Origin of the sequence: Pelagovum pacificum (assembly GCF_016134045.1) — a bacterium.
GTDB classification, from domain to species: Bacteria; Pseudomonadota; Alphaproteobacteria; order Rhodobacterales; family Rhodobacteraceae; genus Oceanicola; species Oceanicola pacificus_A.
Window position 1 is genome coordinate 383,787 of the sequence record NZ_CP065915.1, and the last position, 110,326, is coordinate 494,112.

General features: G+C 66.9%; 116 protein-coding genes and 1 tRNA gene (2 of these 117 only partly in view). 54 read left to right on the forward strand and 63 right to left on the reverse strand.

The features are described 5' to 3' along the window. The 3 genes from I8N54_RS02045 to I8N54_RS02055 form a co-directional block, all read left to right on the forward strand. On the forward strand, nt 1-1,244 hold the 3' portion of the coding sequence (locus tag I8N54_RS02045; RefSeq protein ID WP_140194171.1) for a sensor histidine kinase. It extends 157 nt beyond the left edge of the window; only the last 1,244 of its 1,401 coding nucleotides appear in the window; the start codon falls outside the window, past its left edge; the stop codon is at nt 1,242-1,244. An 89-nt stretch (nt 1,245-1,333) separates the two neighbouring features. Continuing rightward, nucleotides 1,334-1,410 (forward strand) — tRNA-Arg (locus tag I8N54_RS02050). Between the two features lie 279 nt (nt 1,411-1,689). Then, nucleotides 1,690-3,594: a DUF2264 domain-containing protein gene (locus I8N54_RS02055; RefSeq protein WP_140194170.1), complete on the forward strand. Its 1,905-nt coding sequence runs from the start codon at nt 1,690-1,692 to the stop codon at nt 3,592-3,594. A gap of 18 nt (nt 3,595-3,612) precedes the next feature. On the opposite strand, the gene I8N54_RS02060 is transcribed toward I8N54_RS02055, so the two are convergent. The 3 genes from I8N54_RS02060 to I8N54_RS02070 are packed head-to-tail and all read right to left on the reverse strand — an operon-like array spanning nt 3,613 to nt 6,857. Further along, on the reverse strand, nt 3,613-4,356 hold the full coding sequence (locus I8N54_RS02060) for a FadR/GntR family transcriptional regulator (protein WP_140194169.1): 744 nt from the start codon (nt 4,354-4,356) through the stop codon (nt 3,613-3,615). Next, complete coding sequence (locus I8N54_RS02065) at nt 4,353-5,153, reverse strand: carbohydrate-binding protein (RefSeq protein ID WP_140194168.1); 801 nt, start codon at nt 5,151-5,153, stop codon at nt 4,353-4,355. The genes I8N54_RS02060 and I8N54_RS02065 overlap by 4 nt, the downstream gene beginning before the upstream one ends. Before the next feature lie 12 nt (nt 5,154-5,165). Beyond that, nucleotides 5,166-6,857 (reverse strand): heparinase II/III domain-containing protein, encoded by a 1,692-nt coding sequence (locus tag I8N54_RS02070; protein ID WP_140194167.1) that lies wholly within the window; start codon nt 6,855-6,857, stop codon nt 5,166-5,168. Nucleotides 6,858-7,110: 253 nt separating this feature from the next. Between I8N54_RS02070 and I8N54_RS02075 the strand changes: the two genes are divergently transcribed. The 9 genes from I8N54_RS02075 to kduD all read left to right on the forward strand — a co-directional run bounded on the left by I8N54_RS02075 (nt 7,111) and on the right by kduD (nt 16,500). Next, nucleotides 7,111-8,052 (forward strand): carbohydrate ABC transporter permease, encoded by a 942-nt coding sequence (locus I8N54_RS02075; protein ID WP_140194166.1) that lies wholly within the window; start codon nt 7,111-7,113, stop codon nt 8,050-8,052. 10 nt (nt 8,053-8,062) lie between these two features. Then, nucleotides 8,063-8,941 carry a carbohydrate ABC transporter permease gene (locus I8N54_RS02080; protein ID WP_140194165.1) on the forward strand — a complete coding sequence of 293 codons (879 nt, stop codon included), beginning with the start codon at nt 8,063-8,065 and terminating at the stop codon, nt 8,939-8,941. Between the two features lie 5 nt (nt 8,942-8,946). After that, nucleotides 8,947-10,125 (forward strand): glycoside hydrolase family 88 protein, encoded by a 1,179-nt coding sequence (locus tag I8N54_RS02085; RefSeq protein ID WP_140194164.1) that lies wholly within the window; start codon nt 8,947-8,949, stop codon nt 10,123-10,125. Between the two features lie 22 nt (nt 10,126-10,147). After that, complete coding sequence (locus tag I8N54_RS02090; RefSeq protein ID WP_140194163.1) at nt 10,148-11,269, forward strand: ABC transporter ATP-binding protein; 1,122 nt, start codon at nt 10,148-10,150, stop codon at nt 11,267-11,269. A gap of 4 nt (nt 11,270-11,273) precedes the next feature. Further along, entirely contained in the window at nt 11,274-11,990 is a 717-nt protein-coding gene (locus I8N54_RS02095; protein ID WP_198571745.1) for a hypothetical protein, read from the forward strand. Continuing rightward, nucleotides 11,987-13,240: an extracellular solute-binding protein gene (locus I8N54_RS02100; protein WP_140194161.1), complete on the forward strand. Its 1,254-nt coding sequence runs from the start codon at nt 11,987-11,989 to the stop codon at nt 13,238-13,240. Before I8N54_RS02095 ends, I8N54_RS02100 begins: the two co-directional genes overlap by 4 nt. A 70-nt stretch (nt 13,241-13,310) precedes the next feature. Then, the gene (locus I8N54_RS20325; protein ID WP_140194160.1) at nt 13,311-14,939 is read left to right on the forward strand and encodes an acyltransferase; all 1,629 of its coding nucleotides are present in this window, start codon (nt 13,311-13,313) and stop codon (nt 14,937-14,939) included. Then, a complete protein-coding gene (gene kduI / locus I8N54_RS02110; protein ID WP_140194159.1) occupies nt 14,933-15,757 on the forward strand; it encodes a 5-dehydro-4-deoxy-D-glucuronate isomerase in 825 nt (274 codons plus the stop codon). Before I8N54_RS20325 ends, kduI begins: the two co-directional genes overlap by 7 nt. Further along, a complete protein-coding gene (kduD, locus tag I8N54_RS02115; RefSeq protein WP_140194158.1) occupies nt 15,757-16,500 on the forward strand; it encodes a 2-dehydro-3-deoxy-D-gluconate 5-dehydrogenase KduD in 744 nt (247 codons plus the stop codon). The genes kduI and kduD overlap by 1 nt, the downstream gene beginning before the upstream one ends. 297 nt (nt 16,501-16,797) lie before the next feature. Here the strand turns inward: kduD and I8N54_RS02120 are convergent, their stop codons facing one another. The 4 genes from I8N54_RS02120 to I8N54_RS02135 form a co-directional block, all read right to left on the reverse strand. After that, the gene (locus I8N54_RS02120) at nt 16,798-17,367 is read right to left on the reverse strand and encodes an N-acyl amino acid synthase FeeM domain-containing protein (RefSeq protein ID WP_140194157.1); all 570 of its coding nucleotides are present in this window, start codon (nt 17,365-17,367) and stop codon (nt 16,798-16,800) included. Between the two features lie 2 nt (nt 17,368-17,369). Beyond that, the gene (locus I8N54_RS02125; protein ID WP_140194156.1) at nt 17,370-17,909 is read right to left on the reverse strand and encodes a methyltransferase family protein; all 540 of its coding nucleotides are present in this window, start codon (nt 17,907-17,909) and stop codon (nt 17,370-17,372) included. Between the two features lie 279 nt (nt 17,910-18,188). After that, entirely contained in the window at nt 18,189-19,640 is a 1,452-nt protein-coding gene (locus I8N54_RS02130) for a sensor histidine kinase (protein ID WP_140194155.1), read from the reverse strand. Between the two features lie 533 nt (nt 19,641-20,173). Beyond that, entirely contained in the window at nt 20,174-20,491 is a 318-nt protein-coding gene (locus I8N54_RS02135; protein WP_140194154.1) for an ArsR/SmtB family transcription factor, read from the reverse strand. Nucleotides 20,492-20,582: 91 nt separating this feature from the next. Between I8N54_RS02135 and I8N54_RS02140 the strand changes: the two genes are divergently transcribed. From I8N54_RS02140 to I8N54_RS02175, 8 genes are all read left to right on the forward strand, one after another. Next, a complete protein-coding gene (locus tag I8N54_RS02140) occupies nt 20,583-21,044 on the forward strand; it encodes a YeeE/YedE family protein (protein ID WP_140194153.1) in 462 nt (153 codons plus the stop codon). Beyond that, complete coding sequence (locus I8N54_RS02145; RefSeq protein WP_140194152.1) at nt 21,044-21,484, forward strand: DUF6691 family protein; 441 nt, start codon at nt 21,044-21,046, stop codon at nt 21,482-21,484. Before I8N54_RS02140 ends, I8N54_RS02145 begins: the two co-directional genes overlap by 1 nt. Beyond that, nucleotides 21,481-22,407 carry an MBL fold metallo-hydrolase gene (locus I8N54_RS02150; protein WP_140194151.1) on the forward strand — a complete coding sequence of 309 codons (927 nt, stop codon included), beginning with the start codon at nt 21,481-21,483 and terminating at the stop codon, nt 22,405-22,407. The genes I8N54_RS02145 and I8N54_RS02150 overlap by 4 nt, the downstream gene beginning before the upstream one ends. Before the next feature lie 3 nt (nt 22,408-22,410). Further along, nucleotides 22,411-22,794, forward strand: coding sequence for a rhodanese-like domain-containing protein (locus I8N54_RS02155; protein WP_198571746.1), 384 nt, complete (start codon nt 22,411-22,413; stop codon nt 22,792-22,794). 7 nt (nt 22,795-22,801) lie between these two features. Next, nucleotides 22,802-24,589, forward strand: a complete 1,788-nt coding sequence (locus I8N54_RS02160; protein WP_140194149.1) for a SulP family inorganic anion transporter — start codon at nt 22,802-22,804, stop codon at nt 24,587-24,589. 34 nt (nt 24,590-24,623) lie between these two features. After that, nucleotides 24,624-26,156 (forward strand): amidase family protein, encoded by a 1,533-nt coding sequence (locus I8N54_RS02165; protein WP_140194148.1) that lies wholly within the window; start codon nt 24,624-24,626, stop codon nt 26,154-26,156. Nucleotides 26,157-26,311: 155 nt separating this feature from the next. Beyond that, nucleotides 26,312-27,304 carry a fatty acid desaturase gene (locus I8N54_RS02170; protein ID WP_140194147.1) on the forward strand — a complete coding sequence of 331 codons (993 nt, stop codon included), beginning with the start codon at nt 26,312-26,314 and terminating at the stop codon, nt 27,302-27,304. Further along, a complete protein-coding gene (locus I8N54_RS02175) occupies nt 27,297-28,001 on the forward strand; it encodes a hypothetical protein (protein ID WP_140194146.1) in 705 nt (234 codons plus the stop codon). Before I8N54_RS02170 ends, I8N54_RS02175 begins: the two co-directional genes overlap by 8 nt. Before the next feature lie 5 nt (nt 28,002-28,006). Here I8N54_RS02175 and I8N54_RS02180 read toward each other — a convergent pair whose 3' ends face one another. Continuing rightward, nucleotides 28,007-28,948, reverse strand: a complete 942-nt coding sequence (locus tag I8N54_RS02180) for a LysR substrate-binding domain-containing protein (RefSeq protein WP_140194145.1) — start codon at nt 28,946-28,948, stop codon at nt 28,007-28,009. 161 nt (nt 28,949-29,109) lie between these two features. Here I8N54_RS02180 and araD point away from each other — a divergent pair, with 161 nt between their 5' ends. Genes araD through I8N54_RS02200 form a run of 4 tightly spaced genes read left to right on the forward strand, consistent with a single transcriptional unit; the run spans nt 29,110 to nt 34,264 of the window. Further along, entirely contained in the window at nt 29,110-30,852 is a 1,743-nt protein-coding gene (gene araD / locus I8N54_RS02185) for an L-arabinonate dehydratase (RefSeq protein ID WP_140194144.1), read from the forward strand. Then, a complete protein-coding gene (locus tag I8N54_RS02190) occupies nt 30,852-31,793 on the forward strand; it encodes a Gfo/Idh/MocA family protein (RefSeq protein ID WP_140194143.1) in 942 nt (313 codons plus the stop codon). The genes araD and I8N54_RS02190 overlap by 1 nt, the downstream gene beginning before the upstream one ends. Nucleotides 31,794-31,797: 4 nt before the next feature. Continuing rightward, nucleotides 31,798-32,715: a dihydrodipicolinate synthase family protein gene (locus tag I8N54_RS02195; RefSeq protein ID WP_140194142.1), complete on the forward strand. Its 918-nt coding sequence runs from the start codon at nt 31,798-31,800 to the stop codon at nt 32,713-32,715. A 22-nt stretch (nt 32,716-32,737) separates the two neighbouring features. Beyond that, a complete protein-coding gene (locus I8N54_RS02200; RefSeq protein ID WP_140194141.1) occupies nt 32,738-34,264 on the forward strand; it encodes an aldehyde dehydrogenase (NADP(+)) in 1,527 nt (508 codons plus the stop codon). Between the two features lie 181 nt (nt 34,265-34,445). On the opposite strand, the gene I8N54_RS02205 is transcribed toward I8N54_RS02200, so the two are convergent. Further along, the gene (locus I8N54_RS02205) at nt 34,446-34,655 is read right to left on the reverse strand and encodes a DUF4287 domain-containing protein (RefSeq protein ID WP_140194140.1); all 210 of its coding nucleotides are present in this window, start codon (nt 34,653-34,655) and stop codon (nt 34,446-34,448) included. Between the two features lie 153 nt (nt 34,656-34,808). On the opposite strand from I8N54_RS02205, the gene I8N54_RS02210 reads away from it, so the two are divergent. The 4 genes from I8N54_RS02210 (at nt 34,809) to I8N54_RS02225 (ending at nt 39,618) form a co-directional block, all read left to right on the forward strand. Continuing rightward, nucleotides 34,809-35,732 (forward strand): ArsR/SmtB family transcription factor, encoded by a 924-nt coding sequence (locus I8N54_RS02210; RefSeq protein WP_140194139.1) that lies wholly within the window; start codon nt 34,809-34,811, stop codon nt 35,730-35,732. Nucleotides 35,733-35,829: 97 nt separating this feature from the next. After that, the gene (gene arfA / locus I8N54_RS02215; protein ID WP_140194138.1) at nt 35,830-37,341 is read left to right on the forward strand and encodes an arabinosylfuranosidase ArfA; all 1,512 of its coding nucleotides are present in this window, start codon (nt 35,830-35,832) and stop codon (nt 37,339-37,341) included. 75 nt (nt 37,342-37,416) lie between these two features. Further along, nucleotides 37,417-37,926: an AAA family ATPase gene (locus tag I8N54_RS02220; protein ID WP_140194137.1), complete on the forward strand. Its 510-nt coding sequence runs from the start codon at nt 37,417-37,419 to the stop codon at nt 37,924-37,926. 132 nt (nt 37,927-38,058) lie between these two features. Further along, nucleotides 38,059-39,618 carry an ABC-F family ATP-binding cassette domain-containing protein gene (locus I8N54_RS02225; protein ID WP_140194136.1) on the forward strand — a complete coding sequence of 520 codons (1,560 nt, stop codon included), beginning with the start codon at nt 38,059-38,061 and terminating at the stop codon, nt 39,616-39,618. Nucleotides 39,619-39,706: 88 nt separating this feature from the next. Here the strand turns inward: I8N54_RS02225 and I8N54_RS02230 are convergent, their stop codons facing one another. Both I8N54_RS02230 and I8N54_RS02235 read right to left on the reverse strand, forming a co-directional pair. Further along, a complete protein-coding gene (locus I8N54_RS02230) occupies nt 39,707-40,852 on the reverse strand; it encodes an acetate/propionate family kinase (protein WP_140194135.1) in 1,146 nt (381 codons plus the stop codon). Beyond that, nucleotides 40,849-42,231, reverse strand: a complete 1,383-nt coding sequence (locus tag I8N54_RS02235; protein WP_140194134.1) for a bifunctional enoyl-CoA hydratase/phosphate acetyltransferase — start codon at nt 42,229-42,231, stop codon at nt 40,849-40,851. Before I8N54_RS02235 ends, I8N54_RS02230 begins: the two co-directional genes overlap by 4 nt. Nucleotides 42,232-42,434: 203 nt before the next feature. Between I8N54_RS02235 and I8N54_RS02240 the strand changes: the two genes are divergently transcribed. Then, the gene (locus tag I8N54_RS02240; protein ID WP_140194133.1) at nt 42,435-43,544 is read left to right on the forward strand and encodes a hypothetical protein; all 1,110 of its coding nucleotides are present in this window, start codon (nt 42,435-42,437) and stop codon (nt 43,542-43,544) included. Nucleotides 43,545-43,546: 2 nt separating this feature from the next. Here the strand turns inward: I8N54_RS02240 and I8N54_RS02245 are convergent, their stop codons facing one another. Continuing rightward, the gene (locus I8N54_RS02245; RefSeq protein WP_140194132.1) at nt 43,547-44,356 is read right to left on the reverse strand and encodes a division plane positioning ATPase MipZ; all 810 of its coding nucleotides are present in this window, start codon (nt 44,354-44,356) and stop codon (nt 43,547-43,549) included. Between the two features lie 203 nt (nt 44,357-44,559). Between I8N54_RS02245 and I8N54_RS02250 the strand changes: the two genes are divergently transcribed. Beyond that, nucleotides 44,560-45,027: a DUF1203 domain-containing protein gene (locus I8N54_RS02250; RefSeq protein ID WP_140194131.1), complete on the forward strand. Its 468-nt coding sequence runs from the start codon at nt 44,560-44,562 to the stop codon at nt 45,025-45,027. 7 nt (nt 45,028-45,034) lie between these two features. Here I8N54_RS02250 and I8N54_RS02255 read toward each other — a convergent pair whose 3' ends face one another. From I8N54_RS02255 to I8N54_RS02360, 22 genes are all read right to left on the reverse strand, one after another. Continuing rightward, nucleotides 45,035-45,538 carry a GFA family protein gene (locus I8N54_RS02255; protein WP_198571747.1) on the reverse strand — a complete coding sequence of 168 codons (504 nt, stop codon included), beginning with the start codon at nt 45,536-45,538 and terminating at the stop codon, nt 45,035-45,037. A 264-nt stretch (nt 45,539-45,802) separates the two neighbouring features. Further along, on the reverse strand, nt 45,803-46,024 hold the full coding sequence (gene rpmE / locus I8N54_RS02260) for a 50S ribosomal protein L31 (RefSeq protein ID WP_140194129.1): 222 nt from the start codon (nt 46,022-46,024) through the stop codon (nt 45,803-45,805). Then, nucleotides 46,021-46,425, reverse strand: coding sequence for a 50S ribosomal protein L19 (gene rplS / locus I8N54_RS02265; protein WP_140194128.1), 405 nt, complete (start codon nt 46,423-46,425; stop codon nt 46,021-46,023). The genes rpmE and rplS overlap by 4 nt, the downstream gene beginning before the upstream one ends. 284 nt (nt 46,426-46,709) lie before the next feature. After that, nucleotides 46,710-47,168 (reverse strand): GNAT family N-acetyltransferase, encoded by a 459-nt coding sequence (locus I8N54_RS02270; RefSeq protein ID WP_197097614.1) that lies wholly within the window; start codon nt 47,166-47,168, stop codon nt 46,710-46,712. After that, complete coding sequence (gene trmD, locus I8N54_RS02275) at nt 47,165-47,956, reverse strand: tRNA (guanosine(37)-N1)-methyltransferase TrmD (RefSeq protein ID WP_140194126.1); 792 nt, start codon at nt 47,954-47,956, stop codon at nt 47,165-47,167. The genes I8N54_RS02270 and trmD overlap by 4 nt, the downstream gene beginning before the upstream one ends. A gap of 41 nt (nt 47,957-47,997) precedes the next feature. Then, nucleotides 47,998-49,080, reverse strand: a complete 1,083-nt coding sequence (locus I8N54_RS02280) for a hypothetical protein (protein WP_140194125.1) — start codon at nt 49,078-49,080, stop codon at nt 47,998-48,000. Nucleotides 49,081-49,117: 37 nt separating this feature from the next. Further along, nucleotides 49,118-49,279 (reverse strand): DUF1328 family protein, encoded by a 162-nt coding sequence (locus tag I8N54_RS02285; protein ID WP_140194124.1) that lies wholly within the window; start codon nt 49,277-49,279, stop codon nt 49,118-49,120. Between the two features lie 48 nt (nt 49,280-49,327). After that, nucleotides 49,328-50,137 carry a hypothetical protein gene (locus I8N54_RS02290; protein WP_140194123.1) on the reverse strand — a complete coding sequence of 270 codons (810 nt, stop codon included), beginning with the start codon at nt 50,135-50,137 and terminating at the stop codon, nt 49,328-49,330. Beyond that, nucleotides 50,130-50,930: a hypothetical protein gene (locus I8N54_RS02295; RefSeq protein ID WP_140194122.1), complete on the reverse strand. Its 801-nt coding sequence runs from the start codon at nt 50,928-50,930 to the stop codon at nt 50,130-50,132. Before I8N54_RS02295 ends, I8N54_RS02290 begins: the two co-directional genes overlap by 8 nt. Beyond that, a complete protein-coding gene (locus I8N54_RS02300; protein WP_197097532.1) occupies nt 50,927-51,346 on the reverse strand; it encodes a bleomycin resistance protein in 420 nt (139 codons plus the stop codon). The genes I8N54_RS02295 and I8N54_RS02300 overlap by 4 nt, the downstream gene beginning before the upstream one ends. Then, nucleotides 51,343-51,861 (reverse strand): ribosome maturation factor RimM, encoded by a 519-nt coding sequence (rimM, locus tag I8N54_RS02305; protein WP_140194121.1) that lies wholly within the window; start codon nt 51,859-51,861, stop codon nt 51,343-51,345. The genes I8N54_RS02300 and rimM overlap by 4 nt, the downstream gene beginning before the upstream one ends. Next, the gene (locus I8N54_RS02310; RefSeq protein ID WP_140194120.1) at nt 51,858-52,274 is read right to left on the reverse strand and encodes an EVE domain-containing protein; all 417 of its coding nucleotides are present in this window, start codon (nt 52,272-52,274) and stop codon (nt 51,858-51,860) included. The genes rimM and I8N54_RS02310 overlap by 4 nt, the downstream gene beginning before the upstream one ends. Before the next feature lie 11 nt (nt 52,275-52,285). Beyond that, a complete protein-coding gene (gene rpsP, locus I8N54_RS02315; protein ID WP_140194119.1) occupies nt 52,286-52,684 on the reverse strand; it encodes a 30S ribosomal protein S16 in 399 nt (132 codons plus the stop codon). 48 nt (nt 52,685-52,732) lie between these two features. Beyond that, nucleotides 52,733-53,056 (reverse strand): chorismate mutase, encoded by a 324-nt coding sequence (locus I8N54_RS02320; protein ID WP_140194118.1) that lies wholly within the window; start codon nt 53,054-53,056, stop codon nt 52,733-52,735. Next, nucleotides 53,056-53,598, reverse strand: a complete 543-nt coding sequence (locus I8N54_RS02325; RefSeq protein ID WP_140194117.1) for a GNAT family N-acetyltransferase — start codon at nt 53,596-53,598, stop codon at nt 53,056-53,058. The genes I8N54_RS02320 and I8N54_RS02325 overlap by 1 nt, the downstream gene beginning before the upstream one ends. After that, a complete protein-coding gene (locus I8N54_RS02330) occupies nt 53,595-54,095 on the reverse strand; it encodes a GNAT family N-acetyltransferase (RefSeq protein WP_140194116.1) in 501 nt (166 codons plus the stop codon). The genes I8N54_RS02325 and I8N54_RS02330 overlap by 4 nt, the downstream gene beginning before the upstream one ends. Continuing rightward, nucleotides 54,092-54,592 carry a GNAT family N-acetyltransferase gene (locus tag I8N54_RS02335; protein WP_140194115.1) on the reverse strand — a complete coding sequence of 167 codons (501 nt, stop codon included), beginning with the start codon at nt 54,590-54,592 and terminating at the stop codon, nt 54,092-54,094. The genes I8N54_RS02330 and I8N54_RS02335 overlap by 4 nt, the downstream gene beginning before the upstream one ends. Further along, the gene (locus tag I8N54_RS02340) at nt 54,589-55,158 is read right to left on the reverse strand and encodes a GNAT family N-acetyltransferase (protein WP_140194114.1); all 570 of its coding nucleotides are present in this window, start codon (nt 55,156-55,158) and stop codon (nt 54,589-54,591) included. The genes I8N54_RS02335 and I8N54_RS02340 overlap by 4 nt, the downstream gene beginning before the upstream one ends. After that, nucleotides 55,155-55,667 carry a GNAT family N-acetyltransferase gene (locus I8N54_RS02345; RefSeq protein WP_140194113.1) on the reverse strand — a complete coding sequence of 171 codons (513 nt, stop codon included), beginning with the start codon at nt 55,665-55,667 and terminating at the stop codon, nt 55,155-55,157. Before I8N54_RS02345 ends, I8N54_RS02340 begins: the two co-directional genes overlap by 4 nt. Continuing rightward, nucleotides 55,664-56,230: a GNAT family N-acetyltransferase gene (locus tag I8N54_RS02350; protein ID WP_140194112.1), complete on the reverse strand. Its 567-nt coding sequence runs from the start codon at nt 56,228-56,230 to the stop codon at nt 55,664-55,666. The genes I8N54_RS02345 and I8N54_RS02350 overlap by 4 nt, the downstream gene beginning before the upstream one ends. A gap of 31 nt (nt 56,231-56,261) precedes the next feature. Beyond that, nucleotides 56,262-57,758 carry a signal recognition particle protein gene (gene ffh / locus I8N54_RS02355; RefSeq protein WP_140194111.1) on the reverse strand — a complete coding sequence of 499 codons (1,497 nt, stop codon included), beginning with the start codon at nt 57,756-57,758 and terminating at the stop codon, nt 56,262-56,264. Between the two features lie 179 nt (nt 57,759-57,937). After that, nucleotides 57,938-58,447: a hypothetical protein gene (locus I8N54_RS02360; RefSeq protein WP_140194110.1), complete on the reverse strand. Its 510-nt coding sequence runs from the start codon at nt 58,445-58,447 to the stop codon at nt 57,938-57,940. A 160-nt stretch (nt 58,448-58,607) separates the two neighbouring features. Between I8N54_RS02360 and I8N54_RS02365 the strand changes: the two genes are divergently transcribed. Together I8N54_RS02365 and I8N54_RS02370 are read left to right on the forward strand one after the other, a co-directional pair. Then, complete coding sequence (locus I8N54_RS02365) at nt 58,608-59,492, forward strand: LysR family transcriptional regulator (RefSeq protein ID WP_140194109.1); 885 nt, start codon at nt 58,608-58,610, stop codon at nt 59,490-59,492. Next, on the forward strand, nt 59,489-60,391 hold the full coding sequence (locus I8N54_RS02370; protein ID WP_140194108.1) for a DMT family transporter: 903 nt from the start codon (nt 59,489-59,491) through the stop codon (nt 60,389-60,391). The genes I8N54_RS02365 and I8N54_RS02370 overlap by 4 nt, the downstream gene beginning before the upstream one ends. A gap of 141 nt (nt 60,392-60,532) precedes the next feature. On the opposite strand, the gene I8N54_RS02375 is transcribed toward I8N54_RS02370, so the two are convergent. After that, complete coding sequence (locus I8N54_RS02375) at nt 60,533-60,868, reverse strand: ArsR/SmtB family transcription factor (RefSeq protein ID WP_140194107.1); 336 nt, start codon at nt 60,866-60,868, stop codon at nt 60,533-60,535. 197 nt (nt 60,869-61,065) lie between these two features. On the opposite strand from I8N54_RS02375, the gene I8N54_RS02380 reads away from it, so the two are divergent. The 5 genes from I8N54_RS02380 to I8N54_RS02400 all read left to right on the forward strand — a co-directional run bounded on the left by I8N54_RS02380 (nt 61,066) and on the right by I8N54_RS02400 (nt 63,767). Further along, nucleotides 61,066-61,395: an AtpZ/AtpI family protein gene (locus tag I8N54_RS02380; RefSeq protein ID WP_140194106.1), complete on the forward strand. Its 330-nt coding sequence runs from the start codon at nt 61,066-61,068 to the stop codon at nt 61,393-61,395. A 1-nt stretch (nt 61,396) separates the two neighbouring features. Continuing rightward, a complete protein-coding gene (locus tag I8N54_RS02385) occupies nt 61,397-62,161 on the forward strand; it encodes a F0F1 ATP synthase subunit A (RefSeq protein WP_232790422.1) in 765 nt (254 codons plus the stop codon). Nucleotides 62,162-62,221: 60 nt separating this feature from the next. Next, nucleotides 62,222-62,458 carry a F0F1 ATP synthase subunit C gene (locus I8N54_RS02390; RefSeq protein WP_140194104.1) on the forward strand — a complete coding sequence of 79 codons (237 nt, stop codon included), beginning with the start codon at nt 62,222-62,224 and terminating at the stop codon, nt 62,456-62,458. Nucleotides 62,459-62,547: 89 nt separating this feature from the next. Further along, complete coding sequence (locus I8N54_RS02395; RefSeq protein ID WP_140194103.1) at nt 62,548-63,198, forward strand: F0F1 ATP synthase subunit B'; 651 nt, start codon at nt 62,548-62,550, stop codon at nt 63,196-63,198. Nucleotides 63,199-63,203: 5 nt separating this feature from the next. Then, nucleotides 63,204-63,767, forward strand: a complete 564-nt coding sequence (locus tag I8N54_RS02400; protein ID WP_140194102.1) for a F0F1 ATP synthase subunit B — start codon at nt 63,204-63,206, stop codon at nt 63,765-63,767. A 66-nt stretch (nt 63,768-63,833) separates the two neighbouring features. On the opposite strand, the gene I8N54_RS02405 is transcribed toward I8N54_RS02400, so the two are convergent. Further along, the gene (locus I8N54_RS02405; protein ID WP_140194101.1) at nt 63,834-64,604 is read right to left on the reverse strand and encodes a FadR/GntR family transcriptional regulator; all 771 of its coding nucleotides are present in this window, start codon (nt 64,602-64,604) and stop codon (nt 63,834-63,836) included. 147 nt (nt 64,605-64,751) lie between these two features. Here I8N54_RS02405 and I8N54_RS02410 point away from each other — a divergent pair, with 147 nt between their 5' ends. Continuing rightward, complete coding sequence (locus I8N54_RS02410) at nt 64,752-66,125, forward strand: hypothetical protein (RefSeq protein WP_140194100.1); 1,374 nt, start codon at nt 64,752-64,754, stop codon at nt 66,123-66,125. A gap of 53 nt (nt 66,126-66,178) precedes the next feature. Here I8N54_RS02410 and I8N54_RS02415 read toward each other — a convergent pair whose 3' ends face one another. Together I8N54_RS02415 and I8N54_RS02420 are read right to left on the reverse strand one after the other, a co-directional pair. Next, a complete protein-coding gene (locus I8N54_RS02415; protein WP_140194099.1) occupies nt 66,179-66,844 on the reverse strand; it encodes an OmpA family protein in 666 nt (221 codons plus the stop codon). 130 nt (nt 66,845-66,974) lie between these two features. Further along, nucleotides 66,975-67,808, reverse strand: coding sequence for a methylated-DNA--[protein]-cysteine S-methyltransferase (locus I8N54_RS02420; protein ID WP_140194098.1), 834 nt, complete (start codon nt 67,806-67,808; stop codon nt 66,975-66,977). Between the two features lie 103 nt (nt 67,809-67,911). Here I8N54_RS02420 and nth point away from each other — a divergent pair, with 103 nt between their 5' ends. Next, nucleotides 67,912-68,556 (forward strand): endonuclease III, encoded by a 645-nt coding sequence (gene nth, locus I8N54_RS02425; protein WP_140194097.1) that lies wholly within the window; start codon nt 67,912-67,914, stop codon nt 68,554-68,556. Next, complete coding sequence (locus tag I8N54_RS02430) at nt 68,553-69,536, forward strand: adenosine kinase (protein ID WP_140194096.1); 984 nt, start codon at nt 68,553-68,555, stop codon at nt 69,534-69,536. The genes nth and I8N54_RS02430 overlap by 4 nt, the downstream gene beginning before the upstream one ends. A gap of 137 nt (nt 69,537-69,673) precedes the next feature. On the opposite strand, the gene I8N54_RS02435 is transcribed toward I8N54_RS02430, so the two are convergent. Then, nucleotides 69,674-70,492, reverse strand: coding sequence for a sulfotransferase family protein (locus tag I8N54_RS02435; RefSeq protein ID WP_140194095.1), 819 nt, complete (start codon nt 70,490-70,492; stop codon nt 69,674-69,676). A 156-nt stretch (nt 70,493-70,648) separates the two neighbouring features. Here I8N54_RS02435 and I8N54_RS02440 point away from each other — a divergent pair, with 156 nt between their 5' ends. Both I8N54_RS02440 and I8N54_RS02445 read left to right on the forward strand, forming a co-directional pair. Next, nucleotides 70,649-72,226: a DUF5928 domain-containing protein gene (locus I8N54_RS02440; RefSeq protein ID WP_140194094.1), complete on the forward strand. Its 1,578-nt coding sequence runs from the start codon at nt 70,649-70,651 to the stop codon at nt 72,224-72,226. 10 nt (nt 72,227-72,236) lie between these two features. Beyond that, a complete protein-coding gene (locus tag I8N54_RS02445) occupies nt 72,237-72,602 on the forward strand; it encodes an HIT domain-containing protein (protein ID WP_140194093.1) in 366 nt (121 codons plus the stop codon). A 3-nt stretch (nt 72,603-72,605) separates the two neighbouring features. Here I8N54_RS02445 and I8N54_RS02450 read toward each other — a convergent pair whose 3' ends face one another. The 4 genes from I8N54_RS02450 to I8N54_RS02465 form a co-directional block, all read right to left on the reverse strand. After that, nucleotides 72,606-73,631, reverse strand: a complete 1,026-nt coding sequence (locus I8N54_RS02450; RefSeq protein ID WP_140194092.1) for an Atu2307/SP_0267 family LLM class monooxygenase — start codon at nt 73,629-73,631, stop codon at nt 72,606-72,608. Nucleotides 73,632-73,713: 82 nt separating this feature from the next. Further along, complete coding sequence (locus I8N54_RS02455) at nt 73,714-74,067, reverse strand: hypothetical protein (RefSeq protein ID WP_408635338.1); 354 nt, start codon at nt 74,065-74,067, stop codon at nt 73,714-73,716. A gap of 30 nt (nt 74,068-74,097) precedes the next feature. Further along, nucleotides 74,098-74,799, reverse strand: coding sequence for a DUF599 domain-containing protein (locus I8N54_RS02460; protein WP_140194090.1), 702 nt, complete (start codon nt 74,797-74,799; stop codon nt 74,098-74,100). Next, nucleotides 74,799-75,209 carry a CopD family protein gene (locus tag I8N54_RS02465; protein WP_140194089.1) on the reverse strand — a complete coding sequence of 137 codons (411 nt, stop codon included), beginning with the start codon at nt 75,207-75,209 and terminating at the stop codon, nt 74,799-74,801. Before I8N54_RS02465 ends, I8N54_RS02460 begins: the two co-directional genes overlap by 1 nt. A gap of 136 nt (nt 75,210-75,345) precedes the next feature. On the opposite strand from I8N54_RS02465, the gene I8N54_RS02470 reads away from it, so the two are divergent. The 5 genes from I8N54_RS02470 (at nt 75,346) to I8N54_RS02490 (ending at nt 80,791) form a co-directional block, all read left to right on the forward strand. Then, nucleotides 75,346-76,785, forward strand: a complete 1,440-nt coding sequence (locus I8N54_RS02470; protein ID WP_140194088.1) for an FAD-linked oxidase C-terminal domain-containing protein — start codon at nt 75,346-75,348, stop codon at nt 76,783-76,785. Nucleotides 76,786-76,849: 64 nt separating this feature from the next. Then, complete coding sequence (locus tag I8N54_RS02475) at nt 76,850-77,944, forward strand: FAD-binding protein (RefSeq protein ID WP_140194087.1); 1,095 nt, start codon at nt 76,850-76,852, stop codon at nt 77,942-77,944. 15 nt (nt 77,945-77,959) lie between these two features. Further along, nucleotides 77,960-79,285, forward strand: a complete 1,326-nt coding sequence (gene glcF, locus I8N54_RS02480) for a glycolate oxidase subunit GlcF (protein ID WP_140194086.1) — start codon at nt 77,960-77,962, stop codon at nt 79,283-79,285. 64 nt (nt 79,286-79,349) lie between these two features. Continuing rightward, nucleotides 79,350-80,165: a trypsin-like serine peptidase gene (locus I8N54_RS02485; protein WP_140194085.1), complete on the forward strand. Its 816-nt coding sequence runs from the start codon at nt 79,350-79,352 to the stop codon at nt 80,163-80,165. Nucleotides 80,166-80,320: 155 nt separating this feature from the next. Beyond that, entirely contained in the window at nt 80,321-80,791 is a 471-nt protein-coding gene (locus I8N54_RS02490; RefSeq protein WP_140194084.1) for an Hsp20 family protein, read from the forward strand. A 213-nt stretch (nt 80,792-81,004) separates the two neighbouring features. Here the strand turns inward: I8N54_RS02490 and polA are convergent, their stop codons facing one another. Both polA and I8N54_RS02500 read right to left on the reverse strand, forming a co-directional pair. Next, nucleotides 81,005-83,824, reverse strand: a complete 2,820-nt coding sequence (gene polA / locus I8N54_RS02495) for a DNA polymerase I (protein WP_140194083.1) — start codon at nt 83,822-83,824, stop codon at nt 81,005-81,007. Between the two features lie 80 nt (nt 83,825-83,904). Further along, nucleotides 83,905-84,087, reverse strand: coding sequence for a zinc-finger domain-containing protein (locus I8N54_RS02500; RefSeq protein ID WP_140194082.1), 183 nt, complete (start codon nt 84,085-84,087; stop codon nt 83,905-83,907). A gap of 90 nt (nt 84,088-84,177) precedes the next feature. Between I8N54_RS02500 and I8N54_RS02505 the strand changes: the two genes are divergently transcribed. Beyond that, entirely contained in the window at nt 84,178-85,107 is a 930-nt protein-coding gene (locus tag I8N54_RS02505) for an ABC transporter ATP-binding protein (protein WP_140194081.1), read from the forward strand. 389 nt (nt 85,108-85,496) lie between these two features. Here the strand turns inward: I8N54_RS02505 and I8N54_RS02510 are convergent, their stop codons facing one another. The 4 genes from I8N54_RS02510 to I8N54_RS02525 all read right to left on the reverse strand — a co-directional run bounded on the left by I8N54_RS02510 (nt 85,497) and on the right by I8N54_RS02525 (nt 92,301). Beyond that, on the reverse strand, nt 85,497-87,557 hold the full coding sequence (locus I8N54_RS02510) for a hypothetical protein (RefSeq protein ID WP_140194080.1): 2,061 nt from the start codon (nt 87,555-87,557) through the stop codon (nt 85,497-85,499). A 66-nt stretch (nt 87,558-87,623) separates the two neighbouring features. After that, nucleotides 87,624-90,425: a DUF4159 domain-containing protein gene (locus tag I8N54_RS02515; protein ID WP_140194079.1), complete on the reverse strand. Its 2,802-nt coding sequence runs from the start codon at nt 90,423-90,425 to the stop codon at nt 87,624-87,626. Beyond that, a complete protein-coding gene (locus I8N54_RS02520; protein ID WP_140194078.1) occupies nt 90,425-91,297 on the reverse strand; it encodes a DUF58 domain-containing protein in 873 nt (290 codons plus the stop codon). Before I8N54_RS02520 ends, I8N54_RS02515 begins: the two co-directional genes overlap by 1 nt. Further along, nucleotides 91,294-92,301: an AAA family ATPase gene (locus I8N54_RS02525; RefSeq protein WP_140194077.1), complete on the reverse strand. Its 1,008-nt coding sequence runs from the start codon at nt 92,299-92,301 to the stop codon at nt 91,294-91,296. Before I8N54_RS02525 ends, I8N54_RS02520 begins: the two co-directional genes overlap by 4 nt. A gap of 84 nt (nt 92,302-92,385) precedes the next feature. Between I8N54_RS02525 and I8N54_RS02530 the strand changes: the two genes are divergently transcribed. The 4 genes from I8N54_RS02530 (at nt 92,386) to I8N54_RS02545 (ending at nt 94,899) form a co-directional block, all read left to right on the forward strand. Beyond that, nucleotides 92,386-92,949, forward strand: a complete 564-nt coding sequence (locus tag I8N54_RS02530) for a DUF1285 domain-containing protein (RefSeq protein WP_140194076.1) — start codon at nt 92,386-92,388, stop codon at nt 92,947-92,949. Nucleotides 92,950-92,998: 49 nt separating this feature from the next. Continuing rightward, entirely contained in the window at nt 92,999-93,757 is a 759-nt protein-coding gene (locus I8N54_RS02535; protein ID WP_140194075.1) for a hydroxypyruvate isomerase family protein, read from the forward strand. Nucleotides 93,758-93,841: 84 nt separating this feature from the next. Beyond that, nucleotides 93,842-94,207 (forward strand): VOC family protein, encoded by a 366-nt coding sequence (locus I8N54_RS02540; RefSeq protein ID WP_140194074.1) that lies wholly within the window; start codon nt 93,842-93,844, stop codon nt 94,205-94,207. Beyond that, nucleotides 94,207-94,899 (forward strand): helix-turn-helix transcriptional regulator, encoded by a 693-nt coding sequence (locus I8N54_RS02545; RefSeq protein ID WP_140194073.1) that lies wholly within the window; start codon nt 94,207-94,209, stop codon nt 94,897-94,899. Before I8N54_RS02540 ends, I8N54_RS02545 begins: the two co-directional genes overlap by 1 nt. 51 nt (nt 94,900-94,950) lie before the next feature. On the opposite strand, the gene I8N54_RS02550 is transcribed toward I8N54_RS02545, so the two are convergent. The 11 genes from I8N54_RS02550 to I8N54_RS02600 all read right to left on the reverse strand — a co-directional run bounded on the left by I8N54_RS02550 (nt 94,951) and on the right by I8N54_RS02600 (nt 106,190). Next, nucleotides 94,951-97,077, reverse strand: a complete 2,127-nt coding sequence (locus tag I8N54_RS02550; protein ID WP_140194072.1) for a VWA domain-containing protein — start codon at nt 97,075-97,077, stop codon at nt 94,951-94,953. After that, nucleotides 97,074-97,610, reverse strand: coding sequence for an RNA polymerase sigma factor (locus I8N54_RS02555; RefSeq protein WP_197097531.1), 537 nt, complete (start codon nt 97,608-97,610; stop codon nt 97,074-97,076). The genes I8N54_RS02550 and I8N54_RS02555 overlap by 4 nt, the downstream gene beginning before the upstream one ends. 180 nt (nt 97,611-97,790) lie before the next feature. Beyond that, complete coding sequence (locus tag I8N54_RS02560; protein WP_140194070.1) at nt 97,791-98,879, reverse strand: Zn-dependent alcohol dehydrogenase; 1,089 nt, start codon at nt 98,877-98,879, stop codon at nt 97,791-97,793. A gap of 76 nt (nt 98,880-98,955) precedes the next feature. Continuing rightward, on the reverse strand, nt 98,956-100,311 hold the full coding sequence (locus tag I8N54_RS02565) for a lyase family protein (protein WP_140195646.1): 1,356 nt from the start codon (nt 100,309-100,311) through the stop codon (nt 98,956-98,958). Nucleotides 100,312-100,353: 42 nt separating this feature from the next. After that, nucleotides 100,354-101,052: an alpha/beta fold hydrolase gene (locus I8N54_RS02570; RefSeq protein WP_140194069.1), complete on the reverse strand. Its 699-nt coding sequence runs from the start codon at nt 101,050-101,052 to the stop codon at nt 100,354-100,356. A gap of 1 nt (nt 101,053) precedes the next feature. After that, nucleotides 101,054-101,419 (reverse strand): 4-carboxymuconolactone decarboxylase, encoded by a 366-nt coding sequence (gene pcaC / locus I8N54_RS02575; protein ID WP_140194068.1) that lies wholly within the window; start codon nt 101,417-101,419, stop codon nt 101,054-101,056. After that, nucleotides 101,412-102,212 carry a 3-oxoadipate enol-lactonase gene (gene pcaD, locus I8N54_RS02580; protein ID WP_140194067.1) on the reverse strand — a complete coding sequence of 267 codons (801 nt, stop codon included), beginning with the start codon at nt 102,210-102,212 and terminating at the stop codon, nt 101,412-101,414. The genes pcaC and pcaD overlap by 8 nt, the downstream gene beginning before the upstream one ends. Before the next feature lie 309 nt (nt 102,213-102,521). Then, on the reverse strand, nt 102,522-103,724 hold the full coding sequence (locus tag I8N54_RS02585; protein ID WP_140194066.1) for an endonuclease/exonuclease/phosphatase family protein: 1,203 nt from the start codon (nt 103,722-103,724) through the stop codon (nt 102,522-102,524). After that, nucleotides 103,721-104,692, reverse strand: a complete 972-nt coding sequence (locus I8N54_RS02590) for a threonine ammonia-lyase (RefSeq protein WP_140194065.1) — start codon at nt 104,690-104,692, stop codon at nt 103,721-103,723. Before I8N54_RS02590 ends, I8N54_RS02585 begins: the two co-directional genes overlap by 4 nt. Next, nucleotides 104,689-105,513: an alpha/beta fold hydrolase gene (locus tag I8N54_RS02595; protein ID WP_140194064.1), complete on the reverse strand. Its 825-nt coding sequence runs from the start codon at nt 105,511-105,513 to the stop codon at nt 104,689-104,691. The genes I8N54_RS02590 and I8N54_RS02595 overlap by 4 nt, the downstream gene beginning before the upstream one ends. Next, entirely contained in the window at nt 105,513-106,190 is a 678-nt protein-coding gene (locus I8N54_RS02600; RefSeq protein WP_140194063.1) for a haloacid dehalogenase type II, read from the reverse strand. The genes I8N54_RS02595 and I8N54_RS02600 overlap by 1 nt, the downstream gene beginning before the upstream one ends. 172 nt (nt 106,191-106,362) lie before the next feature. On the opposite strand from I8N54_RS02600, the gene I8N54_RS02605 reads away from it, so the two are divergent. Continuing rightward, entirely contained in the window at nt 106,363-106,797 is a 435-nt protein-coding gene (locus I8N54_RS02605; RefSeq protein WP_140194062.1) for an FKBP-type peptidyl-prolyl cis-trans isomerase, read from the forward strand. A gap of 101 nt (nt 106,798-106,898) precedes the next feature. Then, the gene (locus I8N54_RS02610) at nt 106,899-108,026 is read left to right on the forward strand and encodes an MFS transporter (protein WP_197097530.1); all 1,128 of its coding nucleotides are present in this window, start codon (nt 106,899-106,901) and stop codon (nt 108,024-108,026) included. Here I8N54_RS02610 and I8N54_RS02615 read toward each other — a convergent pair. The 3 genes from I8N54_RS02615 to fabB all read right to left on the reverse strand — a co-directional run. Continuing rightward, complete coding sequence (locus tag I8N54_RS02615; protein WP_140194060.1) at nt 107,974-108,990, reverse strand: Hint domain-containing protein; 1,017 nt, start codon at nt 108,988-108,990, stop codon at nt 107,974-107,976. The genes I8N54_RS02610 and I8N54_RS02615 overlap by 53 nt on opposite strands. 88 nt (nt 108,991-109,078) lie before the next feature. Further along, on the reverse strand, nt 109,079-109,879 hold the full coding sequence (locus I8N54_RS02620; protein ID WP_140194059.1) for an enoyl-ACP reductase FabI: 801 nt from the start codon (nt 109,877-109,879) through the stop codon (nt 109,079-109,081). A gap of 4 nt (nt 109,880-109,883) precedes the next feature. Further along, nucleotides 109,884-110,326, reverse strand: the 3' end of a protein-coding gene (fabB, locus tag I8N54_RS02625) for a beta-ketoacyl-ACP synthase I (protein ID WP_140194058.1). Its footprint extends 787 nt past the window's final position; only the last 443 of its 1,230 coding nucleotides appear in the window; its start codon lies beyond the right edge, outside the window; its stop codon occupies nt 109,884-109,886.

The window sequence follows — 110,326 nt, forward strand, 5'->3', positions numbered from 1 at the left end:
CCGACGACATGATCGATCAGGACCTCGAGCAGGAGCTGCTGGACAATGCCGGGGTCTTCAACGTCGTGCTGCGGCGGGATGAGGTGCGCCAGCTCGTGCTGTCGTCGCCGATACCGGAGCAAATTCACGAGACGATCGACCTGCGCGACAACCGGCCCTTCACGCTCATCAGGGACGCACTGGCGCGGCTGCTCGACCCGGCTGACCGGATCATCCGGGTGATGGGCAACCCCGTCCAGGACGGCGGCCTGTTGATCGAGGTGACGATGGAGACCGGGCCGCTCCGCATGGCGATGATCGATTACGGGCTTCGCATTCTCGCGCTGTCGGCCGTCATATCCGTCGTGACCGCGTTCCTCCTGTTCCTCGCCGTGCGCGCCCTTCTCGTGCGGCCAATCAAGGGCGTCGTCGGCGCCATGCAGAGCTATGCCACTGCGCCCGAGGACGCGCGGCGCATCATCACGCCCTCCGCCGGTATCCGCGAGCTGCGCGAGGCCGAGGAAGCACTGGCGTCGATGCAGACGCAGCTGACCGGCGCGCTCAAGCAGAAGGAGCGGATGGCCCAGCTTGGCGGGGCGGTCAGCAAGATCAGCCACGACCTTCGCAACATGCTGACCTCCGCCCAGCTCTTCACCGACCGGATCGAGGGGTCGGACGATCCGCTCGTGCGGCGGATGGCGCCGAAGCTCGTCAATTCGATCACGCGCGCCGTCAACCTGTGCGAGACGGTGCTGGCCTTCGGGCGCGTCGAGGAACCGCCCCCCGCGCTGAACCGTGTCGGGCTTGCCTCCATCGTGTCCGACGTGGTGGAGGCCGAGCGTCTCGCCGCGGGAGAGCATGACCTGTCCTTCTCCGAGGACATCCCGGCGTCGATGACGATCCGCGCTGACGGAGAGCAGATTTACCGGGTGATCTCGAACCTCGTGCGCAACGCCCGGCAGGCGATCATCTCGACCGGCAAGCCCGGCGAGATCTGCATCTCGGCGAGCGAGGACGACGACGCCTGGTGGATCCGCATCACCGATACCGGACCGGGCCTGCCTGCCAAGGCACGGGATCACCTGTTCCAGCCTTTTCAGGGCGGCGCAACGAAGGGCGGCTCCGGCCTCGGCCTCGCGATCTCCGCCGATCTCGTGCGCGGTCACGGCGGCCGCGTGGAGCTCGCGAAGTCCGACGGAGACGGCACCTCGTTCCTGATCCGCCTGCCGAAGTCCAACGTCTCTCTGCCCGAGGCCGCGGAGTAGCGGTGCCTTCGCGTCATCGCTCCGCAAGTGGATTTCTCGGATGGGACCCCTTGCATCCGTCCGGCACTCCGTCTAAGTCCGGCGCCTACGCGCTGGTAGCTCAGTTGGATAGAGTACCTGACTACGAATCAGGGGGTCGGGGGTTCGAATCCTCCCCAGCGCGCCACTTTCCCTGTTCGCGCTGAATGTCTTTCACCTTTGGTGATCTTTATGCTGTTCCGGTGACGTCACGCTGACAGTTCGCGGGGATCGTGTCGTGCTCGCTCGCTCGCTTTGCTTTGGTGAGCCATCATGGCCCGCAGTTACCTGCTTCCTTCTCATCCCTGACTGCACCGACGGACTGTAATCACGCAGAATTCTGCGCGACCCGACCAAACGGTCGGATCGACCTTGAGGCTTCTTGGATTGTCCGGTCTTGTCCCCTCCGAGGAGTGAGGAGAATTCCATGTCAGCTACCCCCGCCTGGTTGCAGGAGCGGACCGTTCGCAAGCTGGTCGAGGCCAACCCGATGCACGGCAATCCATTGCGGACACGGGCCGATCTCGGTCGTGCCGCGTCGGACATGATCGCGCCGTTGCTGCCCCTGATGTCGGAAAGCCGGGCGCGGATCCGCATCGGTGTCGGCGGCGCGCACTACAGTTCCGAAGCCGCCGAGATGGAGAGTTTCGCACGCCCGCTCTGGGCGCTGGCGCCGCTGGTCGCAGGTGGCATAGGCCATCCGAACGCGACGGACTGGGCGATCGGACTGATGAACGGCACGGATGCCGATCACCCTGACTACTGGGGCGACGTGAACCGCTTCGATCAGCGCATGGTCGAAATGGCCGGTCTGTCGCTCGGCATACTGCTGGCGCCCGACACGTTCTGGACACCGATGCCCGAGGCCGCCCGCGCGCGCACCGCAATGTGGCTGCGCTGGATCAATGCCTATCCGCCGGCGGACAACAACTGGCTGTTCTTCCGCGTGCTGACCAACCTCGCCCTGCGCTCTGTCGGCGAGCACTGGGATGAGGGGCTCACGCGTGCCGCGCTGGACCGGATCGAGCAGTTCCACATCGAGGGCGGCCATTACCGGGACGGCACCTGGTATCAGCTGGATTACTACACACCCATGGGGATGCACTTCTATGGTCTGATCATCGCCCAGCTGGTGCCCGACCTGTTCCCAGATCTCGCCCAGCGCTACCGCGAGCGGGCACGCACCTATGCGCAGGATTTCCAACACTGGTTCGCCGGGGACGGCGCGGCCGTGCCGTTCGGACGCTCGATGACTTACCGCTACGCGCAGGGCGCGTTCTGGGCGGCCTGCGCCTTTGCCGGCGAAGAGGTGCTGCCATGGGGCCGGATCAAGGGGCTGCTGATGCGGCACCTGCGTTGGTGGGCGGACCGGCCCGTGACCGACCGCGACGGGATCCTGACCATCGGCTACGGTTATCCCAACCTGCTGATGTCCGAGGCCTATAATGCGCCTGGCTCTCCCTATTGGGGGCTGAAGTCCTTCCTGCCGTTGGCGTTGGGCGAGGATCACCCGTTCTGGACCGCCGAGGAAGAGGCGCCGGACGCGCTTCCGACCGGGCGTCACCTTTGCCGGCCTGCTGGAACCGTGACCCGGCGCGCCGCGGAGGATGCGCTGATGCTGACCGGCGGTCAGGACGGGCGGGAGCACCGCTACTCTGACGCAAAGTACGGCCGCTTCGCCTATTCCTCGGCCTTCGGCTTTTCTGTGGCATCGGACGCATGGGGTGACCGGGTCGACCGTCATGCGGTGGATTGCGGCCTCTCCATGTCGCGCGACGGGCTGAGCTGGCTGTCCCGCGCGACGATCACCGAGGCGGGGATCGACGGCGACATGGCTTGGGGGCGCTGGGCGCCTGACGGCGGCCTGACGGTGGACAGCTGGCTGGACCTCGGCCCAGAGGGGTGGCACGTGCGGCTGCACCGGGTCGTGACCGATGTGCCGATCGAACTGGCCGAGGGCGGGTTCGCCATCGACCGGGCCGGGGACGGTCACCTCACCCCCGACGACTGGATCACCGAGGCGTCGGGAGAAGCGCGGGTGCGGACCCGCTCTGCCCTGTCTTGGTTGCTGGACCTCACGGGCGGACGCGAGGGCCGCATCATGCGGGCAGCGCCGAACACCAATCTGCTCTATCCCAGGACGTTCTTCCCTCGGCTGTCGGGCCGGGTCGAGGCCGGTGAGACCTGGATCGCCACGGCGGTCATGGGGCTGACCGATCCCGACGCGACCCCGGTCGCGTTCGAATTACCGGAGACGGCGCGCGCGCTTCTGACGCGCGAAGGCGTGGAACTGTCGGGTTGGCGCGGGCTTGGGGCGTCACCCGCGACCTGAGCCGCAGTGCCCGCGGTCTTAGCTGGCCGCGGGCGTCGGCACCGCGACCTGGCCCAGTCGCTGACTGTGGAGCAGGGCGCGGTGGCGGTCCTGGCTGCCGATCAGGTGGGCCATCATCGCCTCTTCCGCGGCGTCCTTGTCGCTGGCCGAGATGGCGCGGACGATCGCCTCATGTTCCTTGATCAGCAGGATGCGATAATCGCGTCGGGTTTCCTCGTCGGAATGCGGTATGAATGAGGAGGGCGGCACCAGCGCCTCGCCCACGCGGCGCATGAAGTCGGTGAACTGGCCGTTGTTGGTCGCCTCGGCAATCGCGTAGTGCAGCCGGTAGTCGTCGTCGCGAAACGCATCGCCGCCGGCATCGACATGCTGGCAAAGCGCGGCGTGCCGGTCGAGGATGCGCTCTTCCTGAACCGGTGAGCGCCGCACGGCGGCCAGTCCTGCGGCTGCGACCTCGAGCGGAGTGCGGAATTCCAGCAGTTCCAGCGTCGAGGCGAGCCAGGCCGTCTCGGTCGAGCGGCGCCGCGCGAGGTCCAGCACGAATACGCCGGCCCCCTGATGCGCCTCGACCAGCCCATCGAGCCGCAGTGTCGCGATGGCTTCGCGCACCACCGTCCGGCTGACACCGTGGGTCTCGGTCAGCTGGGCCTCGCTGGGCAGCTTGTCACCGGGCGCGAAATCGCCGGACAGGATCGCGCGGCGCAGATCGTCGGCGATGGCCCGGGCGCGGGTGTCGGCCTTGCGGGGGGCGGCGGATTTCATGCGTCTGTCTCCGTCCAGGTTCCCATGACCTCAATCCGGGTCAGGGCGGGGAATGGCGAGTCGAGGTCGGCGCGGCGCAACCGGTCGAGCGTGATTTCCTCTACCTCTCGCGGTGTGACCTCGAAGGGCTGGCGGGCGTCGGTCTTGATGAGCGACAGCTCGACGCTGTCACCACCCGCGGGGTCGCCGAAGGTCACTGTGGCGCGATCCCACCAGCTGTCGTGGGGGAAGTCCGCCCGCAGTGTCAGGGCGATCTCGTCGATCTGGACCAATCGACCGAACCGGATCGTCAGCGCCGCGTCCGGATCCTGCGCAATCCCCCAAGAGGTCCAGGGCCAGCGGCCGTGATCCTCGTTCGCGACCTCGCCGTCGATGGCGCAGCGGGCAGCGAAGCCGGCCTCGCCCCGCGTAATGACGGTCGCGTCGGCATGGGGGAAGCCGGTCGAGTCTGCGTGGTCATGCGGGTTCAGCGCCAGATCCCGGCGTGTCGCCAGCTCTTCCGGGCGAGCCAGACGCGCCATCAGGCGGTGCAACTCTCCGGTGAAGGCCGTGGGGGCGTAGCCCTCGGTCGCGCGACTGAAGGGCACGGGCATCTCGAACCCGCCGTCGGGCAGGTGGACCAGCGAGGGCGCCAGTCCTTGGTCGAGCGACAACATCAGCGTGCTGCCCCGCGGTGCGGTCACTCCGAGCCGGGTGCCCTCGGCGTAGGGTGCGCGGTGTACCAGCGCGAGCTCCGTCTCGGCGGCATGGCCGGCAATGGTTGTGCCGTCGGGGGCGATGATGAAAAGCTCGATCATGGTGTCCTCTGGTCAGTCTATCGTCACGGCGGCGGAACTGCCACGCACGTTGCCGGACAGGCGCCAGACGCCGTCCGGCCAAGAGGCGGCAAGCCGGGGATCGGCGACGGGCACATGGGTGATCACCATGTCCTCCAGCCCCTCGGTCGCGATCCGCGCGAGAGCGGGCAACAGCACCTCGTTGCCCGCAAGCTCGGGACGTTCGGCGAACAGCAAAGTCAGGGTCGCGGGCAGGGCGCCGTCATAAGTGTCACGGATTAGCACTTGTTGGCCGCGCTCCAGAGTCACGTCCCGCCGGGCGCTCGTCAGCCGCGCCTCGGCAGGCCAAGCGGGGGCCATGTCCATGGTGATTTTCGCATGTTCGGGGCCGAAATCCGTCGCGACGTCACGCGCACCGTGCGCTTCTCCGGGCGATTGCATGACGCCACCGAAGGTCGGCAAGTTGTGCCAGCCGGATTGCATCGTCCAGATCTCGTAACGGCGATCCGAGAAGGTGTGGGCGGTGTAGGTCTCTACCCCGAGGTCGATCAGTACGGGCCGCCCGGACTTGTAGAGGATGACGGAACCGACGTCGTTGTGATTGTGGCTGTCGCCGTTGTCGCCGGCCTTGACCGCGAGGGTGAAGGTCCGGTCGCGGGCGATGAACAGGCCGGACCCCGGATACCACGCGTCGCGCGGTGCCGGGGTAGGCGGCGGAGGCGCAGAAAGGTCCGCGGCGTGCTGCACCTGAAGCAACCGATACCAAAGGTTGATCTCGTCCGGCAGGTCGGACCAACCCTCGGCCGTTGCGTCGCGATGCGCCCAAGCGGTCAGGCGGTCGCTGCCGACCGCTTGGCCGAAGAGCCACTCCCGCGCGGTCGCGCGCTCGCCGACAGCGGGGCAATCCGCGAAGTTCAGGTAATTTTGCCCGGCGACATGGGCGCTCTCCACGTACTCGGCGATGTTGCGCACCTTTGGCGTCGCCAGCACTGCATCCATGCTTCCGGGGGCCGCGCGGTTGACCAGCGTCAGCGCGCCCCACAGGCACAGCCCTGCGTGGCGGTAATACATTGCGCCCTCTTCGCAGGCGCCGTCTTCGGCGTAGTCGGCCAGGAAGGCGTCGAGGCTCGGCAGGGCGCGCGACAGGACGGCGCGCCGCCGGTCGGGGCCAAGCGGTCGGACGAGGGCGGCGAGCAGGACATTCTGGGTGATCCATGTCGTCCAGTTGTTAGTCGGCCCGTCGACATTGCCCATCCACCAGTAATCGCGGGCCAGGTAGGGTGCGAGGATACGGCGGTCGACCTCGGCGTCGGCACGGGCGACAAGACCGGGCAGGGCGGCTTCCAGAGGCTCGCCAAGCACATCCAGGATCGTGGCGACGAGCCCCCCGGTCTCGGCCGCGAACAGATCGACCACCGGATCGTCGGGATCGGGCAGAGGGCGGCGCGCCCCGCCACGCGGCTGCGCGTTGTGCGCCGGCAGCTGCCAGCCCGTTTCCTCGAGAATAAGCCAGAGCCCATCTGCGATATCGTCGAGCCGCGCGCCGGTGCCCTCGGCCAGCTCCGCCATGACAAGGGCATTCAACTTGCGGCGGCGAGTGAACCAGCCGGCCTCATAGTTCGCGCGGTTTCCGGTGCGCGTAAAGGCGGCAAAGCCGGTGGCGGTGAGGTGCGGCCAGTCGAGCGTCGCGAACTCGTCACCACGAGCGATCAACTTGTCGCGCACGTCCGAATCAAGTTGCCCCCAATAGGCGCGGTCAGACCAGGGTGGAGCGCAGGATAGTTGCCGTGCATTGAGCGCGGACGCCAAGGGTATCCCCATAATACAAGGCGAATAATCGGCTGAAACTGGCGCGGATCGGCTCACGGTCTTTCTGTCCCTGTATTTGTAATTGACTTGTTACATGCTGTTAGACAAGTTAGCAACAAGTTGTCCGCCGCGGGAATCGGAGGCGTCGGGCGAAGACTTGGGAGGACTTATGTCGAGCGCCGATACGGACCTCGAGGTTGCGGTCAAGCAAGCTCAGCGCCCGCTGCTGACGCGTGCGCAGCGCAAGCGCCGTGCGTCGCTTGTCGCCTACTCGTTCATCGCCCCGAATTTCCTCGGCTTCGTGATCTTCACGCTCGGGCCGATCTGCGCGGCGTTCGCGCTGGCGTTCATGCACTGGGATGGCAACAACCCGATCGAGTGGGCCGGGCTGGACAACCTGTTCAAGCTCTTCGAGGACCGCGCCTTCAAGGCCGCCCTGTGGAACACGATCGTCTACACGGTTTTTTCGGTGCCACTGACGCTGGCCGCCGCGCTGGGCGTCGCGGTGCTGCTGAACGGCAAGATCCGGGGGCGCAACTTCTTCCGGACCGCGATGTTCTTTCCCTACGTCGCGTCCCTCGTCGCCGTCGCCGTGGTCTGGAACATGCTGTTCAACCCCGCGATGGGGCCGGTGAACATGATCCTCTACACGCTGGGCGTCGATCCGAGCAACCTGCCCGGCTGGGCGGCGGACCGGAACTACGCCATGGCCACCGTGATCCTGTTCGGGGTCTGGAAGGATCTCGGCTACTTCATGGTTATCTACCTCGCCGGGCTGCAGGGCATACCGCGCGAACTGTACGAGGCCGCCGACATCGACGGCGCCAACAGCTGGCAGAAATTCTGGCGCATCACGGTGCCGCAGCTGGCGCCGACGACCTTCTTCGTCACGGTCATCATGACGATCCAGTCGTTCAAGGTGTTCGACCAGATCTTCATGATCACGCAGGGCGGGCCGGGCACCTCCACGCTGGTGTTGGTCTACCACATCTACAACGAGTCCTTCGTATCCTGGGACCTCGGATACGCCAGCATGGTCGCGATGGTACTGTTCCTGATCGTGCTGACCGTCACCGTCATCCAGTTCCGTTTCACTCGCGAAACCGACTGAGGGGATCGACATGTCCACGACCGCCGATACCGCCGCTACCGTCCGCAGGCCCACGCGTCCGCGCCGCCGCCGCATCAAGCCGGGTCGTCTCGCGCTCTATGCCGGGATCCTCGTAATCACCGCGATCATGGTCTTGCCGTTCATCTGGATGCTCTCGGCATCGCTGAAGCTCGACCGCGAAGTGTTTGCCTTTCCGATCCAGTGGATCCCCGAGGCACCGCGCTGGCAGAACTTCGTCGACATCTGGCAGATGATCCCGCTGGCGACCTTCGTCTACAACACTGCGAAGATCACCGTGATCGTGACACTGCTTCAGCTGTTCACCTCGAGCTTCGCAGCCTATGCCTTCGCCAAGCTGGACTTCCCCTACCGCAACGTACTGTTCCTCGGCTACATCGCCACGATCGCCGTGCCGTGGCACGTCTACATGCTGCCCCAGTTCCTGATGATGCGCGAGTTCGGGCTGAACAACACGCACATGGCGCTGATCTTCCTGCAGGCCTTCACCGCCTTCGGCGTCTTCCTGATGCGGCAGTTCTACATGTCGATCCCCGACGAGCTGTGCGAGGCAGCCCGGATCGACGGCATGAGCGAGTACCAGATCTGGTGGCGCATCATGCTGCCCCTTTCCAAGCCGGCGCTGTCGACGCTGTGCATCTTCACCTTCGTCGCGACGTGGAACGACTTCCTCGGACCGATGATCTACCTCACCGAAACCGAGCTGAAGACCATCCAGATCGGGCTGCGAATGTTCATCTCGGAATATTCGACCGAGTACGGGCTCATCATGGCGGCGTCCGTCGTGTCGCTGATCCCTGTGCTGATCGTCTTCCTCTCTCTGCAACGGTTCTTCGTCGAAGGCATCGCCTCGACCGGATTGAAAGGCTGACCCCCATGACGCTGCAAACCCGCATAGAGGCCATTGCGCCGCTGACCGATGTCGAACGGGACGCCGCGCTCGACGCCGCCTGCGCCCAGGTGCGCCGCAATCTGCCGGACTTCACCTACAGCGCGCAGAACCATTCGTCGGTGAAAAACGTCTATCCCGCGGTGGAGAACAACCAGTGGACCGCCGGCTTCTGGCCCGGACAGATCTGGCTGGCTTACGAGCACACGGGCGACCCGGTGTTCCGCCACGCCGCGCAGATCCAAGTACAGAGCTTCCTGCACCGGATAGAGAACCGCATCGCGACCGATCATCACGACATGGGCTTCCTCTATTCGCCGACCTGCGTGGCGGCATGGAAGCTGGTGGGAGACGAGGACGGCAAGCGCGCCGCGATCCTCGCAGCCGACCAGCTGCTCGAGCGGTTCCAACCGGTCGGCCAGTTCATTCAGGCATGGGGCCGCAAGGGCAACCCGGACGAATACCGCTACATCATCGACTGCCTGCTCAACCTGCCGCTGCTCTATTGGGCGACGCGCGAGACCGGCAACGAGACCTATCGGGAGCATGCGCTGATCCACGCCCGCACGACGCTAGCGCACTCGATCCGGCCGGACAACTCGACCTGGCACACCTTCTACATGGACCCCGAAACCGGTGAGCCGGTGCGCGGCGTCACCAATCAGGGCTATGCCGATGACAGCTCCTGGGCGCGGGGGCAGGCTTGGGGCGTCTACGGCATGGCGCTGAGCTATCGCTACGAAAGCCTGCCGGAATACCTCGAAACCTTCGAGAAGCTGCTCGACTACTACCTGTCGCGGTTGCCTGACGACCTCGTCCCCTACTGGGACATGATCTACACCGACGGGGAGGAGCCGCGCGACAGCTCCTCGGCGCTGATCGTCGCCTGCGGTCTGCTGGAGATGGCTGACCTCGTGAACGAAGACGACCCCCGCGCCTCGGGCTGGCGCGAGCTGGCCCGCCGCATGGTTGGCAGCATCGTGCGCGATTACGCCGTCACCGATCCTGCCGTCTCGAACGGGCAGGTACTGCATGGCACCTACTCCAAGTCCACGCCTTACAACACCTGCAAGGGCGAAGGCGTCGACGAGTGCGTGAGCTGGGGCGACTACTACTACATCGAGGCGCTGACCCGTCTGAAGGGGGGGTGGTCCACCTATTGGTGAACCGCCCGGAGGAGAAACGGACATGGCAGAGATTTCCCTGCGGAAGCTGAACAAGACCTATGGCGCGCACGAGGTCATCCACGACATCGATCTGTCGATCGAGGACAAGGAGTTCGTGGTCCTCGTCGGCCCGTCGGGCTGCGGCAAGTCCACGACCCTGCGGATGATCGCCGGGCTCGAGGAAGTGTCCGACGGCGAGCTCTGGATCGGCGACAATCTCGTCAACGACGTGCCGTCAAAGGACCGGGACATCGCGATGGTGTTCCAGAACTACGCGCTCTACCCGCACATGACGGTCTACAAGAACATGGCCTTCGGCCTCGCCCTGCGCCGCGCCAAGGAGTCCGAGATCGAAACCAAGGTCCACGAGGCCGCGCGCATCCTCGACATCGAGCATTTGCTGAACCGCAAGCCAAAGGCCCTGTCGGGCGGTCAGCGCCAGCGGGTCGCGCTGGGACGGGCGATGGTGCGCAACCCCGAGGTTTTTCTTCTGGATGAGCCGCTGTCGAATCTCGACGCCAAGCTGCGCGGCACCATGCGGGCCGAGATCACCAAGCTGCACAAGCGGCTGGATGCCACGTTTGTCTATGTCACCCACGACCAGGTCGAGGCGATGACCATGGCCGACCGCATCGTCGTCATGCGGGACGGAAACATCCTACAGGTGGACAAGCCGCAGAACCTCTACGACCGGCCGGTCGATATGTTCGTCGCGGGCTTCATCGGGGCGCCGCAGATGAACCTGTTGCCCGCCGTGCTGCGCCGCACCGACCATGGCTATGCTGCGGAGTTCGACGGCATGCCCATGGCGCTGCCCGATACAATGGCGACGGACCGCCTCGCCGCCTATGTCGACCGGAATGTTGTTCTGGGCCTGCGCCCCGAGGATCTGCACGAGGCGCCGCCCCCGACCGTGGCACCTGATCGGTTAGCCCCGCTGGCCGGCATCGTCGACCTCGCAGAGCCTCTGGGGCCGGAGAAGCACCTGTCGCTGACCGCTGGCGGTCAGCTGCTGATCGCCAAGGTCTCGGCCCGTTGCGCCGCCGATGTGGGCGACCGGATCGAGCTGGTAGCCGACATGAGCCACGCGCACCTGTTCGATCCCGAAACCGAGCGGTCGATCCTGCACGGCATGGACGGCTGAGGAGATGCAGGCGCTCTCCCGTCTCTGGACACGCGAAGGACCGGGCGTTTCGCGCGATGACATGCTGCCCAGCCGGTGTCTGCCCCTGTTCGGGGCGACCGTCCGGCGCGAGGCAGGAGAATTGCTGACCCTGAACCTGCTGATGCTGCTGGCCTCCTTGCCGCTTATCACGGCGCCTGCGGCGTTCGTCGCCGGGGCGCGGATCTCGCTCGACATGGCGGCGGACCGGCCGCGCTACTTGTGGCGCGACTTCTGGCGCGGCTTCGGGGCTGTGGTCCTTCGCGCCACTGGCGTGGCGCTGCTCTTGATGCTGGCGCTGCTCGCGGCGGGTTGGTCGACGTGGATCTGGGCGCAGATGATCGCCGCTCGACCGCTCGCCGCCGCGCCCGCGTCGGTCTCGGCCTGCGTCACGCTGGCCATCGCCGCCGTGGGTCTCAGGGCGCTCATCTTGGTCGCTGCCGAACGCAATGCTCGCCTAGGGCTGTGGCGCCGCGCCGCCTTGGCATCGCTGGCCGCACCCGGGCGGTCGCTGGCGGGCCTCGCCGCGTTCGCTGCCGCGCCGGGCCTGACTTTGCTGTTCTACCCGCTGTCGGTCCTGCCGGGGCTGATCATGACTTTTTCGCTCGGGACGCTCGCCGCGACGATCGCGCTGCGCCCCGCTGATACCGCGCGACGGGCGGGACGCCCTTCGCAAACCGTGGAGGAGGAGACCACACCATGAAGACCTTGATGAAGACGACGATCCTTGCCGGGTTGCTGTCGCCTATGGCCGCGATGGCCCAGGACGAACAGGTGACCCTGAATTGGGTGCTCTGGGGCATGAACAACGAGAACTACTGGGTTCCGTTGATGGAGGCCTACGAAGAGAAGAACCCGAACATCACGTTCGAATACACCGACCTCGGCTCGGCGGATTACAGCACCATGCTGATGACCCAGCTGACCGGTCGTGCCGAGAACATCGACATCGTGTCGATCAAGGACACGCCGAGCTACGCCGACCTCATACGCACCGGCAACCTCGTCAACCTGACCGAGGAGCTTGAAGAGCCGGTCGACCCCGAACCCTATGCCGGCGCGATCGAGCAGCTGACGGTGGACGGGTCGCTTTACGGCCTCCCGTTCCGGTCTGACATCTGGCTGCTATACTACAACAAGGACATTTTCGACGCGGCGGGCGTCGAATACCCGACCAACGACATGACCTGGGCCGAGCATGACGAGCTGGCGCGCGAGTTGACGTCCGGATTCGGCGTCAACAAGGTCTACGGCTCGCACTTCCACACCTGGAATTCGCTGGTGCAGGTATTTGCCACGATGGATGGCGAGAACACCCTGATCTCCGACGATTACAGCTTTCTTCAGCCCTACTACGAGCGTGTGCTGTCGCTGCAGGAAGACGGTGCGATCCAGGACTATGCCGCGTTGCAGACGTCCCAGACGCACTATTCCGGGCCGTTCTACAACAGTCAGGTCGCCATGATGCCGATGGGCACGTGGTTCATCGGCACGCAGATCGCAAAGGTGGAGAGCGGCGAGAGCCTGTCCTCGAACTGGGGTCTCGCCAGCATGCCGGTGCCCGAGGGAGTCGAGCCGGGCACCACGGCCGCCACCCTGACGCCGCTTGGCGTCAACGCGGCCTCCCCCAACAAGGAAGAGGCGCTGGACTTCGTCCAGTGGGCTGCTGGACCCGAGGCGGCGGAGATCCTCGCTGGCTTCGGTAACATCCCGGCGTTGCGCAACGACGAAGTGATCGAGGCCATCGCCTCGCTGCCGGGCTTCCCCGATGACGAGACCAGCCGCGAGGCGCTGCGCCCGACGCAGACTTACCTCGAGATGCCGGTCGACATGCGCTCGTCCGACATCGGGCTACTGCTGAACCGCAACCATCAGAACATCATGACGCAGAACGTTTCGATCGAGGAAGGCATCGAAGACCTCAATGCCGACATCGCCGAAGTTCTGAACTGATCCGGCGCCGCAGATGAGACCGGGGGCGGGGGACATCTTCCGCCCCCACCCCCACGTCAAAGAGGATTTCATGGCCGACAGCCGTACCGACTGGCTCCCTTGGGAGCGGACCGAGGCCGACCTTGCCTCGGACGCCCAGGTCGCGCGCCGCGCCGAGCTGGCCGTAAGCGCCGGAGCCCGGATCGATTCCATGACCTACGTAGCAGAGGAGGCGCGCGTCTTCACGCAGTCGCTGAACATCGGCGCTCACGGCTTGATCGCGGCGGGCGCGCTTTTGCGTGGCGATCTGACGTTCGGCGCGCATTGCAGTGTGAATCCCTATGCCTGTCTGTCGGGCCGCGTGGCCTGCGGCGACGGGGTGCGGATCGCATCGCTGGCCACGCTGGTCGGCTTCGACCATGGCACGGACAACCCGGACCTGCCGATCTACCGCCAGCCGCTGATCACCCGTGGGATCGAGATCGGCGACGATGTCTGGATCGGGGCAGGGGCCGTGATCCTGGACGGTGCCCGCATCGGGTCGGGCGTGGTCATCGCCGCAGGGGCCGTGGTCAAGGGCGAGGTGCCAGACCGCGTGATCGTCGGCGGCGTCCCCGCGCGCATCCTGCGTCACCGCGACGGCCCCGCCGCGCCCGCAATCACCGGCAAGGCCGACCCGCTGGACCAGCTGGGCGCCGCCGCATCCCGGGACTGGCGCGCCGTCATTGATTTGCATCGCACACCCGAGGGCTTCGCCTCTCCCGACGCGGCGGAACGAGTAGGCCCGGCCATCCGCCACCTGTGCGACGCCATCGAACTCGAGGCCGGGTTCGGCGGGACCGACGAGGTCGCAGAGCGCGATGCCACCGTCCGCATGCTGCAGGCGATGCAGGACCAGACCACCGGCCTGTTCCCCGATCCCGATCATCCCCACGACGGCCCGCCCGAGCGGGACGGGATCGCGCTTTACAACGTCATCGCTGTCGGTGGAGCGCTCGCCTGCCTCGACGCCGCCCCCGCCTACCCGGTCGCACTGGTCGAGCAGGGCGGCGACTGGCTGTCCGGGCAACTCGACGGCCTCGACTGGCGCGGCAACCCTTGGGGCTCCGGCGCGACGACCGACACGCTCGGCACCGCGCTCTGGCTGAACCGCCGGCACTTCGGCCAAGGCAGCGCACGCGAAACGTTGTTCGGCTGGCTGACGCTGGCCGCCGATCCGCACTCGGGCATATGGTCGGGCAAGGTCGACGACGACTGGCTGCTGGCGGTGAACGGATTCTATCGCGCCAGCCGGGGCAGCTACGCGCTGCACGGTTTGCCGCTGCCTTATGCCGACCGGACGATCGATACCGTGCTGACCCATTGGGCCGCGCATGACGGGTTCCGCAATGACCAACGCACGGCCTGCAACCTGCTGGACGTGGTGCACCCGCTCTGGCTCTGCCTGCGCCAGACCGACCACCGCCGCGCTGAGGCCGAGAAGATCGCCCATGAGGTGATCGCCGGCACCGCCGAGCGCTGGCGCGAGGGCCGCGGACTTCCCTTCGACGACGACCACGCCACCGGGCTTCAGGGTACCGAGATGTGGCTGTCCGCCGTTCATACCGCCGCCGCGATCCTCGGAGCCGAGGACCGCTTCCCCTTCCGCCCGCAGGGTGTCCACCGACTGATCCCGGCGGGCAACGGGGCGCATCAGACCGAAAGGAAACCGAGATGCTGACTGTCACCACAGTGCACGCGATTCACCAGAGCCAGGCCAAGGCCTTCGACACCACGGGGCTGCGTGAGAACTTCTTGGTGGGTGACGCGTTCCGACCGGGCGAGATCCGCCTGACCTACACGCACTACGACCGCTTCGTGCTCGGCGGCGCGGTGCCCGACGGCGGCAGCCTGACGCTGGACAAGGTGGCCGAGACCGGCACCGACAATTTCCTCGAGCGGCGCGAGATGGGCATCGTCAACATCGGTGAAACGGGCGAGGTGGCGGCAGGTGGCGACAGCTGGACGCTGAACCGTGGTGACGTGCTCTACCTTGGTATGGGCTCGGGCGCGGTAACCTTCTCCGGCAAGGGGCGCTTTTATATCGCCTCGGCGCCCGCGCATCGCACCTGTCCGGACAAGCTGATCACGATCGGCGAGGCCAAGGAGGTCAACACCGGGGCGACCGAGACGTCTAACAAGCGGACCATCCGACAGTTCATCCACCCCGACGTGATGGAGAGCTGCCAGCTGACGCTTGGCTACACCCAGCTTCACGAAGGCTCTGTCTGGAACACCATTCCGAGCCATACCCACGACCGCCGGATGGAAGCCTACCTCTACTGGGGCATGGCCCCCGAGTCCCGCGTGGTCCACATGATGGGCGAACCGCAGGAAACCCGGCACCTGATGGTCGCCAACGAGGAAGCCATCGTCTCGCCGCCTTGGTCGATCCACTCGGGCGCTGGTATCGGTGAATACACGTTCATCTGGGCCATGGCCGGCGACAACCAATCCTTCACGGATATGGACTTCATCGAGCCGAAGGACCTGCTGTGATGGCTGGTCCGTTTTCACTCGAGGGTCGCAAGGCCATGGTGACCGGCGCCAACACTGGCATCGGCCGGGCCATCGCGACCAGTATCGCCGGGCAGGGGGCCGAAGTCGTCTGTGCCGGCCGCCGCAGCTGTGCCGAAACCGTCGCCGCGATCATCGACGCCGGCGGAACGGCGTCGGAGCTTCAGCTCGATTTTTCGGACCCGATGGCGGCGCACGATATCTTCGCGGGCGCCGGGTTCGACCTGCTGGTCAACAATGCCGGCACCATCCGGCGCGAGGACAGTGTGAATCTGTCCGAAACCGACTGGGACGAGGTGATGGACGTCAACCTCAAGGCGGTGTTCTTCACCTGCCAGGCCTTCGGGAAAGAGCTCTTGTCCCAGCAGGCGCCGGGGGCGGTGGTGAACGTCGCCTCGCTGCTGTCCTTCCAGGGCGGCATCCGGGTGGCCTCCTACACCGCGTCGAAACATGGGGTAGCGGGGATCACCAAGATCCTCGCAAACGAATGGGCGCCCCACGGCATCACAGTGAACGCTATCGCGCCTGGTTATATCGCCACCAACAACACCGTTGCCCTGCGCGCGGACCCCGAGCGGTCCAAGGCGATCCTCGACCGGATTCCCGCCGGTCGCTGGGGCGATCCCGAGGACATCGGCGGCACCGCTGCCTACCTGTGCTCGCCCGCCGCGCGCTATGTCACCGGGGCGGTGCTAAACGTTGACGGTGGCTGGCTGGCGCGCTGAGGCTCTGGTCGGCAGGAGTGTCAGGGCCCATGAATTTCGGCGGCTGAAGCAGCGGAAGACTGCGCATTCAGTCGGGACGGTACAAAGCATCATGCTGGCGCCCTGCAGCTTGAACTATTTATTGGGATCGAGGTGCGCGCCAAGTGATCCAAGTATCAGAGCTCTTAAAATTAGGGCGTGACGTAACGTCAGTTTTGATGACTGGATTTCCGTTCATCCCAATAAGGTTCTGCAGGATAGTCACACCCATTCGTTCAACTGGATCAGAGGCGAATACCGAATATCAGGGACAGCGAATTAGCTGGCGAGTGCCTGAAGCTGGTGTGCTTGAAGCTCTACTCCGATCAGCGTGAGCTCCTTGTTGAGGTGCGCATAGGGTCTAGGCGCCGAGAGCTGCTCGAACCCGTAGAGGCGATTGTAGAGCGGGACGCGGCTCTGCGGGACGGCGGCGACGCCGTATTGGACAGGGTAGGTCCGTTCGTAATTCATGCAGAGCCGCAGGGCCTGGCGGGCGACCGGCAGGCGCATCGAACCGAGGTTGGGGTCGACCGCGAAGCGCGCGCCGTCGATCAGGGTCTGGCCCGCCATTATCTTCGGCATGAGCACGTCGGAGAACGCCGACATCGTGGCGGAGCTGTGATTGTAGCGGTCGAGAATGTGCAGCCTGATCGTTCCGACGATACGTCCCGCCGAGCGTATCGCGTGGATATGCGCGTTCTCGATCCGGTCGAATTCATCGACGAATTCCTCGTCTTCCCGGGGCGCGATGGCGCCTTCGGCGAGGTAGCAGCGATACCGGAATTCACCGACTTCGCGCAGCTCATCCTCGGATCGCACTTGAGTGACTTCGAATACTTTTGCGAGCATGATCAGTTCCTTGAGGGGATCTTCGGGAGCAGGAAGCCGGCGTTCTTCTGATAGTCGATATATTGCTGTCCGAAGCGGCCATCCGACAGGAAGCCTTCTTCGCGCTTGGCGGAATAGAGGTAGACGAACAGCAGCGTGCCGAAGACGGCGATCGATGCCGGGTGGGCGGTTCCGATCGCGCAGGCAAGCCAGAAAATGATGTAGGACGAGTAGAACGGGTGCCGGATGTACTTCCAGGGACCGCTCGTGATGATGCCGTCGCCCTTCGTCTCATTGTCGAACGCGAGGGACAGCTTCTTGCGGCTGTGGCGTGTGGCCCAGAGGAACAGCGCGAACGCGGGAACCATGAGAACCAGCGCCGCGAACGAGAACATCAGGTTCCCGTAGAAAGCCAGCAACAGGAAGACGAAGAGGCCGATCAGCGACAGGCCGGAGATCAGGTACATGCCGAGCGGATATTTCTCGGAGGTGAAATGCTGCCGTGTCGCGGCAGAAATCATCACGAAGTAGGCCAGCGCGACGAGGCCTGCGAAAAAGTCCAAGGGGTCTGACACGGTCCGGCGTCCCTGCAAAAAAAAACTGACTTCAGACGCGGGGACTCGTCCGGATTCGGGGCGCGAATAGAAAAAATACAGCCGTGTCGGCGTGTGCGATTTCCTGACCTCAGCCCCAGCCGTCAAGCGCGCATCAACGTTTAGAAAACATAAACCGGTAATAATGCTCCGCAAGCGACTTTATTCCGGAATCCGAATTAAAGTCGCGCAGGTGGAAACGAATGCCCCGGAGCGGGCTCCTCCGGAGGCTCAGACTTCAAACTGTGCTCAGGATCGCGCCGAAATGGCGACTTGCCGGTCGGATGGGTCGTCCACCGATTTCGAAATTGCTGTAGTCCGGTTGCCCGAGTCGAAGACAGTCGTGCAGGGCAGCTCGATCTCGAAGGTCGTCCCGACGCCAACTTCGCTCTCGTAGTCGATGGTGCCGCCGATCGCTTCGATGATCTCTCGTGAGATCGCCATGCCGAGCCCGGTGCCGCCGAACTGGCGCTGCGCGGAGGAGTCGAGTTGGACGAAGCGGCCGAACACGGCTTCCTTCGACCCCTCGGGAATCCCGACGCCGTGGTCGCGCACGTAGATATGGGCCCGGCCATTCGCGACCTTGAGCCAGATGTCGACCTCTCCCTTCTCGGGCGAGAATTTGGCCGCGTTCGAGATGACGTTGGCGAGCACCTGCATCAGGCGCGACACGTCGGTATGGACGTAGACCGTCGCCGCCACGTCCATCCTGAGGTTCAGCTGAACATCGTAGCGGTCCGCCAATCCCTGGTGCGAGGTGAGCGCGTCGTTCAGGAAGGACTGGAGGTCGACCGTCTCCTTTTCGAAGCGCATCTTGCCCTCTTCGAGCTTCTGCAGATCGAGCAGGTCGTCGACGAGGTTTGCAAGCCGCCGGCTGTTGCGCCCGACCAGCTTCAGCATCGACTCAGCCTGTGGCGGGAAGGTCCCGAACTTGCCCGAATTCAGCAGGTCCAGCGATCCCTTGATCGACGTCAACGGCGTGCGCAGTTCGTGACTCACGACCGCGACGAACTGCGACTTGAGAACGAGCGCGGCCTTTACCTTCTCGTGCTGCGCCTCGAGATCCTCGAGCTGTTTAAGGTCCTGGCGATACAGCCGCAGGAAACCGAGCGAACAGTCGATCAGGAAGTACATCAGGAAGATGATGGTAAAGAACTGCAGCCACATGTCCGAGGTCAGCGGTGGCCGGTACACGTAGAGGTCGCGCGACGTGATGACGAGGAACGCCACGCCGTAACCGGTCAGGCGGATCGCGAGCGCGCTTGCCAGCTGGTGGTTGTTGATCGCCGCGTAGAGCGCGGCCGCGATCAGGCAGAACAGCGCGGTGAACATCGCGACGCCATCTTCGGTGATGCCGACCCAGATACCGAAGACGCTGATGGCTAGCGTGCTGACCGTCGTGTTCGTGATGTAGCCCGCATAGGCCCGCCGCGTCGCGCGCGAGTCGCCTTTCTCGATACGCTGGACGCGCCTCGCCATGCGGAGGTCGATGAACTCGCAGATCATGCAGACCGCGAAGAACAGGGCGGCCTTCCACGGCGCGAAGAACCAACCGGCCAGCAGAGCGACTGAGGAGAAGATGCCCTGCCGCTGCCAAGTCAGCGTGATGACCGCACGAGAGTAATCTCTGACGTTCTTCAGCAGACGCTTCGAAGCGGCAGATTTGCGGTCATTTTCAATCTGGGCCTGATCTGGCGTCACCAGAAGCACCCCTTCCGCAGGGTGAACGGTGCAACGATGCTCACGCCGCGCGCGTAGGCGGACTGCCCTCGCGGCGAGCCCCGAACCTGGTGGCGGGCGATGATATGAGCATCAGTCTTCAACGATGATCCGCTCTGAAATTGCGCTCGGCCTGGGGCTCTGGATGTCGTCCCGGGCGGGCTCACCTCTTTTATTACTCAATTTTTTTAGCCGTCGACTTTGGCGAAACTGTGATCAGAAGTCGGTTATGTTAACCAATTTGCCGGGCGAGAGGCGGGCCCGCACAACCTTATGGCGAATGGTTTGGTTTGGCAGGGGGTGGCGTCACGCAAGTGGACGGCCTCTGCTTGATTGCCCAAGCAGTCCTGCCCTCGAGACTCTGCGGTGCCATCGCGTTGCAGAAGCTGGACACAGTCAAGTCGGCCAAGCCGGCACGCCCGCCTGGCTGGGCGTCGATGCTCCATTAGCGGTCCCCGGTTGGAGCTTCCGGCGATACGCAACGCGATCGTTCGGTCGCTCGCGGCTCTCGACCGTCACACGTCCTTGCAGAACGATTCGTAGAGGGCGCTCATCAGGACGTGGAGGTCGGGGTCACTGATCCGGTAGTGGATCGTCTGGCTCTCGCGTCGAGTGTCCACCATCCCCGCTTCGCGGAGCTTGGCGAGGTGCTGGCTCAGCGCGGATTGGCTGAGCCCGACAGCGGCCTGCAGCATCCCGACGGAGCGTTCGCCCTTCGCCAGTTCGCACAGGATCAACAGGCGCTTGGCATTCGCCACCAGCGCCAGACGCGATGCGACGTGATCCGCCCGCTTCTCGAGCGCGGCCACCGACTCGTCGGTCTCGAATTCCATTACATTAGCCTTGACTGAATTAGCATGCTCTAATATGTAGCTGGAAACCCTCGCGGGGGCAAGGCTCCCGAACGCAATATGGAGACCCTCAATGGAGTTGGAAACCGCAACGGCCTTTACGCCCTGGGCTTCGCTTGGCGGCGGCGTCCTGATCGGGCTGAGCGCCGTCATGGTCATGGGGCTGTTCGGCCGGATCGCCGGGATCACCGGGATCACCAACGGGCTGATCGGCGCGGCGCTGCCGGTGCCGGGCACGCCCGCCGATCGCGACTGGCGGCTCGCCTTCCTCGCGGGGCTGATCCTCGCCCCCTTCGGCGTCATGATCGCCGGCGGCTCCGTCGCGCAGACCGTCCCGTCGAACCTGCCGGGCATGGCGATCGCCGGCCTGCTGGTCGGTGCAGGCACCGCGCTTGGCTCGGGCTGCACGTCGGGCCACGGCGTCTGTGGCCTCGCCCGGCTGTCGACGCGCTCCGCGGTGGCCGTCGCCACCTTCATGGCAGCGGGTGTCGTCACCGTGTTCGTGCTGCGCCACGTCATCGGCGGAGGCTTCTGATGCGCACATTCTTCGGCTTTCTCAGCGGACTCGTGTTCGGCGTCGGCCTCGTCATTTCCGGCATGTCGGACCCGGCAAAGGTGCTGAATTTCCTAGACGTCGCCGGCACGTGGGACCCGAGCCTCGCCTTCGTCATGGGCGGCGCGACCCTCACGGCCTTCATTGGCTACCGCCTCGTATGGCGGCGCCCGAAGCCGGTGCTCGACACCAGCTTCGACGTCCCGAAGGCGACACACATCGACCCCGATCTCGTCGTCGGATCGGCGATGTTCGGCATCGGCTGGGGCATCGGCGGCTTCTGCCCGGGCCCGGCCTGGACCGCGCTGCCATTGCTCGAGCCGGGCACGATCATCTTCATCATCGCCATGCTGGCCGGTCTCTGGCTTGGCCTGCAGGCGAAAGCAGGACAAATTCTAACCAAGGTCGGATCAACGAGATGAGCGTTTCGAAACTGAAGCAAAGGGTCGTGCGGCATTCGCCCTCGACCGGAGCGGGCAGCCCCGACGTCTGGGGCGTCTATGAGCCGGACACCGGGTCCATCCAGTATATCTGCGCTGATCCGGCGACGAAGCAGGCCGCACTGATCGACGTCGCCTGGAACTTCGATCCCAAGCACTACCGCTTCTCGACCGGCAGCATGGACCAGGTGCTCGACATCGTGAAGGAGAACGGCCTGACCGTCGCCTGGGTGCTCGACACGCACCCGCACGCCGACCACGTCATGGCCTCCGCCCACCTCAAGCAGGTGACGGGCGCGCCCAACGCGATCGGGGCGCTGGTGCCGAAAATCGCGCAGATCTGGGCCGACATCTACAACATGCAGGGCGTTTTCGAGCCGGCCCGCGATTTCGATCACCTGTTCGAGGAGGGCGAGACCTTCAAGCTCGGTGACCTCGACGTGTCGGTGATGCTGTCGCCCGGCCACACGCTCGGCTCGATCACCTATGTCTGCGGGGACGCGGCCTTTACCCACGACACGCTGATGCAGCCGGACGCCGGCACCTCGCGCGCCGACTTCCCGGGCGGCAATTCTTCTGAGCTTTGGGAGTCGATCCAGGCCATCCTCGCGTTGCCGGGCGACACCCGCCTGTTCGTCGGCCACGATTACGGCACGAAGGACCGGGACGAACCCGCGTGGGAAGCGACCGTCGCCGAGCACAGGGCGAACAACAAGCACGTGAAGGACGGCACGAAGCGTGAGGACTGGATCAAGATCCGCGACGACCGTGACGCCACCCTGGCGCTGCCCGATCGCATCCTCGCCGCGCTCCAGATCAACCTGCGTGGCGGGCGTCTCCCGCCCGCTGAGGATGACGGCCGTGTCTACCTCAAACTCCCCGTGAACTATTTCGGAAAGGACTGATCCTTGGCCAATTCCATGAAAGACCTCGTCGCGGACGCGCGCACCCGCGTCTCCACCGTCTCTCCCGCCGACGCGATGTCGGCAGCCGGGGAGGGCGCCCTGATCCTCGACGTCCGCGAACCGGCGGAGCTTGAATCGAACGGTCGTGTCGCCGGGGCCCTGAACGTGCCGCGCGGCATCCTCGAGACCCGCGCCGACGAGAGCATGCCGACCGCTGAAGCGTCCCTCGTGGCGCAGAAATCGGGCGGCACGGTGCATGTGCTCTGCGCATCCGGCGGCCGCGCGGCACTCGCCGCCGATACATTGCGCGGCATGGGCTACGAAGCGACCATCATCGAAGGCGGCATCCAGGGCTGGATCTCCGCCGGACTTCCCGTCGAAGGATAAGAAACCAATGCGCCCGGCTTCCTACTTCCCCTTTCTCGAATGGGGCAGAACCTACGACCGCCGGGCGCTGGTGAGCGACGGGCTGGCCGCCGTGATCGTCACGATCATGCTGATCCCGCAGTCGCTGGCCTACGCGATGCTCGCCGGGCTGCCGCCGGTGATGGGGCTCTATGCCTCGATCCTGCCGCTCGTCGCCTACGCAATGTTTGGGACGAGCCGCACGCTGGCCGTCGGGCCGGTCGCGGTCGTCTCGCTCCTCACCGCGACGGCCGCGGGGGCGGTCGCGGACCCCGGCAGCGCGGAATATATCACGGCGGCGATCACGCTGGCGGTGCTGTCCGGTGTGATCCTTCTGGTCATGGGACTGCTGCGGCTGGGCTTCGTGACGAACCTGCTGTCGCACCCCGTGATCTCTGGTTTCATCACCGCGTCGGGCATCCTGATCGCGGCGAGCCAGCTGCGCCACATCCTCGGCGTCGATGCGGGTGGGCATACGCTGGTCGAGATCGTGACGGCACTTGCCCGCGCGATCCCCGACATTAACCTGCCGACCTTGCTGATCGGCGCGGCCACCACCGCCTTCCTCTTCTGGGCCCGCAGCAAGCTTAAGCCGACCCTCGTCCGTCTCGGACTGGGGGAGGGCACCGCCGCCCTGCTGGCCCGGACCGGTCCGGTGCTCGCCGTTGTCGTCTCGATCCTGTCGGTCGTTCTGTTCGACCTCGGCGCAAGAGGTGTCGCCACGGTCGGCGAGGTGCCGCAGGGCCTGCCGCCGCTGTCGCTGCCACCGCTCGATCCGCAGCTTTGGAGCACGCTGCTCCCCGCCGCGTTCCTGATCTCCATCATCGGCTTCGTCGAGTCCGTCTCGGTCGCCCAGACCCTCGCCGCCAAGCGCCGCCAGTCGATCCGTCCGGATCAGGAGTTGATCGGCCTCGGCATGTCGAACCTCGCCGCCGCGTTCTCGGGCGGCTATCCGGTCACCGGCGGCTTCGCGCGGTCGGTCGTGAACTTCGATGCCGGGGCGGAGACGCCCGCTGCCGGTGCCTACACGGCAATAGGCATCGCGCTCGCCTCTCTGTTCCTGACCCCGCTGCTGAGAGAGCTGCCGGTTGCGGTCCTTGCGGCGACGATCATCGTGGCGGTCCTGTCGTTGGTCGACCTCAAGACACTGCGTCGGACCTGGACCTACTCGCGCTTCGACTTCGCTGCGATGGCCGGCACGATCGTCGTCACACTGGCCGTCGGGGTCGAGCTCGGCATCATGACCGGCGTCGGCCTGTCGCTGCTGCTGCACCTCTGGAAGAGCTCCCGGCCCCATATCGCCGAAATCGGACAGGTGCCCGGCACCCGGCATTTCCGCAACATCCGCCGCCACGACGTCGCCTGTGCCGAGCATGTGCTGTCCCTGCGCATCGACGAGAGCCTCTGGTTCGGCAACGCCCGTGCCGTCGAGGACGTGATCCAGCAGGGGATCGCGGCGCGCCCCGACGTGCGCCACCTCGTGCTCGACTTCGCGGCTGTGAACTCTGTCGATGCGAGCGCGCTGGAAAGCCTGGAGCTGATCGGGCACCGGCTGTCGGACCAGGGCGTCGCGATGCACCTGTCCGAGGTGAAAGGCCCGGTGATGGATCGCCTCGCGCGTTCGGCGTTCCTCGATCATCTCACCGGTCAGGTCTACCTCTCCCACCATGAGGCGATGTCGGCCCTCGCGCCCGAGGTGACCGAAACTGCGGACCGGTCAGTTTTCACGCCCATCGACTGCTCTCGCCCGTTTCCCGAGCGCCAGACCTCGCGCTAGTGTCGCTGCCGTAAGATGCGGACGGGAGATTGCGATGAACAGGGCACTGAAAGTGCCGGCCTTGGCCGTGGCCATCGCGGGTCTGCTCTGCCAGATTGCCCCCGCACAGACGGAGGTGACCGTGCCGCGACTTCGACCGCTGGACTTCGCGCCGTTCGAGGAAGCGCTTGCGACCAGAACAGGTGCCACGGAGGCGCTTGAACCGCTGCCGGGCATTCCCGAACTCCAACGCCGGATGGACGCGGGAGAGCTGACGTCCGAGGCGCTCGTCCGGCATCTGATCGACCGTATCCGGCGGCACGACGAGGACCTGCGCACCTTCCTCGAACTGAACCCGGAGGTTCTGGACGAGGCACGCCGCGCCGATGCGGCGCGCGCGGAAAACGGTGCGATCGGCCCGCTGCACGGCATCCCGGTGGCGCTGAAGGACAACATCGCCACGCGCGGCCCGCTGCATACCACCGCTGGCGCGGAGCTGATGCTGGACAATGTCGAACCCGCCGACGCCCGGTTGGTCGACCGGTTGCGCGACGCGGGGGCGGTGATCCTCGGCAAGACGAACCTTTCCGAATGGGCAGGGGTCCTGACGATGGGGCCGAAGATCGGCGGCGTCTCCGCCGTTGGCGGGGCAGGGACCAACCCGTTCGGCGACTACCCCACGGGCGGATCGAGCTCCGGCTCCGCCGGCAGCGTCGCGGCGGATTTTGCGGTCGTCAGCGTCGGGTCGGAAACGTCGGGCTCCCTGATCGTCCCCGCCGCATGGCACAGCGTCGTCGCGATGAAACCGAGCCGGGATGTCGTGAGCGGACAGGGCATCTTGCCGCTCCTCTTCAACAACGATTCCGCCGGACCGATGGCGCGAAACGTGACGGACCTTGCGCTTCTTCTCGCTGCGATGGATGAGACGGACACCGACTATGCCGCCGCGCTTTCGTCGGATGCGCTGCGGGGCGTGACGGTGGGTGTGCTGACCGCCGACCTGTTGTCGCCCGAGAACGAAGAACCGCTGGGCCGGATCGCGACGACCCTTGCCGAGGCCGGGGCCTTGTCGGTCGATGCAGACTTCCCCGATCCGGAACACGCGCTGGCGCTGTTTCCAATGCTGCTCGCCGGAGGTGTGCGGTTCGACATGGCGGCGGCGATCGCGGCGCGGCGGCCGGACATCACTTCGGCGCAGGCGCTCTTCGATTACAACGCCGTCGACCCGGATCGCCGGGTGCCGTTCGGCCAGCAACTCCTCGGCACCGAGATCATCCTTGGCACCGGCCTCGAGCGGGACCGGTTCGAGGAACTCGCGGACGCTCTCACACGAGCCGCGACCGGTCAGCTTGACGAGGCGTTCGACAAGTCCGGCGCCGACGTGCTGTTCAGCATCGACAACCTGCATTCGCAGATTTACGCGACCGCCGGCTACCCCGCGATCACCGTGCCCCTCGGCGCGCGACCAACGGGAATGCCCGTCGGCGTCACCCTGATCGGTCGGGGCGGGGCCGACGCGTCGCTGATCGGCTATGCCTTCGCGTTCGAACAGGCATCGCAGCTGCGCCTCGTTCCGGACCTCCCCTGACGACAGTCGCAGCGCGATAGCCGGCCCGATCTGCCTGCCGACCGGGCATGCCGCGACCGCAAAGGTGGCGAGCGGACAACCGGGACGGGCTTAACACTTCATTTTCGCTCCGGCCTGTCCTACGACTTTCGGATTGACTGCAGCGAGATATTTCAATGGCTTCGAATTTGCGTGCGAGGACCCGTGCCTTCGCGGTGGCGGACAACAATATTGCCACCTTCCACCTTTTGCTGACCCTCGCCTTGTGGATCGGTGCCCTGTGGATCGGCACGGCGGGCTTTGGCAATCCGGTATTCATGGCGGTGTCGGTCGTGATCTTCGTCGCGGCCTCGGTCCGGCTCTTCGGCGTCCAGCATGACAACGGGCACTACGCCTATTTCACCACCCGCAAGGCCAACGTCATCAGCGGCGTGATCCTCGGCGCCTTCACGGCGAACCCGTTCCACACGATGCGCTACAACCACAACCGCCACCACGCCCACATCGGCAATCTCGACGAGATGGACAGCCACGAGGTGACGACCTGGACCGTCGCGCAATGGCGGGCCGCCAGCCCGATGGCTCGGCTCGGCTACCGGCTTTACCGGTCGCCTCTGTCGATCGGGCTCATCGGGCCGCTGTTCATCTTCTTCATCCGCTACCGCGTACCTAAGAACGCCCGGAAGGTCGGGCTCTGGGACTGCGCGATGCAGAACGCGCTGATGGTGACTCTGTGGCTTTCCGTCTTCGCGATCGGAGGCTGGCGGGCGAGCGTCGTCCAGGCGCTGGGCTCTTTCTCGGCGGCGATCGTCGGCACGTTGATGGTCTACGCAGGCCATAACCACGAAGAGACGTACTGGCGCGACGCCGCGAACGTCGACTTCGAAGACGCGGCGCTGAAAGGCGCCTCAGTCCTCGAACTCGGGCCGGTCTTCGACTTCATGTCCTTCAACTTCGCTTACCACGATCTGCACCACCTGAACTCTCGTGTGCCCTGCTATCGTCTGCGCGCCTGCCACAATGCACTGCGCGACGAGCTGGAGCCGACGCGCCTCGGCCTGTGGGAGGCGCTGGGCTCGCTCCGCTGGAAGCTTTGGGACGAGGACCGGCAACGCATGGTACGCTTCGCCGACGTGCGGGCGGAGGCGGGGGAGATGCGCCATGTCTGAGAATTCGCGGGACGAGATGGTCCTGTCCTACACGCGCGTGCGCATGGCGCTCGGCGTGCTGGGGCTGATGCTGCCGGTCGTTCTCATCATCGGCGGCCTGCTGGAAGAGCCGGGGATCGAGCCGACGATCAGCGACTTCTTCCACACGACATATCGGGACATCTATGTTGGCACGCTCTGCTCCATCGGAGTGTTCCTGATCTCCTACCGGGGCTATCGGCGCGAACCGGGAGAGATCATCGACGACGACTGGCTCGCCACGGCGGCGGGGGCGTCGGCCTTCGGCATGGCGCTGCTGCCGACGGCCAGCCGCACGGGCGAGATCGCGACGGTCAGCCAGCGTTACCTCGGCATGTCGGTGACGCCGGTGGCGCATTACCTCTGCGCGCTGGTTTTCTTCGCGTCGCTGGCGGCCTTCTGTTTCATCAAGTTCGCGCGCACCGCGCGTCCGGCCCGGCGGCGCATCTACATCTTCAGCGGTTGGGTGATCCTCGCCTCGCTTGCGGCGACCTCGGTCGCGGCGGCTTTCAAGAACTACATCGGCGGGGAGGGGGCGCGGATCGTGCTCGAATACCGGCTGATCTTCTGGTTCGAGGCCGTGGGCGTCTGGGCCTTCGGCCTGTCCTGGCTGGTCAAGAGCCGCGCCGACCTGCTCCTGCTCCACAAGGCGGAGTCGATGGCGACCGGCAAGGGCTGACCCGCTCAGGGTTTCGCCATCCCGTCCATGACGAGCGTGAGCAGCCGCTCGGCGAGCGGACTGATCGGCCGGCTCCGGTGGCGGATCAGATGGTAGGGCGACAGCAAAAGCCCGGGGGTCACCGGTAGCTCCACGAAGGCGCCGCGCCCGGTGCCGCAAATCAGGTCGCCGACTTCGCGGGCGACCGGCGCGATCGCGTCCGACGTGCGGATGTGGGCCATCGACACCAGCAGCGAGGCGGAATTCAGGATCTCGCGCGGCGGCGCGATTCCGGCGGAGAGCCACGCGTCCTCGACCCCCTGCCGCAGCGGGGTGCCGGGGGCCATGATAACCCAGCCATAGCCGTCGAGGTCCCGGATCGTCAGCGGTCCCCGGTCGAGCAACGGATGCCCCACGCGGACGAGGAAGCGCACGTCTTCCTCGTGGCCGCGCAGTATTTCGAACATCTGGGAATCGGTCTGCGAGGGGACGCGGCACAGCGTGAAGTCGAACTCCCCCGCGTCCAGCCCGGTCATGAGTCGCCCGCTCGGCCCGACTTCGAGGTGCACTTCCGCCGCCCGCGCCTCCGGCGTCAGGGCCTGGATCGCGGGAACGACATGCGCCACCGCGGCGCCGGTGACCGCCCCGACCCGCACGCTGCCGCGCCGCCCCTCGCGCACGGCGGCAAGTTCCGCCTCCGCCTCGTCGATGCCGGAGAGGATCCAGCCGGCCCGCCGGGCGAGAACCTCGCCCGAAGCGGTGGCCTGCATGCCCTTGGGATGACGCCGAAACAGCGGCTCGCCGACCAGCCGCTCGATCTCCGCCAGCATCCGCGAGGCGGCGGGCTGCGTCATCGACAGCATGTCCGCGGCGACCGAAAGCTGCCCGTATTGCGAGATCGCCTGCAGCAGCCGGTAGTGCCGGAGTCGCAGTTGGGAAAGAGTGTCGGAGTTCGCCATACCGCGCATGTTATGCACTTATCGGAAATTGGCAATTGAATGGTATGCGCCTCGCGCGTAGCCTTCGCGCCGATAGGGAGGAGACCCCGCGCAGCCGTCACCGGCCTGCGGACATGTGCTCCTGCCCGGACACCGGGGTGGTCTCCACCCTCATCAAGACTGGATGGACGATGGCCTTTACCCCTGCAGAATGGCCCCGCAAGCTGCGCTCCCAGGAATGGTTCGGCGGCAACAGCCGGGACAACATCTATCACCGCGGCTGGATGCGGAACCAGGGCTTCCCGCCCGACCTGTTCGATGGACGCCCGGTGATCGGCATCATGAACACCTGGTCCGAGCTGACGCCCTGTAACGCGCACCTCAAGGACCTCGCCGAGCGCGTGAAGCACGGCATCTACGAAGCCGGCGGCTTCCCGGTCGAAGTGCCCGCTTTCTCGGCCTCCGAATCCGCGTTCCGCCCGACGGCAATGATGTTCCGCAACCTCGCCGCGATGGCGGTGGAAGAGCAGATGCGCGGTCAGCCGATCGACGGCTGCGTGCTTCTGGTCGGCTGCGACAAGACCACGCCGTCGCTCCTGATGGCCGCGGCCTCGACCGACCTGCCGTCGATCGTCGTCACCGGCGGGCCGATGCTGAACGGCTACTTCCAGGGTGAGCGCGTCGGCTCCGGCACGCACCTCTGGAAGTTCTCCGAAGCGGTGAAGGCCGGCGACATGACCCAGGAAGAGTTCATGGAGGCCGAGGCCTCGATGTCCCGTAGCCCGGGGTCCTGCAACACGATGGGTACCGCGTCGACGATGGCCTCGATGGCCGAGGCGCTCGGCATGGCGCTGTCGGGCAACGCCGCGATCCCGGCGGTTGATTCCCGCCGCCGCGCGATGGCGCAGGTGACCGGCCGGCGCATCGTCCAGATGGTGAAGGACAACCTGAAGCCGTCCGACGTGATGACGCGCGAGGCGTTCCAGAACGCAATCCGCACCAACGCCGCCATCGGTGGCTCGACCAACGCGGTGATCCACCTCCTCGCCATCGCGGGCCGGGTCGGCATCGACCTGACGCTCGACGACTGGGACGCGTGGGGCAAGGACGTCCCGACGATCGTGAACCTCATGCCGTCGGGCAAGTACCTGATGGAAGAGTTCTTCTATTCCGGCGGTCTGCCCGTGGTCATCAAGCGCCTGGGTGAGGCCGGCCTGCTCAACAAGGACGCGCTGACGGTGTCGGGCGATTCCATGTGGGACCAGGTGAAAGAGGTGAAGCACTGGAACGACGAGGTGATCCTGCCCGCCGAGAAGGCGCTCGCCCAGTCCGGCGGCGTCGCGGTGTTGCGGGGCAACCTTGCCCCGAACGGCGCGGTGCTGAAACCGTCCGCCGCCACGCCCGCGCTCATGACCCACAAGGGCCGTGCGGTCGTGTTCGAGGACATCGACGACTACAAGGCCAAGATCAATGATGACGATCTCGACATCGACGAGACCTGCATCATGGTCCTCAAGAACTGCGGCCCGAAAGGCTATCCCGGCATGTCCGAGGTCGGCAACATGGGCCTGCCGCCGAAGATCCTGAAGAAGGGCATCACCGACATGGTGCGCATCTCCGATGCGCGCATGTCCGGCACCGCCTACGGCACCGTGATCCTGCACACCTCGCCCGAGGCTGCCGCCGGCGGTCCGCTGGCCATCGTGCAGAACGGGGACATGATCGAAGTGGACGTGCCGAACCGCACCCTGCACCTCGACCTGTCCGACGAAGAGATCGCGTCGCGCCTCGCCGCCTGGAAGAACCCGATCGAGGTTCCGGCGTCGGGCTATGCGCGGATGTTCCACGAGCATGTCGAAGGTGCCGACACCGGCGCCGACTTCGACTTCCTCAAGGGCTGCCGCGGCGCGCCGATCCCGAAGGACTCGCACTGATGGCGTGGGACATCGCGCTCGTCGGCATCGGCAAGATCGCGCGGGATCAGCACATCCCCGCGATCGCCGGAAATCCCGACTTCACGCTGGCAGCGACGTCGAGCCGCAACGCCACGGTCGACGGGGCCGAAGCCTTCAAGTCGCTGCCCGAGTTGCTGGAGGCACGCCCCGACATTTCCTGCATCTCGCTCTGTACGCCGCCGCAGGTCCGCTACGCCGATGCGCGCGCGGCGCTGGAGGCCGGTCGCCACGTGATGCTTGAGAAGCCGCCGGGCGCGACCCTGTCCGAAGTCCACGACCTGCAGGCGCTCGCCGAGGCGAAGGGCGTGTCGCTCTATGCCACCTGGCATTCACGCCACGCGGCGGCAGTGGAGCTTGCCCGTAACTGGCTGGCCGACAAGGCGATCCGCAAGGTCGAGGTGATTTGGAAGGAAGACGTGCGCCGCTGGCACCCCGGCCAGGAATGGATCTGGGAGCCGGGCGGCCTCGGCGTCTTCGATCCCGGCATCAACGGCCTGTCCGTGCTGACCGCGATCTACCCGCGTCCGATCCACCTCACCGATGCGTCGCTGACCTTTCCCGAAAACCGGCAGACGCCGATCGCCGCCGACCTGACCTTCCGCGACCCCGCCGGGGCCGAAATGTCCGCCGTCTTCGACTGGCGGCAGGAGGGCGAGCAGACCTGGGCGATCCACGTCACCACTGACGAAGGCGAGGCGAAGCTCACCGAGGGCGGCGCGCGCTTCTTCGTCGGTGATGAGGAGCAACCGACGGGAGAGACCGCTTCCGCCGCGCTCGGCGGCGAGTATCCGTCGCTCTATGCCCGCTTCGCGGAACTGGTGCCCGGCTCGACCATCGACGTCGACCTCTCGCCCATGACCCACGTGTCCGACGCTTTCACGCTCGGCCGCCGCCTGACAACCGATCCATTCGAGTTCTGAACACATGCAAACACCACTGACCGGCATCCTTCCCGTCGCCCCGACTCCGTTCCACGCCGACGGGACGCTCGACGAGCAGGGGATGAAGAACGTCGTCGACTGTCTCATCGACCAGGGCGTCGACGCGATCTGCATCCTCGCCAACTATTCCGAGCAATTCCTGCTGTCGGACGAGGAGCGGACGACCATGCAGCGCGTCAGCCTCGAGCAGAACGCGGGCCGGGTGCCGATGATCGTCACGACCTCGCACTTCTCCACCGACATCGCGGTGGCGCGGGCGAAGGCGGCCGAAGACATGGGCGCCTCGATGCTGATGATGATGCCGCCCTACCACGGCGCCGGCATGAAGGCCGACGACGAAGGCATGATGGAGCATTTCCGCGCCGTCTCCGACGCGATCTCCATCCCGATCATGGTGCAGGATGCGCCGCTGTCGGGCGTCACGCTTTCGGTGCCGCTGCTGGTGCGGATGGCCAAGGAGATCGAGAACGTCTCCTACTTCAAGATCGAGTGCCCCTTCGCGGCTGACAAGCTCGCCGCGCTGATCGAGCAGGGCGGCGACGCGATCGTCGGCCCCTTCGACGGCGAAGAGGCGGTGACGCTGCTCGCCGACCTCGACGCGGGCTGCACGGGCACCATGACATCGGGCCTTTTTCCCGAACATATTGGCGAAATCATCCGGAATTACCTGAAAGGCGACAAGGAAGCCGCCCTTGCGGGGTGGCAAAAGTGTCTGCCGCTCATAAATCACGAGAACAGGCAGTGCGGCCTGCGCGCGTGCAAGACGGTTTACGCGGAAGGCGGGGTGATCGGATCCGATCATGTCCGTCACCCGCTGAAGCCGCTGTCGGCGCGCACCAAGGATCGCCTGCTGCAACTCGCACGAGACCTCGACCTCATCGCCCTGAAATGGGGCAAGTGACCGAATATATAAGGAGCCCGACATGGACGGAGCGACACCCTTCACCCCGCACGGCAAGCACCTGATCGCAGGCGAATGGGTGGCGGGGGAGGCCACCTTCACTTCCGAGCCGGCTCACGGCGACGCGCACGACTACTCGGTCGGGACACCCGCCCACGTCGAAGCCGCCGTCACCGCCGCGGAAGAGGCCTTCTGGACCTACGGCTACACGACCCGCGAGGAGCGCGCGAAGTTCCTCAACACCATCGCCGACGAGATCGAGGCGCGCGGCGAGCAGATCACCGCGATCGGCACGTCCGAGACCGGCCTGCCCGAAGTTCGCCTGAACGGCGAGCGCGGTCGCACGACCGGCCAGCTTCGCATGTTCGCCGACCACATCCTCAAGGGCGACTACCTCGACCGGCGCCATGACGAGGCGCTGCCCGACCGCCAGCCGCTGCCGCGTCCCGACATCAAGATGGTGCAGCGCCCGATCGGCCCGGTCGCCGTCTTCGGCGCGTCGAACTTCCCGCTCGCCTTCTCCACGGCCGGTGGCGACACCGCCGCTGCGCTGGCTGCCGGTTGCCCGGTGGTCGTGAAGGGCCACTCCGCCCACCCCGGCACGGGCGAGATCGTCGCCGACGCCATCAAGGCCGCTGTCGAGAAGTGCGGCATGCCGAAGGGCGTCTTCTCCCTCGTTCAGGGTGGCACGCGCGAAACCGGCCAGACGCTGGTGCAGCACCCGCTGATCAAGGCCGTCGGCTTCACCGGCTCGCTCGGTGGCGGTCGCGCGCTGTTCGATCTCTGCGCGCAGCGTGACGAGCCGATCCCGTTCTTCGGCGAACTCGGTTCGGTCAACCCGATGTTCGTTCTTCCCGAAGCCGCCAAGGCGCGCGGCGAGGAGATCGGCAAGGGCTGGGCCGGCTCGCTCACCATGGGCGCCGGCCAGTTCTGCACCAACCCCGGCATCGCCGTGGTCGAGCGTGGTGACGCGGGCGACGCCTTCGTCGCAGCCGCCGCCGAAGCGCTGAAGGGCGTTGACGCACAGACCATGCTGACCGATGGCATCGCGGACGCCTACAAGTCCGGCAAGGACCGCTTCGACGGCCGCAACGCCGTGAAGCCGGTTCTGGCGACCGAGAGCGAAGGCCGCACGGCAAGCCCGAACCTCTACGAGACGGACGCCGATGCTTACCTGCAGGACCACGCGCTGGGTGAAGAAGTCTTCGGGCCGCTCGGCCTCGTCGTGCGGGTTTCCGGCCCGGAAGAGATGACGACGCTCGCCAAGGGCTTCGAGGGTCAGCTGACCGCGACGATCCACATGGACGATGGCGACACGGCCGTCGCCAAGGGCCTCGTCCCGGTGCTGGAGCGCAAGGCTGGCCGCCTGCTGGTCAACGGCTTCCCGACCGGCGTCGAGGTGTGCGACGCGATGGTGCACGGCGGGCCGTACCCGGCGTCGACCAACTTCGGCGCGACGTCGGTCGGCACCCTGTCGATCCGCCGCTTCCTGCGCCCGGTCGCCTACCAGAACATGCCGGACGCCATCCTGCCCGGCGATCTGGCCTGATGATCCCGTAGGGTGCGCACTTGATGCGCACCCTGCACCCTACCCGGGAAAACCCGACCTCCCGGCGCCGCCGCGTTGCTCGATCTATTGTATGGACACACGCAGCGCTCAGTTTGGTTCTGAAGGAACTCCCTCCGCCGGCCTCAAGACACGCGCCGACCGGTGCATGACCCCCGGTCTCTCACCCCTTCTTCCCCTTCAGCGTATCGGCAACCAGCGCGTTGGCATGCCCGTGACCGAGTCCGTGCTCGGTCTTCAGCCAGTTCACGATCTCCATGTGCTTCAGATCGGTCTTCGTTTCGATCAGCGCCTTCCAGTGCGAAATGGGCTGGCCGTATTTCTTCTCGATCGACGGGAAATAGGATGCGGGGCCCTTCACCGGCTCTGCCATCTCTGTCCTCCTCATTTGACCGGAAAACGATGTGCAGATCCGGCGGACCGGTCAATCCCGCTGTGCAGTCCCCTCGCAACAGGGGGTTTTTCTGTATCGCCACTGCTGATATGAACCGGGCCTTATCGGGGTTGCAGTTCAACGGGGCAGGATATGTCGGGCAAATACATGGTGGTCGATCCGCTCGAACGGCTCGACATCATCAAGGGACTCGCGAGCGAGGTCCGGGTCAAGATCCTGAAGCTCCTCGGCACCGAGGGCCCCAAGAACGTCAACCAGATCGCCGAACATCTCGGTCTGCCGCAGTCGACCGTGTCGTCGAACCTGCAGATCCTCGAGGACACCGGCCTGATCTTCACCCGGTCCCAGAAGGCGCGGAAGGGTAGCCAGAAGATCTGCCACTCCGCGTTCACCGAGATCCTCGTCGCCTTCAACGACGAACCCGCGGAGCGTCGCAACGACAAGATCGAAGTCGCGATGCCGCTTGGCCTCTATACAAAGTGCGATGTCTCCGCGCCCTGCGGCCTCTGCTCGCCCGAGGGGGTCATCGGCCTACTCGACGTGCCGCAGACCTTCCTCGATCCGGGGCGGATGCGGGCCGGGCTGCTCTGGTTCAACCGCGGCTTCGTCGAATACCAGTTCCCCAACAACCCGATGCTGGCCGAGGTCACGCCACGCTCGCTGGACGTATCGATGGAGCTGAGCTCGGAGGTGCCCGGCACTTCGGACAACTGGCCCTCCGACATCTGCCTGCATGTGAACGGGGTCGAGGTCGGCACGTGGACCTCGCCCGGCGATTTCGGGGACAAGCGCGGCAAGTTCACCCCTGAATGGTGGAAGCTGGCCGGTTCGCAATACGGTATGCTCAAGACATGGTCCGTGAACGGGCAGGGCACCTTCGTCGATGGGGAGAAGGTGTCCAACGTCACGCTGCGCGACCTCGACCTCGCCGCGCACAAATCCATCCGGATGCGGGTCGGCGTGAGCGAGGATGCCGAACATCCCGGTGGAATCAACATCTTCGGTCGCGGGTTCGGCGACCATGACCAGGATATCCTGCTGCGCATCAACATCTGATCCGATGAAAGCCCCTTGACCCGAGGGGGGAGTCTGCGCTTATTCAACCGTGAAATCCGATATGCATCGGATTGTCCGGTACAAATGGGAGGATACCATGGACGCCAGGGTCACGGCGCACCGCCGCTACACAATCGCCGACATCGACAAGCGCCTGTACGGCTCGTTCCTCGAGCATCTCGGTCGCGCGATCTACACCGGCATCTACGAACCCGGCCACCCGACGGCCGACGGCAACGGGATGCGCAAGGACGTCATCGACCTCGTCCGCGAGATCGACACCCCGATCTGCCGCTACCCCGGCGGGAACTTCGTCTCCGCCTACAACTGGGAAGACGGTATCGGCCCGAAAGAGGATCGCCCGACGCGGCTGGACCTCGCGTGGCACACCTCGGAAAGCAACGAGGTCGGCATCCACGAATTCGCCGAGTGGGCTGAAGCCGCCAACACCGAGATGATGCTCGCTGTGAACCTCGGCTCGCGCGGGCTGGACGAGGCACGCGCCTTCCTCGAATACGTGAACCACCCCGGCGGCTCCTACTGGTCCGACCTTCGCAAGAAGAACGGCCGCGCCGATCCGTGGGACGTCAAGGTCTGGTGCCTCGGCAACGAGATGGACGGCCCCTGGCAGGTCGGTCACAAGTCGGCCGAGGAATACGGCCACCTTGCCAACGAGACCGCGAAGGCCATGCGCGCCTTCGACAAGAACCTCGAGCTGATCGTCTGCGGTTCGTCATCGGCGCAGATGCCGACCTACCCGCAGTGGGAATCCACTGTTCTCGACGCGACCTACGACAACGTCGATTTCATTTCGCTGCACATGTACTTCGCCAACCACGAGAAGAACACGGCCGAGTACCTCGCCATCCCCGAGCGGCTCGACAAGTACATCGGCACGGTCAGCGGCGTCATCGACTACATCAAGGGCAAGAAGCGCTCCAAGAAAGACGTCAAGATCAGCTTCGACGAGTGGAACGTCTGGTATCACTCGAACGAGCAGGACAAGAAGATCCTGCAGGGCCAGTCCGGCTGGCCGCACGCCCCGGCGCTGCTTGAGGATATCTACAACTTCGAGGACGTGCTGCAGGTCGGCTGTGCGCTGAACACCTTCATCCGCCGTGCGGACCGGGTGAAGATCGCCTGTATCGCCCAGCTGGTGAACGTGATCGCGCCGATCATGACCTCCGAAGGCGGCGCCGCCTGGCGCCAGACGATCTACTGGCCCTTCATGTTCGCCTCCCGCTATGGCCGCGGCACGGCGCTGCAGCTCGACGTCGACGTGCCCAGCTACGACGCCGACATCGCGTCCGACGTGAAGTACCTCGACATCGCCGGGACCTATGATGACGACGCCGGCAGCATGACCTTCTTCGCGGTGAACCGTCACCCGACCGAAGCGCTCGAGACGTCGGTGTCCCTCGAAGGGTTCGCCGCGGCGAAATCAGTCGAGCACACGTTGGTCAAGCACGACGATCTGGAAGCGGTGAACACCGAGGACAACCCGGACAACGTTTCTCCCACGGAGGGAAGCGGCGCGAAACTGGACGGTAACAAGCTGTCGATGACGCTGCCGCCCTATTCCTACTCGATGATCCGCGTGAAGCTCTGAGCCGGATCGACACGCCTTGCGCGTCACGCGCCCCCGCAGGAGACTGCGGGGGCGTTGTCGTTCGGGAGGACAGCAATGGGCGTGAGGAATTACCTGGTCGAGGGCGTGTCGGGCACCGGCAAGACCTCCGTCTGCGATGAGCTGCAGCGACGCGGCTACCACGCGATCCACGGCGACCGGGAACTTGCCTACCAGGGCGACCCGATGACCGGCACGCCACTGACCGACCGCGCGCTGCACGGGCACGAACATCATATCTGGGACATCGCCAAGCTGGACATCCTGCTCGCCGACATGCGCCACCCCGCGACCTTCTTCTGTGGCGGCTCACGCAACTTCGCGCAATTCATCGACCGGTTCGACGCGGTCTTTGTGCTCGACATCGACGCCGCCACGCTCGAAGCCCGGCTCGACGGCCGCCCTGACGAGTACGGCGCTACCGGTGAAGAACGTGCCCTCGTCCGCCGGCTGCACGCCACTGGGGAGGGTCTGCCACCCGGTGCGACGCGGATCGACGCGACCGGCCCGCTTGCCGACGTCGCGGACCGGATCCTCGCCGCCTGCGGCAGCCCCCCGCCGGGCTGACCGCTCAGCCCTTCAAAAACCAGGCGCGAGGACGTATGTTCGCCTGAACGCACTCAACGAAAGGATGAGGACCGATGGATTTCACGACGAAGGACCTGTTCACCATGACCTTCGCCGCACGGAATTCCCATCATGCCCTCGATCTCCCTTTCGGACGTTTCGCTCACCCTTCCTGACCAGCGCACGCTCTTCAGCGGCCTCACGCTCACCATACCCGCCGGTCGCACCGGGCTCGTCGGGCGCAACGGCGTGGGCAAGACCGCCCTGCTGCGGCTGATCGCGGGGGAGACGCCGACCTCCGGCGCCATCGACCGGCCCGCCCGCATTGGCACGCTGACGCAGATCCAGCCAGAGCATGGCACGATCGCCGACCTCTTCGGCGCGACCGGAGCGCTCGACCTGCTGGCCCGCGCCGACCGGGGCGAAGCCGGGGTGGATGAGCTGGCCGAGGCCGACTGGACGCTCGAGCCCCGCATCGACGCCGCGCTGTCCGCCGTGAAACTGGATCGCGGCGCCACCACTCAGCTTGCAACGCTCTCGGGCGGCCAGCGCACCCGCGCGGCGCTCGCGGCGCTGATCTTCACCGAACCGGACCTGATGCTGCTGGACGAGCCGACCAACAACCTCGACGCCGACGGACGTGAGGCGCTCGCCGACGTCCTCGCCAGCTGGAAGGGCAGTGCCATCGTCGTCAGCCACGACCGGGACCTCCTGGACCGGATGGACGCGACGGTTGAGCTCACGACGCTCGGCGCGACGCTCTACGGAGGCAACTACAGCTTCTACCGCGAACAGAAAGCGCAGGAGCTCGAGGCCGCCCGCGACGACCTCGCCCGTGCCGAACGCGCCGAAACGGAGGCCCGCCGCCGTAACCAGGCGCTCAAGGAGCGTCAGGACAAACGCAACGCACGCGGCAAGGCGGCGCGCGCCAGGCGCGACCAGCCGAAGATCCTGCTCGACGCGATGAAGGCACGGGCCGAGGCCACGACCTCCGGCGTTTCGGTGCAGAACAGCCGCCGCGCTGCCGAAGCGACCGAGGCCGCGAGCGAGGCGCGCACCCGCGTGGAAGTACTCGAGCCTGTGACGATCGAGGTACCACCCACCGGCCTCGCCGCCGGGCACCGCGTGATCGTCGCCGAAGGATTGACCGGTGGTCACGATCCGGCTGCGCCGCTGATCCGGGACTTCGACCTCGTCGTCACCGGGCCCGAGCGGCTCGCCATCACCGGCCCCAACGGCGCGGGCAAGTCCACGCTGGTCGATCTGCTGACCGGCCGCCTCACGCCCCAGTCAGGCCGGGTGACGACGGACGACGCGCGGCTTCTCGACCAGTCCGTTTCGCTGCTGAACGCTGACGAGACGATCCGCGATGCCTTCCTGCGCCTGAACCCCGGCGCGGGGGAAACAGACTGCCGTGCCGCCCTCGCGCGCTTCCGCTTCCGGGCGGAGGCAGCGTTGCAAGTGGTCGGCACATTGTCGGGAGGTGAGCGGATGCGGGCCGGCCTGACCTGCGCACTCGGCCACCGGCCGCCCACGCTGCTGTTCCTGGATGAGCCGACCAACCACCTCGACCTCGAGACGATTGAGGCGCTCGAGGCCGGCCTCGCCGACTACGATGGCGCGTTGGTCGTGGTCAGTCACGACCGCCATTTTCTCGACCGTGTCGCCCCGACCCGCCACCTCAGGCTATAGGGCACGCCAGGGCCGTCTTCGGGCGTCAAATATTCCCGCCGGAGGCATGCCGGACACTAGACACAAGTCCGGCGGCAGGGTGGCGCGATCAGGCCTCCAGCCGCGCCCGCACCGCGCCGGCGATCACTGACTCCTCGTCTGTGGCGAGCCGCAGCACCCGGACCTCGCCCGCTCCGATGTCCGTCAGGCCCGACAGGTTCGCCCCCTCGTCGAGCCGGATGCCGAGGAAGCCGAGTCGTGTACAGGCGCGGGCGCGGATCGGGGCGGCGTTCTGGCCGATGCCGCCGGTGAAGACCAGCCCGTCGATCCCGCCGAGCACCGCCGCCATCGCGCCGATTTCGCGGGACAGACGGAAGACGTAGTACTCGATCGCCTCGGCCGCCTCCGGCGCGTCGCTCTCCAGCAATGTGCGCATGTCACCCGAGATGCCGGACAGGCCCTTCAACCCGCTCTCGCGATAGAGCAAATCCTCGATCTCGCGCGGGGACATGCCCTTCTGAACCATGAGATACAGCAGCACGCCGGGGTCCACCTGACCGCAGCGGGTGCCCATCGGCATCCCGTCCAGCGCCGAGAAGCCCATCGTCGAGCCGACGCTCTGCCCGTCCCGCACCGCGCAGAGAGAGGCGCCGTTGCCGAGGTGGCAGATCACGACGCGGCTCTTCGCCAGCTCGGGCTCGGTCCGGGCGAGGTGTGCGGTGACGTAATCGTAGCTCAACCCGTGGAAGCCGTAGCGCCGCACCCCTTCGTCATAGAGCGCGCGGGGCAGGGCGAACGTGTCGTTCACCCATGGATGCGAGCGGTGAAAGGCGGTGTCGAAACAGCCGATCTGAACCGCGTCGGGAAAGAGCCGCCGGGCCGCGACGACACAGGCGAGGTTGTGCGGCTGGTGCAGCGGCGCGAATGGCGCGTAGGCGCGAAGCTCCTCGATGGTCTCCTCCGTCAGTTCCGCCGGGTCGCGCCGATCGGGACCGCCGTGCACGATCCGATGCCCGACGCCGGAGACCTTGCGTCCCGTGAGAACCGGCTCCAGAGCCTCGATCACGGCCGCGAGCGCCCCTGCATGATCGACTGGCCCGAGCGGCTTGGTCGAGCGCAACCCGTTCTCGTCGAGCAGCAGCGCCGCCTCGCCGAACAGCCGTTCGACCTGTCCGGTGCACAGCACCGCATCGTCCTGATAAACCGAGAACTTGAGCGAGGAACTCCCCGCGTTCAGCGTCAGGATCAGGCTCACGGCATCGGCCGCCGTGCTGCATAAAGCGCGGCAACCGCGCAGGAGGCGAGCCGGGCCTTGTCGTCGTCGGCGCGGCTCGACAGGATCACCGGTACACTCGCACCGATGACGATGCCGCCGGCTTCGGCATGGGCGACGAAGGTCAGCTGCTTGGCGATCATGTTACCCGCCTCGAGGTTCGGCGCGACGAGGATATCGGCCCGTCCGGCGACCAGCGACTTGATCCCCTTGGTCGCTGCCGCCTCGAGGTCCACGGCATTGTCCATCGCCAGCGGTCCGTCGACGATCCCGCCCTTGATCTGGCCGCGTTCGGCCATCTTCGACAGAACTGCCGCGTCGAGCGTGGAGGGGATGTTCGGGGTCACCGTCTCGACCGCCGACAGCACGCCGACCTTCGGTTGTTCGATACCGAGCGCGCGTCCGAGATCGATCGCGTTCTGCACGATGTCGACCTTGGTCTCGAGGTCCGGCGCGATGTTGATCGCGGCATCGGTGACGAGGACGAGGTGATCGACACCGGGTACGTCCATCACGAAGACATGGCTCAGCCTGCGCCCGGTCCGGAGGCCGCCCTCGCGCTTGATGACGGCGCGCAGCAGAGTGTCGGTGTGCAGGTGCCCCTTCATTACCGCCTGCGCCCGGCCTTCGTGCACCAGCGCGACGGCGCGGGCGGCGGCGCGGGCATGGTCGGGCTCGTCGATCAGCTCCAGCCCCTCGATCGACACGCCGGCCTCGATCGCGGCATTGGCGATCTTCGCCGCGCTGCCGACGAGGATCGGCGTGATGAGCGTATGCTTCCAGCCGAGTACTGCGCCCGCCAGCGAGTCCGCCGATTCCGGCGCGACGACGGCGGTCGGGATCGGGTCGAGGTGTTCGGCCTCTGCAATCAGCCGGTCGAAGTGAACGTGGCTCTGAACAGTCAGCCCGGGCACGTCCCGCGCTTTGAAATCCTGCGATTTCTCGGGGGCGATGACGACTGCCTCGCCTTCGGCCAGCCGGGTGCCATCCTCCGCCTCGATCCATGTGTCGAACGTCGCCTCGCGCCCGTCGCCGAGCGCGGTAAGCCGCACTTTCGCGGTGACGGTGTCGCCAGCCTCCGCCCGGCCGAGAAACCGCAGCGCCTGCGACTTGTAGAGCGTGCCCGGCCCCGGCAGACGGCTGCCCAGGACACCCGAGATCAGCGCGGCCAGCCAGGCCGACGGGGCAATCGCCTCGGGCTTGCCGTCGAGGTCGCCGTCCTCCTTCGGCAGGTGCAGCGGGTTCATGTTGCCGCTGGCGTGCGCGAAGACATAGAGATCGTCCGCCACGCAGAGGCGCGTCGCCTCGGCCTCCATCCCGACTGTCAGACGGTCGTACGGCGTGTTGGTATAGACGGTCATGCGGGCCCCTTGCGCGTGTCTCGGGGCCGACAAAAGCGGAAGCGGGCTGACTTGGCCACCCGCAATGGTCAGCCACGGAGGGTCAAGGTTTCGGACAGCCCCGCCCTATTGCTGCGCTGCAACTACCACAAATCGTCTGGCCCGTGCCGTCTCAACGCCGCAATTCCGGCCGATGTTTGGTTAACCCCTCCTACAGGTGCGTAATGCGGTCTCAGTCACAGAACCGTCCCGGTTTCATCCATTTCCTGCCGCTGATGTTCGGCCTTGTCGCCGCTGCGGTCTTCGCGACCGGGATTTTCCTTCAGCTGTCCGAGAACCGGGCGCGGGCCGAACGCGCCGAAGCTTTCCTGCAAGGTCCACCCGCCGTTGCCGACACAGACGAATTCGACCCCGCGCGCCACGTCGGCATGGGCGGGGAAGTCGTGATCACGGTGCAACTCGACATCGACGCTGCGGCGCCGCTTCCCGCCGTGACGGAAGGCGGGCCGACTGCCCTCTACGTGCCGATCTACGCCGCCGATGCGCTCGACCCCGACCTCGCCGATCCGTTCGGGGCTGCCATCTTTACGGCGCCCAATTTCACCGATGGCCGCGTCAGCGCCGACAGCCTGCGCGATACGGCGACCGAGTTCGGGGCCATCGGCCCTGTCGTCTATCTGAACGGACGCTACGGCGGCATGGAATCCTGGGCGCCGTCGCTCGAGAGGATCGGCGTAGAGCCGACCGCGCTGCGGCACGTGATCTATCCGTTCGTCGACGGTCGCCGTGTTGCGCTGCTGCCGTCCGAAATCGTGCAGCCGACCATCTTCGGACAGATGTCCAAGATCGCCGGATGTTTTGGCCTGCTGGCCCTCGCCGGCCTTGCGCTCAAGGGGCGGCGGGAAGATGACGATCCATCCGAGGCCGGGCAGGGGGCGGTCGACGACACCGACAACCTCGACACGCTGCGGCTCGATCTGGCCGATGCGCCGGACAAGGACCGCCCTCGCTCCCCGGTGCGGGGGATCATGCTGGCGCTGTTCTCGCTATTGATGGCGCTGGTGATCGGGCATCTCGCGATGCCGGTGCTGTTCGACGGCGTCACGAGCCAACTCGGCGGGACGGAGCAGCTGTCATCCCTCGCCGCCGAAGTGCGGATGGGGCTCCGGGTCCTGTGGCTCGCGGCGCGCGACATCTGGGTCGGCGCCATCGCGCTGCGCCCGACTGACATGATTATCGTCGGTCTCGCAGCGCTCGTGCTGATGCTTCTGATCGTGAAGCTGGTGATCCGCATTGCGCGGGGCGGCGACGACGGATCGCACCAGGCGGCCTGACTTCAGAAATTCACGTCGACGTCGGGAAGGTTCAGCGCCTTCATCAGGTCACGAAGCTCCTGCCGCGCGGCAATGTTGGAGATGTTGAGGTTCTTCACCCCGACGTCGCGCAAATCCAGCAGCGTCAGGCCGCGCGGGAACAGCTCCCGGAAGATCACGCGCTCGTTGAAGCCGGGGGCAAGGCGGAAGCCGATGCGCTGCGCCAGCTTGTCGAGCGCGCGTTCCATCTTCTCCTTGTTTACCATCGCCTGTGCGCCGAGACGGTTGCGCACGACGACCCAGTCGATCGGCTCCAGCCCGGCCTGAGCGCGAAGCTGGCGGGCGTTCCAGACCATTTCGGAGTAAACGGAGGGACCGGTAATCGTCTCGCCATCCGTGTCGATGTGGGCGAGCAGATCGAAATCCACGAAGCTGTCGTTGAGCGGCGTGATGAGCGTGTCCGCCAGTGAGTGCGCGACCTGGCTCAATCGCGTGTGGGAGCCGGGGCAGTCGATCAGGATGAAATCGCAGTCCGGCTCCAGCCCCGCCACGGCGGCGGACAGCCGGTGGTCATAGACGTTTTCACCGGGGCCGAGGTTGCTTTGGTCGATCTCGGGCAGCTCGTGGTAGGCCGGGGTCGGAAGTTCGAGGCCCTCCCGTTCGAGATACGCGTTGCGGTTGTTGATGTAACGGCCGAGGCTCTTCTGCCGCAGGTCGAGGTCGAGGATACCCGTATTCTTGCCGAGCCGCGCCAGCGCGGTCGCCACGTGCATGGATACGGTCGACTTGCCCGCGCCGCCCTTTTCGTTGCCGACGACGATGATGTGTGCCACTGCCCGGCCCCCGATTTTCTTGTTGGGGCCACTATATGTAGCGAACGCTGCCGGGAAAAGCACATCGGGCGAGAGTTCGTACATTTTTCGCACGTCCGGCGGGAGTTGAAGCAACAGTCAGGCCGGTCGAATGCACAGGTTCCGGGTCTCGCGACCCGCGAGGATCGCCTATCGGGACAAAGTCACCTTGCCTGGAGCCGCTGATGTCCTTTCAGATCAATGCACTCGACCCCGCGCCCTTCGCCCCCTTGTTCACCATGAGTGAGGCGGAACTCGTCGGACGGCACGCCCGTCGTGTCACCGCGGACAGCGCGCCGGGCTTTCCCTGCCGGGTCAGCATGGCCGACGCCGCCGTCGGCGACCGGCTCATCCTGCTGCATTACGAGCATATGCCGGCGCACTCTCCCTTCCGGGCCAGCCACGCGATCTACATTCGGGAGGGTGCGGAAAGGGCCAGGCTCGCGCCCGGAGAGGTGCCGGAGGTGTTGGCGCGGCGGTTGCTGTCGGTTCGGGCGTTCGACGGCGACGACATGATGGTTGCGGCGGAGGTGGTCGAGGGAACGTCCCTCGGGCCGGTGTTGTCTGACTGGCTGGAGGACGCGGGCGTGGCTTTCGTCGATATCCACTACGCGCGGCCGGGCTGCTTTGCCGGACGCGCCGTTCGTCCCTGAGGGCGCTTCAGCTGTCCGGGTGCTGGTGGTTGCTCGATCTGATCCGCTCCAGCAGGCCTTCGGGGTCGCTGTTGGCGTAGGTCTCGCTCGCCGGCAGATCGTGCAGCGTCGCGACCCAGCCGAGGCGGCTTTCCGTCCCGCAATTCCGTTCGGGCGGCAGACCCTCGGGCTGGTCGAAGCAGCCAGCCAGCACCCCGATATCGCCGGCGTGCGGATAGTCGAAGATCATCGGCGTCCCGCAATCTCGACAGAAGCCGCGCCGCGCGACGTCGGAGCTGGCGAACCACGCGATCTCGCCTTTCGTGACGCGGAAGGCGGCCTTCTCCGTTGGACAGATGACCGCAAACGGACCACCGACCGCCTTCTGGCACATCCGACAGTGACAGGCATGAATGTTGAACGGCATCGCATCGCAGGCGAAGCGGATGGCGCCGCACTGGCAGCCGCCGGTGAGAGGAAGCTTGGTCATGCCCGCGAGGCTATCACCCGGCGGCGCGAACTCCAGAGCCATGCGCGCGTTCTCGCGCGACCCCGAATTTTCGTCGAAAATTCGATAGTAGGGGGCGGCTTGAGATTTGATGAACGGGACAATTCGAGACAGTTCTAGATTGCCTGTTTCCCCGGAGCCGCCCGTCGCCACCGCGCCTCGAGCGCGCGGTCCGCGAACACGCTTCAACGTGCCTCGTCGAACCGCCTACGAAAGCGCTTTCCCACCCCAGAAACGAAAAATGCCGCCCCGAGGGACGGCATTTCCGAAACCAGACGTAGGGTCGGCTCAGAAGCCGAGGCCTTCGTACTTTTTCTTGAACTTCGACACGCGGCCACCGGTGTCCATCAGGCGGGACGAGCCGCCGGTCCAGGCCGGGTGAACGGTGGGATCGATGTCGAGCGAGAGCTGCTCGCCTTCCTTGCCCCAGGTCGATTTCATCTGGACGACGGTGCCGTCGGTCATCTTCACGTCGATGACGTGATATTCGGGATGGATATCCTTTTTCATGTCGCGCTTCCTTGCACCGGCTTCTTGCCATCGTCCTTGGGACGGTAGTTGGTCTGTTCTGCGATACGGGCGGATTTGCCGCGACGCGAACGCAGGTAGTACAGCTTGGCCCGGCGGACCTTGCCGCGACGGACGACCGTGATGTTGTCGATGTTCGTCGAGTAGAGGGGGAACACACGCTCCACGCCCTCACCGAAGGAAATCTTGCGAACGGTGAACGAACCGGCGATGCCTTCGCCGTTCTTGCGGCTGATGCACACGCCTTCGTAGTTCTGGACGCGCGTGCGGGTGCCTTCGGTCACCTTGTAGCCGACGCGGATCGTGTCGCCGGCCTTGAAGTCGGGAATGTCCTTCCCGAGCGAGGCGATCTGTTCCGCCTCGAGTTGTGCGATCAGGTCCATCCGATCGTCTCCTATGCTGCTCGCGGTTGGTCCGCGAAGGTGTCTCGCGTTCTCAGAGCTCCGGTCTTCATCCGGGTCCGCCATCCCTGCCAGTTGCAAGGCGCGCCCGTCGGAGGTTCAGCACGTCGTTTACTTGTCGTCCGCAGCGGCCCGGACTGCGCGGAAGAGGCGCGGGCAACGACGAACTGTCCGGACGACTCGAAAAGAGTCCCGGACGCGCGCGATATACGGCAAGGACGGGTCTGCTGGCAAGCCCCGGAGGGCCGCCGCTTTACGGCCTCGTCTCAAAGGGGCCGGGTCATGCCGACGTGGCTGTGCCGGAAGCCGTGCCGTTCATAGAACCGGTGCGCGCCTTCGCGGGAACGATGCGACTTCAGCTGCATCCCCGAGCAGCCGCGCCCGCGCGCGTAATCCATTGCCCAGCTCAGCATCTGCCCGCCGTAGCCACCGCCACGCAGCGCGGAGTCGACCCGAACGGCTTCGATCGCCACTTTCAGCGCGCCCCGGTTCGACAGGCCGGGCAGAAAGGACAGCTGGAAGGTGCCGACGACTGCGCCGTCGAGCTCGGCCACACCCAGGAACTGATTGGGGTCCGCATCGATCGCGGCGAACGCCTCGCGGTAGGCGGCATCTTCCGCGTTCGCGGGGTCGTCACGGTCCCGGCCAAGGTGATCGTCCGCCAGAAGCCGCAGGATGTCGCGCAGGTCGCCAGACACGGCGCGGCGCACGGTGAGGGCGCTCACTCTTCCGTCCCGCGCTTCGCCCAGAGATCGGGGCGCCGGGCCCTGGTCAGCTCTTCGGCCTGCGCGCGACGCCACTTCGCGATCTCGCCGTGGTTGCCCGACATCAGGACCGGGGGGATCTCGTGGCCCTGCCATTCCGTCGGCCGGGTGTATTGCGGATGCTCCAGCAGCCCGTCGGAAAAGCTCTCTTCTTCCGTCGAGGCCGCGTTGCCGAGGACGCCGGGACGCAGCCGCACGCAGGCGTCGATCAGCACCTGCGCCGGAAGCTCGCCACCTGTGAGGACGAAGTCGCCGAGGCTCACCTCCTCGATCCCGTAATGGTCGAGCACCCGCTGATCGATCCCCTCGAACCGCCCGCAGAGCATCGTGACCCCGTCACAATCGGCCAACGACCGGGCCATCGCCTGATCGAAGGGCCGGCCACGGGGCGAGAGGTAGATCATCGGCATCCGGCCCCGCGACTGGCGGCGGGCGGTCTCTACCGCGCGTCCCACGACGTCGGCGCGCAGGACCATGCCGGCGCCACCGCCGGCGGGCGTGTCGTCGACGTTACGATGCTTGCCCTCGCCGTAGGGCCGCAGGTCAATCGTCTCGAGCTGCCAGAGCCCGTCCTTCAGCGCCTTGCCGGTCAGGCTCTGGCCGAGCAGCCCGGGAAAGGCGTCGGGAAACAGCGTGATGATCTGTGCCGTCCAGGCCTGCGCCAGAGAGGGCCGGTCGGTCATCAGTTCCTGCGGCCGGAGCGTCGGGCGGATGGTCTTGCGACCGTGGGATTTCGGAGCGTCGGACATGCCCGCGTCTCTAGCGCAACGCGGGCGCGTTGCAAGCGGGCTCAGCTCTGCCGGTCGCGTTCGAGTTCGGCGATCAGTTCGCCCAGTTCACCCGCCGCCTCCCAATCGCGGCCGCGCAGTGGCACCAGCTTCGCGAGCAGCGAGGTGCGGTCGACTTCTGCCGCCCGGAACGCGACGAGATCCTCTGCGGCGTAGACGGCGGCCTCGGCCACCGGTGCGGCGGGATCGTCGAGCGCCGCCTCGATCAGCACTTGCGCCTCGGCGGTCGTCAGTGGCGTGCCGTTGCGCAGCATCCGGCCGATGGCGACGAGGCGCAGCGCCCGCCAGATCGGGCTGGCCGCGCGAATGCCGAATTCGGCGAGCGCGATGTCGATCACCCGCCGGTCCACATCGTCGAAGAGCTGATCGAACGGCTCGGCAAAGCGGCTGGCATGGCTCGGGTTGAAGGCGGGATCGCCGATCTCCGCATCATGGCCGTCGAACAGCCTGTCGAGCGCGTCGGGGAGGGCGGCCTGCCGCTCTGCCCGCACGAGGTCGTGGAATTGTGCGAACCGGGCGGCGACGTCTCGCGCGTCGACCTCGTAAGCGCGCATCGTTCCGATCCGGAGCTCCCGCGTAAGGGCGGGACGCATCATGACATCGGACATGTCGAGGAGAACCTGGGGCAGCCGGTCGGCGATCTGGCGAAGGAAGCCCGCGTCGATCGTCCGGAACAATGCGGCGACGGCGCGCTCGACCAGCTCCGGTGGCAGGTCGCGCGGGAAGGTGGCGTCATTGGTCAGCAGCGACAGGATCGCCTGCAGGTAGGGAAGGTGATCGTCGCGAGCATGCAACTCGGCCAGGCGATCGATGAGGGGCGGCAGACTTCGGTCGGGCAGCTCGAGCATGTCCACGGCCCGCTCCACATCCGCCTGATCCGCGCCTTCTTGCGGCATCTCGGACAGCACCATGACGAACGCGCTCTCTTGCCGCCTGTCGCGGTCGAGAGCGGCGCCGAGCCGGGCCAGCCCCTCGTTCACGCGCGCCTGCCGCGCCGTATCAGTCGCCCGAGTCTTCCGCCTGAAGACGAAGACCCCGAGGACGGCGAGGGCGGCAAGCGGCAGGAGGAGGGGAAGCAGGTCCATGACGGCAGCCTAACGCCGCCGCGATGGCGCGCAAACCTTATGTCACGAGGCCGACGATACCGATCAAAAGCAGGATCAGGACGATGACGATGGAAATCAGCAGCGTGGCGCCGGTCAGCGCGACACCTGCGATCCGGCCAAAGCCCAGAATCGCAGCAACGGCCGCCACGGCCAGCAGAATGAAAATCCAGGAGATCATGGTGCACCTTTTCGAGTTACCCTTCGGATGGGGCAACGTCCCATGTCATCAGACGTTCCCTCTGGCCCATCCTCCGACCCCATCTGCCTCGCAGAGCGCGAGTTTCCGTGTCTTCAGCGCATCATTTGCCATGTCTGATCGGTTCAGCCGGAGCAGCTCTTCCGCCAGGGCGCGGTCCGGTCCGCGGTTGCCGTGACCGACCGGCTTCAGCGCGGCGCGGACGTCCTCGGGCAGGGTCAGGTGATCCAGCAACGCGGCCCCCGGCCCGAGCGGATGCGCGGTGGCGGCGGCGAGGTCGAGCGTCGCCACAGAAAGTGGCGCGAGCGCTTCGCCGACTTCGGACGCGGCGCGGGACAGGTCGGCGGCCCCGGCGAGCCGGTCGCGAAACGTCTCCCACCCCTCGGTCAGGCGCTGGCCGATCAGATGGTGGCGCCATGCGCTCCAGAGCCAGCCTTCGGCGTCGCGCGTCGTGTAGATCAGGCGCACCCGATGCTCCGGAAAGCGGTCGGCGAGGTAGCCGGCGATGAAATTCGCCGTCACCGGCGCGGCGGCGTAGCTGTCGACGTCTGGCCAGCCGGGCAGGTGGCCCGACAGACCCTCGCAGGACAGCAGAAGGTGTCGGTCGACGTCGGCGGGCAGCCCCTCGAACGTATCGTCGAGCGCCGTCACGAGGTCGAGCAGCATCAACGGGTTCTGGCTGCGCGAATAGCCCATGCAGAGCTTCGCGGCGGCCCGCAGATGACGCAGCTGGAAGATCTGCACATGGGGCGCGAGAAGCTCGCGGTTGCGCCAGAGCAGATGTTGCATGCTGCTGGTGCCGGTCTTGTGGAAGCCGGGGTGGAGCAGGATATCAGCCATCCCGCTCTCCCGTCAGGACGGCCTTGGCGCGGCGGAGCTCCGCCTTGTCGCTGATCCTGTGGTTCAAGTCGGCGAGCCCTGCCCGGACTTCGGGCGAGTTGCCGCGATTGCTGTGCGTGGCGGGGTGGAGCGCGCGGCGCAGGCTCGGCGGCAGGTCCAGGAGGTCGAGCAGCGGCGCCGCCGGACCGTCCCGGTGGTCGTGGCTGGCGGCGAGCGGGGCTTCGATCACGTCGCAGGGCAGGCGGCGGCGAAGAATGGCGAGGCTGGTCGCAAGCGGTGCGATGCTGTCGCGGAAGGTCGCCTCGTCCTCGGTCAGGCGACGGGATCGGAGGATGTGGCCGTGGACGGACGCGGTCCAGCCCGCCTGATCCCGCGTGGTATAGAGAAACCGGATGTCGGCGTCGGGGAAGCGGCGGTGCAGTCCCTCATAGGTGGCGAGGGCCAGCGGCGCGGCGGCGCGGTAGGTCCGGATCGTGCGGCCGAGGACGGTGCGATGTCCCGGCATCGCGCCTGACAGCCCTTCCCAGCTGAGCACGAGCGGGACCGGCTCGTCCGGCAGAACCGACAGCGCGCCGGTCAGCGCTCCACGAAAGGCGCGCATCCGCCACGGGGCGGGGGCACGGCCATAGGCAACGGCGGCCCCCGCCGGGGCCGGCATGTCCTCTTTCAGCAGCAGCCGGACGTGTCCCGAGAGGAGTTGCCGATTGCGGCGCAGGTGGTCCTGCAGGCTTGATGTGCCGGTCTTGTGGAAGCCGGCGTGGACGATCACGAGCCTCTGCCGGCCCGTGGTCATGCGGCGATCCGGGTGCCGTCGGGCGGTTGAGTGGACGAGCCGAGCGATTGGGCAAACCGCAGCAGGTAGCCGTCCGGATCGGTCACGACGAATTGCCGCTGGCCGAGAAACAGCGGACCGGCGCGATACCAGACGTCCTCGACCCCGATGAAATGGCTGGGCACGCGCGCGGCCAGCGTGTCGACATCCTGCACCATGATCTGGAGGTGCATCCCCCGGCCGAGCGGTGGCTCCGCGGGCGCGACCATCCAGCTGGTGGGGCCGATCTCCTCGAGCATCAGCCGGGCGCCATTGAGATCGACGCAGGCGAAACCCTCGCGTTCATAAAGAACGGAGAAGCCGAGCGTGGAGATGTAGAAGTCGAGGCTGCGGGCAAGATCGAAGACCCCGAACTCCGGCATCAGGACCGGGCTCACTCGCCATCCTCCGGGAAGGTGCCGGGGGGCGGGTCGGCGATGATGCGGCCCGCGGTCAGATCGACCGTCGGAACGGCGGCGCGGGTGAAGGGCAGCAACACGGTGGCCTTGAGGCCGGGGCCGTGGATTTCCAGCAGGTCGCCCGCGCCGTGGTCGTGAACGGCCTTCACGGTGCCGAGCAGGCTGCCGCCGGTGTCGTGCACGGGCAGGCCGATCAGGTCCGTGTGGTAGAATTCGTCATCAGGCAGCGAGGGCAGCCGGTCGCGGTCGGCGAGCAGCGCGGTGCCGCGCAGCGCGTCGGCCTCTTCCTTGGTGGTGATGCCGTCGAGCCGGCCGATCAGTGCGCCCTTCGTCTCACCCGTCAGGACAAGCTGGCTGAAGGTGCGGCCCGCCTCGGTGACGAACGGCAGGTAATCGGCGATGGCGCCGGGGTCGGCGCAGAAGCTCTTGATGCGGACCTCGCCCTTGACGCCGTAGGCGCCGGCGATGGAGCCGACCGTGATCTTGTCGCTCACGGGGTTACCCCCATAGCAGTCGCGATGCGGACGTAATCCTCGTCGGAGATGGAGAACTTGCCACCCCGGAAGGTCATGCCCCAGCTTCGCTTGTTGCGCACGAAGGTGAGGTCCTCGAGCATAGGGCGCACGGGGACCTCATCTGCGTCGTCGAAGGCGGCATCCCGCACCCAACGGGTGAGGCCGGGACGCCATTCCTTCTCGTAGGCCTTTTCGCCCGTCACCCGCGCATGGGTGACGAAGGCCTGGACCGGCTCGCCCTCGAAGTCGGACTTCGGGGCGTAGTAGATCACCGTGTCGCCGGGGGAGAGCGACCTGACGAGCGCCTCCTTGCCGTGGCCGAAGGCCACGACGCCGGCTTCGCGGGCCGTCATGGCCTGCATGCGGTGAACCACGCCGATCCAGTGTGCCATCGAAGGTCGCCTTACTCGGCGGAATCTTCGGCGGGCGCTTCCTCGGCCGGGGCGGCGGCAGCCTCTTCGGAGGCTTTGGCTTTCTCGGCGCGGGCCGCAGCGCGTTCCTGCGCGGCTTTGCCGGGCTGGGCTTTCTGCGGGTTGTTGCGCTCTTTCTTGTCGAGCTTGCCGGCGGCCTCGAGGAAGCGGGAGACGCGGTCGGTCGGCTGCGCGCCCTGGTCGAGCCAGTGCTGCACGCGGTCCATGTCCATCTTCACGCGCTCTTCGCTGTCCTTGGGCAGGAGCGGGTTGTAGGTGCCGAGCTTCTCGATGAAGCGGCCGTCGCGCGGCATGCGCGAGTCGGAAGCGACGATCGAGTAGAACGGGCGCTTCTTGGAGCCGCCGCGGGCGAGACGGATTTTCATTGCCATGGTGTAGGTCCTTTCGAATGGCAGGGGCGGATGGGGGCGACCCCCATCCTACGATTTGTGGCTTTCGTGGTGCTTGATGACTTCCTGGATGATGAAGGCCAGGAATTTCTTGGCGAATTCCGGGTCGAGATCGGCCCGGCGCGCAAGGTCGGTGAGCCGTGCGATCTGTTTCTCCTCGCGGACGGGATCGGACGGCGGCAGGTCGTGATCGGCTTTCAGCCGGCCCACGGCCTGGGTGTGCTTGAAACGCTCGCCGAGCGTGTAGACGAGGATCGCGTCGAGACGGTCGATGCTCTCGCGATGCTCGGCCAGCAGGGCTGCGGCCCGCTCATGCGGGGCGGCGGCCGAGTGGGGGCTCGTCTGGTCGGTCATCATGCGATCTCCTGCTGGGGTGCGTCCGGGGCAGGGTGCCGCCAGATGCCGAGTGTGCCGTATGCGTCTGTCTCGAAGGTGCCTTCGAGGGTGCAGCCGAGGCGCTGTGCCAGCCGGACGGAGCGGACGTTGGCGGGGTCGATCCCGCTCATCACCGTGCTCCAGCCGAGCGTGTCGTAGACGAAGGCGCGCGCGGCCAACGCCGCTTCTGCGGCGACGCCACGGCCCTCGGCCTCGGCGAAGACGGTCCAGGCGATCTCGGGCTCCGGCCAGGCTTCGGGCTTGTAGGGGCCGACGACGCCGAGCGGTTCGTCCGTGATCTTGTCCGCGACGATCCAGCGGCCGTAGCCCCGGATCTGCCAATGACCGGCGATGGCGCAGAGCCGGTGAAAGCTCTCGCCCCGCTCGAACGGCCCGCCGACGGTGCGCGATCTCTCGGACAGGCCATAGGTCACGTAGGCCTCGAGGTCGCGGTCCTCGGGCGCGCGCAGGCGGAGGGTGTCCGTCTCGATCGTCGGGATATGACAGCTCACGCCGGTCATGACGCCACCCTCACGCGGTGCCGCAGCACGAGACAGCCGAGCCCGCCGGGCGTCGCGGCCTGAGCGTCGCGTTCCGCGCCGAGGCGTTTGGCCAGCCGCAGCGCCGGGGCGTTGCCGCGGTCGATGTAACTGACGAGCGAGGGCAGATCGGCGATCAATGCGTCCCGCAGCGCGAGCGCGGCCTCGGTCGCGTAGCCCTTGCCCTCGGCGCCGTCGAACAGGAACCAGCCGAGTTCCGGCTCGGGGAAGTCAGGACCCTGGGTGATGTTCACGCCGCCGGCGAGCGTGCCATCTGCAGCTTCGATCATCAGCCCGCCGAAGCCGAAGAACTGCCAGCTTGCCGTGTCGTTGCAGAACCACGCCCACGCGGTCTCCGCCCCGTGCGGGCCGCTCATGAAGCGCGAGCGCGGACCGGCGAGGAAGTCGCGGTAGGCCGGGAAATCCTCGAAGCGGTAGGGACGCAGGGTCAGGCGTTCGGTGCGGATCGTCGGGATCATGGCCGCACCTCGTGCCGGTAGACGAGGTCGCTTGCCGTCGGACGCTCGGCGTCGTCGTCGCGCACCGCGCCGAGCGCTTCGGCCAGCCGGATCGAGCGGCTGTTCGGCGGGTCGATGTAGCTGACGAGCGAGGTGATCTGCGGCTGCACGGTGCCCCATTTCAGCGCGGCGCTCGCGGCTTCGCGGGCGATCCCGCGCCCCTCTGCGGCAGAGGTCAGGCACCAGCCGATCTCGGTCTCGGGGAACCACTCGTGACGGCCGAACCCGACGGAGCCGAGGTAGTCGCCGCTCTCCGTGGCGGTGATCGACCAGTAGCCGAACCCGTGCAGTGTCCAGCCCGCCACTTCGCGCGAAAAGAAGTTCCACGCGTCGGCGCGAGACATCGGGCCGTCCATATACTGGCTGCGCAGGTCGCCGAGGATGGAATACATCCCCTCGAAGTCCGCCGCTTCCGGCGCGCGGAGCGTCAGCCGTTCCGTGGTCAGAACCGGGATCATGGCGCGACCTCCGGGAAACGGTAGACCAGCACCTCGGGATCGACGGGATGACGCGCGCCGTCCGCGACGCCGCCAAGCGCTTCGGCGAGCCGGATCGACTTGGCGTGATCCTCTGCGATGTAGGTTGCAAAGCCGCCGCGGCCGACCTGCGCGCGAGCCCAGTCGAGCATCGCGCGGCTCGCCTCGAGCGCATAGCCCTGGCCTTCGGCGTCCTTGCGGAATAGCCAGCCGATCTCGCGCTCCGGATCGCCGTATTCCTGATCGAGCGAGACGAGGCCGAGTACGGTGCCCTTGCCCTTCAGCTCGACCGTCAGCGGGCCGATGCCGCGCAGCAGCCACGACGCGACGAGTTGGCCGAAGTCGACCCACGCGTCCTCGGGCTCGAACGGGCCGCCGAACCCTTTCGCCTGCTCGGTCGTCCAGATCGGCGACAGCGCCTGCCAGTCCTCGATGCGCGGGGCGCGCAGAACCAGCCGCTCCGTCTCGATCCGGGGCAGGGCGGCGGCGAGGCGCGCGACGAGCGCGGCCGGCGCGCCCGTTGAAGGCTGTTCCCACGGCTGGATCACGGGCGATCCTCCGGGCGGGGATGGCGGTAGACAAGCGTCGGGCTCATACCCGGGCCGATGGCCTCTGGGTCGATGCTTGCGCCCAGCCGTTCGGCCAGCGCGCGGGAGCGGACGTTGGCGGGGGCGATGTAGCTGACGGCGGTGTCCCATCCGAGCGAGCCGAACACGTGGTCGAGTGCCGCCTGCGCGGCCTCGCGGGCGTAGCCCTTCCCCTCGTGGGCGTCGGTGAACATCATCCAGCCGACTTCACGCTCGGGCCAGCCGACGGGATACCACGGGCCGACGAGGCCGATGGCGTCATCACTGCCGGTCTCCGTGACGATGAACATGCCGTAGCCACGGATCTGCCAATGGCCGATCTCGGCGGCGAAGGTCCGCCAGACATGACCGTTCCATTGTTCGCCGCCAGTGTACTTCGCGCGCGGGCTCATCGCGTAGTCGAAGAACGCGGGCCAGTCACGTGCCTCGGGCGGGCGCAGGGTCAGGCGATCGGTGACGAGGACTGTCATTCCGTGTCCTCCGGGGCCGGGTGGCGCCAGATTTCGAGCGTGCGTCCGGCATCGTCGTTCCAGCTGCCATCGCGAAGCGCGCCCAGCCGTTTGGCGAGGCGGATCGACCGGTCGTTGCCGGGCGCGATGTAGCTGACGGCAGTGCGCCAGCCGTAGACCCAGTAGGCGAAGGACAGCGTCACAACCGCACCCTCGAAGGCGAGGCTGCGGCCCTCGTGCGCCGCGTCCCAGACGATCCACTTGATCTCGGGCTCCGGCTGGCCGTCGGGCTGCCACGGGCCGAAGATGCCGACGGGCTCACCCGTTTCGCGGAGTTCGGCGACGAACGGCCCGAACCCACGCGTCGCGCGCTGCGCGGCCATCGCGCGGAAGGAATGATCGGTCGCGCCGGTCTCTTCCGTCCAGCCCTGCGCGCGGGCGCGGTCGGAGCGGTAGAAGGCGGCGTGCGCCGTCGCGTGCGCCGAAGACGGCCGCACGTAGCGCATCTTGCGCGTGGCGAGCGGCAGGACCAGCTCGCCGAGCGGCAGCAATGCGCCGGGAAGGGAGATCGCCTCCTGCTTCATGCGCCGCGCACCTTATGAGCCCGCCGACAGCTCACTTCTTCTTGCCGAAGCCCGAGAGGCCCGAGGGCAGGCCGGCTCCACCACCCAAACCGGGCATACCGCCGGCGCCGGGAGGCATCTGGCCCATCTTGCCGAGTTCGGCCTGTGCGGCGGCCATGTCGTCGGCCGAGGGGCCGCCCTTGCCGGTCATCTGGCGCATCATCTGCTTGAGCGCGCCGCCTTTGCCCATCTTGCCGATCTTCTTCATCATGTCGGCCATCTGGCGGTGCTGCTTGATGAGCTTGTTGAGCTCGCTCACCTCGAGGCCGGCCCCCGCCGCGATCCGCTTCTTGCGGGACGCCTGCAGGAGCTGCGGGTTCGCGCGTTCCTTCTTGGTCATGGAGTTGATGAGCGCGACCTGACGGCGGAGGATCGAATCGTCCATGCCGGCGGCGTCCATCTGCTTCTGCATCTTCCCCATGCCGGGCAGCATCGACATCATGCCTTCCATGCCGCCCATCTTCTGCATCTGCTCAAGCTGCATCTTCAGGTCGTTCATGTTGAACTGACCCTTCTGGAAGCGCTTCATCATGCGCTCGGCCTGTTCGGCCTCGAGCGTCTGCTGCGCCTTTTCCACCAGCGAGACGATGTCGCCCATGCCGAGGATGCGGCCGGCGATACGGTCGGCGTGGAATTCCTCGATCGCGTCCATCTTCTCGCCGAGGCCGACGAAGCGGATGGGCTTGCCGGTCACGGCACGCATCGACAGCGCGGCACCGCCGCGCCCGTCGCCGTCCATCCGGGTCAGCACAACCCCGGACACGCCGATCTTGTCGTCGAACTCTTCCGCGACGTTCACCGCGTCCTGACCGGTGAGGCCGTCGACCACGAGCAGCGTCTCGCGCGGGTTGGCGACGTCGCGCACGGCGGCGGCCTGCGCGATCAGTTCCTGGTCGATGTGCAGCCGGCCCGCGGTATCGAGCATGTAGACATCGTAACCGCCGAGGCTCGCCTGCGTCTTGGCGCGCTTGGCGATGGTGACAGGATCTTCGCCCTTGACGATCTGCAGGGTGTCGACCCCGATCTGCTGGCCGAGGATCGCCAGCTGCTCCATCGCGGCGGGGCGGTTCACGTCGAGCGACGCCATCAGCACGCGCTTGCCCTCGCGATCCTTCAGCCGCTTGGCGAGCTTGGCGGTGGTGGTCGTCTTGCCCGACCCCTGCAGGCCGACCATCAGGATCGGCGCGGGCGGGTTGTCGATCTTCAGCTTGCCGGGATCCGCGTCGCCCTGAAGGACACCGATCAGCTCGTCATGAACGATCTTCACGACCTGCTGGCCCGGCGTGACGGACTTCGTCACCGCCGCGCCGGTCGCCTTCTTCTCGACCGCCTTGATGAAGTCGCGGGCCACCGGAAGCGACACGTCCGCCTCTAGCAGGGCGACGCGGACCTCGCGGAGCGCCGTCTTCACGTCGTCTGCCGACAGGGCGCCCTGTTTCGTCAGGCGGTCGAAGACGCCGGAAAGGCGGTCTGACAGGTTCTCGAACATGGGCGCGGGCCCCCTCGGTCAATTTCGGTCTCGCTCCGCATGTGGGAAGCGACGGATCAAACGGCAAACGCCCCCGTGGGCGAAACTCGCTGACGGGGGGCGATCCCGACGCGGTGCCGGGACCGGAAGCTATTGCACTCCCGGAATTGCGCGCGTCCTAGTCCGCGCGACCGGTTTTGTCAATCCACACGCGCCTGCCGGGACTCCGCCGCGGGGCGAAGCTGTGACAGCCAGTCGTTCATCGCGTCCGCTGCCTTCCGCGCGCCGCGTCCGCTCGAATAGACGTCCGTGAACGGGTGGACGCCCAGGTCCATGCCGCCGGACAGGACGTAGGACATGCGGTGCGTATCCGCGCCGTCGCTGTTGCGGCTCGTTTCGACGACGGCGCTGTCGACCTGGTCGAGCGCGTGGCGCACCTCGGTGTAGCGCAGGACCGTGCGGCGGCGGTGGATCAGCTCGCCCGCGTCGCGGTCGAGGATCAGCTGGTTGCGGCGGATGAACATCGCGAAGAACAGGCCGAGAAACGCAGTGCCGCCCAGTCCGATGCCGAGACCCTGTCCGAGGTTGCCCGACATCAGCCCCTCGGCGCCGATGACGATCATCACCAGCATCAGGCCGACGATGATGAGCCCGAAAACCCATGGCGTGCTTTCGATGACAAGGTAGCGGTCGGTCGACTCGATCTTCATGGGCGCAGGTTAGCCGTGGCCCCGGCATCGGCAAAGAGCGTCGTGAAGGGCGCAGGATGTAAAAAGCCTTGCTCGGAGTTCTTGCAATTGCGAACGAAAACACCTTGATCTGGGCTTGAGTGTGTGACGACGCACTTGGAACGAGAGGGAACATCCCCGCATGGAAAACTGGGACGAAGTGAGAACCGCCTACCAGGTGGCGCGACTCGGCACTGTCAGCGGTGCGGCCGAAGTGCTCGGCGTGCACCACGCGACGGTCATCCGCCACATCGACGCGCTCGAGGGTCGGCTTGGCGTGAAGCTGTTCCAGAGACATGCGCGCGGCTATACGGCCACCGAGGCGGGACAGGACCTTCTGACGGTCGCCCAGACCACCGACGATCAGTTCACGCAGCTCGCCGGCCGTATCCGGGGGCAGGGCGAGGGCGTCTCGGGCGAGCTCGTTGTCACGTCACTTGCCACTCTGTCGGCCATGATGGCCCCGGTCCTGACCGAGTTCCAGCGCGAGAACCCGGGCCTCACCGTGCGCTACCTGACCGGCAACCGCCTGTTCCGGCTGGAGTACGGCGAGGCGCACGTCGCGATCCGGGCCGGGTCGGCGCCCGAGCAGCCGGACAACGTCGTGCAGCCCTTCATGCCGCACAAGATGCGGATGGTCGCGGCGAAGTCTTACGTGGATCGCAAGGGCCGGCCGGAGACGGTCGCCGATCTGCCCGACCACGAATTCGTCGGCTTCGACCAGCTCGACAGCCGCGCGCCTTTCATGCGCTGGCTTCTGACCCATGTCCCGCAGGACCGAGTCGTCTATCGCACGGAAGAGAACCAGTCGATCGTCGATGCCGTCGTCGCCGGCGCGGGGATCGGGTTCATCTCCGACTGGGATTTCGGGCGGATCGACGGGCTCGTCGAGTTGTTCCCCTCGATGGAGGAATGGCAGTCGCCGCTCTGGCTCGTCACGCATGTCGACCTGCACCGCTCCCCGAAGGTGCAGGCGTTCCTGACCTTCCTCAAGGCCCGCGCGAAGGAGTGGGAAAGCCGCGCATGAGCCCCCGCATCCGGGGCCACCTCGCGATGCTGACCTTTTCGGCAATCGTGGGGGGCAGCTTCGCGCTCGGCACGCGGATCGCCAACGATATCGAACCCGCCGCATTGAACGCGGTGCGGTTTCTGATTGCTTCCGTGATCATCGGTCTCGTCGCGTGGAGCACCACCGGCATCCCGCGCTCCGCCGCGCGGGCGCCGTGGCGCTATCTCCTGCTCGGCGGGCTGTTCGCGATCTACTTCGTGCTCATGTTCGAGGGGCTGAAGACGGCCACTTCCGTCAGTGCCTCGGCGGTCTTCACTCTGACGCCGGTCTTGTCGGCCGGCTTCGGCTGGCTGCTGCTGCGGCAGATCACGACGCCGCGCATGGCGCTCGCGCTCGCGATCGGGGCGGGCGGGGCGCTCTGGGTGATCTTCCGGGGCGACATCTCCGCGTTGCTCGCACTCGAGATCGGGCGGGGTGAGCTGATCTACTTCTGGGGCGTGATCGCCCATGCGCTCTACACCCCGATGGTGCGGAAGCTGAACCGGGGAGAGCCGGCGGTCGTCTTCACCTTCGGCATGATGCTGGCGGGATGCCTTATCCTGACGGCGTGGGGCTGGTCCGACCTGCTGTCGACCGACTGGCTGGTGCTGCCGGCGCGGGTCTGGGTCGCGCTGCTCTATATCGCGATCTTCGCGAGCGCGGCGTCCTTCGTGCTGCTCCAGTACGCGACGCTGCGGCTGCCGTCGGCCAAGGTCATGGCCTACACCTACCTCGCCCCGAGCTGGGTCATCGCATGGGAGCTGGCGCTGGGCGGGAGCACACCGGGCCTGACGACCCTCGCGGGCATCGTCCTGTCCGTTGCCGCGTTGCTACTTCTACTCAAGGATGAAGAGTCGAGGGAACCTGCAAGCACCTGATCCGGTTGCCATACCGACTGCAACGAAAGGAACCGGTATGAACCGCATCATTTACCTCGTCGGACTCATCGTCATCGTCGTCGCCATCGTCAGCTTCGTACTCTGAGGAATTCGCCCCCGGACCAAGGTTCGGGGGCGCTCTCAGCTGTCGGGCGCGGCGTTGAACTCGCGCTCCAGAAAACGTTCCAGAACTTCGATGTCCATCGGCTCGAACTGGCCGAAGGACTGCATCCATACGCTCGCCTGTCGCAGCGCGTCGGGCTGGAGCTTGCACCACGTCACCCGTCCCCGCCGTTCTTGCTGAATGAGGCCAGCGCCAGTGAGCACCCTCAGGTGCTTCGACACGGCCGCCAGCGACATCTCGAACGGCTCGGCCACATCCGTGACGGCCATATCGTCCTCGAGCAACATGGCGAGGATCGCCCGTCGCGTGGGGTCGGCGATCGCCGAGAAGACGGTGTCGAGCGAGGGTGTCATGCGCTGCACAAGGGCATGACCGGATCGAAAGTCAACCGATCAGTTGAATATGCCGCGCGGGGCCGAAGTCGCCCGGCGTCGTCGCGACGCCCTATTTTCTGCATCAACATCAGATAGTTAACGTCAGACCAAGGTCGCTTGACTCGGGCGGCCCCGCACCCTACTCCCCTAGATCGAAATCCGGGGAGTTCCGACACTTGAGTGAACCCGACAACGCTGACCGGCTGAAGGCTCTCGAAGAGCGGATCCGCAAGGCGAAGGGCGAGCCAGAGGTCGCGCACCACTCGGAAAGTCACCACTCGCAGGCGCAGCTTGCATGGCGAATGGTGACGGAGCTTGTCGCCGGTCTCGGGATCGGCTTCGGCATCGGATACGGGCTGGACGTGCTGCTTGGCACCGGGCCCTGGTTGATGGTGCTGTTCATATTCCTGGGCCTCGCGGCTGGCGTCAAAGTCATGCTGCGGTCGGCACAGGAGCTGCAGATACGACAGTTGGCCGACAGGGCCGACGAAGATGGGGATGGGTGACGTGGAGCACGAAGCAGAAGTCGCGCACGGTGAGGAAACCGGTCTGGTCTTCCACCCGCTGGATCAGTTCATCGTCGAGCCGCTGTTCGGCGACGGCCCGATCCACTGGTACACGATCACCAATGTGACGCTGTGGATGGCGATCGCCGTCCTGTGCATCGTGCTGCTCCTCGTCGTCGGCACCCGTGGCCGCAAGATCATCCCGACCCGCACCCAGTCGGTCGCCGAGATGGCCTACGGCTTCATCTACAAGATGGTCGAGGACGTGAGCGGCAAGGACGGGGTCAAGTATTTCCCCTACATCTTCACGCTGTTCCTCTTCATCGTCTTCGCGAACTTCCTTGGGCTCGTGCCGACCTCCTTTACCACGACGTCGCACGTCGCGGTCACCGCGGTCATGGCGCTCGCCGTGTTCTTCGGGGTCACGATCCTTGGCTTCGTGAAGAACGGCGCGCACTTCCTCGACCTGTTCTGGGTCAAGTCCGCGCCGCTGCCGCTGCGCCCGGTTCTGGCCGTGATCGAGCTGATTTCCTACATGGTCCGCCCGGTCAGCCACTCCGTCCGTCTTGCCGGGTCGATCACCGCAGGCCACGCCGTGATGAAGGTGTTCGCCGCCTTCGCCGCGTCGGCCCTGATCGCACCGCTGGCGATCGGCGGCATGGTCGCCATCTACGCACTCGAGCTGCTCGTGGCCTTCATCCAGGCCTACGTCTTCTCGATCCTCACCTGCGTCTACCTGAAAGACGCGCTGCATCCGTCTCACTGAATGTTCGGTGCGCCGGGCTGGCGCACCCTACGGAAACTTCCATCGTAAGGAGAAAAGATCATGGAAGGCGATATCGCAAGCATGGGTCAATACATCGGTGCCGGCATTGCGGGCCTCGGTGCAGGCCTCTCGGCTCTCGGTGTGGGCAACGTTGCCGGCAACTTCCTCGCCGGTGCGCTCCGCAACCCCTCCGCGGCTGCCTCGCAGACCGCCACGCTCTTCATCGGCATCGCGTTCGCCGAAGCGCTCGGGATTTTCTCGTTCCTCGTCGCGCTCCTGCTGATGTTCGCCGCCTAAGCGACCTCTGATACGATCCTTACGGCCGGGCAGGGCGTGCCTTCGGGACGCGCCCGCCCGGATCCAAAGACAGGTTCCAGGGGGACGACATGGCCATACAGACCTACGCCCTTGAGGGCATCCGGCAGGGCTTCTTCCTGAAGCCGCTCCTGGCGCAGGCCGAGGGCGAAGCGGAAGAGGCCGCCGAACATGGCGCCGAGGCCGCTGGCCACGGGGCCGAAGCTGCGCACACCGTGGCGCAGGACGTCGAGGCGGGCATGCCGCAACTCGACTTCTCGACATTCCCGAACCAGATTTTCTGGCTGATCGTCACGCTTCTGGTGATCTACTTCATCCTGTCCCGCGTTGCGCTGCCGCGCATCGGCGCGGTGCTGGCGGAACGCTCGGGCACGATCACGAACGACCTCGCCGCTGCCGAAGAGCTGAAGCTCAAGGCGCAGGAGGCCGAGACCGCCTACGAGAAATCGCTCGCCGACGCGCGGAGCGAGGCGAACCGCATCGCGGAAGAGACCCGCGCATCGATCCAGGAAGAGCTCGACGCCGAGATCGAGAAAGCGGACAAGGAAATCTCTGCCCGGACCGCCGAGAGCGAGAAGGCGATCGCGGAAATCCGCGACGGCGCGATGGAAAGCGTGCGCGAGGTCGCCACCGACACCGCGAAGGCGATCGTCGCGGCCATGGGCACCACCGCGGACGACGCGATGGTCGAAGAGGCCGTCAACAGCCGCGTGAAAGGATGAAGCCGATGAAGAAGCTTCTTACCGCTACAACCGTCGCCACGCTCGCCGCGAGCCCGGCCTTCGCGGCCGGCGACGCGTTCTTCTCGCTGCGCAACACCGACTTCGTGGTGCTGATCGCGTTCATCATCTTCATCGCGATCCTGATCTACTTCAACGTGCCGAGCATGGTGACCAAGATGCTCGACCAGCGTGCCGAAAACATCGGCAAGGAGCTGGACGAGGCGAAGGCCCTTCGCGAAGAAGCGCAAAGCCTGCTGGCCTCCTACGAGCGCAAGCAGAAGGAAGTTCAGGAGCAGGCCGACCGCATCGTCGAGAACGCCCGTGCCGAGGCGACCCGCGCTGCCGATCAGGCGAAAGAGGACATCCGTGCCTCCGTCGCCCGCCGGCTCGCCGCCGCCGAGGACCAGATCGCCAGCGCCCAGGCTTCCGCCGTGAAGGAAGTGCGGGACGAGGCCGTGACGGTCGCCATCGGTGCCGCCCGCGAAGTCATCGCCAAGCAGATGACCGCGAGCGACGCGAACAAGCTCATCGACAAGGGCATCGCGGACGCCGGCAGCAAGCTGCACTGACGCGAACCGCCAGTCACGGATTGACGGCGCGAGGGGAGATCCTTCGCGCCGTTTTTCGTTTCCGGGTCAGGACCGGCCGGCCTCGTGTTCGTATCGCTTGCGGGCGATCTCTTCGTTCCGCTCCGCCTTCTGCTGGTCGCGCAACGCCTGCTCGACGAAGCCGAGGTGGGCCTCCACCGCGCGGCGGGCGCCTTCCGGATCGCGGGCCTGCAACGCGTCGTTGATCGCCCGGTGCTGGTCGAGCAGCTGGTCCCGAGTCGTGCGCTGCCGGAACATGATCGAGCGGTTGTAGAACACGCCTTCCCGCAGCAACTGGTACATCGAGCGCATCATGTGCAGCATGACGACGTTGTGGCTCGCCTCGATGATCGACAGGTGAAAATCCGCGTCGATCCCGGCTTCCTCCGCCGGGTTGCGCTTCTGATGGGCGGCCTCCATCCGGGCGAAGATGCTGCCGATCACCTTGAGGTCGGTGTCAGACCCCAGCTTCGCCGCGCGCTCGGCCGCCAACCCTTCCATGTCGCGCCGGAAGGTAAGGTAGTCGAAGACGGCTTCTTCGTGCGTGCGGAACAGCTTCACCAGCGAGTCCGAAAAGGCGGAGCCGAGCACGTCGGCGACGTAGACGCCGGCCCCCGCCCGGCTGGCGAGCAGGCCGTCGTCCTGCAACTCTGCCAGCGCCTCCCGCAGCGACGGCCGCGAGACGCCGAGCCGCTCCGCCAGGTCGCGCTCCGGGGGGAGCCGCTCACCGGGACGCAGGATGCCGCGCAGGATCAGCAGCTCGATCTGGCGCACGACCCCGCGGGACAGTTTCTCGGCGCTGACTTTCTCGAATGGCATGGTCGTCCCTTTGAAATTGGTCAGAGGATATGACCGCACCCCGGCACCGGCAACCGGCGGAAGGTCATTGATCCGGTCCTCCCGGCTTGGCACCATCCGCGCGAGGTCGCCCGGAGAGTTCCCATGCCGTTGAGCCGATTTATTGCGATGACCCTTGTCGCGTTTGCGCCCGCCACTGTCGCGGCGCAGGACCGCTGCGACCCCGAGGCGATCGTGTCCATGGCCGATGACATTCTCGCGCTGCGCAGCGAGATCGAGGGCGTTTCCGCCCGCCGCGGCGCGACCACGGCCGCCTACCTGAAAATCCGCTACGACGAGATGTCCGACGACGCGGCGCAGGAGATGCTGGCGGAGCTTGAAGCAAGCGACCTCGTCGAGGCACCGATCCTCGCGCAGGCGCTCGCGGTCACGCGGGACGGACCCCGCGACGGCCTGGCCCGGTTCGGGGATCCGATCGAGCTGCTGACGGCGGCGCAGCCGTCGGTGAAGCGGGCGGCGCTCGCCTATGACGACGGGGCCGAGTATTTCGAGATGGTCGCGGAGATCCGCGCCGACCCCGCGCTGAACGAGACCTTCAACAGGACCGACTATTCCGGACTGCGCACCGCGTCGCTGGTCTACGACCTCGACGACGCGCGACGTCAGGCCATCGCCAAGCAGGCGGAGGCGTCGGGCGAACTGGTCACCGCGCTGCACCTCTATGCGTCACTCGCAGACCGCGCACCGTTCGACGACTTCCTCGACCGGCAAGCGGACAACGAGGCGATGGGCGTCTTCGGCACGCCGATGGCGATCCGCACGTCGCTCGTCGATGTCCTGCGCGGGCCCGAGCCGCTGCTTGCCTCCCCAGATGCTTCGGAGGAGGAACAGTCCCGCTACGCGATGGAGCGCGCCGTCATCCGCGCCGCGATGCTGACCCCTGAAGCCAGCTATCTCACCACGCTCTACAACCAGTCGGGAGAGCTCGAGGCGGTGAACGAGGCCGCGACGGCTTACCTCGACGCGCTGGAAGCGGGAGAGATCGACGGAGCCGAGGATGCGTGGCTCACTCAGCTCGACGCCCTGATCGAGGCGCAGAGCTCCGACTGGGCCTACAACCTGCTTCGTGCCTTCCAGTTTCCGCCCGGAGAGATCCGCCATTACGCAGGGTTCGCGTCCGACACGCTGGACTACGCCCGCGCCGCGCGTCAGGCGACCGCGCCGCTGTCGGGCGAGGAAGTGCAGGCCCCCGATTTGCTGTCCGAAACCGAACAATGGTCCGACTGGCTCACCGCGGTCGGCATCGCGTTCGAGCGGTCCGAGCCTGCGGATCAGGACGAAGGCCGCCGCGTCGTCGAACTGCTGTTCGACAGCGGACAGGTGACCGAAGCGATGGATTACGCGGAAGCCCACCTAGACCCGGAGACGCGCTGGCCGGTCCTGCGCGACCTGCTGGTGCGCTACGACCTGCAGTGTGACGGCCATACGGCCTATCCGGGCGGGTCACTTCTGACGGGGGGGCGTGTGCTCTACCGGTTCTGACCGGCAGGGCGGGGGTGGAGAAGGCCCGGGGCGGGCCCTCTCCCATCGTCAAGTCAGCTTGCCGGCGGGTTGATGATGATCTCGACCCGGCGGTTCTGGGCGCGGCCCTCTTCCGTCAGGTTGGTCGCGATCGGCTCATCCTCGCCACGGCCCACGGTGTTGATCCGGCCCGGCGCGACGCCATTGGTGACGAGCGACGCGGTCACCGCCTGCGCACGGTTGCGGGACAGGTTCTGGTTGTAGGCCGCTTCGCCGGTGTTGTCGGTGTGACCGATCACCGTGACCGATGTGGACGGATACTGGTTCAGGTTCCGCGCCAGCGCGGCGAGGTCGGATTGCAGCGCACCGCTCAGCGTGGCGCTGTCTGTGGCGAACAGGATGTCCTGCGGAAGGGTCACGACGAGGTTGCTGCCGGTGTTCTCGACGCCCACGTTTCCGCCGAGCTGCTGGCGCAGTTCCGCTTCCTGCCGGTCGAGCGAATAGCCCACACCGGCCCCGATCGCGCCGCCGACCAGCGCACCGGTCGCGATGGCACGGTTGCGGTCCGCGGGATCGTCACCGGCAGTCGCGGCGCCGATCAGCGCACCGAGCGCCGCACCACCGGCGGCGCCGGTCTGCGTGTTGCGGTTGGGGTTATTCTCGTCGCGCATGTCCGAGCAGGCGGTCACTGCCATCAGCGCAACAAGGCTGAGCGCGACGGGGGTACGGTTGATATTCATTGAAATGGCTTCCTGTCCTTGAACGGGCTCTGCTGCCCCTGCGGCGTTCATATCCACTGGTTCCCGCTGATATCCAATATCAGCCGGCCTCTTGGCAAAACTCCGCCAATCGCCGTCAGGTTCCGTGTCGTCACAGTCCGGTACGGGCGCTTTCCCAGGCGAGGATGGCACGCTTGACCGGCGCACCCCAGTGGTATTCGCCAAGTTCGCCCGATTTCCGCAGCACCCGGTGGCAGGGGATCAGGAAGCTGACCGGATTGCGCCCGACGGCGGTACCCACGGCACGAACGGCCTTGGGGTTGCCGACGGCGTGGGCGAGCTCTGAATAGGTCGTGACGTGACCGGAAGGGATCCGCAGCAGCGCTTCCCAGACCTTGATCTGCAAGGGCCGACCCGACAGCAGGATCGGCACTTCGCCCGCGCCGATTCCGAACGCCGTCTCGGCCCACGCGCGAAGTGCAGTGGGATCCTCGACATAGGTCGCGTCGGGCCAGCGGGCGACGAGGTCGGCCATCGCTGGCTCCGGCCCGGTCTCGGCGGCGAAGGCGATGCCGCAGATCCCGCGGTCCGTGCCCATGACGAGCGCCGGGCCGAACGGGCTTTCGAACCAGCCCCAGCGGATCGTCAGCCCCTCCGCGCCGCGCGCATAGTCGCCGGGACTCATGGCTTCCCACCGGATGAACAGGTCATGAAGCCGCCCGCTGCCCGACAGCCCGACCGAAGCCGAGGTCTCCAGCGTCGAGAACCGCTCCTTCAGCAACGTTCGCGCATGGCCGAGCGCGAGATACTGCTGGTAGCGCTTGGGCGAGACACCGACCCATTGCGAGAAGATGCGCTGGAAGTGCGCCGGGCTCATCTTCATCGCATCCGACAAGCGGTCGAGCGACATCGGCTCTGGCGCTTCGTTGATCAGCTCGATCGCGCGGGCGATCACGTGGTAGTGGTATCGGTCGGACTGTTCCATGCCGCAAACATAGGCGCCGCCCCACGGTCGAGCGACCCGTATCCTGCGCCTTTGCGCCACGACGCTTGCGGCCCCGCCTGCCTGCGGTCATACCCGGAACCCGATGGCCAAGCAGCTCGACTACCTCACCCTTCGCGAGATCTTCGCGCGCTTCCACGATGCGGAGCCCGAACCCAAGGGTGAGCTCGAGCACGTCAACGCCTTCACGCTGGTGGTTGCTGTCGCGCTCTCCGCGCAGGCGACGGACGCGGGCGTGAACAAGGCGACGAAAGAGCTCTTCAAGGTGGCGGACACGCCGCAGAAGATGCTCGATCTTGGCGAAGAGGGTCTGACCGAGCACATCAAGACGATCGGCCTGTTCCGCCAGAAGGCGAAGAACGTGATGAAGCTGTCGCGCATCCTCGTCGAGACCTATGGCGGCGAAGTGCCGAATTCTCGCGCGGCGCTCGTGTCGCTGCCGGGGGTGGGGCGCAAGACGGCGAATGTCGTTCTGAACATGTGGTGGCATCACCCCGCGCAGGCGGTCGACACTCACATCTTCCGCGTCGGCAACCGCACCGGCATCGCGCCCGGCAAGGATGTCGAGGCCGTGGAGCGTGCGATCGAGGACCACGTCCCCGCCGACTACCAGCTGCATGCCCATCACTGGCTGATCCTGCACGGCCGCTACATCTGCGTCGCCCGCAAGCCGAAGTGCGGCGCCTGCATCATCCGCGAATTCTGTCAATACGAGGACAAGACCGCATGAAGAAGTTCAAGGTTGTCGGCATCGGCAACGCCATTGTCGACGTGCTTTGCCAAACCCCGGACGGCACGCTCTCCGAGCTCGGCATCGAGAAGGGCATCATGCAGCTGATCGAGCGCGACCGCGCGGAATCCCTCTACGGAGAGATGGCCGAGCGGGTTCAGGCGCCGGGCGGCTCGGTCGCCAACACGATGGCCGGCCTCGGTGCGCTCGGCCTCAAGACCGGTTTCATCGGGCGCGTCCGCGACGATGCGCTCGGCAGGTTCTACGCCGAATCCTTCACCTCGCAGGGGTCGGAGTTCGTGAACGCCCCGGTCCCGGAAGGTGAATTGCCGACCTCGCGCTGCATGATCTTCGTCACGCCCGACGGCGAGCGGTCGATGAACACCTACCTCGGCATCAGCTCCGAAGTCGGGCCGGACGACGTGTCCGACGACGTGGCGGGCGAAGCCGAGATCCTGTTCCTCGAGGGCTATCTTTACGACAAGCCGAAGGGGAAAGAGGCTTTCGACCGTGCCGCCAAGGTCTGCCGTGATGCTGGTGGCCGCGCCGGCATCTCGCTGTCCGATCCGTTCTGCTGTGACCGTCACCGCCCGGACTTCCAGCGCCTCGTGACGCAGCTCGACTACGTGATCGGCAACGAGCACGAGTGGGAAGCGCTGTACGACACCAACCTCGACAGCGCGCTCGACCGCGCGGCGAAGGAATGTCGCCTGGTGGTCTGCACCCGGTCCGGCAAGGATGTGGTGCTGATCCGCGGCGAGGAGCGTGTGACCGTCCCGGTCGAGCGCATCACGCCGGTCGATGCGACCGGCGCGGGCGACCAGTTCGCCGCCGGCTTCCTCTACGGTCTGTCGATGGATCTGCCGCTCGAGACCTGCGGCCGGATGGGCGTCATCGCCGGGCGCGAAGTCATCGGCCACATGGGGCCGCGTCCGGAACAGGACGTCATGGCACTCTTCAACGAGGCCGGTCTGGTCTAGCGCCGGCCCGCCCGTCTTCGGGCGTCAAATATTCCGGGGGAGTCGCCGCAGGCGACGGGGGCAGAGCCCCCCGACCGGCCCGGCCGTCAGGCCGGGCACGACCTGCGCGGCGTAGCCGCACCGCGAGGTCAGCGCGGTTACTCGCCCAGCTTCGCGTGCACTTCGGCCAGGTCGACCTCGCCCGTGGGCATCTTGTTCCCAGGGTTCTCGAAGTCGTATTTGAAGAGATTGAAGTCTTTCTTGTAGATCTCGTAGACGAGATGCATCGACAGGTCGTCGAAATAATCCTCGACCGGGTGGGCGCGCTTCGGCCCGTGTCCCTCGCTCTCGTTGAAGCGGGGAATGGTCGTGAGATCGACCGAATGCGCCGTGTCGATATTGTCGAGCACCGTCTGCATCCCGTCGTTGAACGCTTCCGTCCAGAAGATGTGGTCGTAGGTCCCGCCGTTCACGATGAAGGTCGAGATATGTCCCGACATCGCGGACCAGTGGATGTCCGGCTCCATCGGGCGGCGCCAGCGGATGGTGTCGCGGGCGAACAGCAGGAAGCGGCGGAAGCTCTTGATCTGGTCGAACTCGAAGCCGTTCTCGGGATCCCCGACCTCGATCCCGTATTTCTGGATCAGGAGCGGCACGAGGTTGCCGCGGTAGCGCTTGCCGTTGCGCTGGATGCCGCAGATCTTGTCGAAGAAGGACGACAGGATCCGAGTGTAGGGATTGCGCACGCAGGTGAAGGCGTAGCTTTTGTGGTTCTTGACGTTCGCGGTGATGACCGGCTGGCTGTCGTCCATCGACCACTTGTGCATTCCCGCCTGCGCATCGTGGATGTCGCCGTCGAAGAATTCACCATGGTCGGAATAGTACATGATCTGCCCGATCGTCGAGCAGGCACACTTCGGCACCACCCGATAGACCACGCTTTCGCTTTCCGTCATCCAGGTTCCGGGGAAACCCATACGCCCTTGCCTCCAGCTTGATGCCCGGGGCATTCTGTCTGCCGCAAGCGCAGGACCCCTTTGACATAGATTCGCAAACAAACCCTGTTTATTCAACGCCTCTTCACGTTATTAGGGTGAGAGGGGGGCAATGGTGAGGCGAACGGGCATCCGGACATGGCGAACATTGCCTTCATATTGCTCTGCCACAAGAATCCCGAAGGTGTCATCCAGCAGGCGCGCCAGCTGACGGCGGTCGGCGACTACATCTCGATCCACTTCGACGCCAGCGCCCCGAAAGAGGCGTTCAACCGGATCAAGTCCGGTCTCGCCGACAATCCCAACGTCACCTTCGCCCGCAAGCGCATCAAGTGCGGCTGGGGGGAGTGGAGCCTCGTCCAGGCCACGCTCTACGCACTCGAAGCGGCGGAGAAGGCGTTTCCGCGGGCCACCCATTTCTACATGGTTTCGGGCGACTGCATGGCGACGAAGTCGGCGGCCTACGCCCACAGGTTCCTCGACGACAACGACGTCGACTTCATCGAGAGCTTCGATTTCTTTGAATCCGACTGGATCAAGACCGGCATCAAGGAAGAGCGGCTGATCTATCGCCACTACTTCAACGAGCGGACGCAGAAGTGGCTGTTCTACCAGTCCTTCTGGATGCAACGCCGGCTCGGCCTGAAGCGGGAGGTCCCCGCCGACATCCAGGTGATGATCGGCAGCCAATGGTGGTGCCTGCGCCGCCGCACGGTGGAGTGGATCCTCGACTTCACCCGGCAGCGGCGCGACGTGATGCGCTTCTTCGCCACGACCTGGATTCCGGACGAGACATTCTTCCAGACGCTGGTCCGTCACCTCATCCCGGAGGAGGAGATCCGCACCCGCACGCTGACCTTCCTGATGTTCAGCGATTACGGGATGCCGGTCACCTTCTACAACGACCATTACGACCTGCTGCTCAGCCAGGATTCCCTGTTCGCGCGCAAGATCAGTCCCGAAGCGCGGGACCTGCGCCAGCGGCTCGGCCAGCTTTACGCGTCCGACCGCGAGGACTTCCAGATCTCGAACGAGGGCAACCAGCTCTTCAAGTTCCTCACCGGGCGTGGCCGGATCGGCCGCCGCTTCGCCCCCCGCTTCTGGGAGACCGAGACCTCGCTCGGCCGCGACAAGGAACTGCTGATCGTCGCCTGCAAGAAGTGGCACGTCGCCAAGCGGTTGCTCGGCTCGATCAAGCACCACACCAACATTCCCGCGATCGAATACCTGTTCAACGAGGCCGATACCTGGTTGCCCGACCTCGGCGGCATCCAGGCGTCGCTCGGGAAGCGGACACGCCACCGCCGGGCGCTGATGCGGATGCTGTTCGACTACTTCGATACCGACCGGCTGATCATCTGTCTCGATACCGCGTCGATCGACCTGATGAACGACTTCTACTCGGACCGTGCCTCGACCCGGCTGCTCGAGATCGAGTGCGAGTTCTCGGACGAGTACCTCGTCGGCCACGCCAAGCGGGTTGGCCTCGCCGGGGCCGAAAGCAGCCAGGAGACGATCGACCGGCTGTTGCCGACGATCCGCTACGATGTCACCTATGAGCGCGAGCGTATCCGCGACGCCAACTATCCGAACCACTGGCGCATCCGCGAGCGCGCCCCGACCGAACAGAACGTGGAGCCGATTGCCAACTTCCTCACCGTGGGTGAAGAAACGGCGCGAGGGATCGCCAACACCGCGCACCTGTTCGTGGACTGAAAGGCAAGAGATGAACTTCGATTACGATCCAGAGAATATCTTCGCCAAGATCCTGAACGGCGACATTCCCTGCGAGAAGGTTCTGGAAAGCGCGCACTCGCTGGCGTTCCGGGACATCCGCCCGCAAGCGCCGACGCATGTGCTGGTGATCCCGAAGGGCCCCTACATGTCCGCCGACCACTTCTGCCAGTGGGCGTCCGAAGCGGAGATCGTCGACTTCATGCGCACCGTCGGCAAGATCTGCGAGGCCGAGGGGGTCGAGGACGGCTTCCGCCTGATCGCCAACGCGCGGGACCATGGCGTGCAGGAGGTCCCGCACTTCCATGTCCATATCCTCGCCGGTCGGCCGCTCGGCCGGATGCTCGACCCGGCCTGACCGTCAGCCCTTGCGGAGCGCCGGCGCGACTTTCGTGCCGAGCGTCTCGATCGCCTTCAGCATCTCTGCGTGGTCGATGATCCCGATCGCCATCTGGATCGTCACCCGGTCGAAGCCGAGGTCGTCCTTCAGGCCGAGTATCTTGTCGACGAGCTGCGACGGGTCGCCGACGAACATCGCGCCCTCGCGCGACATCGATTCATCGAACTGCGCCCGACTTTGCGGGCCCCAGCCACGCTCGCGGCCGATCTGGTCCATCACCTGCTTCTGGGCGGGGAAGAAGATGTCCGCCGCCTGCCTGGCGTCCTCGTGGACGAAGCCGTGGACGTTGAGCGAGACGCGCGGCGCGTGCTTGGGCTCCGACTGGGCGAAAGCCTGGCGGTAGAGGTCTGCCAGCGGCGCGAACCGGCGAGGCTGCCCGCCGATGATCGCCAGCGCCAGCGGCGCGCCGAGCGCGCCGGCCCGGATCATCGAGTTCGGCGTCCCACCCGCGGCGATCCAGATCGGCAATTGGCCGTTCACCGGACGCGGATAGACGCCCAGACCCTCTACCGCCTGGGTGTGTGTCGTGCCCGGCCAGCTCAGCTTCTCGCGCTCGTTGATCTGCATGAGCATCGCCAGCTTTTCCTCGAACAGCTCGTTGTAGTCGTCGAGGGCGTATCCGAAGAGCGGAAAGCTCTCGATGAAGCTGCCGCGGCCCACCATCAGCTCGGCGCGACCGTCGGTCAGGTTGTCGAGAGTCGCGTACTGCTGGAACACGCGGACAGGGTCGTCCGAGCTCAAAACCGACACGGCGGAGCTCAGCCGGATGGACTTCGTCGTTCGTGCGGCACCGGCCAGCGCCATCGCGGGTGAGCTGATGGCGTAGTTCGGGCGGTGGTGTTCACCGAGGCCGAAGATGTCGAGCCCGACCTGATCGGCCAGCTCGATCTCTTCCATCAGATTGGTGAACCGCTGATGCGCGTCGACCGTCTTGCCCGTAACCGGGTCCGTGCCGACATCGCCGAATGTGTAGAGTCCGACTTCCATGTTCGCCTCCTGTGCTGAGGCCGACATAATCGGCACGGCGCGCTCTTGTCAGTTGCGCTGCCGCACATCGTCCCTGCGGATGTCAGGGAAGCGGGAGGATGAAGGTCTCGTCCGCCCAGCCATCCACGTTGCAGCTCGCGCGGATCACGACCTCCGTCATGTCCTCGGGAATCGCGACGCCCGACAGGGATCGGGTGAACGGCTGCTCGTTGACATGCGGGTGGAGAAGCTCCCGCGTGCCGAGCACCTCGCCGTCCGGGGTCTCGACCCGCCAGGCGTCGGCGTAGTGCTCCTCTCCCGTGTCGGGGTGGGTGAGCGTGACGTCGAAGGTCCAGCTGCCATCCGCGAGCGACGCTTCGACCGGTCCGATATCGGGGGCGTCGGCGATGGCGGGGGAGGCGAGCAGGGCGAGAGCGATGATCCGTTTCATGCGCATGGAGATAGCGTCAGAACCGGCGCGATCCACTCAACGCATGAGGATGTCGCGCGGGATCGAGGCGAACTCCCGGCTCCAGACGACCCACAGTGTCACGCATGTGGCGATGATCAGCGGGATCGGCCCGAGGATCCACGCCAGGCTGCCGAGCGCGAAATACATCGCACGAAGCCCCCGGTTGAAGTTCACGGCGGCCCGGATGTTCAGCTCTCCCGCGCGACGGGCGCGGTCCATCGCATCCTCGCCGACCTCGTGGTCTTCGCCGAGGTTCGCCACGGACGCCATCACGACGGCGCAATACCCGAACACCCGGTTCGCCCAGACGAAGCGCAGGAAGGCGGCGGTGAGGAACAGCACCACCACCAGCAGCTTGATCTGCCAGAAGAACTGCGACCGATGTTCGGCCGTCAGTTCTTCGGCGATACCGGTCAGCGGATCGGTGTTGCCGACCAGCGCCAGCACGCCGCCGATGGCGAGGATGCAGGTCGAGGCGAAGAAGCTCGTCCCCTGCCGCAGCGTGGCGAGGATCTGACTGTCGAAGATCCGCACGTCCCGTGCGGCGAAGGCGACCAGCCAGTCGCGCCGGTACTGCGCCATCAGCTTGGTCACCGAGACCCGGCGCTTCGGCGGATGTTCGATGTGCCAGCCGATCAGCATGGCCGAGACGAAGAGGAAGGCGAGCGCCCCGAGGTCCCAGACGGAGAGGAGGGAGAGGACCTCGCCCCAGCTCATCAGAACGGCCGGAAGACCACGGCCCAGAGGATGCCGATCACGGCAAGGACCGAGAGTTCGTTGAAGATGCGCAGGTACGTGTCGGACTCCCCGAACTTCCCGCGCCGGGCGCGCAGGACCAGCCGCCCGGTCCAGACATAATGGGCGACCAGCAGCGCCACGAGCGCGACCTTCAGGTACAGCCATCCCGGCCAGCCGATCCAGAAGCCGAGCGCCGTGCCGGTGATGATCGCGATCACGCCGAGACCGGCGGAGAACCGGTAGAGACGGATGGTCAGGTCGCCGGTCGGCCCGAACTCGCCCAAACGTGCATATTCACGCTTCCAGTAGATCAGCGCGCGCGGCACCGCGAAGATACCCGTCATCCAGCCGAGGACGCAGAGCAGGTGTATGACCTTGATCCAGTTCATGGGGTCCAGTCTGTGCCCTTTGACGGACGCGGCGACAAGACGGATGATGCGGCAGGCGCAAGACCGGAACAACCTGTCGCAATTGCATGTCGCATAAATTGGTAATAAGATTTTACCAATCTGTTGGAGGACCCTCATGGAGATGCCTGTACCGAACGCCGCCCTGCTGGCGAAGAAGGCCGAGGTCGTGGCCCGGCTGCAGGCGGTTCTGCCCGAGGGCTCCGTGATCCATGACCCGGCCGAGACGCGCGCCTACGAGTGCGACGCGCTCACCGCCTACCGCTGCCCGCCGCTCTGCGCCGTGCTGCCCGGCTCGACCGAAGACGTCGCGGCGGTGCTGAAGGTCTGCTCCGAAGAGGGTGTGCCGGTGGTGCCGCGCGGGTCGGGCACGTCGCTCGCCGGCGGCGCGCTGCCGACGGAGGATTGCGTGATCCTCGGCGTGGCGCGGCTGAACGCGGTGCTCGAGACGGACTACGACAATCGCTTCATCAAGGTGCAGACCGGGCGGACCAACCTCTCCGTTACTGGTGCGGTGGAGGCCGACGGCTTCTTCTACGCGCCCGACCCGTCGTCGCAGCTGGCCTGCGCCATTGCTGGAAATATCGCGATGAACTCCGGCGGTGCGCATTGCCTGAAATACGGCGTGACGACGAACAACCTGCTCGGCGTGACGATGGTGCTGATGGATGGTACCGTCGTCGAGCTGGGCGGTGAGCACATGGATGCCGGCGGTCTCGACCTGCTCGGCGTGGTCTGCGGCAGCGAAGGGCAGCTCGGCGTCGTCACGGAGGCGACGCTGCGCATCGTGCCCAAGCCCGAGGGCGCGAAGCCGGTCCTGATGGGCTTCGCCAGCAACGAGGTCGCTGGCGCCTGCGTCAGCGACATCATCCGCGCCGGTGTGCTGCCGGTGGCCATCGAGTTCATGGATCGCCCCTGCATCCGCGCCTGCGAGGCGTTCGCCAGCGCCGGCTACCCCGATTGCGAGGCGCTGCTGATCGTGGAGGTCGAAGGCTCGGATGACGAGATCGCCGAACAGCTCGGCACCATTCTCGCCATCGCCCGCAGTCACGACCCGGTCGAGCTGCGCGAGGCGGCGGACGCGGACGAGGCGGCGCGCATCTGGCTGGGCCGCAAGTCGGCCTTCGGTGCGATGGGGCAGATCAACGACTACATCTGCCTCGACGGCACGATCCCCGTTTCGCGCCTGCCCGAGGTGCTCGGCGGCATCCGAGAGCTGTCGGAGAAATACGGGCTCGAGGTCGCCAACGTCTTCCATGCGGGCGACGGCAACATGCACCCGCTGATCCTGTTCAACGCGAATGCCGACGGTGAGCTCGCCAAGGCCGAAGAGATGGGGGCAGAGATCCTGACGCTCTGCGTCGAGGTCGGTGGCTGCCTGACCGGAGAGCATGGCGTCGGCGTGGAGAAGCGCGACCTGATGCTGGTGCAATACGATCCTGCCGATCTCGAAGCGCAGATGGCGGTGAAGGATGTGTTCGACCCGCAATGGCTGCTGAACCCGGCAAAGGTGTTCCCGCTGGCCTCGTCTGACGCCCGGCGGATGGCGGCCGAATGAGGGGGCTCTGCCCCCGATCGCCGGCGGCGATCTCCCCCGGAATATTTGGAGCCCGAAGAAGACCATGAGACCTGCAAGCGAAGCGGAACTGTCGGCCCTGCTGGCCGAGGCAAACAGGCCCCTGCAGGTGCGCGGCGGCGGCACGCGCGGCATGACGTCGGGCGAGGGCGATGTCATCGAGACCGGCGGTCTGAGTGGCGTCACCCTTTATGAACCGGGCGCGCTGACGCTGGTGGTAAAGGCCGGTACGCCGCTGGAGGACGTCGAAGCCACGCTCGCCGCCGAGAACCAGTGTCTTGCCTTTGAGCCGATGGACCACCGGGCGCTGCTCGGCACCGACGGCGCGCCGACCATCGGCGGTGTCGTGGCAGCCAACATCTCGGGCCCGCGCCGCGTGCAGGTCGGGGCCTGCCGCGACTTCCTGCTGGGCGTGCGCTTCGTGGACGGGTCCGGCACGGTGATCCGCAACGGCGGGCGGGTGATGAAGAATGTCACCGGCTACGACCTGGCCCGGCTGATGGCCGGAAGCTACGGCACGCTCGGTGTACTGACCGAAGTGGCTCTGAAAGTGCTGCCGATGCCGGTGACGCAGGGCCTCGTCTCCATCGACGGCCTGTCGGTCACCGAAGCGGTGCGGGCGATGTCGGCGGCGCTCGGCTCTCCTTTCGAAGTGTCCGGCGCGGCGCGCCTCGCCTCGGGCACGACGATGCTCCGCGTCGAGGGCACCGAGGCGTCGGTCGCCTACCGCATGGGAAGGCTGGCCGAGCTGCTGTCGCCCTTCCGCCGGGTTTCGACCGGCGCAGGCGCCGACTGGACCCGCGTGCGCGACGTCACCGACTGGGCGGGCGGCGCCGACGATGTCTGGCGCCTGTCCGTCAAGCCGTCGGACGCGCCGGGGCTGGTTGACCGCCTGCCGGACGGCGCGGAGGTGATGCTCGACTGGGGCGGCGGGCTGGTCTGGGTTGCCGTCGCACCCGGCACCGACCTGCGCGAGGCGCTCGGCCCGTTCCGGGGCCATGCGACGCGGGTGCGTGGCAGCGGACCGAGTCCGCGCTTCCAGCCCGAAGCACCGGCGGTCGCGAAGCTCTCCGACGGGCTGCGCCGCCGCTTCGATCCGCGCGGCATCCTCAATCCCGGCCTGATGGCCGCCACGGCCTGAGCGACAAGGACAGACATGCAGACGACCTTCACCGACGCGCAGCTCGCCGATCCGGATTTCGCCCGGTCCAACCAGATCCTGCGGGCCTGCGTCCATTGCGGCTTCTGCACGGCCACCTGTCCGACCTACCAGGTGCTCGGCGACGAGCTCGATTCCCCGCGCGGGCGCATCTACCTCATCAAGGACATGCTGGAGAACGAGCGCGTCCCGGACGAGACGACGGTGAAGCACATCGACCGGTGCCTGTCCTGCCTCGCCTGCATGACGACCTGTCCGTCGGGCGTGCACTACATGCACCTCGTCGACCACGCCCGCGCCTATATCGAGGAGAACTACGAACGCCCGCGGCGGGAGCGCGCGTTGCGCTGGATGCTGGCGCGCATCCTGCCGCACCCGCGTCGGTTCCGGCTGGCCCTGCTGGCGGCGAAGGTCGGGCGGCCATTCCGGGCGCTGATGCCCGACGCGCGGCTGAAGGCGATGCTCGACATGGCACCGAAGCGCATCCCGCCGGTGTCGCGCAACGACGATCCGCAGGTCTTCCCGGCCGAGGGCGAACGACTGCGCCGCGTCGCGCTGATGACCGGCTGCGCACAGCGTGCGCTGAACACCGATATCAACGACGCCACCATCCGGCTGCTGCGCCGCATGGGGTGCGAGGTGGTGGTGGCCGAGGGCGCGGGCTGCTGCGGCGCGCTGACCCATCACATGGGCAAGACCGACGAGTCCCACGCCTCTGCCGAGCGCAACATCCGCGCCTGGACCCGCGAGATGGACGGCGAGGGGCTCGACGCCATCGTCATCAACACCTCGGGCTGCGGGACGACGGTGAAGGACTACGGCCACATGTTCCGCGAGGGGCCGCTCGCGGCCCAGGCGAAGAAGGTGTCCGACCTCGCGCTCGACATCTCCGAACTGCTGGCGAAGATCGACCTGCCGGAGGGGGCCGGCAAGGAGATGAAGGTCGCCTATCACTCCGCCTGCTCCCTGCAACACGGACAGAAGGTGAAGGCCGCGCCGAAGCAGTTGCTGGCGAAGGCCGGGTTCACGGTGCTGGAACCGGCGGATGCGCACCTCTGCTGCGGCTCGGCGGGGACCTACAACCTGATGCAGCCGGAGATCTCGGCCAAGCTGAAGGCGCGCAAGGTGGCGACGCTCGAGGCGCTGACGCCGGACGTCATCGCGGCGGGCAACATCGGCTGCATGATGCAGATCGGCGGCGGAACGGTCGTGCCGGTCGTGCACACGGTCGAGCTGCTCGACTGGGCGACCGGCGGACCGAAGCCCCCGGCGATGTGCGGTGAATCGGCCACGGTGACGCCCGAAGTGCCGCGGCTCCGCTAGGGGTCCGCCGCATTCCTGCCGCAATTCGCCGGTAGCTGCGACGCATCCCGAGCGGAGCTCATCCATGCGTTTCAGACTGGCTGCACTGCTGTGCCTCGTCGCGTCCCTTGCCACGGCACAGGAGACGGACCTTCTCGCCCTGCGGACCCTCGACGCCGCGCGCGGCTACGAAGCGGTCGGCCGGATCGAGATCGACGGACGTGGCTTCTGCACCGGCGCGCTGATCGAGGAGGACCTCGTCCTCACGGCCGCGCACTGCCTCTACGATCAGGACAATGGCGAGCGGATCGATCCGACGAAGCTGGAGTTTCTCGCCGGTCTGCGCGACGGACGGGCGCTGGCCTACCGCGGCGTGCGGCGGGCGATCCACCCTGACTCCTATGTCTACAGTGGCACCGCGACGCTCGATAACGTCGCGCTGGACATCGCGCTGCTCGAGCTCGACCAGCCGATCCGATCCACCCAGATCGTGCCCTTCGACCTCGGCGCGGAGCCGCGTATCGGGGAGCCGGTGAGCGTCGTCTCTTACGCCCTCGACCGGGCGGAGGCACCGTCGCTTCAGGAGACCTGCGACGTCATGGGCTCGCAGGACCGGATCCTCGTGATGACCTGCAACGTCGATTTCGGCTCGTCCGGCGCGCCGGTGTTCAGCATCGCCGGTGGCGCGCCCCGGATCGTGTCCGTCGTGTCGGCCAAGGCGCAGGTCGACGAGGGCCGGGTCGCGCTTGGCATGGCCATCGACCAGCCGCTGCGCGCGCTGCGCACGTCGCTCCTCAGCGGGGGTGGCGATTACGGCGGCGTCGAGCAGTCCCGCATCCGGGTTATCCGGCCGGGCGAGGCCGATGGTTCCGACACCGGTGCGAAGTTCCTCCGGCCCTGACGGATCGCGTCGAAATCGTGCTCGGGACGTCTTGATCCCGGGGTTGTCGCTCCCCAGATACCTCTCGCAGGACGCCTGAACGGGTCCTGTTTCAATGGCCGCTCCCGACGCTGGGAGGGCTCAACATAGTGGTATCGCTCAACGGAGGATAATCCATGCGTACGTTCGACCTTGCCCCGCTTTATCGCGGTTCCGTCGGCTTCGACCAGATCGCCGACATGATGGACCGGGTGCTCAGCACCGACACCGGCGGGCAGACCTACCCCCCTTACAACATCGAGAAGACGGCCGAGGACGGCTGGCGCATCTCGATCGCCGCTGCCGGGTTCTCCGACGAGGATCTCAGCGTGGAAGTGCGTGAGAACGCCCTGCTCGTCACCGGCCGCAAGTCCGAAGAAGCGGGTGAGCGCAAGTACCTGCACCGCGGCATCGCCACGCGCGCCTTCGAGCGTCGCTTCACGCTCGCCGACCACGTTCGCGTCCTTGGCGCCAGCCACGTCGACGGCATGCTGCACATCGACCTGAAGCGCGAAGTGCCCGAAGCGCTGAAACCCCGCCGTATCGCGATCACGAAATCCGGCTCCGAGACCGAGACGGAAGTCGTCGACTCGACACCCGTGAACTGAGACCGGTGAACTGAACATCGAAACCAGAGCCAGCCGGCAGCTGGTTTCGGTCGGGGTCGGGGGGAAACCTCCGGCCCTTTTGCATTTCCGACCTGTCATGCGGAGCGCGCTGGCGCGCGCCCCGGGAAGGGGGCTGTCTGCCCCCTCTTGGCCTTCGGCCAATTCACCCCCGAGAATATTTGCCGGCCCGAAGAAGGGCAGGGCCGCGCCTCTTCAGTGGGCGGCGGCCCAGTTCGGACCGTGGCCGGCATCGACGACCAGCGGCACGGCGAAGTCCACGGCGGGCATGGCGGCGCCCTGCATGACGTCGCGGGCGCGCTCCACCAGTGCGTCGACCGCCCCTTCCTCCACCTCGAAGAGAAGTTCGTCGTGGACCTGCAGCAGCATCGTCGCTGGCAGCCCCTCGATCGCGGCGGGCATCCGGATCATCGCGCGGCGGATCACGTCGGCGGCGGTCCCCTGGATCGGCGCGTTGATCGCCGCGCGGCGGGCGAAGCCGGCGCCGGGACCCTTGGCGTTGATCTCGGGCGTGTTGATGCGGCGGCCAAACAGGGTCTGGACGTAGCCGTGCTCCTTCGCGAACTTCACCGTTTCGTCCATGTAATCGCGGATGCCGGGGAAGCGTTCGAAGTAGCGGTCGATGAAGCCCTGCGCGTCCTCGCGCGGGATGCGCAGGTTGCGGGCGAGACCCCAGCCGGAGATGCCGTAGATCACGCCGAAGTTGATCGCCTTGGCCTGGCGGCGCACGTCAGGCGTCATCTCCTCGATCGGCACGTTGAACATCTCCGACGCGGTTGCAGCGTGGATGTCCTGCCCTTCGCGGAACGCCTCGCGCAGGGACTCGATCCCGGCCGTATGGGCGAGGATGCGCAGCTCGATCTGCGAGTAGTCGAGGCTGACCATGACCTTGCCCGGCTCGGCAATGAACGCCTCGCGGATGCGGCGGCCTTCCTCGGTGCGGACGGGTATGTTCTGCAGGTTCGGGTCGGTCGAGGCGAGCCGGCCGGTGTTCGCGCCGGCCTGGCTGTAGCTCGTGTGGACGCGGCCCGTGTCGGGGTTGATATGTTCCTGCAGGCTGTCGGTATAGGTCGACTTCAGCTTGGAGACCTGGCGCCAGTCGAGGATCCGCTTCGGCAGGTCGTGGATCGTGGCGAGGTCTTCGAGGATGTCCGCGCCGGTCGACCAGGCCCCGGTCTTGCCCTTTTTCGGCATCTTCCCGTCGGGCAGGGTCAGGCCCATCTCGTCGAACATGATCTCGCCCAGCTGCTTGGGCGAGCCGACGTTGAAGGAGCGGCCCGCCAGGTCGTGCAGCTCCGCCTCGAGACCCGCCATCTGCTGGGCGAAGGCCGACGACATCCGCGACAGCACCTCGCGGTCGACCTTCACGCCGGAGCGTTCCATCGTTGCCAGCACCGGGATCAGCGGCCGCTCGAGCGTTTCGTAGACGGTGGTGACCCGGTTGCGCCAGAGCTGCGGCTTGAAGGTCTGCCAGAGCCGCAGGGTGATGTCGGCATCCTCGGCGGCATATTTCACCGCATCCTCGAGCGGCACCCGGTCGAAGGTCCGTTGCGCCTTGCCGGACCCGATCAGCGTCTTGATCGCGATCGGCGCGTGGCCGAGGTAGCGCTCGGACAGGTCGTCCATGCCGTGATTGTGCTTGCCCGCGTTCAGCGCGTAGCTCAGCAGCATCGTGTCCTCGATTGGCGCCATGTCGATCCCGTAGCGGGCCAGCACCTTGAGGTCGTACTTCATGTTGTGGGCGATCTTCAGGACGGCCGGATCCTCGAGCACCGGCTTCAGCAGGGCGAGGCACTCGTCCATGTCCATCTGGCCCTCGGCCAGTGCATCGTCGCCGAAGAGATCGCCGGTGCCGTCCGGCCGGTGGGCGAGCGGGATGTAGCAGGCCGCACCCGCGTCGACCGACAGGGAGATGCCGACAAGCTCGGCGCGCATCTCGTTCAGGCTGGTGGTCTCGGTATCGACGGAGACGTGGCCGACCTCGCGGATGCGGTCGATCCAGCGTTGCAGCGCGGCGGCGTCGGCGACGTGTTCGTACTTGGCGTGGTCGAAAGGCAGGGCGTCGGGGCCGTCGGGTTCGTCCGCGGCAGCGGGGGCAGCGCTCGTCTCCTGCATCACCGGCGCCTCGACGCCAAGCTTGTCTGCGATGCGCTTCGTGATCGTGCGGAATTCCATCTCGGCGAGGAAGGCGAGCAGGCGCTCCGCGTCGGGCTCGCGCACTTCGAGGTCGTCGATGGTGAAGGTGAGCGGCGTGTCGCAGTCGAGCTGGACGAGCCGTTTCGACAGTTCGATCTGCTCTCGCTTCTCGATCAGCGTCTGGCGGCGCTTGGGCTGCTTGATCTCCTCGGCACGGTCGAGAAGCTCTTCCAGCGTGCCGAACTCGTTGATGAGCAGGGCCGCCGTCTTGATCCCGATGCCGGGGGCGCCGGGGACGTTGTCGACCGAGTCGCCCGCCAGCGCCTGCACGTCAACCACGCGGTCGGGCGCGACGCCGAACTTCTCGAACACGCCCTCGCGGTCGATGCGCTTGTTCTTCATCGGATCGAGCATCTCGACCCCGTCGCCGACCAGCTGCATCAGGTCCTTGTCGGAAGAGACGATGGTGACCCGGCCGCCAGCCTCGCGCGCCTGGCAGGCGAGGGTGGCGATCATGTCGTCCGCCTCGTAATTCTCCATCTCCTCGCAGGCGATGTTGAAGGCGATGGTCGCTTGCCGGGTCAGCGGGATCTGCGGGCGCAGGTCCTCGGGCATCGCGTCCCGGTTGGCCTTGTACTGATCGTAGAGATCGTTGCGGAAGGTGTGGCTGCCCTTGTCGAAGATCACCGCCACGTGGGTCGCCGCATCCGGCCCGGTGTTGCCGTCGATGTAGCGCTGCAACATGTTGCAGAAGCCCGAAACGGCCCCGACCGGCAGCCCGTCCGACTTCCGCGTAAGCGGCGGAAGCGCGTGGTAGGCGCGGAAGATGAAGGCCGATCCGTCGATCAGGTGCAGGTGGCAGCCCTTGCCGAAAGTCATGGGCGATCTCCTTGGCGGGGTCGCCGGGACATTAATCGGCCATGCCGGCGGCTGCCAGCCGGAAAGGGGCGGCTTGCGCCTCAGTCGGCCTTGTCGGCGACGCTTTCGTGAACGTAGCGCGCGTCGCAGTAGCCACACTCGACGTAGCCCGTCTCGTGCGGGATCTGCAGCCAAACGCGCGGATGGCCGAGCGCGCCGTCGCCGCCGTCGCAGGCAATGCGCCACTGGCTGACGACCTTCGTCTCGGGAACGGGATTTGTCATGGGGCCTCGTCTCGTCCGGTTGCCGTTGCTCGCCCTTCGGCTTACATCGCCACCCGGCGCTGTCAAGCCGCGCCGAGGGAAGGACAACGCATGACCGGCAACGCGATCGAGATCGAAAACCTCCGCAAGACCTACGCCGCCACCCCGCGGACGGAGGCGAAAGAGGCGCTCAAGGGTGTCGACCTCAACATTCCGCAGGGCTCCATCTTCGGGCTGCTCGGCCCCAACGGGGCGGGGAAGTCCACGCTGATCAACATTCTCGCCGGGCTGGTGCTGAAGACCGAGGGCAAGGTGAAGATCTGGGGCTTCGACCAGGACCGCAACCCGCGACAGAGCCGCGCCTCCATCGGGGTGATGCCGCAGGAAGTGAACCTTGATCCCTTCTTCACGCCGCGCGCCTCGCTGGAAGTGCAGGCCGGCCTCTACGGCGTGCCGAAGGCGCAACGCAAGACCGACGAAATCCTCGAGCTGATCGGCCTGACCGACAAGGCCGAGGCCTATTCCCGCTCGCTCTCGGGCGGCATGCGGCGTCGTCTCTTGCTCGGCAAGGCGCTGGTGCACAGCCCGCAGATCCTCGTGCTGGATGAGCCGACGGCAGGCGTCGACATCGAGCTGCGCAACATGCTCTGGCAGAACGTGCGCAAGCTGAACGAGGGGGGGATGACCATCATCCTCACGACGCACTATCTCGAGGAAGCCGAGCAGATGTGCGACGAGATCGCGATCATCAACCACGGTGAAGTGACGGTGCGGGACACGACGGCGAACCTGCTGTCGCGGCTCGACGGCAAGACGATGGTGGTTCAGCCGGACCGTCCGGCGGAGCTGCCCGATCTGCCCGACGGGATCACCGGCGAGAAGACCGCCGACGGCCGGCTGGTGTTCACCTACCAGAGCGGCAAGACCAGCGCGGAGGAAGTGCTGCGCGCGGTCCATTCCGCCGGGATCGGCATCCGCGACGTGAAGACGGAGCAGGCGGACCTCGAGGACGTGTTCCTGTCGCTGACTCGGTCGGTCTGATCGGGCCCCGGCGGGGGTGCGCATCGAGCGCGCACCCTACGGGGCGTTTCGCCGGCCCCTCACCCAACCCTCTCCCCCGAGGGGAGAGGGCTTTGCCGCCTGATCGTCGGGTGCGCGCTTGATCCGCGCCCCTGTGCTCCGCCGGTTTTCATGATTTTCAGGGGTGGCGCATTTTCCCCTCACCCAACCCTCTCCCCCGAGGGGAGAGGGCTTTGCCGCCCGTTCGTAGGGTGCGCGCTTGATGCGCACCCCGGTGCTCCAGCATTTTTCATGAATTTCAGGGGTGGCGCATTTTCCCCTCACCCAACCCTCTCCCCTGGGGGGAGAGGGCTTTGCCGCCCGTTCGTAGGGTGCGCGCTCGATGCGCACCCGCACCTCACCGACCGAACCTACCGCCGACCTTCGCGCAACCAGGCACCGACAACCAGCGAGCCTGCCACCAGCAGGAACAGCCAGGCCGGCAGGACCGGTGTAACCGTGATGTCCGCCGTCAGGTAGGCGCCGCGCGGGATGAAGCCCATCCAGCCGCGTCCCGATGCCGGCCGTCCGGGCCGGACTTCTCGCAGGTCGATCGCGCCATCATCCGCCACGAAGGTGCCGCCGCGCGTGCCCTCGACCAGCGGCGCGAGCGCGTCGCCCGAGGCGATGGTCTGCTCGAACTCTCGCGGCGCCGACGGGCCGAGTGCGATCACCGTCTCTTCCTCGCCGTCCGACAACCGGTAGAGCCCGATCTCGGGCGCCTCCCACGTGGTCGCGAACCGCCCGGGAGAGACCTCCTCAAGCCCGAGCACCGTTTCGGTCCCGTCGGGATGGGTCACGGTGACGTCGTTCACCTCTTCCGACAGGGTCCGCCGGATCACCCGCATCGTCAGGCCGGTCGGCTCCACCCACAGGGCCTCTTCCTCGAGCTCCGGCTCCTTCATCATCCAGTGCGCCAGCCGCCGCAGCAGCTCGAGCTGCGGACCGCCGCCCTCGTAGCCCCGGTTCCAGAGCCAGATCTGATCGGAGGCCATCAGCGCGACCCGGCCTTCGCCGACCCGGTTCAGCACCAGCAGCGGCAGCTCGTCGATGCCTTCCATCAGCACCTGGCTGCCCTCGGGGGCCTCGACCTCGATCTGGCGGAACCAGCGGCCCCAGCCGGGCGCGTCCTCGCCCGTGGCCATCTCGAGCCCCTCGGTCACCGGGTGGCGCTGGCCGAGGTCGGACAGCTCGGGCGTGAAGCCCTGCTCGTAGACCCGCGCGGTCGGAGCGCCGGGGATCACCGACTCGAGGGAGGAGCGGAACAGGGAATCCGCGCTCGCATATTCGGAGCCGGACGACACCAGCAGCGCGCCGCCGTTCTCGACATAGTCCCGGATATTGTCGAGGTAGAGCCCCGGCAGAATGCCGCGCCGCCGGTAGCGGTCGAAGATGATCAGGTCGAACTCGTCGATCTTCTCGAGGAACAGCTCCCGCGTCGGGAAGGCGATGAGCGACAGCTCGTCCACCGGCACGCCGTCCTGCTTGTCCGGCGGCCGCAGGATGGTGAAGTGGACGAGGTCGACCGAGCTGTCGGATTTCAGCAAATTGCGCCACGTCCGCTCGCCCGGATGCGGCTCGCCCGATACCAGCAGCACGCGCAGCCGGTCGCGCACGCCGTTCATCTGCAGCACGGCCGCGTTGTTGCGGTCGGTCAGCTCGCCCTCGGCGGTCGGCGTCTCGAACTGCAGCACGTTGGTGCCGCCATGATCGAGCGTGATGGGCAGTGGCAGGTCCTGGTTCACCGGGACGTCGAACTCCATCGGCGCGCCGCCATCGATCGCGATGGTGAGCGGCACCGAGGCGACACCCGGCGCAGCGCCCTGGTCCTCGATCCGAAGCGTCAGTTCGACGGGCTCGCCGATGATGGCGAAGGACGGCGCGTTCTTGACGATCAGCCGCCGGTCCCAGTCGTCCTCGTGCCCGGTGAGGATGGTGTGCAGCGGCGCGGGCAGCGTCTCGGGCGCCCGTTCGATATCGTGCAGCCGTCCGTCGGTGATCGTGACGATCCCGGCGACGCGCGCGGTTGGCTCCTCGGCCAGCGCCTCCGCCACAGCGGTCATCAGAAGCGTGCCGCCGTCGCCCTCGGCATCGCCGAGCCGGGTGACATGAAGCTCCGTGTTGTCCTGCGCGTCGACCTCGGCCTGCAGCCGGGCGAGCGCCGCCTCCGTCTGGTCGGGCCGGTCAGAGATGCGCTGGCTTGCACTTTCGTCCACCACCGCGACGATGATGTCGGTCAGCGCATCCCGATCCTCCCGCTGGAGCGAGGGATTGGCGATGCCGGCCAGCAGCGCGATGGCGGCGAGCCCGCGCAGCCACCAGCCCGGCATCCGGCGCACGGCGGCGTAGATGACGAACAGTGCAGCCACGCCGGCGGCGATCCACAGCAGGATCTCCGGAACGAGCGGGTCGAGGATCACCGATCCGGTCACGCGACGGCTCCCCTCATCTGGCCAGAAATACTCACGTCGAAGTTCTCCACGAGCGGGACGTCCGCCCTATTGCCCAAGCCTGTCCAGCAGCGCCGGAACATGCACCTGGTCGGATTTGTAGTTCCCCGTCAGCACGTGCATCACGAGGTTCACGCCGAACCGCAGCGAAAGCTCGCGCTGGCGTTCCCCGGCCATGCCACGACCGATCGGGAAGGAGCGGTTGCCGTTCTCGTCGATCGCCCACGCCGCGGCCCAATCGTTGCCGCCGATCACCACCGGGGTCACGCCGTCGTTGAGGTCGCGGAAGGGCATGCCCTCCACTTGCTCGGCACCGGGCGGTGAGGCTTCGACCCAGATGTCGCGGCTGTTGTGACGGCCCGGGAAGTCCTGCAGCAAATAGAAGGTCCGCGTCAGCACGTGGTCCTGCGGCAGCGGTTCGAGCGGCGGAATGTCGAGCGGCCGGGCCAGCGCCTGCAGCCGCCGGCCCTCGGGTGAGCCGGAGCCGAAGCTGGCGAGGTCGGCGTCCCGCGTGTCGAAGACGATCATGCCGCCCGACCGCAAGTAGCGGTTCAGCTTGGCGTAGGCCTCCGCCGAGGGCATCGGCTGGCTTTCGGTGATCGGCCAGTACAGCAGCGGGAAGAAGGCGAGCTCATCCTGCTCGATGTCGACGCCGAGCGGCTCCGCGGGCTCGATCGACGTTCTGCGATAGAGCGTGTCAGAGAGGCCGCGCAACCCGGCGAGGGCGGTTTCGTCGACCTGCGCATCGCCGGTCAGCACATGCGCCAGCACCACTTCCTCAGTGGCGCGCAACGCCAGTTCGTCTCCGCTGTTCGCGGCGGGCTCTTCGATCACCTGCGGCTCCTGCGCCAGCGCGGTCTCGGGCGTTCCAAGGCCGAAGAGCGCGAAGGCGGCGAGTGCGGCGGCGGCGGCGCGCGGCCCGCGAAGGCGGCCCGTCAGCAGCAGCGAGGCGAGGATGTCGGCCAGCAGCAGCGCCAGCGCACCGCCGAGGACCCAGCCCTTGAGGATCGTCTCGCGGACGACCTCCAGCCCGACGACCGGCACGTTCGATGGCCAGCTCGTCGGCGCGAGCGTTTCCTCGGCGCCGATCACGTTGACCGCGACCCGGCGGTCTTCGCCGGCGTAGAGGCCGGGCGGCAGGCCGGCGTCCGGGCGGCCCTCGGCCAGGCGCTCGCCGGATACGCCGGGCAGGGTGCCGGCGTCCTCGATCCGGCCGAAGGCGGTCAGCACCTCTTCGGCGGACCATGTCACGCCGGCGAGCTCCTCTTCCGAGGGGCTGGCGGGGCGGGTGGAAACGGCAAGGCGCTCCAGCATCTCGACGAACAGGCCAGAAAGCGGCAGCGTCGACCATTCGGCATTCGCGGTGACGTGGAACAGCACGATCTGACCCTCGCCCTGGCTCTTGCGGGTGACGAGCGGCGTGCCGTCGGCCAGCTGCGCGATCACCCGGTCCGCGAGCGTCGGGTCCGGCTGCGCCATGACCTGCGCGTTGACGGCGACGTCTTCCGGCACGTCGAGGCCGAAGAAGGGGCTGTCCTCGTCGAACTCGGCAAAGCCCTTTGGCTCGCCCCAGCTCATTGCGCCGCCGACGCTGCGGCCACCGGCCCGGAGGCGGACGGGCATCAGCGGGTCTTCCGACGTGCGGCTGACGTCCGACGCGGCAAGGCGGGTGCCGGCGAAGCGCAACAACATGCCACCGTCTTCGACCCATTCGAGCACGTCCTCGGCCTCGCCCTCGGCCAGCGTTGCGACATCGGCGAAGATGATGACCTCGGGGTTGGCGAGCAGGATGTCCGACAGGTCGCCCTCGATCACGTCGGCGGTCGGCTCCAGCGCCTCGCGCAGGTAGTGCAGCGGGTCGAGCAGTTCGAGCCCCTCACGTTCCGTGCCGCCGGCGATCAGCGCGACTTCGCGCCGTTGCAGCGCGTCGTCGGTCAGGGTCACGGCCCCGGCGGAGCGCACGCCTGTCAGCTCGAACCGGGAGATCCGGTTCCGCAACTCCGGCGGCAGGTCGAGGGAGACCTCGGTTTCGCCGCTGCCGGCCTCCCAACCGATGTCGGTCGTCGCGAGCTGACGCTCCGCTCCGGCGGGGTCCAGGCCGACGGCGGCAAGCGTGCCTTCGCCGGCGATGTCCGTGTCGGCGCGCAGGGCGGTCAGGGAGATCTCCCCCGCCTCGAAGGTCGCGGGGCGCAGGGCCACGACCGGGCGCGGGCTTTCGAACACGGTCACGTCGCCGCGGTCCTGCAGCGCATCGAGCAGATCGTCGCGATAGGGCCAGTCTAGCCCGTCTGACAGCCAGAGCGTGTCGAACCCGCCGTCGAGCGTGTCGGTCCATGCCGTCACGGCCTCGGCGTCGGGGGACCAGGCCTTCGGCTCGAACGAGGGCAGGCTGGTCGCGGCCATGTCGGCGGACTGGAAGTTCGGCCCATCCGGCGGCAAGTCGGTCAGCGAGACGAGCGCGACCGGGCGACCAAGGCGCGTCGCCTCTTCCAGCGCGGCGTCGATCCGGTCGGACCGGCGATCCCAGTCCCGTGCATCGGCCCAGCTTCCGTCGGCAACGATCATCAGCGGGCCGGAGCCCGCGGTCTCTACCTGAGGGTTCAGGACCGGCCCGGCGAAGCCGCCGATCAGCAGCGCCACGGCGATCATGCGCAGCAGCAGCAGCCACCACGGCGTCCGGTCAGACTGGCTCTCCTCGTCCATCAGGCCGAGCAGCAGCGCGACACCGGGGAAGCGGCGGCGAACCGGCGCGGGCGGCACCGCGCGCAGGATCAGCCACAAGAGCGGCAGGATCAGCAGGCCAAGCAGCAGCCAAGGGGCCGCGAATCCGAGGGGGCCAATCGTCCACATCAGTTTCGCCGCTCCAGCGCGCCGTAAATCCAGAGCAGGGCGGAGGCCGCACTGTCGCCGGTGTGATGGGTCAGGAACTGCCAGCCGGTCGTCGACGCCAGCATACGGAGGCGATCCTTCCGCTCGGCCAGCCGCTCGAGGTAGCGGTCACGCAGGTCACCGGCCTTCAGCGTCTCGTGGCGGATACCGCCGGACATGCTTTCGAAGATCGTGCGCCCGTCGAAGGGGAAGCCCTCTTCCTGCGGGTCGAGCACCTGCACCATCGCGCCGCGCACGCCGCGGTCTGCGGCCTTGGTCAGTGCGGCCTCGACCGGCTCCATGTCGCCCATGAAATCGGAAACGAACATCGCCCGGCTGTGCGGCAGCATGCCGGTCGCCTCGGGCGTGCCGTAGTCGACCTCGTCCTGTTCCGACAGCAGCGCGGCCATGCGGGCGAGCTGCGACTCACCGGCACGCGGCGGCAGGCGCAGGCCGGTCAGGCCGACGCGCTCCCCGCCCCGGATCAGCAGGACAGCGGTCGCAAGGCCGAGCAGCCGGGCGCGCTGGCCCTTGGTGGTCCCGTCCTTGAGCGAGCCGAAGGACATCGACGCGGCCTGGTCGATCCAGAGGATGATGCTCTGCGCGATCTGCCATTCGCGTTCGCGCACGAAGGCGCCATCGGCCCGACCGGAGCGGCGCCAGTCGATGGAGCGCGTCTCGTCGAACGGCATCGCGGGGCGGAACTGCCAGAAATTGTCACCCTGTCCCGGCCGCCGCCGGCCGTGCTCGCCGAGCAGGACGGTCGTCGCGAGATGCTCCGCCTCCGCAAGCAGGGGCGGGAAGGGGCCGGCGAGCGCCTCCGCCCCTTGCCGGAGGACGAGCGGGTCGCTCACGCCGCTGCCTCGATCCGCGTGACGCGGGCTGCGACCTCTTCGATCAGGTGGTCGAGGCTTTCGCCCCGGGCTCGGGCCGCGAAGGACAGCGCCATCCGGTGACCGAGCACCGGCAGCGCCATCGAGCGGACGTCCTCCGCGCTGGGCGCGAGCCGGCCGTGCGTCAGGGCCTCGGCCCGCACGGTCATCATCAGCGCCTGCGCGGCACGGGGGCCGGGGCCCCAGCTTACCGCGTTCCTGACGATGTCGGGCGCGCTTTCGTCGTCGGGACGGCAGGCGCGGACGAGGTCGAGGATCATCTCCACCACCGCGTCGCCCACCGGCATCCGGCGCAGCAGCATCTGCGCGTCGAGCAGTTCATCGGCCGTGAAGACGGCATGCACGTCGTCGTCCTGCACGCCGGTCGTGGCGACGAGGATGTCGCGCTCCGTATCGCGGCGCGGGTACTTCACGTCGATCTTCACGAGGAAACGGTCGAGCTGGGCCTCGGGCAGCGGGTAGGTGCCTTCCTGTTCGATCGGGTTCTGCGTGGCGAGAACGTGGAACGGCTTGCCGAGCGGGCGATGCTCACCGGCGACGGTGACCTCGCGCTCCTGCATGGCCTGCAGCAGGGCGGACTGGGTCCGGGGCGAGGCCCGGTTGATCTCGTCCGCCATCAGCAGCTGCGTGAAGACCGGGCCGGGAATGAATCGGAACGACCGGCGGCCGTCCTCGGATGTCTCCAGCACTTCGGAGCCGATGATGTCGGCGGGCATCAGGTCGGGCGTGAACTGGATGCGGTTGGCGTCCAGCCCCATGACCGTGCCGAGCGTGTTCACCAGTCGCGTCTTGCCGAGCCCGGGCACCCCGATCAGCAGCGCGTGTCCGCCGGAGACGAGTGCCGCGAGCGTCAGGTCGACGACCCGTTCCTGCCCGATGAAGCGCTTCGAGATCGACTCCCGCGCGGCTTCCAGCTTCGTGCCGAGGGTTTCGATATCGGCCACGAGGTCGGCGTCGGCGGTCATGGCAAAGAACTCCTGCTGGACTATACTCGACCGCATGGAACCAGATATCCAGCCCAAGCCCAATGCCAAAAGGGGACGCGACACATGGACGTGAAGGTTTCCGCCGACAGCCTCGCGAAATCGGCATCCGCTGCCTCCAAAAAGGGCCTGCCCCCGGTAGAGAAGTGGAATCCGCCGTTCTGTGGCGATCTCGACATGCGTATCGCGCGGGACGGAACGTGGTTCTACCTCGGCACGCCGATCGGTCGGGCGGAACTCGTGCGGCTGTTCTCCACCATCCTTAAGAAAGAGGGGGACGACTACTTCCTCGTCACTCCGGTGGAGAAGGTCGGCATCACCGTCGAGGACGCGCCGTTCGTCGCGGTGGATTTCGAGCCGGTCGAGGGCGGGCTCGAGTTCCTGACCAACGTCGGGGACAAGGCGGTCGCCGGGCCGGATCACCCGATCCGCGTCGTGCGCGACCCCGAAACCGGGGAACCCTCGCCCTACGTCCTGATCCGCCGCAACCTCGAGGCGCTGATCGACCGCAAGAGCTTCTATCGCCTCGTCGAGGAAGGCGAGACGGCGGAGCATGACGGCGCAGACTGGTTCGGCGTGCGCTCCGGCGGGCAGTTTTTCCCGATCATCCCGGCCGCCGACCTGCCCTGACGGACACTCGCGCGTTGGATGGGCGGAGAATTGGCCGTATCAGCGGCTCATGCCTCGATTCTGCGCCAACCTTTCGCTTCTGTTCACCGACTTGCCGATGGTCGAGCGTGTCTCCGCCGCGGCCGCCGCCGGGTTCGAGGCGGTGGAGATCCTCTTTCCCTACGAAGAGAACGCCGCCGAACTCTCCCGTGCCTTGAAAGCCAGTCGTCTCAAGCTCGCCCTCATCAACGCGCCCCCGCCGAACTACGCCGACCCCGAGGGCCCGCGCGGCTTCGCGGCGGTGCCCGCGGCGAAGGACCGGTTCCGCTCCGACTTCCGCCGCACGTTGCGCTATGCCGAAACGCTCGGCGTCGAGCGCATCCACCTGATGGCCGGCGTGGCGGAGGGGGCCGACGCGGCAGCGGTCTTCGCCGACAACCTAGCCTGGGCGGCCGCGACCGCGCCGAACCGGCAACTTACCATCGAGCCGATCAACAGCGACGACATGCCGGGATATTTCCTCGACGATTTCGCCGTCGCAGTCGCCGTGCTTCAGGACATCGGCGCACCGAACCTGTCGCTCCAGTTCGACGCCTATCATGCGCACCGGATCATCGGCGACGTGATCGGCACATGGAACGCGGTTGCGCCGCTCGTCGGGCATGTGCAGGTCGCCGATTTTCCCGGTCGGCACGAGCCGGGCACCGGCGTCATCGACTTCCCGGGCTTCTTCGCGGCAATCGATGCCTCCGGCTACGATGGCTGGGTCAGCGCGGAATATCATCCGCTCAAGTCGACCGAGGCCGGGCTCGGCTGGCGCAAGATCTGACAGCGCCGCGGGACTGCTGACAGAAGGCTGTCAGCAGGGGTATGCCACAAGGGCTCATCGCTTCGAGACATAGGAGATGAGACCATGAGTGAGACAAGACCCATCGTTGCCTGGACCGAGATCCCGGTGATCGACATGGACCGCGGCTGCGACTTCTACGCCAAGGTGTTCGGCTGGACGATGACGCGGGACGACAGCGGGCCCAACCCGATGGCGGTGTTCGACGGGCGCAGCGCCGGGGTCGTCAGCGGCCATATCTATCCTGGCACCCCCGGACAGGGCCCGACGATCCACCTGACAGTGCCCGACACGGTCGAGACCGCCGCCGACCGCTGCACCGCCTCGGGGGGACGGGTGCTCGGCCCCGTGATCTCGATTCCGGCCGGCCGCTTCCAGTATGCCACCGATCCCGACGGCAACTCGATCGGCCTGTTCGAGATGGCGGCCTGATGCGGCGCGCCGACCGTCTGTTCCGGATCGTCCAGCATCTGCGGGGCGGGCGGCTGCTGACGGCGGCGCAACTGGCCGAGAAGCTCGAGGTCACGCCCCGGACGATCTACCGGGACGTGGCCGACCTGATCGGCTCCGGCGTTCCCATCGAGGGCGAGGCCGGGGTCGGCTACGTGATGCGCGCGGGCTATGACCTGCCGCCGCTGATGTTCACCACGGACGAGGTCGTCGCCCTGGTCGCGGGCGCGCGGCTGATCCGGGCATGGGGCGGGCAGGCGATGGCCGCCGCCGCCGAGGAGGCACTCGTGAAGATCGAGACGGTGCTCCCCGACGAGGCCCGCGCCCGCGCCGCGCGCGTGCCGGTCCACTCCATTGCGCATGCGTCCCTGAGCGAGGAGGTCCGCGGCCTGATCGACCGGATCGAGACCGCGTCGACCGACCGGCGGCGCCTGCACCTGGGCTACAGTGATGCCGATGGCCGGGTGACGGAGCGCATCGTCCGCCCGCTCGGCCTCTGGTACTGGGGGAGCGTCTGGACGGTCGTCGCCTGGTGCGAGCTGCGCGAGGATTTCCGCATGTTCCGCCTCGACCGGATCAGCCGCTTCGACTTCGGCGCGCCGTTCCGGGAGGAGAAAGGCAAACGCCTGTCTGATTTCTATCTGACGTGCCCGCGTCCGCCTGAAGGTCCCTGACGAAGACGGGGCGACGTTGCCGCCGCCCCTTCGCTACCGGACAGGTGTCGTTTACTGGTCGAGTGACTGGGCGAGCCGCATCATCTGCACCGCTTCGGAGCGATAGCCGAACGCGTCCTCGCCCCGGTTGTCGTTGGCGAGCGCGATGGCGTCGTCGTAGCCCCAGTCACCGAGGTAGTCGGACCCGCGCAGCAGCTCTCCGAAGCCCGCGATGGACGCGGCGAAGCGAGCCTCGGTTCCCGCCACCGAATCCGGCAGTATTGGTTGCTCGAGAAGCTGCGACGTGTCCTCCCCCGGTTCCTTGTAGCGCAGCTTGAGGAAGCCGAGCTCGTCCGCGTCGCCAGAGACGGTCTGCGGTTCGGAGCCGTAGCGCAGCGGATCGGTCATTCGCGCGTCCGAGCCGATCGGCGTCACCTCGTAGATCGCGGTGACCGAGTGGCCGGCGCCGAGTTCCCCCGCGTCGATCGCGTCGTTGTTGAAGTCCTCGCGTCGCAGGGCGCGTGTCTCGTAGCCGATCAGGCGGTACTCGGCGACGGCGGCGGGGTTGAACTCCACCTGCACCTTCACGTCATCGGCGATCGGGAAGAGCGAGCCGGTGAGCTGGTCCACCAGCACCTTCTGCGCCTCGTTCAGCGTGTCGATATAGGCCGCCGTCCCGTTGCCGTTCTGCGCCAGCGCCTGCATCGTCGCGTCGTCGAGGTTGCCGCGCCCGAAGCCGAGCACCGAAAGGTAGGTGCCGCTGTCGCGCTTCTCCTCGATGTAGTCGGTCAGTTCTCCGGGGTCGTAGATGCCGACGTTGAAGTCGCCGTCGGTGGCGAGGATGACACGGCCGATCTCGCCGTCCTGCATCATCGCCTCCGCCGTGGCGTAGGCCTGCTGCAACCCGCCCTGACCGTTGGTCGAACCCCCCGCCGACAGACGTTGCAGCGCGTCGGTGATCGTCTGCCGCTCGCTCGCGCGGGTCGGCTCGAGCACAACGCCGGCGGAGCCCGCATAGGTCACGATCGCGACTTCATCGTCCGGGCGCAGCTCGGACAGCATCAGGCGGAAGGACTGGATCAGCAGCGGCAGCTTGGTCGCATCCTCCATCGAGCCGCTCGTGTCGATCAGGAAGACGAGATTCAGCGGCGGCCGCTCGGCAAGCGCGGGCATCTCGCCCTGCAGGCCGATGTGGACCAATTGCCGGCCCTCGGCCCAGGGGCTGTCCATCACGCCGATGCTGGCGCGGAACGGCGCTTCGCCGGCCTCCGGCGCGGGATAGTCGTAGGGGAAGTAGTTCACCATCTCCTCGATCCGCACCGCGTCGCGGGGCGGCAGCTGGCCGCGCGACAGCGAGGAGCGCACGATCGACCAGCTCGCCGTGTCGACGTCGATCGAGAAGGTGGAGACGGGCTCTTCGGTCGTGACCTTGACGCTCGACGGGTCGGCTTCGGGGAAGGCTTCGGTGTCCGGCTCCGGCGCCACGAGGGCGTCCCGAGACACACCGCTGCCCATGGGCGCAGGTGGAGCTTCCATGACCATCTCGTCGGAGAATTCGGCGGCGCCGCCATCGAACTGCTGCGCCATGCGGCCGAGCGGGACGGGCGCGACGGCCTGCGGCGAGGGCGGTGCGGTGATCGCAGCGGTGTCCGGGAGGCTCTCGGCCTCTTCCTCGACCATCGGGGCCTCGTCGTCGGACGACATCGCAGACTCAGCCCCGCCGGCGGGGGCGCTGCGCAGTTCGTTCGCGACGACCGGCGCACCGTCGGCCGGGGCCGCCATCGTGGCGACATCGCCTTCGGCGCGCCCGCGCGGGGCGGGGTCCACCTCCGGTACGTTGAGGACGACCGGCTCCTCCGGCGCTTTCGGCGCTTCCGGCACAGCCTGTCCCATCGGCAGAACCGGGCGCAAAAGATCGCGCCCCTGCGGCGTCAGGACAAGGACACAGCCGGCGAATACGGCAGTCGAGGCGACCAGTGCCCCACGTGTGGAAATATTGGCAAACATTGATTTCACTCCTGCAATAAAGCCCCTCGGGGCATCGGCAGGAGTAGGACGCCCCTCGGCGGACGATCCTTGGCGCGCGGCGAAACTTTCCGCCGCGAGGCGCAGCGTCTCCGCCCGCCGCGCCGGGTCGGGGCGCGGGGTCGCGGCAGTCATTGCCGCTTTCAGCTCTTCGATGTCGTCGGGGCGGGTCATTCCGCCTCCTCCTTCTCTCTCAGGGCGCGCAGGCGCTTGCGGATCTCGGACATGCGCCAGCTGACGGTGCCCTCGGTCACGCCGAGCACCTCGGCGGCCTCGGCATGGGTCACCTCGTCGAGCACCAGCGCGAGCGTGTCGCGCAACTCGTCGGGGAGGGCGCTCATTGCGCGGGTCAGCCAGTCGAGCCGCTCCGCCGACTCGTCGTTGTCGGCCTGCCGGGTCAGTTCCCAGTCGCCCCAGCCCTCTGTCGCCTTCACGTAGGTCGCGGCGCGCCGACGCCGGTCGTGGGCGGCGTTGACCGCGACTCGGTAGAGCCACGTCGTCACCTTCGCCTGACGGCGATAGCCCGACAGCTTGCCGGGCAGGGCGGCGCAGATGTCCTGTGTCAGGTCCTCGGCCTCGGCGCGGGACCCGGTGAGGCGGAAGCAGAGCGAGAACAGCCGGTCGTACTGCCGCTCGAGCAGCAGGGCGAAAGCCGCCCCGTCACCGCCGGCGGCCGCCAGGGCCAGGTCCTCGTCGCTCGTCTTCATGCGCATCACGTGACTTGGACGCGCGAGCGCGGTCAATCCTTGGCGGGTCGGGGGGAGAATTATTGCCGGTCGCGGTCGTGGGGGAGGGCTTCGCAGTGAATGCGCACCCTACGGGACGAGGTGATGGGCGGATCAGTGCCTTCCCCGCGGGGAAGGCGTGGTGCGCATTGAACGCGCACCCTACGCGGAGAACAGGATCACATTGCGCCGGGCGCTGCCGGATTTCGTGTCGGCGATCGCCTCGTTGATCTGGTCGAGCGTCCAGGTGCGCGAGATCAGCTCGTCCAGCTTCAGCCGGCCCTGCTGGTAGAGATCGACCATCCACGGGATGTCGCGTCGGATCACCACGTCGCCCATCTTCGAGCCGATCATCGACTGCCCGTAGGAGGCGATGTTCACCGGCTGGTAGGATGAGAAGTGCCCGCTATGGGGCAGGCCGATCATCACGACTTTGCCGCCGGAGGTGATGTAGTTCGGCGCGGCGTCGTAGGCGATGGTCACACCGACCGACACGAAGACCGCGTCGGCCAGCCGCCCGATCGCCTCGTGCACCCGATCCCACGGCGCGGGATCGGAGGCGAGCACCGTGTCCGTGGCGCCGAAATCGCGGGCGACGGCGAGCTTGCCTTCCGACAGGTCCACGGCGACGATCCGGCGGGCGCCGGCGATGCGCGCGCCCTGGATCGCGTTGAGGCCGACGCCCCCGGCGCCGATCACCACGGCATCCTGCCCGGCCCGCAAACCGCCCGCGTTCACCACCGCCCCGACGCCGGTGATGACACCGCAGGACAGGAGCGCGGCGACGTCCGCGCCGACATCGTCGCCCACGACGACGGCCTGGCTCTGATCCACGACCATCCGCTCGGCGAAGGCGCCGCAGGACATCGCCTGCTTCAGCGCCGAGCCGTCCGGCATGGACAGCGGCCCGCTTTCCGCCGGGCGCGGCGTCTCGCAGAGCGCGGGATGACCCGTGGCGCACTGGATGCAGCTGTCGCAGGCGCGGATCAGCGTGACCACGACCCGGTCGCCCGGTTTGAAGGCGGTCACACCGGGGCCGACGGCGGTCACGCGGCCCGCCGCCTCGTGCCCGAAGACGGCCGGCAGGTCGCCGCCCCACGCCCCTTCGGCGTAGGAGATGTCGGAATGGCAGATCGCGACGGCCTCGAGCCGGACTTCGATCTCGTTCACCACCGGCGCGCGCAGCTCGACCTCCTCCACGGAGAGCGGGGCGCCGAAGGCGTGACAGACTGCGGCTCTGGTTCTGGCCATGAAAACCTCCGTTTTCGCGGAAAGTTGGCGTGCAGAGCCGTTGGTTCTGCTCCGTTCGCGACGGGATATGCCGTTTTCAGGGGGCGGTGCCGGAAAGTAACGAAACGGCAGCCCGCGCGGCAGACGCGAAATTGCGCGCGTCGACCGGTGCGAGGCCAAGCGCGGCTTCGTCCGCGAAGACGGGGGCGAGGTCTTGGTCGGGGAAGGTTTCCGCCGCGAGGTCGGACAGGTCGCGATCCTCCGCAACGGCCCGGTTGCAGAGCGCCTTCACCCGCGCCTGCGCCTCGGGGCGGGGCATGTGGTGGGCGAGGTGGAAGGACAGCGCTTCTGCGTGGATCAGTCCGTGGTTGGCGGATAGCGCGGCGCGCATCGCGTCGGCGTTCGGCGTAATCCCCTCGGCCAGCGTGGCGGCGATGTCGAGCGCGCGGTTCATCGCGATGCAGACTTGCGGCAGCGCCAGCCACTCGCCGATCCACGCGCTGCCGTCCCGCTGGAGCGTGTGGACCTGCGCAGCCTGTATCGTGTGGTTGAGCCCGACCGTCTGCGCGGCGAGCGCCGAGAGCGCCGCCGGCAGAACCGGGTTGCGCTTCTGCGGCATGGTTGAGGAGGCGCCGGACGCGGGCAGGGTGATTTCACCGATGCCGGTCATGCCAAGCAGCGTCAGGTCGGCGCCCATCTTGCCAAGCGCGCCGGTCACCTGCGTGGCGAAGGCGGAGAGCGCGGCGATCGGCTGCCGCGCGGTGTGCCAGCTGCCGCCTGGATCGCCAAGGCCGAGGCCCTGCGCCAGTTCGGCCCGCACCTGTGCACCGCCCGCGCCCATGGCCGACAGGGTGCCCGCCGCACCGCCGAGGCTGACGCGCAGCAGCTGCTCTTTCAGCGGAGCGAGCCCTTCGGCCAGCGTCACGAGCGGCCGGCCCCAGGCGGCGGCGAGCGCGCCGAAGGACGTCGGCACGGCGGCCTGTCCATAGGTGCGCCCGGTCATCGGCAGTGCGGCATGCGTATCCGCCTGTGCGGCCAGCGCGGTCAGGACGGCGGTGAGACGCTCCTCCGTGCGTGCCAGCACCTGCCGCAGCCGCAGGGTGAGCGCGGTGTCCATAATGTCCTGACTGGTCGCACCGTAATGCACCCACTGGGCATGTTCGGGCGCCTGCATCTCGTCCCGGAAGCGTCTGACGAGGGCCGGGACCGGCACGGCGCTTTCGTCGACACCGGAGGCGAGGCTGCCGGGGTCGATCTGAAGCTCGAGCGACGCGCGGTGGATCGCGGCGGCGGACACTTCGGGGATCAGTCCTGCGGCCCCCTGCGCGCGGGCGAGCGCGCCTTCGACGATCAGCATCGCCCGGACCTCGGCGCTGTCGGTGAACAGGCGCGCGGTCTCCCGGTCGGCGAGGAGGTCACGGTAGATCGAACTGTCGAAGGGAGAGGCGGACATGACGTCATCTGCCATCGCGCCCGGCGGCAATGCAAGCCCGTGTCAGTCGGTTGCCATACGGTCCAGGAGCGCGGCGAGCCGGTCCGGTGCGGAGAGGAACGGCGAATGCGAGGTGTCGAGTTCGGTCACATGGGCGCGCGGCCAGTCCGCGCTCATCTCGCGCTGGAAGTCGGGGGGAATTGCGTTGTCCTGCCTGCAGACGATGTAGCGGCGCGGCAGCGCCTCGGCGCGGGTGGTCGCGGGCAGCGGCGTCAGCTGCGGGACCACGGGCTCCGGACAGAGGCGTGCGGCGGCATCCTTGGCCAGCGGGGCGGGCACGTCGGCGTAGAAGTGGTGGCGGACCATGCCGGGATCGATGGTGAACCGCTGTCGATCTTCGGACAGCCGGATGGACGGCACCAGAGGCTGCTCCGGCCAGAGCCTGCGCATGTCGGCCAGTCCCAGCCCGGCCCGGGGCACGTAGGCGCAGAGGTAGATCAGGCGGCTCACGCTCGCGCCGGCCTCTGCGGCGGCGGTGATCGGGTAGCCGCCGGCGGAATGGCCGACCAGCACGGTCGGTTCCGGACAGGCGTCGGAAATGCTGCGGGCGTGATCGTCGAGCGTGGGGTCGGGATCGTCGGGAAGCCGGCCGGGCAGGTCGATGGCCTCCACGTCGTGGCCGAGGGCCCGGAGGCGCGGCAGGACGAGGTCCCAGCACCATGCCCCGTGGCAGCTTCCGTGGACCAGCAGGATACGGGCCAACTCAGTCGTCCTGCCCGGCCCAGACGTCTTTCGCGATCTTGCGCGCGTGATTGGCGCGCGGGACGCCGGCGTAGATCGCGACATGCTGGAACACTTCGAGGACTTCCTCGCGGGTGGCGCCGGTGTTGCGGCAAGCGTGGAGGTGGAGCCTGAGCTCCTCCCAGTTGCCGAGACCCGCGAGCAGGGCCAGCGTGACGAGCGACCGGTCCCGCCGGGCGAGCCCGTCCGACGCCCAGACCGTGCCCCACGCGGATTCGGTGATGAGCTGCTGGAACGCGTCGATCCCGCCGGCGGACGCCTTGTCGACCCATTCGTCGCCCAGCACCTCGCGCCGGACCTTCATGCCCTCGTCGAAACGCTCAGACATGGCCGATCTCCTTCAGGAAGCCGGTGAGAAGATCCGCGTAGTCCTGCGGATGTTCGATACAGGGCAGGTGTCCGCTACCGCGCATCAGTTCGAACCGCGCACCGGGGATCAGGTCCGCCGTCTCGCGGACGAGGTCGGGCGGCGTCGCCTTGTCTTCGGATCCGGCGATAACGAGGGTCGGCAGCCGCAGGCTGGCGGTCGAGCTGTAGAAGTCGGTGCCCGAGATCGCGGCGCAGCAGCCGATGTAACCTTCCGGCGGGCAGTCGATGAGATGCTGCCGCCACGTGGCAAGGTCGTCGCTCTCGCGAAAGCGGCGGGAGAACCAGCGCTCCATCACGCCGTCGGCGAGATTGTCCATGCCGTGGGCCTTCACCGCCTCGATCCGGGCCTCCCAGAGAGAGGGCGTTCCGATTTTCGCGGCAGTGTTCGAAAGCACCATTGCACGAACGATGTCCATCCGCTTGACGGCGAGGCCCTGCGCGATCAATCCGCCGATCGAAAGCCCGACAAAAACGCAGTCCCGGACGTCGAGTTCATCGCAGACCGCTTCCGCGTCGGTGACGAGCGCGCCCATCGCGTAGGGTGCCGGCGGAACCGAGGACAGCCCGTGCCCGCGCTTGTCGAAGCGCACGATGCGGAGCGTTTCGGGCAGATGGGCGACCACGTCATCCCAGATCCGGAGGTCGGTGCCGAGCGAATTTGCAAAGACCACGGTGGGTGCATTTGCATCCTCTGAGCCGCTGATTCTGGCATGAATGCTCAAGCCACCACGGTCCACGCGATGATCCTGCATCGTCCCTCCACCCTGTTTGCCGGGGTTGTGAAAGACGGTTCGGGCCGTCGCTTGTGGCGCGGCCCGAACCGGTTTGACCAGCTTCACCGAGGCACTCCTCGTGCCGTCAAGGGTCGGCTGATCCTCCTCCCTAGTCATGTGACCAAACAGCACAGCCTACGTAGTGTCAACGGAATTTCATAATTGCTCAACCTTCGTGCAAGCGCCAAAAAATGTGACATCTGGAACGGGCAAACTACGGTTCGATAGTGTGTTCTGTTGATATTGCTTCGCTCAACCATAGCGGACCTCATCCCCAGTCCGTGCGACTCACCCGGGAGCGGTGTCGCCGAGACGGAAGTGGGCCATGATCTGTCCGTGATCGGAGGCGAGCTTGTTGTAGGGCGCCTCCGGGAACGAGCCGTCCGTGAGGTGGTCGTTCAGCACGGAGAAGTACTCCATCTCGCCGATCCGCCCGGCGAAGTCCGGGTGGAAGTGCCGGGACATCAGGATCATGTCGATCGACTCGTAGATGCCGCCGAAGCTGGCGGTATAGACCATGTCGCGGAGCGCCTTGCGGACGAACAGCTTCTCCGCCGAATGCAGGCGGACCCGCTCGACGTCCTCCTTGATTCGCGTCGCTTCCTGTTCGGTGTAGCGCTCGTAAGGGGTGGTTGCGTCGTGGCGGCGCATCCAGGCGTAATTGCGGAACGGCACCTCGCCCGAAATGATCTCGGTCGAGACGGAGTGGTCGGAATCGTTGAAGTCGCCGAGCACGAGGACCGGCCGGTCCTGCTCCAGTTCGTCGAGGATCAGGCGGCGCAGCAGCCAGGCCTCGCCCATCCGGCGCAGCCCGGCCCGCATCGCGCCGAGCGCGCGGCCCGCGGGATCGTAGTTCAGCAGGTCCTGCTCGGGCGCGAAGAGCGCGCCTTGGGGGCGGTCGAACTCTCCCAGCTTCGATTTCAGGTGACAGTTGAAGATGGTGACGACCTGGTCGCCGACCGGGATCCGGGCCTTCATGATCGGGCGCGAAACGCGGGTCAGTTCGAAATGGCCAGCCTCGGGCCCGAAGACTTCCCGGAAGTCGACGCGGAGCGGCTCGTCGAGCTGCTGGACCACCTCGGGCGGTTCGGTGAAGCCGTAGCGGGACAGGATGGCGAGCCCGGGCCGCCTCTCTCCCGGTTCGCCGTCGGAGACGTTCGGCGCGAAGGCTAGGGTTGCGTCGGTGTAGGGCTCGTAGGCCAGTTTCCGGAATATCGCCTTGCGGTGGTAGCGCTGCGAGCGGTCGGGCAGCGACGTGTCGTTGGAGGCAATGCCGCGCGCGTCGCTTTCGGCGATGACACGGGCGAGGGCGGGTTCTTCGAAGATCTCCTGGAAGCCGACGATGTCGGCGTTCAGCGACATGAGCTGGTCGGCGAGCCAGTCCTCTTTCCAGGCATATTCCTCGGGCGTGTATCTCTCGAACCGGTAGTATTCCTCGTCGGGGCCGATGAGGTTCTTCACGTTGAAGCTGGCGAGGGTGAAGCGTTTCATGTCAGCGTCTCCAGTGCTCGCGCGAAGGTGGCCGCATCGATGTTGCCCCCGGTGGTGACGGCGAAGACCGCGTCGCCCTCGAATGCGTCGGGCCTGAACAGGGCGGCGGCGAGCGCGACGGCGCCGCCGGGCTCCACCACGATCTTGAGCCGCTGGAACGCGAGCGCAACGGCGCGCAGAGCTTCCTCGTCGCTGACGACGAGGCCGGGACCGGCGAGGCGGTCGAGGATCGGGAAGGTGAGCTTGCCCGGCGCGGGCGTGACGATCGCGTCGCAGATCGAGCCCGACAGCCGGTCGTTTGTCTGGACTTCGTGCGCCTCGAGCGAACGGGTCACGTCGTCGAAGCCCTCGGGCTCTGCCGGGCGGACGCGCAGGCCGGGAGCCTCCGCCTCGAGCGCGAGTGCGATGCCCGAGGTCAGGCCGCCCCCGCCGCAGCAGACCATGACGTCGGCCCTGCTGATCCCGAGCGCCGCGGCGTCTTCCGCGATCTCAAGGCCCGTCGTGCCTTGACCGGCGATCACCTCGGGCTCGTCGTAGGGCCGGACGAGGGTCAGTCCGCGGTCCTCGGCCAGCGCGCTGCCGATCTCCTCGCGGCTTTCCTTGTCACGGTCGTAGGTGACGACTTCCGCCCCGTAGGCGGCGGTGTTGGCGAGCTTCAGCGCGGGCGCGTCGGAGGGCATGACGATGACGGACGAGACACCGTGCATCTTCGCGGCAAGCGCGACGCCCTGCGCGTGGTTGCCGCTGGAATAGGCGAGGATTCCGGCGGCGCGCGTCGCCTCGGGGATCGCGGAGATCGCGGCGTAGGCCCCGCGGAACTTGAAGCTGCCGGTATGCTGGAGGCACTCGGCCTTCACGAAGACCCTGCGTCCCGCGATCTCGTCGAGGAACGGGGACGACAGCAGCGGCGTGCGGCGGGCCTTGCCGGCGATGCGGCCGGCCGCGGCCCGGATCATGTCGATGTTCATGCGCTCTCCAGCGTGCTGCGGATCAGGTCGACCGCTTCGGGCTCGTCGAGGAACGGGACGTGGCCCCGGTCGGCGAGGGTCACGGCGCGGCTGTCGGGGATGCGGGCGACCATCTCCGTCACGGTGGCTTCCGACAGGATGTCGGAATTTTCGCCCCGGATGATGCCGACCGGGCGCTCGATCAGGCCGCCGATCGCGACCCAGGGATCGTAGAGGCCGCTGCCGGACCCCTGTTCGAGCGCGTCCCGCAGGCGCGGGTCGTAGCGCAGGTCGAGCCCGTCGGGAGTCTCGGTCCAGCGGGCGGCGGCCTCTTCGCGCCAGCGCTCGAGCGGGACGCCGGGGAAGGTGTCGGCATTCACCTCCATCAGGTGTTGGGCGCCGGCCTCGAGGTCGGGCAGGTCCGGGCGCCGTCCGAGGTAGGTCATGATGTTGGCGAGGCCCTCGTGTTCGATCACCGGGCCGATGTCGTTCAGCACGATGGCCGAGAGCCGGTCGCCGTTCGACTGGGCGAGGGTCATGCCGATCAGCCCGCCGCGCGACGTGCCGATCAGCGGCACCGTCCCGAGGTCGAGGTGGTCCAGCAACTCGATCGCGTCCTGACCCTCGCGCTCGACAGTGTAGCTCTCGAAATCGGCGGCTCGGTCGGAGCGGCCCCGGCCCCGGTAGTCGAGGCGGATCAGCCGGTATTCGGGCAGGGCACGGGCGAGGTAGGCGAAGTCGTCCGCATTGCGGGTCAGCCCGGCGAGGCAGAGCACGGGCGGCCCCGCGCCCTCGGCCGTGTAATGCAGGCTGAGCCCGTCGGAGGTCGTGAAGCGCGGCATCAGAGATGGTCCTCCATAGAGGTGAGATCGGGCGCTGTGGCGTTCGGCCCGGCAAAAAGGCGGTCCTGCGGCTGACCGGTGCGGTTCACCCAGAGGGTGCGGAAGCCGAACGCGGATGCGCCGGCGATGTCCCAGCCGTTGGAGGAGACGAACAGAACGTCGTCCCGGGTGCAGCCGAAGCTGTCGGTGACCAGCGCATAGACGGAAGGGTGGGGTTTGTAGACGCCCACACTCTCCACCGACAGCACATGGTCGAGCGAGCCTTCGATACCGGCGGAGCGGACGGCGGTCGACAGCATCGCGGGCGACCCGTTCGAGAGGATCCCGGTGGCGAGGCCCCGGTCCTTCAGCGCGGCGAGCGTCGCGGGCACCTCCGGGTAGGCGTCGAGCGTCCGGTAGAGGTCGAGAAGGCGGTCGCGCAGGATTGCGTCGTCGAGGTCGGTCGCCTCCATCGCCCAGTCGAGTGCATCGCGCGTCACCTCCCAGAAATCGGTGTGACGGTCGGCGACGGCGCGCAGCCAGCTGTATTCGAGCTGTTTGCGCCGCCACGCCTCGGAGAGCGCGGGCCACGCGTCGGACAGGCGTTCGTGGCCGGGCTCCGCCGCAGCGGTGCGCGCGGCGGCGTTGACGTCCAGAAGGGTGCCGTAGGCGTCGAAGATGCAGGTCGTGATGGTCATCGCGGTGCTCCGCGCGGACCTTTGCACGGGCGGCGGAGGGGTGAAAGTCCCGTGATTTACCCCCACGGGTTTGCAATCCGGGGCCGGACTGCATAGCCTCTTGTCCAGACACGGAGCACCCGTCGAGACTGGCGGCCTCCCTTTTTCTTTTCCCAAACCGACGGAGACAACCATGACGCAGGCCAAGAGCGGCGACACTGTGCGCATCCACTACACCGGAACTCTCGAAGGCGGAGAAACCTTCGACAGCTCTGCCGGGAAAGACCCGCTGGAGTTCGAACTCGGCTCCGGCCAGATCATCCCCGGCCTCGACGCGGCGATCCCCGGCATGGAAGTCGGCGACAAGAAGACCGTCGACGTGCCTTGCGCGGAAGCCTACGGCGAAGCCGATCCGAGCGCCCGGCAATCCGTGCCGCGCGGCCAGATTCCCGATGACATCCCGACCGACCCGGGCACCCGTCTGCAGATGCAGACGCCGCAGGGCCAGGTCGTTCCGGTGACGGTCATCGAGGCGAACGAGTCCGAGGTCACGCTGGATGCCAATCACCCGCTGGCCGGCAAGGACCTGAAGTTCGACATCGAACTGGTCGAGGTCAAGTCCGCCTGAGCCTTCCAACTCAGGACTGGTAGTTTGCTCGCGCCCGGCCCAGTGTCGGGCGCGAGTTGTTTTCGGGGTATCTCATGCACTTACCGGACAGGTTTCGCGGCATGTTCGCCTTCGCGATCCATGGCGCGACGCTCGGCGCGCTCGTCTCGCGACTGCCTGAGTTGCAGCGCGGGCTGGCGCTTTCGGAGGGGGCCTTCGGGCTTGCCCTGCTGGCAATGAGCGTCGGCGTGTTCCTCGGCAACATCGTGGTCGCGCCGTTCATCGAACGGTGGGGCGCGCGCACGGCCTGCATCGTCAGCGCGATCCTGTTCGCCTGTCTCACGGTCCCGACCGCACTCACCACGGGTCTGGTGACATTGTCGGCCGCGCTGTTCCTGTTCGGCCTCGCGCTGTCGTCCGGCAACGTGTCGATCAACGTCGCCGGCACCGCGATCGAGCGGCGGCACGAGTCGTCCATCATGAACCGGCTGCACGGCAGCTGGGGGATCGGCTTTCTCGTCGCCACGATGATCGCGCCGCTGCTGATTGCGGCGGGTGTTTCGCCGCTGGCGCAATTCGTCGGTGCGGCGGTCATCCTGTCCGGTCTGGCGATCGTCATGCTCGCCCCCATGAGCGATCCGGAGAGCGCGGCGGAGTCGGTTCTGAAGAAGAAGCGATTCGCCGTTCCGAGTTCTGCGGTCTGGATGGTCGCGCTTGCCGCGATGGCCGGCGGCGTGCTGGAAGGCATCGCCCGGAACTGGAGCGTGATCTACCTGCGCGACACGCTGGATGCGGCTGAGGCGGTCGCTGCTGTGGCCCTGCCGGTCTTCACCGTGATGCTGACGCTCGGCCGGTTGAGCGGCGACTGGGCCGTGACCCGTTTCGGAGCGGTCCGGGTGGGTCAGGGCGCGTCCGTCCTGCTGCTCGCCGGGGTGCTGCTTCTCGCCGCTGCGTCTAGCCCGGTTGTGGCGATGGTCGCGCTGGGCCTCGTCGGGGCGGGGACGAGCGTCGCGATCCCGCTCGGCTTTTCGGCCTGCGGACGGATCGACGGCGGCAGCGCAACGACGCTCGCCGCCTATTCGCTGCTGTCGACGATCATGAATTCGAGCGGATCGCCGATCTACGGTCTGCTGGCGCAGGTGACGGACCTGCGGATGGCGCTGCTGTTCTTCGTGCCGATCATCGTCCTTTCCCTGCTCATGTCCGGACGCTTTGGCCGACAGGAGAGCGACGACCTGCAGCCAGCCTGACGAGCTGACTTGCCGTGCGCCCCGATGCGAAGGGGCGGACTGATGGCGGGTCCGGGCCCATGATCGCAGTCACCGCCAGCCGCTCCGCGGGGCGCAGGCCGCTCAGCGCCTGCGGGCCGGGCCAGAAGCTTTCACACGGAAGACCTTCCGCGATGAGCAGGGCGTGCTTCGCAGTGACGAGGTGGACGTAGTCGATCCGTCCGGGCCGGCGCAGCGGGCCGATGCGGGGCAGTGCCGAGAGCTGGCGTGCCGCGATCAGCTGCCCCTCGACAAGGACACGGTGTTGCGGTGACAGGAACAGAGTGCGCGACGGGCATCCCTGACCGAGCGCGTCGACATGAAACCGGATCGGCGCCCTCCGGAAGCTGTCGATCGACATCGTGCGGCGCAGGACAAGGCGCAGCTCGGTCGCAAGGCCGTCCCATGTCGAGAGCATCGCGCCGGGGCGAAGCTCCGCCGCCGGGATCGGCCCGCGGTCGGTGTCGATCCGCGTTCGACCGGCGAAACATGACGGGGTAGACCCGGCATATTCGAGGTAGCCGACGACATTGTCGTAGATCGCCACGATGGTCAGCGGCTCCCCCCTTGGAGGCTGGCCGCCATGCACGACGAAGCCTTCGATCTTGAAGGCATCGTTGTTCAGGGAAACGAACTGAAGACCGTATTCGGTGCCGGCGGAATCCTCGACGAGGAGGACATATTCGCCCTCGATGTTGGTGCCGGACGCATAGGTGGTGCCGTTGATCGTCCAGTCGCCGTTCAGGATCTGGCCACTGCCACCGTCGTCATCGAAGAACTGGTTGTTCCAGTCGGTAACCGAGATTTCCTGTGAGACGGCGGTCGGGGAGAGGGTGACGGTGTTGACGCCGACTTCGAACTGGTAGCCGCCATTGTCGTCGAACCCGTCGGGATCATCCGTCGAAATATGCGAGATGTCGAAGATGTGGAGCGAATAGTTCGCCATCCGGTCGCGCGCGGCCCCGTTTGTCCCCGGTGCAGGCGCTTATACAGGCGAAGTCTTTAGGACGGGTTACGCGGCGCGCGGATGCCCGTCACTCGCTGGCGGGGAGCTTCTCGGGCTGGGGCATGCCGATGATGTGGTAGCCGCCGTCGACATGGACGATCTCGCCCGTGGTGGAGGACCCGGCATCGGAGCAGAGCCACACCGCCGTGCCGCCGACCGCCGAGAGCGTGGCGTTGTGGCGCAGCGGAGAGTTCGTCTCCGCATGTTTGAAGGTCCGGCGCGCGCCGCCGACGGCAGCCCCGGCGAGCGTCTTCATCGGACCCGGCGAAATCGCGTTGACCCGGATCCCCTGCGGGCCGAGGTCGTTGGCGAGGTAGCGGGTCGCGCTTTCCAGGGCGGCCTTGGCCACACCCATCACGTTGTAGAACGGGATCACCTTCTGGCTGCCCTGGTAGGTCATCGTCAGGACCGTGCCGCCTTCGGGCATCAGGTCCGCCGCGCGGCGCGCGACGTCGATGAAGCTGTAGCAGGAGATGTTGAGCGAGTTCAGGAAGTTCGCCCGCGTCGTGTCGCTGAACCGGCCCTGGATCTCGGCCCGGTCGGAATAGGCGATGGCGTGGACGAGGAAGTCGACCGAGCCCCACTGTTCCTTGAGCGAGGCGAAGGCGGCATCCATCGAGGCATCGTCGGTGACGTCGGCCTCCAGCATGATGTCGCAGCCGATCCCTTCGACGAGGGGTTTGACGCGCTTCAGGAGCTGCTCGCCCTGGTAGGTGAAGGCGAGGTCGGCCCCGGCCTCCCGCAGGGCGGAGGCGATGCCCCATGCGATGGATCGTTCGTTGGCGACGCCCATGATCAGGCCGCGTTTGCCCTGCATAGAAATCGTCATCGCGTCAGTCCCTTATCTTCGAGAGCAGCATCGAGCCGTTGGTGCCGCCGAAGCCGAAACTGTTGGTCATCAGCGTGTCGTGGCCGGCGTTCTCGACCAGCGAAGTCGCGATCTCCGCCGGGGCGAGCGCGGGGTCCAGCGTCTCGACGTTGATCGAGGGGGCGATGAAATCGCCCTGCAGCATCAGCAGGCAATAGATCGCCTCCTGCGCGCCGGTCGCGCCCTGGCTGTGGCCGGTCATCGACTTGGTGGAGCTGATCGGGGGCGTCGTGCCCTCGCCGAACACGCGGCGGACGGCCTCGACTTCGCCCACGTCGCCGACGGGGGTCGAGGTGCCGTGGGCGTTGATGTAGCTGACCTTGCGATCCTCGGGGAGCGTCTGCAGGGCGAGTTGCATCGCGCGCTCGCCGCCCTCGCCGGACGGCGCGACCATGTCGTGCCCGTCGG

Bases quoted from the DNA above. Each gene is read 5' to 3' on its own strand.
- I8N54_RS02615 (WP_140194060.1), bottom strand. From the start codon at position 108,990: ATGGCGAACTATTCGCTCCACATCTTCGACATCTCGCATATTTCGACG.
- polA (WP_140194083.1), bottom strand. From the start codon at position 83,824: ATGACTTTCGGCAAGGGCTGCCACCTGCACCTGATCGACGGATCGGCC.
- I8N54_RS02440 (WP_140194094.1), top strand. From the start codon at position 70,649: ATGGCGAACATTGCCTTCATATTGCTCTGCCACAAGAATCCCGAAGGT.
- kduD (WP_140194158.1), top strand. From the start codon at position 15,757: ATGGCTGGTCCGTTTTCACTCGAGGGTCGCAAGGCCATGGTGACCGGC.
- kduI (WP_140194159.1), top strand. From the start codon at position 14,933: ATGCTGACTGTCACCACAGTGCACGCGATTCACCAGAGCCAGGCCAAG.
- glcF (WP_140194086.1), top strand. From the start codon at position 77,960: ATGCAGACGACCTTCACCGACGCGCAGCTCGCCGATCCGGATTTCGCC.
- I8N54_RS02505 (WP_140194081.1), top strand. From the start codon at position 84,178: ATGACCGGCAACGCGATCGAGATCGAAAACCTCCGCAAGACCTACGCC.
- arfA (WP_140194138.1), top strand. From the start codon at position 35,830: ATGGACGCCAGGGTCACGGCGCACCGCCGCTACACAATCGCCGACATC.
- I8N54_RS02545 (WP_140194073.1), top strand. From the start codon at position 94,207: ATGCGGCGCGCCGACCGTCTGTTCCGGATCGTCCAGCATCTGCGGGGC.
- I8N54_RS02085 (WP_140194164.1), top strand. From the start codon at position 8,947: ATGACGCTGCAAACCCGCATAGAGGCCATTGCGCCGCTGACCGATGTC.
- I8N54_RS02075 (WP_140194166.1), top strand. From the start codon at position 7,111: ATGTCGAGCGCCGATACGGACCTCGAGGTTGCGGTCAAGCAAGCTCAG.
- I8N54_RS02460 (WP_140194090.1), bottom strand. From the start codon at position 74,799: ATGAGCTGGGGCGAGGTCCTCTCCCTCCTCTCCGTCTGGGACCTCGGG.
- pcaD (WP_140194067.1), bottom strand. From the start codon at position 102,212: ATGCAGGATCATCGCGTGGACCGTGGTGGCTTGAGCATTCATGCCAGA.
- I8N54_RS02135 (WP_140194154.1), bottom strand. From the start codon at position 20,491: ATGGAATTCGAGACCGACGAGTCGGTGGCCGCGCTCGAGAAGCGGGCG.
- I8N54_RS02490 (WP_140194084.1), top strand. From the start codon at position 80,321: ATGCGTACGTTCGACCTTGCCCCGCTTTATCGCGGTTCCGTCGGCTTC.
- I8N54_RS02310 (WP_140194120.1), bottom strand. From the start codon at position 52,274: ATGGCACACTGGATCGGCGTGGTTCACCGCATGCAGGCCATGACGGCC.
- I8N54_RS02250 (WP_140194131.1), top strand. From the start codon at position 44,560: ATGTCCTTTCAGATCAATGCACTCGACCCCGCGCCCTTCGCCCCCTTG.
- I8N54_RS02565 (WP_140195646.1), bottom strand. From the start codon at position 100,311: ATGTCCGCCTCTCCCTTCGACAGTTCGATCTACCGTGACCTCCTCGCC.
- I8N54_RS02560 (WP_140194070.1), bottom strand. From the start codon at position 98,879: ATGGCCAGAACCAGAGCCGCAGTCTGTCACGCCTTCGGCGCCCCGCTC.
- I8N54_RS02540 (WP_140194074.1), top strand. From the start codon at position 93,842: ATGAGTGAGACAAGACCCATCGTTGCCTGGACCGAGATCCCGGTGATC.
- ffh (WP_140194111.1), bottom strand. From the start codon at position 57,758: ATGTTCGAGAACCTGTCAGACCGCCTTTCCGGCGTCTTCGACCGCCTG.
- I8N54_RS02290 (WP_140194123.1), bottom strand. From the start codon at position 50,137: ATGGCTGATATCCTGCTCCACCCCGGCTTCCACAAGACCGGCACCAGC.
- I8N54_RS02515 (WP_140194079.1), bottom strand. From the start codon at position 90,425: ATGTGGACGATTGGCCCCCTCGGATTCGCGGCCCCTTGGCTGCTGCTT.
- I8N54_RS02240 (WP_140194133.1), top strand. From the start codon at position 42,435: ATGCGGTCTCAGTCACAGAACCGTCCCGGTTTCATCCATTTCCTGCCG.
- I8N54_RS02325 (WP_140194117.1), bottom strand. From the start codon at position 53,598: ATGACCGGCGTGAGCTGTCATATCCCGACGATCGAGACGGACACCCTC.
- I8N54_RS02345 (WP_140194113.1), bottom strand. From the start codon at position 55,667: ATGACAGTCCTCGTCACCGATCGCCTGACCCTGCGCCCGCCCGAGGCA.
- I8N54_RS02550 (WP_140194072.1), bottom strand. From the start codon at position 97,077: ATGACCCGCCCCGACGACATCGAAGAGCTGAAAGCGGCAATGACTGCC.
- I8N54_RS02470 (WP_140194088.1), top strand. From the start codon at position 75,346: ATGGAGATGCCTGTACCGAACGCCGCCCTGCTGGCGAAGAAGGCCGAG.
- I8N54_RS02400 (WP_140194102.1), top strand. From the start codon at position 63,204: ATGAAGAAGCTTCTTACCGCTACAACCGTCGCCACGCTCGCCGCGAGC.
- I8N54_RS02165 (WP_140194148.1), top strand. From the start codon at position 24,624: ATGAACAGGGCACTGAAAGTGCCGGCCTTGGCCGTGGCCATCGCGGGT.
- I8N54_RS02435 (WP_140194095.1), bottom strand. From the start codon at position 70,492: ATGGGTTTCCCCGGAACCTGGATGACGGAAAGCGAAAGCGTGGTCTAT.
- I8N54_RS02100 (WP_140194161.1), top strand. From the start codon at position 11,987: ATGAAGACCTTGATGAAGACGACGATCCTTGCCGGGTTGCTGTCGCCT.
- I8N54_RS02090 (WP_140194163.1), top strand. From the start codon at position 10,148: ATGGCAGAGATTTCCCTGCGGAAGCTGAACAAGACCTATGGCGCGCAC.
- I8N54_RS02465 (WP_140194089.1), bottom strand. From the start codon at position 75,209: ATGAACTGGATCAAGGTCATACACCTGCTCTGCGTCCTCGGCTGGATG.
- I8N54_RS02405 (WP_140194101.1), bottom strand. From the start codon at position 64,604: ATGCCATTCGAGAAAGTCAGCGCCGAGAAACTGTCCCGCGGGGTCGTG.
- nth (WP_140194097.1), top strand. From the start codon at position 67,912: ATGGCCAAGCAGCTCGACTACCTCACCCTTCGCGAGATCTTCGCGCGC.
- I8N54_RS02295 (WP_140194122.1), bottom strand. From the start codon at position 50,930: ATGACCACGGGCCGGCAGAGGCTCGTGATCGTCCACGCCGGCTTCCAC.
- I8N54_RS02235 (WP_140194134.1), bottom strand. From the start codon at position 42,231: ATGACCGTCTATACCAACACGCCGTACGACCGTCTGACAGTCGGGATG.
- I8N54_RS02285 (WP_140194124.1), bottom strand. From the start codon at position 49,279: ATGATCTCCTGGATTTTCATTCTGCTGGCCGTGGCGGCCGTTGCTGCG.
- I8N54_RS02205 (WP_140194140.1), bottom strand. From the start codon at position 34,655: ATGGCAGAGCCGGTGAAGGGCCCCGCATCCTATTTCCCGTCGATCGAG.
- I8N54_RS02080 (WP_140194165.1), top strand. From the start codon at position 8,063: ATGTCCACGACCGCCGATACCGCCGCTACCGTCCGCAGGCCCACGCGT.
- I8N54_RS02415 (WP_140194099.1), bottom strand. From the start codon at position 66,844: ATGAATATCAACCGTACCCCCGTCGCGCTCAGCCTTGTTGCGCTGATG.
- I8N54_RS02525 (WP_140194077.1), bottom strand. From the start codon at position 92,301: ATGACCGCCGACGCCGACCTCGTGGCCGATATCGAAACCCTCGGCACG.
- I8N54_RS02175 (WP_140194146.1), top strand. From the start codon at position 27,297: ATGTCTGAGAATTCGCGGGACGAGATGGTCCTGTCCTACACGCGCGTG.
- I8N54_RS02590 (WP_140194065.1), bottom strand. From the start codon at position 104,692: ATGAACATCGACATGATCCGGGCCGCGGCCGGCCGCATCGCCGGCAAG.
- I8N54_RS02055 (WP_140194170.1), top strand. From the start codon at position 1,690: ATGTCAGCTACCCCCGCCTGGTTGCAGGAGCGGACCGTTCGCAAGCTG.
- I8N54_RS02420 (WP_140194098.1), bottom strand. From the start codon at position 67,808: ATGGAACAGTCCGACCGATACCACTACCACGTGATCGCCCGCGCGATC.
- I8N54_RS02485 (WP_140194085.1), top strand. From the start codon at position 79,350: ATGCGTTTCAGACTGGCTGCACTGCTGTGCCTCGTCGCGTCCCTTGCC.
- I8N54_RS02500 (WP_140194082.1), bottom strand. From the start codon at position 84,087: ATGACAAATCCCGTTCCCGAGACGAAGGTCGTCAGCCAGTGGCGCATT.
- I8N54_RS02585 (WP_140194066.1), bottom strand. From the start codon at position 103,724: ATGAAACGCTTCACCCTCGCCAGCTTCAACGTGAAGAACCTCATCGGC.
- I8N54_RS02180 (WP_140194145.1), bottom strand. From the start codon at position 28,948: ATGCGCGGTATGGCGAACTCCGACACTCTTTCCCAACTGCGACTCCGG.
- rpmE (WP_140194129.1), bottom strand. From the start codon at position 46,024: ATGAAAAAGGATATCCATCCCGAATATCACGTCATCGACGTGAAGATG.
- I8N54_RS02065 (WP_140194168.1), bottom strand. From the start codon at position 5,153: ATGATCGAGCTTTTCATCATCGCCCCCGACGGCACAACCATTGCCGGC.
- I8N54_RS02170 (WP_140194147.1), top strand. From the start codon at position 26,312: ATGGCTTCGAATTTGCGTGCGAGGACCCGTGCCTTCGCGGTGGCGGAC.
- I8N54_RS02475 (WP_140194087.1), top strand. From the start codon at position 76,850: ATGAGACCTGCAAGCGAAGCGGAACTGTCGGCCCTGCTGGCCGAGGCA.
- I8N54_RS02335 (WP_140194115.1), bottom strand. From the start codon at position 54,592: ATGATCCCGGTTCTGACCACGGAACGGCTGACGCTCCGCGCGCCGGAA.
- I8N54_RS02150 (WP_140194151.1), top strand. From the start codon at position 21,481: ATGAGCGTTTCGAAACTGAAGCAAAGGGTCGTGCGGCATTCGCCCTCG.
- I8N54_RS02610 (WP_197097530.1), top strand. From the start codon at position 106,899: ATGTTCGCCTTCGCGATCCATGGCGCGACGCTCGGCGCGCTCGTCTCG.
- I8N54_RS02410 (WP_140194100.1), top strand. From the start codon at position 64,752: ATGACCCTTGTCGCGTTTGCGCCCGCCACTGTCGCGGCGCAGGACCGC.
- I8N54_RS02430 (WP_140194096.1), top strand. From the start codon at position 68,553: ATGAAGAAGTTCAAGGTTGTCGGCATCGGCAACGCCATTGTCGACGTG.
- I8N54_RS02280 (WP_140194125.1), bottom strand. From the start codon at position 49,080: ATGGACCTGCTTCCCCTCCTCCTGCCGCTTGCCGCCCTCGCCGTCCTC.
- I8N54_RS02120 (WP_140194157.1), bottom strand. From the start codon at position 17,367: ATGCTCGCAAAAGTATTCGAAGTCACTCAAGTGCGATCCGAGGATGAG.
- I8N54_RS02390 (WP_140194104.1), top strand. From the start codon at position 62,222: ATGGAAGGCGATATCGCAAGCATGGGTCAATACATCGGTGCCGGCATT.
- I8N54_RS02145 (WP_140194152.1), top strand. From the start codon at position 21,044: ATGCGCACATTCTTCGGCTTTCTCAGCGGACTCGTGTTCGGCGTCGGC.
- I8N54_RS02060 (WP_140194169.1), bottom strand. From the start codon at position 4,356: ATGAAATCCGCCGCCCCCCGCAAGGCCGACACCCGCGCCCGGGCCATC.
- I8N54_RS02350 (WP_140194112.1), bottom strand. From the start codon at position 56,230: ATGAAGCAGGAGGCGATCTCCCTTCCCGGCGCATTGCTGCCGCTCGGC.
- I8N54_RS02160 (WP_140194149.1), top strand. From the start codon at position 22,802: ATGCGCCCGGCTTCCTACTTCCCCTTTCTCGAATGGGGCAGAACCTAC.
- I8N54_RS02395 (WP_140194103.1), top strand. From the start codon at position 62,548: ATGGCCATACAGACCTACGCCCTTGAGGGCATCCGGCAGGGCTTCTTC.
- I8N54_RS02365 (WP_140194109.1), top strand. From the start codon at position 58,608: ATGGAAAACTGGGACGAAGTGAGAACCGCCTACCAGGTGGCGCGACTC.
- I8N54_RS02535 (WP_140194075.1), top strand. From the start codon at position 92,999: ATGCCTCGATTCTGCGCCAACCTTTCGCTTCTGTTCACCGACTTGCCG.
- I8N54_RS02200 (WP_140194141.1), top strand. From the start codon at position 32,738: ATGGACGGAGCGACACCCTTCACCCCGCACGGCAAGCACCTGATCGCA.
- I8N54_RS02360 (WP_140194110.1), bottom strand. From the start codon at position 58,447: ATGAAGATCGAGTCGACCGACCGCTACCTTGTCATCGAAAGCACGCCA.
- I8N54_RS02600 (WP_140194063.1), bottom strand. From the start codon at position 106,190: ATGACCATCACGACCTGCATCTTCGACGCCTACGGCACCCTTCTGGAC.
- I8N54_RS02620 (WP_140194059.1), bottom strand. From the start codon at position 109,879: ATGACGATTTCTATGCAGGGCAAACGCGGCCTGATCATGGGCGTCGCC.
- I8N54_RS20325 (WP_140194160.1), top strand. From the start codon at position 13,311: ATGGCCGACAGCCGTACCGACTGGCTCCCTTGGGAGCGGACCGAGGCC.
- I8N54_RS02605 (WP_140194062.1), top strand. From the start codon at position 106,363: ATGACGCAGGCCAAGAGCGGCGACACTGTGCGCATCCACTACACCGGA.
- rpsP (WP_140194119.1), bottom strand. From the start codon at position 52,684: ATGGCAATGAAAATCCGTCTCGCCCGCGGCGGCTCCAAGAAGCGCCCG.
- I8N54_RS02220 (WP_140194137.1), top strand. From the start codon at position 37,417: ATGGGCGTGAGGAATTACCTGGTCGAGGGCGTGTCGGGCACCGGCAAG.
- I8N54_RS02445 (WP_140194093.1), top strand. From the start codon at position 72,237: ATGAACTTCGATTACGATCCAGAGAATATCTTCGCCAAGATCCTGAAC.
- I8N54_RS02370 (WP_140194108.1), top strand. From the start codon at position 59,489: ATGAGCCCCCGCATCCGGGGCCACCTCGCGATGCTGACCTTTTCGGCA.
- I8N54_RS02255 (WP_198571747.1), bottom strand. From the start codon at position 45,538: ATGGCTCTGGAGTTCGCGCCGCCGGGTGATAGCCTCGCGGGCATGACC.
- trmD (WP_140194126.1), bottom strand. From the start codon at position 47,956: ATGTCCGACGCTCCGAAATCCCACGGTCGCAAGACCATCCGCCCGACG.
- I8N54_RS02450 (WP_140194092.1), bottom strand. From the start codon at position 73,631: ATGGAAGTCGGACTCTACACATTCGGCGATGTCGGCACGGACCCGGTT.
- I8N54_RS02555 (WP_197097531.1), bottom strand. From the start codon at position 97,610: ATGAAGACGAGCGACGAGGACCTGGCCCTGGCGGCCGCCGGCGGTGAC.
- pcaC (WP_140194068.1), bottom strand. From the start codon at position 101,419: ATGTCTGAGCGTTTCGACGAGGGCATGAAGGTCCGGCGCGAGGTGCTG.
- I8N54_RS02210 (WP_140194139.1), top strand. From the start codon at position 34,809: ATGTCGGGCAAATACATGGTGGTCGATCCGCTCGAACGGCTCGACATC.
- I8N54_RS02330 (WP_140194116.1), bottom strand. From the start codon at position 54,095: ATGATCCCGACGATCCGCACCGAACGCCTGACCCTGCGTCCCTACCGC.
- I8N54_RS02530 (WP_140194076.1), top strand. From the start codon at position 92,386: ATGGACGTGAAGGTTTCCGCCGACAGCCTCGCGAAATCGGCATCCGCT.
- I8N54_RS02095 (WP_198571745.1), top strand. From the start codon at position 11,274: ATGCAGGCGCTCTCCCGTCTCTGGACACGCGAAGGACCGGGCGTTTCG.
- I8N54_RS02320 (WP_140194118.1), bottom strand. From the start codon at position 53,056: ATGACCGACCAGACGAGCCCCCACTCGGCCGCCGCCCCGCATGAGCGG.
- I8N54_RS02195 (WP_140194142.1), top strand. From the start codon at position 31,798: ATGCAAACACCACTGACCGGCATCCTTCCCGTCGCCCCGACTCCGTTC.
- I8N54_RS02455 (WP_408635338.1), bottom strand. From the start codon at position 74,067: ATGCGCATGAAACGGATCATCGCTCTCGCCCTGCTCGCCTCCCCCGCC.
- araD (WP_140194144.1), top strand. From the start codon at position 29,110: ATGGCCTTTACCCCTGCAGAATGGCCCCGCAAGCTGCGCTCCCAGGAA.
- rplS (WP_140194128.1), bottom strand. From the start codon at position 46,425: ATGGACCTGATCGCACAACTCGAGGCGGAACAGATCGCCTCGCTCGGG.
- I8N54_RS02595 (WP_140194064.1), bottom strand. From the start codon at position 105,513: ATGCCGCGCTTCACGACCTCCGACGGGCTCAGCCTGCATTACACGGCC.
- I8N54_RS02190 (WP_140194143.1), top strand. From the start codon at position 30,852: ATGGCGTGGGACATCGCGCTCGTCGGCATCGGCAAGATCGCGCGGGAT.
- I8N54_RS02375 (WP_140194107.1), bottom strand. From the start codon at position 60,868: ATGACACCCTCGCTCGACACCGTCTTCTCGGCGATCGCCGACCCCACG.
- I8N54_RS02140 (WP_140194153.1), top strand. From the start codon at position 20,583: ATGGAGTTGGAAACCGCAACGGCCTTTACGCCCTGGGCTTCGCTTGGC.
- I8N54_RS02225 (WP_140194136.1), top strand. From the start codon at position 38,059: ATGCCCTCGATCTCCCTTTCGGACGTTTCGCTCACCCTTCCTGACCAG.